Source organism: Aestuariivita sp. (genome assembly GCF_049276915.1).
Lineage (GTDB): Bacteria > Pseudomonadota > Alphaproteobacteria > Rhodobacterales > Rhodobacteraceae > Aestuariivita.
This window is the reverse complement of the sequence record NZ_JBASXK010000072.1, coordinates 1-113,129: the sequence shown is the minus strand read 5'-3', so window position 1 is coordinate 113,129 and position 113,129 is coordinate 1. Positions and strand designations below refer to the sequence as shown.

Annotated in this window: 103 protein-coding genes, 1 tRNA gene and 2 riboswitches (1 of these 106 running past the window's edge); of the genes, 46 read left to right on the top strand and 58 right to left on the bottom strand. The window is 60.6% G+C overall.

Going from position 1 to position 113,129, the window contains the following annotated elements:
* Positions 1-108: the 5' end (the start) of a GcrA family cell cycle regulator gene (locus tag WAO69_RS07580; protein WP_422177651.1), read on the bottom strand. Its footprint begins 462 nt before the window's first position; the window shows 108 of its 570 coding nt (coding positions 1-108); it begins with the start codon at positions 106-108; the stop codon falls past the left edge of the window.
* A 135-nt stretch (positions 109-243) separates the two neighbouring features.
* Between WAO69_RS07580 and WAO69_RS07575 the strand changes: the two genes are divergently transcribed.
* Positions 244-1,047: an ABC transporter permease gene (locus WAO69_RS07575; protein WP_422177649.1), complete on the top strand. Its 804-nt coding sequence runs from the start codon at positions 244-246 to the stop codon at positions 1,045-1,047.
* Here the strand turns inward: WAO69_RS07575 and WAO69_RS07570 are convergent.
* The 4 genes from WAO69_RS07570 to WAO69_RS07555 all read right to left on the bottom strand — a co-directional run bounded on the left by WAO69_RS07570 (position 995) and on the right by WAO69_RS07555 (position 7,920).
* Entirely contained in the window at positions 995-1,918 is a 924-nt protein-coding gene (locus tag WAO69_RS07570; RefSeq protein WP_422177647.1) for a DMT family transporter, read from the bottom strand. The two genes, WAO69_RS07575 and WAO69_RS07570, sit on opposite strands and share 53 nt — an antisense overlap.
* Positions 1,919-2,108: 190 nt before the next feature.
* Positions 2,109-3,539, bottom strand: coding sequence for an amidase family protein (locus WAO69_RS07565; RefSeq protein WP_422177645.1), 1,431 nt, complete (start codon positions 3,537-3,539; stop codon positions 2,109-2,111).
* Positions 3,540-3,650: 111 nt separating this feature from the next.
* Positions 3,651-5,543 (bottom strand): propionate-CoA ligase PrpE, encoded by a 1,893-nt coding sequence (gene prpE, locus WAO69_RS07560; RefSeq protein WP_422177643.1) that lies wholly within the window; start codon positions 5,541-5,543, stop codon positions 3,651-3,653.
* Positions 5,544-5,646: 103 nt separating this feature from the next.
* On the bottom strand, positions 5,647-7,920 hold the full coding sequence (locus tag WAO69_RS07555; protein WP_422177641.1) for an NADP-dependent malic enzyme: 2,274 nt from the start codon (positions 7,918-7,920) through the stop codon (positions 5,647-5,649).
* Between the two features lie 144 nt (positions 7,921-8,064).
* Between WAO69_RS07555 and WAO69_RS07550 the strand changes: the two genes are divergently transcribed.
* The 6 genes from WAO69_RS07550 (at position 8,065) to WAO69_RS07525 (ending at position 14,137) form a co-directional block, all read left to right on the top strand.
* Positions 8,065-9,153 carry a cupin domain-containing protein gene (locus tag WAO69_RS07550; RefSeq protein ID WP_422177639.1) on the top strand — a complete coding sequence of 363 codons (1,089 nt, stop codon included), beginning with the start codon at positions 8,065-8,067 and terminating at the stop codon, positions 9,151-9,153.
* Entirely contained in the window at positions 9,150-9,545 is a 396-nt protein-coding gene (locus WAO69_RS07545) for a cytidine deaminase (protein ID WP_422177637.1), read from the top strand. Before WAO69_RS07550 ends, WAO69_RS07545 begins: the two co-directional genes overlap by 4 nt.
* Positions 9,542-10,849: a thymidine phosphorylase gene (locus tag WAO69_RS07540; protein ID WP_422177635.1), complete on the top strand. Its 1,308-nt coding sequence runs from the start codon at positions 9,542-9,544 to the stop codon at positions 10,847-10,849. The genes WAO69_RS07545 and WAO69_RS07540 overlap by 4 nt, the downstream gene beginning before the upstream one ends.
* A complete protein-coding gene (locus WAO69_RS07535) occupies positions 10,849-12,060 on the top strand; it encodes a phosphopentomutase (RefSeq protein WP_422177633.1) in 1,212 nt (403 codons plus the stop codon). Before WAO69_RS07540 ends, WAO69_RS07535 begins: the two co-directional genes overlap by 1 nt.
* A gap of 55 nt (positions 12,061-12,115) precedes the next feature.
* Positions 12,116-12,748, top strand: a complete 633-nt coding sequence (gene upp, locus WAO69_RS07530) for a uracil phosphoribosyltransferase (RefSeq protein ID WP_422177631.1) — start codon at positions 12,116-12,118, stop codon at positions 12,746-12,748.
* A gap of 69 nt (positions 12,749-12,817) precedes the next feature.
* Positions 12,818-14,137 (top strand): SPOR domain-containing protein, encoded by a 1,320-nt coding sequence (locus WAO69_RS07525; protein WP_422177629.1) that lies wholly within the window; start codon positions 12,818-12,820, stop codon positions 14,135-14,137.
* On the opposite strand, the gene WAO69_RS07520 is transcribed toward WAO69_RS07525, so the two are convergent.
* Together WAO69_RS07520 and WAO69_RS07515 are read right to left on the bottom strand one after the other, a co-directional pair.
* On the bottom strand, positions 14,134-15,147 hold the full coding sequence (locus tag WAO69_RS07520; protein ID WP_422177627.1) for a hypothetical protein: 1,014 nt from the start codon (positions 15,145-15,147) through the stop codon (positions 14,134-14,136). The two genes, WAO69_RS07525 and WAO69_RS07520, sit on opposite strands and share 4 nt — an antisense overlap.
* Before the next feature lie 342 nt (positions 15,148-15,489).
* The gene (locus WAO69_RS07515) at positions 15,490-17,115 is read right to left on the bottom strand and encodes an AMP-binding protein (protein ID WP_422177625.1); all 1,626 of its coding nucleotides are present in this window, start codon (positions 17,113-17,115) and stop codon (positions 15,490-15,492) included.
* Between the two features lie 82 nt (positions 17,116-17,197).
* On the opposite strand from WAO69_RS07515, the gene WAO69_RS07510 reads away from it, so the two are divergent.
* Both WAO69_RS07510 and WAO69_RS07505 read left to right on the top strand, forming a co-directional pair.
* Positions 17,198-18,115 carry a DMT family transporter gene (locus WAO69_RS07510; RefSeq protein WP_422177622.1) on the top strand — a complete coding sequence of 306 codons (918 nt, stop codon included), beginning with the start codon at positions 17,198-17,200 and terminating at the stop codon, positions 18,113-18,115.
* The gene (locus tag WAO69_RS07505) at positions 18,112-18,849 is read left to right on the top strand and encodes a sulfotransferase family 2 domain-containing protein (protein WP_422177620.1); all 738 of its coding nucleotides are present in this window, start codon (positions 18,112-18,114) and stop codon (positions 18,847-18,849) included. Before WAO69_RS07510 ends, WAO69_RS07505 begins: the two co-directional genes overlap by 4 nt.
* 93 nt (positions 18,850-18,942) lie before the next feature.
* On the opposite strand, the gene WAO69_RS07500 is transcribed toward WAO69_RS07505, so the two are convergent.
* The 8 genes from WAO69_RS07500 to WAO69_RS07465 form a co-directional block, all read right to left on the bottom strand.
* Positions 18,943-21,144: a 3-hydroxyacyl-CoA dehydrogenase NAD-binding domain-containing protein gene (locus WAO69_RS07500; RefSeq protein WP_422177618.1), complete on the bottom strand. Its 2,202-nt coding sequence runs from the start codon at positions 21,142-21,144 to the stop codon at positions 18,943-18,945.
* Between the two features lie 22 nt (positions 21,145-21,166).
* On the bottom strand, positions 21,167-22,378 hold the full coding sequence (locus WAO69_RS07495) for an acetyl-CoA C-acetyltransferase (protein ID WP_422177616.1): 1,212 nt from the start codon (positions 22,376-22,378) through the stop codon (positions 21,167-21,169).
* Between the two features lie 15 nt (positions 22,379-22,393).
* Entirely contained in the window at positions 22,394-23,032 is a 639-nt protein-coding gene (locus WAO69_RS07490; protein ID WP_422177614.1) for a glutathione S-transferase family protein, read from the bottom strand.
* Positions 23,033-23,346: 314 nt separating this feature from the next.
* Complete coding sequence (locus WAO69_RS07485; RefSeq protein WP_422177612.1) at positions 23,347-24,504, bottom strand: acyl-CoA dehydrogenase family protein; 1,158 nt, start codon at positions 24,502-24,504, stop codon at positions 23,347-23,349.
* A gap of 24 nt (positions 24,505-24,528) precedes the next feature.
* A complete protein-coding gene (locus WAO69_RS07480) occupies positions 24,529-24,741 on the bottom strand; it encodes a hypothetical protein (RefSeq protein WP_422177610.1) in 213 nt (70 codons plus the stop codon).
* 46 nt (positions 24,742-24,787) lie between these two features.
* Positions 24,788-26,569: an acyl-CoA dehydrogenase C-terminal domain-containing protein gene (locus WAO69_RS07475; RefSeq protein WP_422177608.1), complete on the bottom strand. Its 1,782-nt coding sequence runs from the start codon at positions 26,567-26,569 to the stop codon at positions 24,788-24,790.
* A 50-nt stretch (positions 26,570-26,619) separates the two neighbouring features.
* Complete coding sequence (locus WAO69_RS07470) at positions 26,620-27,021, bottom strand: MerR family transcriptional regulator (protein ID WP_422177606.1); 402 nt, start codon at positions 27,019-27,021, stop codon at positions 26,620-26,622.
* Between the two features lie 275 nt (positions 27,022-27,296).
* Positions 27,297-27,665 carry a MerR family DNA-binding protein gene (locus tag WAO69_RS07465; protein ID WP_422177604.1) on the bottom strand — a complete coding sequence of 123 codons (369 nt, stop codon included), beginning with the start codon at positions 27,663-27,665 and terminating at the stop codon, positions 27,297-27,299.
* Between the two features lie 120 nt (positions 27,666-27,785).
* Between WAO69_RS07465 and WAO69_RS07460 the strand changes: the two genes are divergently transcribed.
* Genes WAO69_RS07460 through WAO69_RS07450 form a run of 3 tightly spaced genes read left to right on the top strand, consistent with a single transcriptional unit; the run spans position 27,786 to position 30,062 of the window.
* Positions 27,786-28,205 (top strand): PaaI family thioesterase, encoded by a 420-nt coding sequence (locus WAO69_RS07460; protein WP_422177602.1) that lies wholly within the window; start codon positions 27,786-27,788, stop codon positions 28,203-28,205.
* Positions 28,205-28,714, top strand: coding sequence for a PaaI family thioesterase (locus tag WAO69_RS07455; protein ID WP_422177600.1), 510 nt, complete (start codon positions 28,205-28,207; stop codon positions 28,712-28,714). The genes WAO69_RS07460 and WAO69_RS07455 overlap by 1 nt, the downstream gene beginning before the upstream one ends.
* A 1-nt stretch (position 28,715) precedes the next feature.
* Entirely contained in the window at positions 28,716-30,062 is a 1,347-nt protein-coding gene (locus tag WAO69_RS07450) for an MATE family efflux transporter (protein ID WP_422177598.1), read from the top strand.
* A 21-nt stretch (positions 30,063-30,083) separates the two neighbouring features.
* Here the strand turns inward: WAO69_RS07450 and arsC are convergent, their stop codons facing one another.
* The 3 genes from arsC to WAO69_RS07435 form a co-directional block, all read right to left on the bottom strand.
* Positions 30,084-30,428, bottom strand: a complete 345-nt coding sequence (gene arsC / locus WAO69_RS07445) for an arsenate reductase (glutaredoxin) (protein WP_422177596.1) — start codon at positions 30,426-30,428, stop codon at positions 30,084-30,086.
* Positions 30,425-31,477, bottom strand: coding sequence for a quinone-dependent dihydroorotate dehydrogenase (locus WAO69_RS07440; protein WP_422177676.1), 1,053 nt, complete (start codon positions 31,475-31,477; stop codon positions 30,425-30,427). The genes arsC and WAO69_RS07440 overlap by 4 nt, the downstream gene beginning before the upstream one ends.
* Before the next feature lie 127 nt (positions 31,478-31,604).
* Positions 31,605-31,943, bottom strand: a complete 339-nt coding sequence (locus WAO69_RS07435) for a DUF952 domain-containing protein (protein ID WP_422177594.1) — start codon at positions 31,941-31,943, stop codon at positions 31,605-31,607.
* A gap of 251 nt (positions 31,944-32,194) precedes the next feature.
* Between WAO69_RS07435 and WAO69_RS07430 the strand changes: the two genes are divergently transcribed.
* Positions 32,195-33,754, top strand: a complete 1,560-nt coding sequence (locus WAO69_RS07430) for a bifunctional metallophosphatase/5'-nucleotidase (protein WP_422177592.1) — start codon at positions 32,195-32,197, stop codon at positions 33,752-33,754.
* 3 nt (positions 33,755-33,757) lie between these two features.
* Here WAO69_RS07430 and WAO69_RS07425 read toward each other — a convergent pair whose 3' ends face one another.
* Entirely contained in the window at positions 33,758-35,551 is a 1,794-nt protein-coding gene (locus tag WAO69_RS07425) for a sulfotransferase (protein WP_422177590.1), read from the bottom strand.
* An 89-nt stretch (positions 35,552-35,640) separates the two neighbouring features.
* Here WAO69_RS07425 and WAO69_RS07420 point away from each other — a divergent pair, with 89 nt between their 5' ends.
* Positions 35,641-36,306, top strand: a complete 666-nt coding sequence (locus WAO69_RS07420; RefSeq protein WP_422177588.1) for an SOS response-associated peptidase — start codon at positions 35,641-35,643, stop codon at positions 36,304-36,306.
* Here WAO69_RS07420 and WAO69_RS07415 read toward each other — a convergent pair.
* The gene (locus tag WAO69_RS07415; protein WP_422177586.1) at positions 36,303-36,767 is read right to left on the bottom strand and encodes a MarR family winged helix-turn-helix transcriptional regulator; all 465 of its coding nucleotides are present in this window, start codon (positions 36,765-36,767) and stop codon (positions 36,303-36,305) included. The genes WAO69_RS07420 and WAO69_RS07415 overlap by 4 nt on opposite strands.
* A 114-nt stretch (positions 36,768-36,881) precedes the next feature.
* Positions 36,882-37,541: a DsbA family oxidoreductase gene (locus WAO69_RS07410; RefSeq protein WP_422177584.1), complete on the bottom strand. Its 660-nt coding sequence runs from the start codon at positions 37,539-37,541 to the stop codon at positions 36,882-36,884.
* 157 nt (positions 37,542-37,698) lie between these two features.
* On the opposite strand from WAO69_RS07410, the gene WAO69_RS07405 reads away from it, so the two are divergent.
* The 5 genes from WAO69_RS07405 (at position 37,699) to WAO69_RS07385 (ending at position 44,426) form a co-directional block, all read left to right on the top strand.
* Positions 37,699-38,352 (top strand): cupin domain-containing protein, encoded by a 654-nt coding sequence (locus WAO69_RS07405; protein WP_422177582.1) that lies wholly within the window; start codon positions 37,699-37,701, stop codon positions 38,350-38,352.
* 10 nt (positions 38,353-38,362) lie between these two features.
* Entirely contained in the window at positions 38,363-39,415 is a 1,053-nt protein-coding gene (locus WAO69_RS07400; protein ID WP_422177580.1) for a flavin monoamine oxidase family protein, read from the top strand.
* A gap of 202 nt (positions 39,416-39,617) precedes the next feature.
* Positions 39,618-41,696, top strand: a complete 2,079-nt coding sequence (locus tag WAO69_RS07395) for a DEAD/DEAH box helicase (protein WP_422177578.1) — start codon at positions 39,618-39,620, stop codon at positions 41,694-41,696.
* Positions 41,697-41,816: 120 nt separating this feature from the next.
* Positions 41,817-43,538, top strand: a complete 1,722-nt coding sequence (locus tag WAO69_RS07390) for an AMP-binding protein (protein ID WP_422177577.1) — start codon at positions 41,817-41,819, stop codon at positions 43,536-43,538.
* A 6-nt stretch (positions 43,539-43,544) separates the two neighbouring features.
* The gene (locus WAO69_RS07385; RefSeq protein ID WP_422177575.1) at positions 43,545-44,426 is read left to right on the top strand and encodes a bile acid:sodium symporter; all 882 of its coding nucleotides are present in this window, start codon (positions 43,545-43,547) and stop codon (positions 44,424-44,426) included.
* A gap of 85 nt (positions 44,427-44,511) precedes the next feature.
* On the opposite strand, the gene WAO69_RS07380 is transcribed toward WAO69_RS07385, so the two are convergent.
* Positions 44,512-44,742 carry a hypothetical protein gene (locus tag WAO69_RS07380; protein WP_422177573.1) on the bottom strand — a complete coding sequence of 77 codons (231 nt, stop codon included), beginning with the start codon at positions 44,740-44,742 and terminating at the stop codon, positions 44,512-44,514.
* An 80-nt stretch (positions 44,743-44,822) separates the two neighbouring features.
* Between WAO69_RS07380 and WAO69_RS07375 the strand changes: the two genes are divergently transcribed.
* Positions 44,823-45,530 (top strand): isochorismatase family protein, encoded by a 708-nt coding sequence (locus WAO69_RS07375; RefSeq protein ID WP_422177571.1) that lies wholly within the window; start codon positions 44,823-44,825, stop codon positions 45,528-45,530.
* Here WAO69_RS07375 and WAO69_RS07370 read toward each other — a convergent pair.
* A complete protein-coding gene (locus WAO69_RS07370; protein WP_422177569.1) occupies positions 45,523-46,326 on the bottom strand; it encodes an SDR family NAD(P)-dependent oxidoreductase in 804 nt (267 codons plus the stop codon). The genes WAO69_RS07375 and WAO69_RS07370 overlap by 8 nt on opposite strands.
* A 143-nt stretch (positions 46,327-46,469) precedes the next feature.
* On the opposite strand from WAO69_RS07370, the gene WAO69_RS07365 reads away from it, so the two are divergent.
* Both WAO69_RS07365 and WAO69_RS07360 read left to right on the top strand, forming a co-directional pair.
* On the top strand, positions 46,470-47,669 hold the full coding sequence (locus WAO69_RS07365) for an FAD-dependent oxidoreductase (protein WP_422177567.1): 1,200 nt from the start codon (positions 46,470-46,472) through the stop codon (positions 47,667-47,669).
* A 13-nt stretch (positions 47,670-47,682) separates the two neighbouring features.
* Entirely contained in the window at positions 47,683-48,417 is a 735-nt protein-coding gene (locus WAO69_RS07360; protein WP_422177565.1) for a GntR family transcriptional regulator, read from the top strand.
* On the opposite strand, the gene WAO69_RS07355 is transcribed toward WAO69_RS07360, so the two are convergent.
* Positions 48,414-49,271: an isocitrate lyase/PEP mutase family protein gene (locus WAO69_RS07355; protein WP_422177563.1), complete on the bottom strand. Its 858-nt coding sequence runs from the start codon at positions 49,269-49,271 to the stop codon at positions 48,414-48,416. The two genes, WAO69_RS07360 and WAO69_RS07355, sit on opposite strands and share 4 nt — an antisense overlap.
* 177 nt (positions 49,272-49,448) lie before the next feature.
* On the opposite strand from WAO69_RS07355, the gene WAO69_RS07350 reads away from it, so the two are divergent.
* The 3 genes from WAO69_RS07350 to WAO69_RS07340 are packed head-to-tail and all read left to right on the top strand — an operon-like array spanning position 49,449 to position 53,055.
* Positions 49,449-50,195, top strand: a complete 747-nt coding sequence (locus WAO69_RS07350) for a maleate cis-trans isomerase family protein (protein ID WP_422177561.1) — start codon at positions 49,449-49,451, stop codon at positions 50,193-50,195.
* 24 nt (positions 50,196-50,219) lie between these two features.
* A complete protein-coding gene (locus WAO69_RS07345) occupies positions 50,220-51,164 on the top strand; it encodes a TAXI family TRAP transporter solute-binding subunit (protein ID WP_422177559.1) in 945 nt (314 codons plus the stop codon).
* Positions 51,165-51,186: 22 nt separating this feature from the next.
* Entirely contained in the window at positions 51,187-53,055 is a 1,869-nt protein-coding gene (locus tag WAO69_RS07340) for a TRAP transporter permease (protein ID WP_422177557.1), read from the top strand.
* 67 nt (positions 53,056-53,122) lie between these two features.
* Here WAO69_RS07340 and gcvP read toward each other — a convergent pair whose 3' ends face one another.
* Genes gcvP through gcvT form a run of 3 tightly spaced genes read right to left on the bottom strand, consistent with a single transcriptional unit; the run spans position 53,123 to position 57,490 of the window.
* Positions 53,123-55,966, bottom strand: coding sequence for an aminomethyl-transferring glycine dehydrogenase (gene gcvP / locus WAO69_RS07335; RefSeq protein ID WP_422177555.1), 2,844 nt, complete (start codon positions 55,964-55,966; stop codon positions 53,123-53,125).
* A gap of 15 nt (positions 55,967-55,981) precedes the next feature.
* Positions 55,982-56,341 carry a glycine cleavage system protein GcvH gene (gcvH, locus tag WAO69_RS07330; protein ID WP_422177674.1) on the bottom strand — a complete coding sequence of 120 codons (360 nt, stop codon included), beginning with the start codon at positions 56,339-56,341 and terminating at the stop codon, positions 55,982-55,984.
* Positions 56,342-56,368: 27 nt separating this feature from the next.
* Positions 56,369-57,490: a glycine cleavage system aminomethyltransferase GcvT gene (gcvT, locus tag WAO69_RS07325; protein ID WP_422177553.1), complete on the bottom strand. Its 1,122-nt coding sequence runs from the start codon at positions 57,488-57,490 to the stop codon at positions 56,369-56,371.
* Positions 57,491-57,652: 162 nt separating this feature from the next.
* Positions 57,653-57,737: riboswitch (glycine riboswitch) on the bottom strand.
* Positions 57,738-58,001: 264 nt separating this feature from the next.
* Here gcvT and WAO69_RS07320 point away from each other — a divergent pair.
* The 4 genes from WAO69_RS07320 (at position 58,002) to WAO69_RS07305 (ending at position 63,121) form a co-directional block, all read left to right on the top strand.
* Positions 58,002-58,075 (top strand) — tRNA-Gly (locus tag WAO69_RS07320).
* Between the two features lie 297 nt (positions 58,076-58,372).
* Positions 58,373-60,184, top strand: a complete 1,812-nt coding sequence (locus WAO69_RS07315) for an ABC transporter transmembrane domain-containing protein (protein WP_422177551.1) — start codon at positions 58,373-58,375, stop codon at positions 60,182-60,184.
* Between the two features lie 130 nt (positions 60,185-60,314).
* Entirely contained in the window at positions 60,315-62,192 is a 1,878-nt protein-coding gene (locus WAO69_RS07310; RefSeq protein WP_422177672.1) for an acyl-CoA synthetase, read from the top strand.
* Complete coding sequence (locus tag WAO69_RS07305; RefSeq protein WP_422177549.1) at positions 62,189-63,121, top strand: alpha/beta hydrolase; 933 nt, start codon at positions 62,189-62,191, stop codon at positions 63,119-63,121. Before WAO69_RS07310 ends, WAO69_RS07305 begins: the two co-directional genes overlap by 4 nt.
* A 73-nt stretch (positions 63,122-63,194) precedes the next feature.
* Here the strand turns inward: WAO69_RS07305 and WAO69_RS07300 are convergent, their stop codons facing one another.
* Positions 63,195-64,031, bottom strand: a complete 837-nt coding sequence (locus WAO69_RS07300; protein ID WP_422177547.1) for an alkaline phosphatase family protein — start codon at positions 64,029-64,031, stop codon at positions 63,195-63,197.
* A gap of 271 nt (positions 64,032-64,302) precedes the next feature.
* Here WAO69_RS07300 and WAO69_RS07295 point away from each other — a divergent pair, with 271 nt between their 5' ends.
* Positions 64,303-66,348: an FAD-dependent oxidoreductase gene (locus WAO69_RS07295; protein ID WP_422177545.1), complete on the top strand. Its 2,046-nt coding sequence runs from the start codon at positions 64,303-64,305 to the stop codon at positions 66,346-66,348.
* Positions 66,349-66,505: 157 nt separating this feature from the next.
* Here WAO69_RS07295 and WAO69_RS07290 read toward each other — a convergent pair whose 3' ends face one another.
* The 10 genes from WAO69_RS07290 to WAO69_RS07245 form a co-directional block, all read right to left on the bottom strand.
* Positions 66,506-68,143 (bottom strand): ABC transporter ATP-binding protein, encoded by a 1,638-nt coding sequence (locus tag WAO69_RS07290; protein ID WP_422177543.1) that lies wholly within the window; start codon positions 68,141-68,143, stop codon positions 66,506-66,508.
* Positions 68,140-68,961, bottom strand: a complete 822-nt coding sequence (locus WAO69_RS07285; RefSeq protein ID WP_422177541.1) for an ABC transporter permease — start codon at positions 68,959-68,961, stop codon at positions 68,140-68,142. Before WAO69_RS07285 ends, WAO69_RS07290 begins: the two co-directional genes overlap by 4 nt.
* Positions 68,962-68,976: 15 nt before the next feature.
* Positions 68,977-69,936 carry an ABC transporter permease gene (locus tag WAO69_RS07280; RefSeq protein WP_422177539.1) on the bottom strand — a complete coding sequence of 320 codons (960 nt, stop codon included), beginning with the start codon at positions 69,934-69,936 and terminating at the stop codon, positions 68,977-68,979.
* 3 nt (positions 69,937-69,939) lie between these two features.
* Positions 69,940-71,523 (bottom strand): ABC transporter substrate-binding protein, encoded by a 1,584-nt coding sequence (locus tag WAO69_RS07275; protein ID WP_422177537.1) that lies wholly within the window; start codon positions 71,521-71,523, stop codon positions 69,940-69,942.
* A gap of 120 nt (positions 71,524-71,643) precedes the next feature.
* The gene (locus WAO69_RS07270; protein ID WP_422177535.1) at positions 71,644-73,617 is read right to left on the bottom strand and encodes a CocE/NonD family hydrolase; all 1,974 of its coding nucleotides are present in this window, start codon (positions 73,615-73,617) and stop codon (positions 71,644-71,646) included.
* A 70-nt stretch (positions 73,618-73,687) separates the two neighbouring features.
* Entirely contained in the window at positions 73,688-74,443 is a 756-nt protein-coding gene (locus tag WAO69_RS07265) for an ABC transporter ATP-binding protein (RefSeq protein ID WP_422177533.1), read from the bottom strand.
* A gap of 49 nt (positions 74,444-74,492) precedes the next feature.
* Positions 74,493-75,248, bottom strand: a complete 756-nt coding sequence (locus WAO69_RS07260) for an ABC transporter ATP-binding protein (RefSeq protein ID WP_422177531.1) — start codon at positions 75,246-75,248, stop codon at positions 74,493-74,495.
* 10 nt (positions 75,249-75,258) lie between these two features.
* Positions 75,259-76,458 carry a branched-chain amino acid ABC transporter permease gene (locus tag WAO69_RS07255; RefSeq protein WP_422177529.1) on the bottom strand — a complete coding sequence of 400 codons (1,200 nt, stop codon included), beginning with the start codon at positions 76,456-76,458 and terminating at the stop codon, positions 75,259-75,261.
* 4 nt (positions 76,459-76,462) lie between these two features.
* Positions 76,463-77,494: a branched-chain amino acid ABC transporter permease gene (locus WAO69_RS07250; protein ID WP_422177527.1), complete on the bottom strand. Its 1,032-nt coding sequence runs from the start codon at positions 77,492-77,494 to the stop codon at positions 76,463-76,465.
* Positions 77,495-77,593: 99 nt separating this feature from the next.
* Entirely contained in the window at positions 77,594-78,958 is a 1,365-nt protein-coding gene (locus tag WAO69_RS07245; protein ID WP_422177670.1) for a substrate-binding protein, read from the bottom strand.
* Between the two features lie 232 nt (positions 78,959-79,190).
* On the opposite strand from WAO69_RS07245, the gene WAO69_RS07240 reads away from it, so the two are divergent.
* The 5 genes from WAO69_RS07240 to WAO69_RS07220 all read left to right on the top strand — a co-directional run bounded on the left by WAO69_RS07240 (position 79,191) and on the right by WAO69_RS07220 (position 85,211).
* Positions 79,191-80,492 (top strand): short-chain fatty acyl-CoA regulator family protein, encoded by a 1,302-nt coding sequence (locus tag WAO69_RS07240; protein WP_422177524.1) that lies wholly within the window; start codon positions 79,191-79,193, stop codon positions 80,490-80,492.
* Between the two features lie 110 nt (positions 80,493-80,602).
* Positions 80,603-80,983, top strand: coding sequence for a response regulator transcription factor (locus tag WAO69_RS07235; RefSeq protein ID WP_422177522.1), 381 nt, complete (start codon positions 80,603-80,605; stop codon positions 80,981-80,983).
* Positions 80,980-81,279: a hypothetical protein gene (locus tag WAO69_RS07230; protein WP_422177520.1), complete on the top strand. Its 300-nt coding sequence runs from the start codon at positions 80,980-80,982 to the stop codon at positions 81,277-81,279. The genes WAO69_RS07235 and WAO69_RS07230 overlap by 4 nt, the downstream gene beginning before the upstream one ends.
* 1 nt (position 81,280) lies before the next feature.
* Positions 81,281-83,959 (top strand): ATP-binding protein, encoded by a 2,679-nt coding sequence (locus WAO69_RS07225; protein ID WP_422177518.1) that lies wholly within the window; start codon positions 81,281-81,283, stop codon positions 83,957-83,959.
* A gap of 103 nt (positions 83,960-84,062) precedes the next feature.
* The gene (locus WAO69_RS07220) at positions 84,063-85,211 is read left to right on the top strand and encodes a FliM/FliN family flagellar motor C-terminal domain-containing protein (protein ID WP_422177516.1); all 1,149 of its coding nucleotides are present in this window, start codon (positions 84,063-84,065) and stop codon (positions 85,209-85,211) included.
* 45 nt (positions 85,212-85,256) lie between these two features.
* On the opposite strand, the gene WAO69_RS07215 is transcribed toward WAO69_RS07220, so the two are convergent.
* From WAO69_RS07215 to WAO69_RS07200, 4 genes are read right to left on the bottom strand one after another with little or no spacing between them, the layout of a single operon-like run.
* A complete protein-coding gene (locus tag WAO69_RS07215) occupies positions 85,257-85,688 on the bottom strand; it encodes a TIGR01244 family sulfur transferase (RefSeq protein ID WP_422177514.1) in 432 nt (143 codons plus the stop codon).
* Between the two features lie 9 nt (positions 85,689-85,697).
* Positions 85,698-86,129, bottom strand: a complete 432-nt coding sequence (locus tag WAO69_RS07210) for a DUF6691 family protein (protein WP_422177512.1) — start codon at positions 86,127-86,129, stop codon at positions 85,698-85,700.
* Entirely contained in the window at positions 86,129-86,557 is a 429-nt protein-coding gene (locus WAO69_RS07205) for a YeeE/YedE family protein (RefSeq protein ID WP_422177510.1), read from the bottom strand. The genes WAO69_RS07210 and WAO69_RS07205 overlap by 1 nt, the downstream gene beginning before the upstream one ends.
* Before the next feature lie 19 nt (positions 86,558-86,576).
* Entirely contained in the window at positions 86,577-87,440 is an 864-nt protein-coding gene (locus tag WAO69_RS07200; RefSeq protein ID WP_422177508.1) for an MBL fold metallo-hydrolase, read from the bottom strand.
* 261 nt (positions 87,441-87,701) lie between these two features.
* Between WAO69_RS07200 and WAO69_RS07195 the strand changes: the two genes are divergently transcribed.
* A complete protein-coding gene (locus tag WAO69_RS07195) occupies positions 87,702-87,917 on the top strand; it encodes a hypothetical protein (RefSeq protein WP_422177506.1) in 216 nt (71 codons plus the stop codon).
* Between the two features lie 12 nt (positions 87,918-87,929).
* Here the strand turns inward: WAO69_RS07195 and WAO69_RS07190 are convergent, their stop codons facing one another.
* The 11 genes from WAO69_RS07190 to WAO69_RS07140 form a co-directional block, all read right to left on the bottom strand.
* Positions 87,930-88,154, bottom strand: a complete 225-nt coding sequence (locus tag WAO69_RS07190) for a hypothetical protein (protein ID WP_422177504.1) — start codon at positions 88,152-88,154, stop codon at positions 87,930-87,932.
* A gap of 64 nt (positions 88,155-88,218) precedes the next feature.
* Positions 88,219-89,133 carry a TonB family protein gene (locus WAO69_RS07185; protein WP_422177502.1) on the bottom strand — a complete coding sequence of 305 codons (915 nt, stop codon included), beginning with the start codon at positions 89,131-89,133 and terminating at the stop codon, positions 88,219-88,221.
* Positions 89,133-89,519, bottom strand: coding sequence for an ExbD/TolR family protein (locus WAO69_RS07180; RefSeq protein ID WP_422177500.1), 387 nt, complete (start codon positions 89,517-89,519; stop codon positions 89,133-89,135). Before WAO69_RS07180 ends, WAO69_RS07185 begins: the two co-directional genes overlap by 1 nt.
* 5 nt (positions 89,520-89,524) lie before the next feature.
* Positions 89,525-89,905, bottom strand: a complete 381-nt coding sequence (locus tag WAO69_RS07175) for an ExbD/TolR family protein (protein WP_422177498.1) — start codon at positions 89,903-89,905, stop codon at positions 89,525-89,527.
* Positions 89,902-90,531 carry a MotA/TolQ/ExbB proton channel family protein gene (locus WAO69_RS07170; protein WP_422177496.1) on the bottom strand — a complete coding sequence of 210 codons (630 nt, stop codon included), beginning with the start codon at positions 90,529-90,531 and terminating at the stop codon, positions 89,902-89,904. Before WAO69_RS07170 ends, WAO69_RS07175 begins: the two co-directional genes overlap by 4 nt.
* Positions 90,528-91,316: a cobalamin-binding protein gene (locus tag WAO69_RS07165; protein WP_422177494.1), complete on the bottom strand. Its 789-nt coding sequence runs from the start codon at positions 91,314-91,316 to the stop codon at positions 90,528-90,530. The genes WAO69_RS07170 and WAO69_RS07165 overlap by 4 nt, the downstream gene beginning before the upstream one ends.
* Positions 91,316-91,969: an adenosylcobinamide amidohydrolase gene (locus WAO69_RS07160; RefSeq protein ID WP_422177492.1), complete on the bottom strand. Its 654-nt coding sequence runs from the start codon at positions 91,967-91,969 to the stop codon at positions 91,316-91,318. The genes WAO69_RS07165 and WAO69_RS07160 overlap by 1 nt, the downstream gene beginning before the upstream one ends.
* The gene (locus tag WAO69_RS07155; RefSeq protein ID WP_422177490.1) at positions 91,966-92,724 is read right to left on the bottom strand and encodes an ABC transporter ATP-binding protein; all 759 of its coding nucleotides are present in this window, start codon (positions 92,722-92,724) and stop codon (positions 91,966-91,968) included. Before WAO69_RS07155 ends, WAO69_RS07160 begins: the two co-directional genes overlap by 4 nt.
* On the bottom strand, positions 92,721-93,701 hold the full coding sequence (locus tag WAO69_RS07150) for a FecCD family ABC transporter permease (RefSeq protein ID WP_422177488.1): 981 nt from the start codon (positions 93,699-93,701) through the stop codon (positions 92,721-92,723). The genes WAO69_RS07155 and WAO69_RS07150 overlap by 4 nt, the downstream gene beginning before the upstream one ends.
* A complete protein-coding gene (locus tag WAO69_RS07145; protein WP_422177486.1) occupies positions 93,698-94,450 on the bottom strand; it encodes an ABC transporter substrate-binding protein in 753 nt (250 codons plus the stop codon). The genes WAO69_RS07150 and WAO69_RS07145 overlap by 4 nt, the downstream gene beginning before the upstream one ends.
* A 79-nt stretch (positions 94,451-94,529) precedes the next feature.
* Positions 94,530-96,479 (bottom strand): TonB-dependent receptor plug domain-containing protein, encoded by a 1,950-nt coding sequence (locus WAO69_RS07140; RefSeq protein WP_422177484.1) that lies wholly within the window; start codon positions 96,477-96,479, stop codon positions 94,530-94,532.
* A 127-nt stretch (positions 96,480-96,606) separates the two neighbouring features.
* A riboswitch (cobalamin riboswitch) is annotated at positions 96,607-96,818 on the bottom strand.
* Positions 96,819-96,943: 125 nt separating this feature from the next.
* Between WAO69_RS07140 and WAO69_RS07135 the strand changes: the two genes are divergently transcribed.
* The 4 genes from WAO69_RS07135 (at position 96,944) to WAO69_RS07120 (ending at position 100,867) form a co-directional block, all read left to right on the top strand.
* Positions 96,944-97,204, top strand: a complete 261-nt coding sequence (locus WAO69_RS07135; protein ID WP_422177482.1) for a DUF2312 domain-containing protein — start codon at positions 96,944-96,946, stop codon at positions 97,202-97,204.
* A gap of 123 nt (positions 97,205-97,327) precedes the next feature.
* Positions 97,328-98,140: a TIGR00282 family metallophosphoesterase gene (locus WAO69_RS07130; RefSeq protein WP_422177480.1), complete on the top strand. Its 813-nt coding sequence runs from the start codon at positions 97,328-97,330 to the stop codon at positions 98,138-98,140.
* Positions 98,137-99,066: a DMT family transporter gene (locus WAO69_RS07125; protein ID WP_422177478.1), complete on the top strand. Its 930-nt coding sequence runs from the start codon at positions 98,137-98,139 to the stop codon at positions 99,064-99,066. The genes WAO69_RS07130 and WAO69_RS07125 overlap by 4 nt, the downstream gene beginning before the upstream one ends.
* A gap of 22 nt (positions 99,067-99,088) precedes the next feature.
* Entirely contained in the window at positions 99,089-100,867 is a 1,779-nt protein-coding gene (locus WAO69_RS07120; protein WP_422177476.1) for an SLC13 family permease, read from the top strand.
* A gap of 77 nt (positions 100,868-100,944) precedes the next feature.
* Here WAO69_RS07120 and WAO69_RS07115 read toward each other — a convergent pair whose 3' ends face one another.
* Positions 100,945-102,279 (bottom strand): NAD(P)H-dependent oxidoreductase, encoded by a 1,335-nt coding sequence (locus WAO69_RS07115; RefSeq protein WP_422177474.1) that lies wholly within the window; start codon positions 102,277-102,279, stop codon positions 100,945-100,947.
* A 283-nt stretch (positions 102,280-102,562) separates the two neighbouring features.
* On the opposite strand from WAO69_RS07115, the gene WAO69_RS07110 reads away from it, so the two are divergent.
* Entirely contained in the window at positions 102,563-104,221 is a 1,659-nt protein-coding gene (locus WAO69_RS07110; RefSeq protein ID WP_422177472.1) for an FAD-binding dehydrogenase, read from the top strand.
* 112 nt (positions 104,222-104,333) lie between these two features.
* On the opposite strand, the gene WAO69_RS07105 is transcribed toward WAO69_RS07110, so the two are convergent.
* Positions 104,334-106,106 (bottom strand): SLC13 family permease, encoded by a 1,773-nt coding sequence (locus WAO69_RS07105; RefSeq protein ID WP_422177470.1) that lies wholly within the window; start codon positions 106,104-106,106, stop codon positions 104,334-104,336.
* 320 nt (positions 106,107-106,426) lie between these two features.
* Here WAO69_RS07105 and WAO69_RS07100 point away from each other — a divergent pair, with 320 nt between their 5' ends.
* The 4 genes from WAO69_RS07100 to WAO69_RS07085 all read left to right on the top strand — a co-directional run bounded on the left by WAO69_RS07100 (position 106,427) and on the right by WAO69_RS07085 (position 109,142).
* A complete protein-coding gene (locus WAO69_RS07100) occupies positions 106,427-107,539 on the top strand; it encodes a C1 family peptidase (protein ID WP_422177468.1) in 1,113 nt (370 codons plus the stop codon).
* 53 nt (positions 107,540-107,592) lie between these two features.
* Positions 107,593-108,012 carry a hypothetical protein gene (locus WAO69_RS07095; RefSeq protein WP_422177466.1) on the top strand — a complete coding sequence of 140 codons (420 nt, stop codon included), beginning with the start codon at positions 107,593-107,595 and terminating at the stop codon, positions 108,010-108,012.
* A complete protein-coding gene (locus WAO69_RS07090) occupies positions 108,002-108,322 on the top strand; it encodes a protease inhibitor I42 family protein (RefSeq protein WP_422177464.1) in 321 nt (106 codons plus the stop codon). Before WAO69_RS07095 ends, WAO69_RS07090 begins: the two co-directional genes overlap by 11 nt.
* Positions 108,323-108,401: 79 nt before the next feature.
* Positions 108,402-109,142, top strand: a complete 741-nt coding sequence (locus WAO69_RS07085) for a YebC/PmpR family DNA-binding transcriptional regulator (RefSeq protein WP_422177668.1) — start codon at positions 108,402-108,404, stop codon at positions 109,140-109,142.
* Between the two features lie 15 nt (positions 109,143-109,157).
* Here the strand turns inward: WAO69_RS07085 and WAO69_RS07080 are convergent, their stop codons facing one another.
* Entirely contained in the window at positions 109,158-109,418 is a 261-nt protein-coding gene (locus tag WAO69_RS07080; protein ID WP_422177463.1) for a hypothetical protein, read from the bottom strand.
* Positions 109,419-109,602: 184 nt separating this feature from the next.
* The gene (locus WAO69_RS07075; protein ID WP_422177459.1) at positions 109,603-110,346 is read right to left on the bottom strand and encodes a YgfZ/GcvT domain-containing protein; all 744 of its coding nucleotides are present in this window, start codon (positions 110,344-110,346) and stop codon (positions 109,603-109,605) included.
* A 70-nt stretch (positions 110,347-110,416) separates the two neighbouring features.
* On the opposite strand from WAO69_RS07075, the gene WAO69_RS07070 reads away from it, so the two are divergent.
* The gene (locus tag WAO69_RS07070; RefSeq protein ID WP_422177457.1) at positions 110,417-111,106 is read left to right on the top strand and encodes a TIGR04283 family arsenosugar biosynthesis glycosyltransferase; all 690 of its coding nucleotides are present in this window, start codon (positions 110,417-110,419) and stop codon (positions 111,104-111,106) included.
* A gap of 3 nt (positions 111,107-111,109) precedes the next feature.
* Here WAO69_RS07070 and WAO69_RS07065 read toward each other — a convergent pair whose 3' ends face one another.
* Positions 111,110-112,999 carry an ABC transporter ATP-binding protein gene (locus WAO69_RS07065; RefSeq protein ID WP_422177455.1) on the bottom strand — a complete coding sequence of 630 codons (1,890 nt, stop codon included), beginning with the start codon at positions 112,997-112,999 and terminating at the stop codon, positions 111,110-111,112.
* Between the last annotated feature and the right edge of the window lie 130 nt (positions 113,000-113,129).

The window sequence follows — 113,129 nt, the reverse complement described above, 5'->3', positions numbered from 1 at the left end:
AACAGCGTTGCGGGTCACACCGCCAAGTTCCTTGGCGATCTGGCTGGCCGACTGACCCTCCCCCCACATTTTCTTCAACAGTTCGACCCGTTCGTCGGTCCAGGACATGGTCAGCCTTTCCAGCTAAAAGGGCGGCCAGATCAGGCCGCCACAGTATAATTCTTTTGCAGTGGCCTATTCTAATCACTGAAGCCTGAGTTACAAGGCATCACGCGGCGAAGTTGCAACGCAAAGAGCAGACAGATGCAAACTGAAAACACCATAGGCGTGCGCCGGTTCGGGCGAGTGAACTGGCTGGGGCTGTATACCCTGGCCTTGCGGGAAGTCATGCGCTTTACATCGGTCTGGACACAAACCTTGCTGGCGCCTCTGGTCACGGCCGCTTTGTTCCTGATGATCTTCAATATCGCCATCGGCCCGCGCCGCGGCGATGTGATGGGCGTGCCGTTCCTGACCTTTCTCGCACCGGGAATTCTGATGATGACGGTGATCCAGAATGCGTTTGCCAATACCTCGTCGTCCTTGGTGATCTCTAAGGTACAGGGCAACATCGTAGATACGTTGATGCCACCGCTTTCGGGGCTCGAAATACTGCTGGGTTATCTGGCAGGAGGTGTGGCGCGCGGCGTGCTGGTGGCGGTGACACTTGCCTTCGGGCTTTGGCTGACACTGGGTCTGGTGCCGTATGCGCCAGGTCTTGCGTTGAGTTTCGTGGTGCTTGGTTCGGCCTTGCTGGGCGCTTTGGGCCTTTTGGCGGGCATATTTGCCAACAAGTTCGATCAGATGGCAGCGATCACGAATTTCCTTGTGACGCCTTTGGCCTTCTTGTCAGGCACATTTTATTCGGTCGAGGCCCTGCCGCCGGTCCTCGACCGGGTGATTCACTGGAACCCGATATTCTACCTGATTGATGGCGCGCGCTTTGGAATGATCGGCGTCTCCGACAGCAATCCGCTTCTTGGACTGGGTATCTGCAGCGCGGCCACACTGGCGGTCAGCCTTGTTGCGCTTTGGATGTTTCGGACCGGATACCGGATGAAGCCCTGAGCTGTGCTTCGCGCCAGGCCAAGAGTGCCGCCCCTGCGAGGATGATCGCGGCTCCTAGCAGCGTGATTGCATCCGGGCGCCCCCCGAACCACGAAAAGTCATAAAGCGCGGCGAAGACCAGCGTGGCATAGCTGAACGGTGCCACAAAGCTGGCATCGGCGCGTGCCATGCCGTTGACAAAGCAAGCCTGCGCGCAGGCCATTGCCCCCCCGATCCCTGCCAGTGCCAGCCATTGATCTGTCGTCGGAGATTGCCAGAAGGGGATGACGGCGATGGATGCAATGGTGATGCCGATGGCGTTGTTGATGAACAGGATCTGCAACGGAGCTTCGCGCCCGGCGAGCTTCTTGATGAAGATCAACTCCATCCCCATCACCAAGGCCGCGCCAAAGGCGAGAAGCGCGGCGAGTTGAAAACTGTCCGGAGTGGGGCGCAGCAGGATCACCGCGCCGATCAAGGCGATGACTGCAGCGCTCCATCGCACCCGTCCAACGGTTTCGCCTAGAAGCGGGATCGCCAGAACCATGGCAAAGACCGGGTTGAGAAAGCTGATCGCAGTGGCATCGGCCAGCGGGATATGAGCAACCGAGGCAAACATCAGCGTTACCCCCATCCAGCCAAAGAGCGTTCGCCCCAGATGCAGGCGCGTGTGAATACGGGTCAGTCGGGGCCTCATCACCGCCAGAACGGTTGAGATCGCAATGAAGGCAAACAGAAAACGTCCAAAGCTGATCTGAACCGGATGAAGCGGTGGGCCAAATGAGCCTGTGCCCAGTGATTTGGCCAAAAGCGTTGTCGCCGCGATAAAGGCTGTCGCTGCCAGGATCAGCGCGGCGGCAAGGGCCGGGTTCTGTTGGCGTGGGGTAAACATGGCGGTTTCCATGCGCCTGAAAACAGATTGGGACAAGAGGCAATTGTCCGTGCCAGTCCGGGGGCGCTGCCCCCGTCGCGCAAGGCGCGACTCCCCCGCCGGATTTTCGGCAAGAAGAAGCCCGCGACTGTACCTTCATCTCTTTCTGGTCTGAAATACCCAATAAGTCCGCTGGTCCAGTGCACTGGCCTCAGGAGATTGAGCCCATGCGCGCCCAGAGAGTGTCGCAGACTGGCGGGATACGCGCCTCGATCGCTTCCATGGCGTCAACGATCAGATCCTCGCGCCATCGCTGTCCTGCAATCTGAACGCCTATGGGCTGCTCTCCGCTGGCGAGGCGCGCGATATGGGTGGGGATGTTTCCGGCGGGCAGGCCGATGAAGTTCATGATGAAGGACCAATGGGCATGGCCCAAAACTTCACGTACCCCCTGTGCGCCTTCGGTGTCGCGGTCCGCCCTGAAGTAGGGCGTCAGCAGAAACGGCGTAAGTACGAGCGGGTAATCTGCGAGAAAGAGTGACCACTGACGTGCATAAAAACTGCGCTTGGCCATCATGGCGAGAAGGTCCGTGCCCTCAAAGGGCGGGAACTGGCGATAGTATTCGTCGAAGATCATGTTGACCGTATCAGAGCCGAGGGCGCGGATGTCGGGGCCCATGAGGGCTTTGACCTCGCCCATGAGCGCGCGGTATCCCACCTCTCCGGTTTCGCGGGCGAGTGGGGGATCGATCTCGTGAACCAGGTAACCTGCATCCTCCAGAGCCGCTGCGGCTTTGTCCAAGGCGATGGCGACATCCGGGTGCATGCCAAAACCGAGATCGTCTTTGCTGAAGGCGACCTTGATAGGGCCGTCGAACGGTGCGCCGCGCCATGGCAGCGGCGCGTGGAAGGGATCGCGCGCATCAGCGGCGATGACGCTTGGCATGGCCAGGTGGAGATCGCTCGCGGTGCGGGTGATGAGGCCTTGAACCGACATGGATTGCGCCAGCAATCCGCGCTCGGCTTGCTGGCTGGGGTTCCATGCCGGTACGCGCCCGAGGCCGGGTTTGACCGTAACGGCTCCGTTTGCCGAGGCGGGAAAGCGCAGCGACCCCCCAATGTCATTGCCATGTGCCAATGCGCCCATGCCGGCCATCACGGCCGAACCCGCTCCACCAGAGGAGCCCCCGGGCGAGATATGTCGGCCCCAGGGGTTGTAGGTGCGCCCGTGCAGCGGGTTGTCCGTATCGGCGCGGAACGAGAATTCGGGCGTGTTCGTGCGCCCTATGATCACAGCGCCTGCAGCTTTGAGATTGCGCACGACGGGCGCATCATCCGGTGCAACATTGTCCTTGAAGGCGCTCACCCCGTTGGTCGTGGCGTGGCCCTTTTGATCCACATTGATCTTGATGGTGATCGGTACGCCGTGCAGCGGGCCTTTCGGGGCAGTTGATGCATCAAGTGCCGCGGCTTGCGCGCGGGCTTGGTCGGCAAGGTTTTCGACGATGGCATTCAGCTCGGGGTTGGTGGCGTCCATGCGCGCCAATGCGGCTTCGGTTGCATCAGTTGCGCTGATCCTGCCGGCTTTGGTAGCGGCCGCAATCTGACCTGCGCTCCATTGCCAAATGGGGGTATCGGTCATCATCGGTCCTCCGTGTTTCGACGCCAGCGTAGACTTGCCGATACCGGTTGCAAGGAAAACCCGCGCGGGTGAACTGCTCTGCGCGGGCATTTATGCAAGGTGATGCCGGGGTCAGCCTTTGGCGTAGCCAATTGTTTGCAAAGCTGCCTTGATCTCATCCAGAATGGCAGGGTCATCGATGGTTGCTGGCATTTTGAACGCCTCGCCATCGGCGATCTTGACCATGGTTGCACGCAGGATCTTGCCCGAACGGGTTTTGGGCAAGCGATCGACGACGACCGCAAGTTTGAACGCGGCAACCGGTCCGATCTTGTCTCGCACAAGTTTGACGACTTCTGCCGTGATCTCGGCATGCGGGCGGTTCACGCCTTTGGACAGGCAAAGGAACCCTACGGGCATCTGCCCCTTGAGCGCATCGCTCACCCCGATCACCGCACATTCGGCGACATCCGGATGGCCTGCAAGGACTTCTTCCATCCCACCTGTGGACAGGCGGTGCCCAGCCACGTTGATCACGTCATCCGTGCGCGCCATGATATAGAGATACCCATCCTCATCCTTCATGCCCGCGTCTCCGGTTTCGTAATACCCCGGGAAGGCGGTGAGGTAGGATGTGCGGAAGCGGTCTTCGGCATTCCACAATGTAGGCAATGTGCCTGGGGGCAGGGGGAGCTTGATTGCGATCGCGCCCAATTCTCCGGCGGGCATGGGATGGCCTGCATCATCAAGCATCTGGACGTCATAGCCGGGCATTGGCACGGAAGGAGAGCCGATCTTGACGGGCAGGGTTTCGATCCCGGCGGGCATGCCGGCGATGGTCCAGCCGGTTTCCGTTTGCCACCAGTGGTCATAGACTGGCACGCCAAGCGCCTTGCCGGCCCATTCGATGGTGTCCGGGTCGGCGCGTTCGCCAGCAAGATAGAGTGCCTTGAGGCTGGAGAGGTCGTATTTCTTGATGAATTCGCCCTTCGGGTCTTCGCGTTTGACCGCGCGGATCGCTGTGGGGGCGGTGAAAAAACTTACGACATTGTGCTCTTGGATGACACGCCAGAAGGTGCCTGCGTCAGGGGTGCCGACGGGTTTGCCCTCGAACACGATGGTGGTGTTTCCGTGGACAAGAGGCGCGTAGCAGATATAGCTGTGCCCCACGACCCAGCCGACATCGGATGCAGCCCAGAAGACGTCGCCCGGATCGACGTTGTAAATGTTCTTCATCGTCCAGTTCAGCGCGACGAGATGTCCGCCTGTGTGGCGCACGACGCCTTTGGGTGCGCCGGTGGTACCCGATGTATACAGGATGTATGCAGGATGATTGCCGGGAACATTCACGCAGTCTGCCGGTGCGACGCCCGCCTGAAAGCCGTGCCAATCCACGTCGCGGTCTTCCTTGAGTTTGGCAACTTCCTGTTCACGCTGGAAAACAACGCAGAATTCCGGTTTGTGGGTCGCCAGTTCTATCGCGCCGTCCAGAAGCGGTTTGTAATGCACGACACGCCCCGGCTCGAGCCCGCAGGAGGCGGCGATGATCGCCTTTGGGGTGCAGTCGTCGATGCGTACGGCAAGTTCATTGGCCGCGAAGCCTCCAAAGACGACCGAATGGATCGCGCCGATACGCGCACAGGCCAGCATGGCCTCGATCGCCTCGGGGACCATGGGCATATAGATAATGACGCGGTCTCCGGCTTCGATCCCTTTGGCCTTGAGTGCGCCGGCCAGAAGCGAGACGCGGGTCTGGAGTTCCTCGTAGGTGATTTCGTGCTTGGACTGGGTGATGGGGCTGTCGTGAATGATCGCGACACGCTGGCCATGACCGGCCAAAACATGGCGATCAACGGCATTCCAGCAGGTGTTTACCGTGCCGTCCGCGAACCATTCATATAGGCCATTACCCTTGTCGGTGAGGGCCTTGGTTGGAGGGGTTCCCCAGTCGATGGCTTGTGCCGCCTCCATCCAGAATCCCTCGGGATCAGCTTTCCAGCTGTTGTAGACGTCACTGAAACTCATAAGTTTGGTCCTCCTGCGCCAAAAACCCTCCGCGCGCAGGGCTTTATGACCGCGCCTGCGCGGGAAGGGCAAGAGGGTAGTTCTGCGCGTTGGTGTCGCTGGCCTAGCCGTATTGGGCGACGGGTGTCCCTGCGATGGCTCCCATGTTCAGCAATCCGCGTGCCGTGATCGAAGGCGTTACAATATGGGCGCGGTTGCCCATGCCCATCAGGATCGGTCCGACCTCAAGCCCGCTTGCGCGCATCTTGAGAATGTTGCGCACGCCGCTGGCAGCATCCGAATTGGCGAAGATCAGTACGTTTGCCGCACCTTCCATCCGGTTGGCGGGGAACACGCGCTCGCGCAACTCGGGATCAAGCGCGGCATCGATATGCATTTCTCCCTCATAGCAGAAATCGCGAGGCTGACTGTCCAGGATCGCAAGAGCCGCACGCATCCGCTGGCCTGTATCGCAGTCCAGATTGCCGAATTGCGAATGCGAACACAGCGCCACATTGGGTTTGAGGCCAAAGCGGCGCACGTGGCGCGCAGCGCCGATCGCGGATTCAGCGATCTGTTGCGGCGTGGGTTCCGGGTGGACCTGAGTATCAGCGACGAACAAGGGGCCATCTTCGAGGATCATCAGGGACAAGGCACCGACCGGGTGCAGGTTTGGTCCGCCCAAAAGCTGGGTGACATAGTTCAGGTGCCACAGGTATTGCCCGAAGGTTCCGCAAATCAGGCTGTCGGCCTCTTCGCGGTAAACCATCACCGCGCCAATGGCGGTGGTGTTGGTCCGCATGACTGCGCGGGCCAGGTCCGGGGTGACGCCGCGCCGCGCCATGACTTCGTGATAGGTGCCCCAGTAATCACGATACCGGGGGTCATTTTCGGGGTTCACCACTTCGAAATCCCGTCCCGGCCGGATGGTCAGGCCATAGCGTTCGCAGCGTTGCTCGATCACGTCCGGGCGCCCGATCAGAATGGGTTTTTCGGTGGTGTCTTCAAGCATCGCCTGGCTTGAACGGAGCACCCGTTCATCCTCGCCTTCGGCAAAGACAATGCGTCGGGAGGCGGTGGCGGCGGCCTCGAACACGGGGCGCATGATCAGGGCGGATCTGAAGACTGAACCGTCAAGGCGCTGTCTGTATGCTGCCATGTCTTCGATCGGGCGCGTCGCGACGCCGGTTTGCATTGCCGCTTTGGCAACGGCACTGGACACAACACCGATCAGCCTTGGATCAAAGGGTTTGGGGATCAGGTAATCGGCGCCAAATGTAAGCTTTTCGCCGCTATAGGCGGCGGCGGCTTCAGCGCTGGTGGTGGCTCGGGCAAGTTCGGCAATGCCGTCGATGCAGGCCAGTTGCATGGCGTCGTTGATCTCGGTCGCCCCGACATCGAGAGCTCCCCGAAAGATGAAGGGAAAACACAGGACGTTGTTGACCTGATTGGGAAAATCGCTGCGTCCGGTGGCGATAATGGCGTCGGGTGCGACCTCACGGACTTCTTCGGGCAGGATTTCGGGTGTAGGGTTCGCCAGGGCAAAGATGATCGGCCGCTTCGCCATGCGCCCGACCATGGATTGGGTCAGGACTTTTGGGCCGGAGAGGCCGAGGAAAAGATCCGCCCCTTCGATCACCTGATCCAGAGTGCGCATGTCGGTCTTTTGCGCGAAAGCGGCCTTTTGCGGATTCATATCCGTCGTTCGTCCCTCATGGATGAGGCCATGCAGATCGCACAGCCAGACGTTCTCGCGCTTCAGGCCCAGCTTGAGCAACATGTTGAGGCAGGCAATGCCCGCAGCGCCACCGCCGGTCGAGACAACCTTGATATCTTCGAAGTTCTTGCCGGTGACATGCAGCGCGTTCTTGACGGCGGCACCGACCACGATTGCCGTGCCGTGCTGATCGTCGTGAAAGACCGGGATGTTCATCCGCTCGCGGCAGATTTTTTCGACGATGAAACAGTCCGGGGCCTTGATGTCTTCAAGGTTGATCGCGCCGAAAGTCGGTTCAAGCGCGCAGACGATTTCAGCCAGCTTTTCGGGGTCACTTTGGTTGAGTTCGATGTCGAAGCAATCGATGTTGGCAAATTTCTTGAACAGAACCGCTTTGCCTTCCATCACCGGTTTTGACGCCAGTGCTCCGATGTCGCCCAGGCCAAGGACTGCTGTGCCGTTCGTGACAACCGCAACCAGATTGCCGCGCGCCGTATAACGGGCGGCGTCTGCCGGATTGTTCTTGATTTCGATGCAGGCCTCGGCCACGCCGGGGGAATAGGCGCGCGCCAGATCGCGGCCATTCGCCATCGGCTTGGTGGCGCGAATCTCCAGTTTTCCCGGTTTTGGATGCTCGTGATAAAACAGTGCGGCCTGTCTGAGCGACTGATTGTCCGACATCTCTCTTCTCTCCCTCAAAAAATTTAGTTTAGCATTAAACTATTTTTATTTGCAGCGAAACCCGGGAAGGGTGCGTTGCTGTCGCAGCCCTCTCTTGCAGAATCTGAGGCTCCCCGCCACTCTGACCTGCGAGAGGGAGTTACCATGTCAGAGCCCAAAGCAGAAATCCGCTTACCTACGTCAGAGTTGCGGGACGATATTCCGTTTTTCACCAAGACGCTCGGGATGAGGCTGGATATGATCTATCCGGCCGACGATCCTCAGGTTGCCGTGTTTTCCGGTTACGGCCTGCGCCTGCGGGTTCAGAAAGGAGCTCCCGAGCCACCCGGCACGATCCGCATCCTGACAGATGACCCTGACAGTTTTGCGGGGGGCGCGCGCGAACTCATCGCGCCCAATGGAACGCGTGTCGAAATTGATGAAGCCAACCCACCTCTGGTCATGCCTGAGACTGTGCATTCCTTTGTCGTGCGGCGTTTGGCGGATCAGGCACCCTGGATCATCGGCCGTGCGGGCATGCATTATCGCGATTTGCTCCCAGACCGACTGGGGGGGTCGATCATTGCCAGCCATATTCGCATTCCCGACGGTGGGCCTGTGCCGGATATGGTGCATTATCACACGGTCGGGTTTCAGCTGATTTTCTGTTATCGCGGCTGGGTCGATCTGGTCTATGAGGATCAGGGCGAGCCCTTTCGACTGCATGCCGGCAATTGCGTGATCCAACCTCCGCAGATCCGGCACAGGGTTCTTTTTGCCTCCGACAATATCGAGGTGATCGAGATCGGAGTGCCGGCCGAACATGTCACCACGATTGATCATGAGATGGAATTGCCCAACGGCCCCGCCAATCCCGACCGGGTGTTCTCGGGGCAGAAATTCGTGCATCACAAGGCGGACGAGGCGACATGGGCTCCGTTTCGTCTGCCCGGCTATCAATCGCGCGATACGACAATTGCGCTGAACACTCAGAACGTCGCGGGTGTGCATGTGGTGCGCAAAGGCGAGGGTGCGCCGCAATGGACGGTTCACACGTCGGATATCCTGTTCACCTTCGTCATGGACGGCACCGTCGTGCTGGAAGGCGAAGGCCGTGAGCCCTATGCGCTCTCTCCGGGTGATGCCTTTGCGATTCCGCCGGGTATGAAGACGCGGCTGAGCGATCCATCCGATGACCTGGAACTGCTTGAGGTTTCACTTCCCGGTGCGTTTGACACACGGGTGCTGACATGAGCCTGCGCGATGCCGCCGCTGCGGTGCGCCTGAACGCGCATGCGCCCTATTCGAATTTCCAGGTTGGGGCGGCAATCCGGGCGGCGTCGGGCACGGTGTATCTGGGCTGCAATGTCGAAAATGTCGCCTACCCTGAGGGAACCTGCGCCGAGGCCGGAGCAATTGCCGCCATGGTGGCGGCAGGCGAGACGCGGCTGAGCGAAGTCTATGTGATTGCTGGCAGTCCGATGCCAGTGACACCCTGTGGCGGCTGTCGTCAGAAACTGGCCGAATTCGGTTCTGGCGATGTACCTGTGACCATGGGCACGACAGTCAGCGACACCGAAATTCACATGACACTGGCCGAGTTGTTGCCGGGAGCTTTCACAAACGACCACATGACTGGCTCATGAGTGACGCGCGCGCCATCATCGCGCGGCTGCGGCGCGGCGAAGAACCGTCGAAAGACGAGCTTGCATGGTTCGCGCGCGGGCTGGCAGATCAGACGGTCAGCGATGCTCAGGCAGGGTCTTTTGCCATGGCCGTATGTCTTCGCGGTCTCAGCGAGGCGGGCCGCACCGCCCTGACGCTGGCCATGCGCGACAGCGGTGATGTCATGGACTGGGCGCAGGACGCGCCGGTGATCGACAAGCACTCGACGGGCGGAGTCGGGGATTGTGTCTCTCTGCTTCTGGCTCCTGCTTTGGCGGTCTGCGGAGGCATTGTGCCGATGATATCAGGTCGCGGGCTGGGTCACACGGGTGGTACGCTGGACAAGCTCGAGTCGATTCCCGGTGTTGTGACGCAGATCACCAGGGATCAGCTGAATGACATACTGAACAGGACGGGTTGTGCGATCGTTGGCGCAACATCCAACATCGCGCCTGCGGACAAGCGGCTTTATGCAATCCGCGATGTGACGGCAACGGTTGAAAGCCTTGATCTCATCACGGCCTCAATCCTGTCCAAGAAGCTGGCTGCGGGTCTTGATGCGTTGGTGCTGGACGTCAAGATCGGCTCGGGCGCGTTCATGAAAACGACCGATGAGGCGCGCGCACTGGCCAAGGCGTTGACCGATACCGCCAATGCCGCAGGTTGCAAAACCACCGCAGTGATCACCGATATGAATCAGCCCCTGGCCCCAAGTCTGGGCAACGCTCTGGAAGTGGCCGAGGTGATGCGGGTGTTGAAGGGCGAGGTGCAAGGCCCATTGGTCGAAGTCACGGCCGCGCTTGGAGGCGTGCTCTTGGCCAATGCCGGGTTGTCACAAGGCGTGCAACAAGGTGCCGACATGATCGTCGAGGCGTTGCGCGACGGGCGCGTTGCCGAGCGCTTCGGCCAGATGATCGCAGCCATGGGCGGCCCGGTGGAATTTGTCAGCAACTGGCAAAGGTTCCTCCCAGAGGCGAATGTGATCCGCGAAGTGGCCGTTGCCCAAGATGGCTATGTGGCTGCGATGGACGGTGAAGCGCTGGGGCTGGTCGTTGTCGGCCTTGGTGGCGGACGCCAGGTCGAGGCGGATACGATCGATCCCTCGGTCGGTCTGTCCGGAGTCGTGCGCCTTGGCTCATTTGTCGCCAAAGGCCAGCCGCTGGCCGTCGTGCATGCCGTGCGCGAGGACGCCGCACGCCGGGCCGAGCGCGCAGTGCGCGCGGCTATCACACTGTCCTCTGATCCCCCCGAGATTCCGGCGCTGATCCATGAAAGGGTTGGCTGATGCCACGCGCCTTTCTGGTGGTCATGGATTCGGTCGGCATCGGCGGTGCTCCTGATGCTGATCGCTTTTTCAACGGAGTAACCCCTGATCAGGGTGCCAATACGTTGGGCCATATCGCGCGGGCCTGCGCTGCCGGTCAGGCAGAGGAGGGGCGCAGCGGCCCGCTTGTCCTTCCTCATCTGGCGCGGCTTGGTTTGTGGCGGGCTTTGGAACTGGCCTCGGGCATGCAGGTGCCTGGTTTGGAAACCGAGGTCCAAGGCCTGTTCGGAGCTGCTACCGAGACGTCGCAGGGCAAGGATACGCCCTCTGGCCACTGGGAACTGGCGGGTTTGCCCGTGCCGTGGGATTGGCACTATTTCCCGGATATCACGCCGGCCTTTCCCCCCGATTTGAGCGCCTATGTTGCCGCAATTGCCGGCACGGATGGGATCCTGGGAAATTGCCATGCGTCGGGAACCGAAATCCTCAAGCGCCTTGGTGCTGAACATATCAGGACGGGTTGGCCGATCTGTTACACGTCTGCCGACAGCGTGTTTCAGATAGCCGCTCATGAAGAGGTATTCGGCCTCGATCGGTTGCTGAGCCTTTGTGCAGCTATCGCCCCGCGTCTGCATGAGATGAAAGTGGGTCGCGTGATCGCCCGGCCGTTTCTGGGGAACGCGAAGACTGGCTTTACGCGCACCCCAAACCGGCATGACTATGCCATGACCCCACCGCAACCGGTGCTCACAAACTGGGTGCAAGACGCAGGAAAGCCAGTCTATGCCATTGGCAAGATTGGCGATATCTTTTCAATGCAGGGCATAGACGAAGTTCGCAAGGGCGATGACGCCACGCTAATGCGCCATCTGTCGGATCTGGTGGGAGAGGCCCCCCAAGGCGCGCTGGTCTTTGCCAATTTCGTCGAGTTTGACAGCCTCTATGGTCATCGCCGTGATGTGTCGGGCTATGCCCGTGCGTTGGAATGGTTTGACGCAGAGATTGGAGCAATCGTCGCACGGTTGCGGCGCGATGATATCCTCGTCCTCACGGCGGATCATGGGAATGATCCCACATGGATCGGCACCGACCACACGCGCGAGCGTGCACCTGTCCTTGTCGCAGGGCAAGGGGCCGGGCCATTGGGGCAACTGGCCTTTGCAGATGTCGCAGCCAGCATCGCCGATCACCTCGCAGTTCCCGCACAAGGCCCGGGGCGGAGTTTTTTCTGACCTTGCCCTTCGCGGCATCGCGGCGCAAAACATAACCCTCAACAGGAGGACAGACATGGCCGATCACCTTACAGTCGTCGATCACCCGCTGGTACAGCATAAACTGACCTTGATGCGGGATCGCAAGACGCCCACGGCTGTCTTCCGTCAGCTTCTGCGCGAGATCAGCCAGTTGCTGGCATATGAAATAACGCGCGACTTGCCGATGACGACGAAATCCATCGAAACCCCGCTGGAAGAGATGGAATCACCGACACTCGCGGGCAAGAAACTGGCACTTGTGTCGATCCTTCGGGCTGGAAACGGGCTGTTGGACGGTGTTCTGGAACTGATCCCCTCCGCACGTGTCGGATTCGTTGGTCTTTACCGGGACGAAGAGACACTGCAACCGGTTCAATATTACTTCAAAGTTCCCGACTCTCTGGAAGATCGGCTGGTGATTGCTGTCGATCCGATGCTGGCCACGGGCAACTCATCTGCCGCAGCGATTGACCTATTGAAGCAAGCAGGAGCGACGAATATCCGGTTCATGTGCTTGTTGGCCGCGCCAGAAGGGGTGAAGCGCATGAAAGAAGCGCATCCGGATGTGCCAATCGTCACGGCTTCGCTGGATCGCCAACTCAATGATATCGGCTATATAATGCCCGGTCTTGGGGATGCCGGAGACCGGATGTTCGGCACCAAATAACTGTTTGCGAACACTTTACTCAACGGTGCTTTTGCTGCATCCTTCTCCTACATCCTGTGGGGGCATGCGATGAAATATACTAAAGTTATTGCGGCCAGCGTTATGCTGGCGACGGTCTCTGTGACCAGTGTTTATGCTCAGGCAATCGGGGACAACCCGATACCGGCCGAGTTTCCGCCAAGTTCCTTTACCGGCTCACAATATGTGGACAGCAAGGGTTGCGTGTTCATTCGCGCAGGCATCGATGGCAACGTCACATGGGTCCCCCGCGTGTCGCGCGACCGCCGTCAGATCTGCGGTGCTCAGCCCAGCCTTTCAGGGGTGCAGACTGTGGCAGCAGCTCCCGTCGGACCTCAGGTCGAGCAAATCGTGCCACGCAACGTGGAGCCGGTGCCTGCCGTGCCGCAACCTCAAGTCACAACGCGCCCGACCTCGCAGCAGCCCATGCCGACAGTGGCAACAGCCATCGTCCAACCCGCACCGGCGGCAACAGTTCGGACTGTGACACCTGCAGCGCCCGTTGCGGCGGCTACTGTCGCTACAGCAGTGCCCCGCACGACGCGCGCGCCCTCACCTGGACCCGAACCGACCCTGTATGTGAACCCTGCACCCCGGACCGCAGCCCCCGTGGCGACAGTGTCCACGACTGCGCCCCAGGCCCAGGCAGTCGGTGGATGCCCGGGTGCATCACCGCTGTCGCGCCAATACATCAACAACGGCGGTGCCTTTGCCGTGCGCTGTGGCCCTCAGGCCGAGTCTCCGGTAACCCGTCCCGCCGGTCAAGCGTCCCTTGGCTCAGGTGGCGGTGTGCGAATTCTGCCCGAGCATCTGGTAACAGATAGGGCCGCGGCGAGCCGTGTTGTTGTACCCGAGGGCTTTGAGCCGGTCTGGGATGATGATCGCCTGAACCCGCGCCGTGGAGAGCAATCCGTCGAAGGCTACATTCAGTCTCAATACACTGTGACCACCACCGTGCCACGCCGCCAGGTCGGCGCGGAAGGCCCACGTCGGATCAAACAGCCTCGGATCCTGTCTGGCCCGGCTGTGCGCACCGGCAGGGTGCAGATTGAATACGCAGGCTCGGCGCAGGGGTCAGGTTTTTCAGCAGCACCGGCTTCACGGGCTGGTGCCGCAAAGGCAGAACTGCCGAGCGCCGCGAGTTATCCTCTGTTCGTGCAAGTGGGCAAGTATCAGTCCGAAGCGGAAGCGCGCGCAGATGCACAGCGCATGGCCCGCACCGGTATTCCGACCCGGATGGGGACGATGAAACGCGGCAACTCCACGTTCCGACTGGTTCTGGCAGGGCCCTTTGCATCCCGCGCCGAAGCGCAGCAGGCGGCCAACAGCGCCCGCGCCGCAGGTTTCGGCGGTGCCGTCGTTCTGAACTAACCTTCGCAGATCGACTGCAGAACCAGCCAGTTTCGATCGGACAGGACCGGCGGGGCCGCGCGCCCCGCCATCGGATCCGCCTCGATCAGATCTAAAGTGGTTTCACCTGTTATATCAAGGGCATAGGCGTAAGGTGTGGCACGTATCTGGGCCGCATCAAACATGTCAAGCAGGACGTCGGTTCCGATTTCGGGACGAGCTGAAACAAGAACATGTTCCGCATAGGCATCCAGCGTCTCAGGTGCCAATGTGCCCGTGGTGATCAGCCGGAAAGAGGCTCTCACACCGCTGTTTTCCAGAAGATCGGCCAGAGGATTGATTTGGCTGATGCGCGCGCGTTCCGCCATGATGTATCCGGCGGCCACGTCGGGATCCTCGAAATCCTCGATGATCGCGCGATTGAGCACTACCAACCCACCGGGCAAGGCCAGACTGTCACGGACCCCGGCTGGCAGAACGGCCAGGCGGCGCACGCCGGTGCGTGTGGCCAAACGCGCAAGGACAGGTCTGGCACTGGGGGCCGCACAGGCAGGGCCTGACACGCGGATGATGCGTTCCAGCAGGTCTTCGCCAATATCCTGACGCGTGATTTCGGGAACCACGCTCAACGTATGACGCAGCATCGCGCCCGGAAGCCAGAACACGGCCACCGCGCTGACTGCCAGACAGGACAGCAGGACAGACACAAGCCTCAGACGTCCAGGATGAGGACGTGCCCGTGAGATCGCCCCGCGCAGCTTTTCAATCGCGCGGATCATCTCGTCCTCGTCTTCGCCAAGCTCGAGCGTCTCATCGGGATCTCCGTCCGGAGAATAGATCGCCGGGCGCGTGCCGGGATTCTGGCGCTCGACTGCGGCCAGCGACCAGTGGGCCAGCGCTCGATCCTTGGTGTCGGTGATCACCAGAGTGGCATCGCCAATGGATACCACAACCTCGCGCCGCTGCTCATCGGGTGCAGGGCGCCAGAGGCCAGTGGCCTCAAGTCGTTGGTATTTCTTAAGCGCGGTCATGTCTGGGCTGCTCGGCCTCTGGTTTTGCGCAACCGTACCCCAAGGTCAGACCTCGCCGCAACGCTCAAGCGCGGCTATTCTGGGGCGAAGCACGCACCGCAGCCGGTTTTTCATGAAAATCTATACCGGATTCGCGCTGTGCGCTTCAGGACGTCCCTGACAAACCAGACGGGCGCGTATCTGAAACTTGCACAGTCCCGTCCGACAGGCAAAAAACCGGCGCGTCGCGCCTGTTCGCTTCGATCGCCAAACCCACAGAGGATCACATGCACGCAGTTGATGCTTCTTTCTGGTTTCAAATACCCAAAGATACTGCCTCTGGCACCCGCGCTGCGCCTGACCTCAATCAAGCGCCTGCGCCACTTTGCGCAACTCGAACTTCTGGATCTTGCCCGTCGACGTCTTTGGAAGCTCCTGGAACACCACTCTCTTGGGTGCTTTGAATCCTGCCAGCGTTTCGCGGGCAAAGGCGATGAGGCCCGCCTCATCCTCGGCGGCGCCAGCCTTCAGTTCGACAAAGGCGCAGGGTACCTCGCCCCATTTCTCATCGGGTTTGGCCACCACAGCGGCAAGCAAGACGTCCGGATGGCCCATCAGCACGCCTTCGACTTCGACCGATGAAATGTTCTCGCCGCCCGATATGATGATATCCTTGGCGCGATCGGCGATCTGGATATAGCTGTCGGGGTGCTGGATCGCGATATCACCGGAATGAAAAAACCCGCCCTTGAAGGCTTCGGCAGTGGCCTCGGGGTTCTTCAGATATCCTTTCATGACCGAGTTGCCGCGCATGACGATTTCGCCCTGGGTCTTGCCATCCATTGGAATTTGTCGATGGTTTTCGTCCAGCACGGTTATGTGCTCCATCATCGGGAAGGCCACACCCTGTCGGGCTTTGATCGCCGCGCGCGCATGACCTTCGGTGTGATCCCAGTCCGATTTCCACAGACATTCCGTGACGTGTCCATAGGTTTCAGTCAGCCCATAGACCTGGGTGACATGAAACCCCAAGGGTTCGATCTTGGCCAATGTCGCCGGTGCGGGTGGCGCGCCCGCGGTGAACACCTCCACGGTGTGGTCAAACGGCGTGCGCTCCTCTTCCGGGGCATTTACCAGCGTGTTCAGGACGATGGGCGCACCGCCGAAATGCGTAACCTTTTCATAGGCGATGGCATTGAAGATATTCTTTGCCGTTACATCGCGACAGCAGATCAGCGTGCCGCCGAGCATGGGCATCATCCAGGTGTGATTCCAGCCATTGCAGTGAAACAGGGGAACAATCGTCAGATAAACCGGGTGCATCACCATGCGCCAGGACACAACGGTGCCCATCGTCATCAGATAGGCTCCACGGTGGTGATAGACCACGCCTTTGGGCCGTCCTGTCGTGCCGGACGTATAGTTCAGCGCAAGGCTTTCCCATTCATCCTCGGGCATGATCCAGTCGAACTCGGGATCACCCGTCGCAAGGAAGTCTTCATAGGTCACGTGTCGACCTGACGCCGGATAGCCAGCGTGCGGGTCCGGCACTTCGATCAGCAGAGGTGGAGTGTCCTGCGCTGCCGCAGCGGCCTCGGCAAGCTCCAGAAACTGCGTGTCCACCAGCACCGCCTTGGCTTCACCATGGCCCAGGATATAGCTGACCGTATCCAGATCCAGACGAATGTTGATCGTATTGAGCACCGCGCCACAGGCCGGGACGCCGAAATGTGCTTCAGCCTGAGCGGGCAGGTTGGGGATCAAGGTCGCCACGACATCGCCCGGCGCAACGCCGTTTGCGGCAAGCGCTGACGCCAGTTGCGAGCAGCGTGCGTAATACTCTGCGTAATTCGCGCGGTGATCGCCATAGACCACGGCGGGATGTTCGGGAAAGATCAGCGCCGCGCGTCTCAGGTGGGAAAGGGGCGTCAGCGGCACATAATTCGCCGCCGTTTTTCCCAGGCCCGTCTCGTCTGCCATCCACCCCATTGAATTCTCTCCCTTGAATCGATCTTGTGTCGCGTGTGGGGTAAGATAATGGGTCGCAACCTCAGGCTTGGAAAGGGAAAAGGTGCAGGATATTGCGACGAGGCCGCTATCGGCGGCTCTTTTTATGATCGGAGCAATGCTGATCATCGGCGGGATCGACAATGTGATTGTCCTTCTGGCCGAAGAGATCGGGTTGTGGCAGTTCCATTTCACCCGCGCATTGGTTGCAATTCCATTGGTTGTGGCACTTTCCGTCATCGGTCTGGGTACGCTGAGACCCCGCCGGTGGTGGGCGGTCGGGGTGCGATCCGGGTTGGTGGCCATATCGATGCTGTTTTATTTCAGCGCGCTGGCTTTGATGCCTATTGCCCAGGCGCTGGCCGGATTGTTCACCTCGCCAATCTTCATTCTGATCATTACGGCCCTGTTCCTGCGACAGAAGATCGGACCCTGGCGGATCCTTGCTGTAACACTTGGGTTCATGGGAATCCTCCTGGTGCTGCAGCCCGATCCAAGCAATTTCAGCTGGGTCACGCTTTTGCCAATGGCGGGCGGGTTCTTTTACGCGCTCAGTGCCATTTCGACGCGGACACTATGTGCAGGCGAAAGCACCGTGTCGCTTCTGGCAGGAATGTGGGTCACGCTTGGAACGCTTGGAGCCATTGGCCTGATTGTCCTGCAGATCTGGCCGCTGGACAGCGCGCCGGGCTCGGAGGGTTTTGTCACCCGCGCCTGGGTATGGCCGATATGGACCGCAGCCCCCTTTGTGCTGATACAGGCCTTTGGATCGGTGGTGGGCGTGTTCATGATCGTCAAAGCCTATCAGCTGGGCGAACCATCCCAGGTCGCGGTGTTTGAGTATTCGGTCATGATCTTTGGACCGCTTTACGCGCTTGTGCTGTTTGGTCAGACCCTTGACACGCTGCAACTGGCCGGCATCGGCTTGATCGTTGTTGCAGGTGTGGTGATCGCGCTGCGCGCGCGAGGTTCTGGCACATGATCATTTCTCCGGGCCGTGGATACATCTTTGTGCACATCCCCAAAACGGGCGGAACGGCGATGGCGCTGGCGCTGGAAGCTCGGGCGAAGAAAGATGATGTGATGATCGGCGACACGCCGAAAGCGCTCAAGAGGCGGCACAGGGTGAACGGCTCCAAGGCTGCGGGGCGCGTGTGGAAACATGCCACGCTCAGCGATATCGACGGGCTTTACAGTGTTGAGGACCTGGCACCTTTGTTTGCCTTTACCCTCGTGCGCAACCCGTGGGACCGCATGGTGAGTTATTATCACTGGCTGCAGGAGCAGGACTTTGATCATCCCGCGGTCACTCTTGCAAAGACCCTCGAGTTTTCCGGCTTTCTGAGGCATCCCCAGATCGCCGCCAGCCTGCGTGCCAATCCGGCCGCGCGTTACATGACGCGCGCGGATGGTGTAGAGCAATGCAACGCCTATGTCCGGATCGAACATCTGCAGGACGATCTTGCGCCGGTTCACGACCATCTGGGGTTCGAATTGCAGCTGGAGCGCGTGAATAGCTCACAAAGGCGCAGCGATTATCGCGGCTACTATAGCGATGAAACGGCCCAGATCGTTGCGGATGTTCGATCCGGATATCACGCGCTTTGGCTATCGGTTCGACTGACTGGGTGTTGCGCTCTAGGGGGGCTCTGCCCCCGGCGCTTTGCGCCTCTCCCGGGGTATTTTGACCAGAAAGGAGCAGGAGCTCTGTCCTGATCTTCTTCTTGCCAGAAATACGGAACACTGCGCTCAGATGAAACACGGGCGGTGCCGTCTCGCACCGCCCGTTGATTTCTCAGATGTGCGTGTTCACGCGGCCTCGGCGTCCGGAGCGAAGCGTTCGTAAAAGCTTTCCCCTTTATCGGCCATTTCGCGCAGCAGCGGCGGGCAGGCAAAGCGGTCGCCATATTTTGCCTGCAACTGATCACAGCGCTCGGCGGCCCAAGGGGTTCCGACCATGTCCAGCCAGCTCAATGGACCGCCTGACCAGGGGGCGAAGCCCCAGCCGAGGATTGCGCCGACATCGCCCTCGCGGATATCCATGAGCACGTTTTCTTCGATGGCACGCACCGCTTCGAGCACCTGAACAAACAGCAGACGGTGCTGCACTTCGATCAGTTCCGGCTGGTTCTCGAGCAGAGGGTACTTGTCGTTGAAGCCCGGCCAGTAGCCCAGACGTTTGCCGTTGTCATCATAGTCAAAGAAACCGGCCTTGGATTTGCGTCCCAGGCGCCCCTCATCGACCATCCAGAACGTCACATCATCCGCGATGGAGCGCGGGTAGGCATTGCCCATGGCGGCCATCGTGGCTTTGGCGATCTTGGCTCCGAGATCAAGGGAGGTTTCATCTACCAATTGGATCGGCCCAACCGGGAAGCCGAGCATCTGAGCCGCGCGGTCGATCATCGCGCGCGATACGCCTTCTCCGGCCATCATCACGCCTTCGTTGATATATGGAATGATGCAGCGGTTGGCATAGAAGAACCGTGCATCGTTCACCACGATGGGCGTCTTCTTGATTTGCCGGACATAATCCAGTGCCTTGGCGACCGCTCGGTCGCCGGTTTCTGCGCCCTTGATGATCTCGACCAGCAGCATTTTTTCCACTGGAGAGAAGAAGTGGATGCCGATGAACTGCTCGGGCCGCACGCTTGCCTTGGCCAGATCGGAAATCGGCAAGGTCGACGTGTTGGAGGCAAAGATGCAATCCTCGGGGATGATCGCCTCGACCTTTTTGGTCATCTCGGCTTTCACCGCGGGGTCCTCGAACACCGCTTCGATGATCAGGTCACACCCCTTGAGGTGATCCAGATCCGGTGTGGCGGTGATCATGGACAGCATCTTGTCCTTTTTCTCGGCGGTGACCTTTTTGCGGGCTATGCCCTTGTCGAGATAGGCCTCGGTATAGGCTTTCCCCTTGTCGGCAGCCGCCTGATCGCGGTCGATCAACACAACTTCGATGCCGGCCTGTGCCGACACCAGCGCGATCCCGGCCCCCATCATGCCCGCCCCCAGAACACCAACCTTCCGGACCCGCTGATCGGGCACATCCACAGGGCGCACAGCCCCTTTTTCCAGAGCTTCCTTGTTCACGAACAGCGACCGGATCATCGCGGACGAGGAGGGGTTCATGAGGATGTTGACGAACCAGCGTGCTTCGATCCGCAGGGCCGTGTCGAAATCGACCATCGCGCCTTCATAGATCGCCGATAGCATTGCCTTGGCGGCAGGAAACGCACCTTGCGTCTTGCCATGGACCATGGCCGCGGCCCCGACGAAATTCATGAAGCCTGCGGGATGATAGGGCGCACCACCGGGCATCTTGTAGCCCTTGGCGTCCCAGGGCTTGACCAGATCGGCGTCGGTTGCGCTCAGGACCCAGGCTTTCGCCGCAGCCAGCGGATCGGCCACGACCTCATCGATGATGCCTGCAGCTTTGGCTTTGGCCGGATCGACCAGCTTGCCTTCAAGCAGGAAAGAGGATGCGCCCATCAGGCCGAGCTTGCGGATCAGCCGGGTGGTGCCGCCGGCACCGGGGAAGATGCCCAGCATGATCTCGGGCAGACCGATGCGGGCCTTGGGGTTGTCGGCCACAAAGATGCGATGCGTGCACAGCGGCAGTTCCAGGCCAATCCCGGCGCCAGTGCCGGGCATCGCGCAGGCAATCGGCTTGCCGCCCTTCTTGGTCTTGAAATCCATGCCGGCCAGTTCGATCTTCCGCATCAATCCGTGCATTTGCATGATGAAACCGAACAGCCCCTCGGCCGGGTTGTCTCCGACGTTCTCGCGGATATCTGCCAGCACGTTGAGATCCATGCCACCAGCGAAGGAGCCTTCCTTGCCCGAGGTCAGAACGATGCCTTTGACGGCCGCGTCTGCCAAAGCGTCATCGATCAGCGCATTCAGCTGTTGAGGTCCTTCGGCCGAGAGCACGTTCATCGATTTGCCCGGAACATCCCAGGTAATGATGGCAACGCCGTCGTCGCCTTTGATCATTGTAAAGTCAGTCATGTCCTAAATCCTTCTCGCCCGGTCAAACGCGTTCGATGATGGTGGCGGCACCCATGCCGGATGCAATGCATAGCGTGGCAAGGCCGATTTCCTTGTCCGAGCGCTCGAGTTCATCCAGCAATGTGCCGATGATGATCGCGCCGGTGGCACCCAGGGGGTGGCCCATTGCAATCGAACCGCCATTGACGTTGACCAGTTCCGGGTCGACTTCAAAGGCCTGCTGGAAACGCAGCACCACCGATGCAAAGGCTTCGTTGACCTCGAAAAGATCAATGTCGCTGATACTCATGCCGCTATCGGACAGGATCTTTTCGGTCACTGGTACAGGGCCGGTAAGCATGATGGTCGGATCGGTGCCGATCTTGGCCGTGGCGCGGATACGAGCGCGGGGCTTGAGCCCGTATTGCGCGCCGAACTCCTTGTTGCCGATCAGAACCGCGGCAGCCCCATCGACGATGCCTGACGAGTTTCCTGCGTGGTGAATGTGGTGGATACGCTCCAGATCGGGATACTTCATCAGCGCGACCTTATCAAAGCCCGGCATTTGCTCGCCCATCATCTGGAATGCCGGGTTCAGTGCACCCAATGCTTGCATATCGGTGCCGGGACGCATGTATTCATCATGATCCAGAATAGGGATGCCGTTCTGGTCACATACGGTGATCACCGATTTGGAAAACCGCTTGTCATCCCAGGCCGCCTTGGCACGCCGTTGGGATTCCATCGCCAAAGCATCGGCCTGATCGCGGGTAAAGCCGTATCTGGTGGCGATGATGTCAGCGGAAATGCCTTGTGGAACGAAGTAGGTATCCATGGCGACTGTCGGGTCGACCGCAATGGCGGCCCCGTCCGAGCCCATTGCCACGCGGCCCATCATTTCCACACCACCGGCAATATAGGCTTTGCCCGCACCGCCCTGGATCTGATTGGCCGCAAGGTTCACGGCTTCCATGCCGCTGGCGCAAAAGCGGTTGATGGCAAGGCCGGGGATGGATTCATCAAGGTCGGATGCCAGCACGGCAGAGCGCGCCAGACACCCGCCTTGCTCCATCACCTGGGTCACATTTCCCCAGATCACGTCTTCGACCGCGTGACCGGTCAGATTGTTGCGCTCTTTGATGGCGTTGAGCGTCAGTGCCGACAGGCGCAGTGAGGTGACCTCATGCAGCGCGCCATCCTTGCGGCCCTTGCCACGCGGAGTGCGTACGGCGTCATAGATGTAAGCTTCGGTCATCAGTCATTCTCCAGTTCAGGCGCGGTCAGCAGGGCTGCCGGGCATCAGGTCGTAGGGGGCTTTCCAGCCCGGTTGTTGGGACAGACGCGTGAGCCATCCGTCGATATGGGGCCAGTCCGCGCGATCAAAGCTGAAGGGTTCTGGGTAATAGAGATACCCGCAACAGCTCAGATCCGCATTCGTGACGTCATCGCCGACGATCCAGTCTCGCCCGTCAAGATGGGCGTCGAGCGTGGCAAAGGCGGCCTTCAGACGTCCCTGGTTGAAGGTGATCACCTCCTGCGGGCGTTTGTCTTCGGGCAGGAAGTTCATCAAGAAGCGGGTGAGGCCACAGACAGATGAAAACTTGTGGTTGTCCCAAAGCACCCACCGCAAGACCTCATATGTCTCTTCGCGCGTCTTGCCTCCGAACTTGCCCGATTTTTCGGTGACATAGGCCTGAATCGCGCCAGACTGGCTGGTGCGAAAGTCGCCATCCACCAGAACCGGAGCCTCACCCATCTCATTGATCGTGCTGCGGTATTGCGGCGTGCGGGTCTCGCCGCCGAAGAAATCGACAAACACCGGTTCCCAGTCAAGACCGGACAATTCGAGAGCGAGGGCAGCTTTATAGGCATTGCCGGATTCACCAAAACAGTAAAGTTGGATGGTCATGGTCTCAGGTCTCCTCCCGAGGTTTTCTTGATTGGGCTGGGCTCGGGGGTTTCACACCCCCGCACCCCCGTGGGAATATTTCTTGCAAGATGAAATGGCGGGTAATGCAACGTTAACGAAGAATTCGGCACTATGCTCAGGCGTTACAGGCTGGGAAGCCGATGGGCGTGCAAGGTGAAGCTCCGTGGTGCGGTGATATGGCGCCTCTGGCAGCAAGGCATCAGCCACGGAGTGGACCACTTTGGCTTCATCTTGCCAGAAATATCCCCCGCCGGAGGCGTCCGCCATTCCCATCTTCTGTCTGACCGAAAACTTCAAAGCGACCTCGCGATCAGCTCTTTCATGATCTCGTTGGTGCCGCCGTAAATCCGCTGAACGCGGGCATCCGCCCACATTTCGGCGACGGCATATTCCTGCATGAAGCCATAACCCCCATGAAGCTGGACACATTCGTCCAGAACTTCGCCCTGTGTGTCGGTCAGCCAGTACTTGGCCATGGAGGCTTTGTCCGATGTCAGTTCACCGCGCACATGTTCCAGAATGCATTGATCAAGAAAGGCGCGAGCGACGGCGGTTTTGGTTTTGCATTCTGCCAGTTTGAAGCGGGTGTTCTGGAACTGTGTCAGCGGCCCACCAAAGGCTTCGCGTTCCTTGCAGTAGGTGATCGTCCGCTCAACGGCACCTTCCATGGCACCCACGGCACCGCAAGCAATGGCAAGGCGTTCTTGGGGAAGTTGTTCCATCATCTGATAGAACCCGCGCCCCTCTTCACCGCCAAGGATGTTTTCGGGTGGGATGGCGATGTTGTCAAAGAACAATTCGGACGTGTCCGCGGCATGCAGGCCGACTTTTTCCAGGTTGCGGCCCCTGTGAAAGCCTTCGGCAGTGTCGGTCTCCAGCACCACCAGCGAAACGCCCTTGGAGCCTTCGGAGGGGTCGGTCTTGCACGCGACGATGATCAGATTTGCGTGCTGGCCATTCGAGATGAAAGTCTTCTGACCGGAAAGGCGATAGACATTGCCGTCCCGGATCGCTTTGGTCTTGATACGCTGGACATCCGAGCCGGTGGAGGGCTCGGTCATGGCAAGAGCACCGACCATCTCGCCGGAAATCAGCGCAGGCAACCAGCGTTTCTTTTGTTCTTCTGTGCCGTATTTCAGGATGTAGTGGGACACGATCGGGCCATGGATCGGATAGCCCCAGCTGGCGATGTTGGCGCGACAGGATTCGATCATGATTGCGGCTTCATGGCCAAAGTCGCCGCCTACGCCGCCATATTCCTCGGGGATGGAGGGGCACAGCAGGCCCAACTCGCCGGCCTGTTGCCAGATCTCGCGATCCATCTCGCCCTGCTTGCGCCACTTTTCGAACTTGGGAGACCATTCATTGGTGATGAACTGTGCTGTCATGTCTGACAGCATGCGGTGTTCTTCGCTCATCCAGGCCGAATTGGCTGAAAAGAAATCTCTCATCGTCGCTCTCCTCTCGGAATTGACTTAACGTTTGCGCGCGTCGAGCTCGGCGTTGAACAGCCGGAGCCGGTGGCCCAGGTTTTCTTCGTTGGTCACGCTGTCGAAATTCTCAAAGAGAAACGACAGCGCTTCGCCCTCGTCCAGCCCGGCTTCCGAGGCAAACCGTTTGAGCCTGCGATACCCGTCTTCCGTCATGGCTGCGTTGAAGCGGCGGGTGAGGCGGAAACGTTTCGGCATCTCTTCTCCGGGCTGGGGCGGGGCGGGGTCTGACCCCGCGCCACCATCAGAAGTTTGCAGCTTCCAGGGCCATCACCGTGTCGGCACCCGATTGGATGCGCGCCAGGTGCATGCTGGTCGCGGGCAATTGACGTGCCATGTAATAGCGTCCTGTTGCCAGTTTTGTCTCGTAGAACGCAGCGTCGGTTGCGCCCGCAGCCAGAGCTTCGCGGGCGGCCTTGCCCATCTGCGCCCACATCAGGCCAAGGCAGACATGGCCGAACATATGCATGAAGTCATAGGATCCAGCCAGGGCGTTATTGGGGTTCTTCATGCCGTTCTGCATGAAGTACATGCCCGCAGCCTGCAGGTCCTTGGATGCGGCCTTAAGCGGTTCGAGGAAGGTCGCGTCATATTCGGCGTCCTGACCGGTGTTGTCCTTGATGAAGGTTTTCACCAGGTCGAAGAAGGCCATCACATGCTTGCCGCCATCCTGTGCCAGTTTGCGGCCCACAAGATCCAGCGCCTGCACGCCATTCGCGCCTTCATAGATCATCGCAATCCGGGCATCACGGGTGAATTGGGACATGCCCCATTCTTCGATATAGCCATGCCCGCCATAGACCTGCTGGGCCTTGATCGTCATGTCATAGCCCTGATCGGTCAGGAAGCCCTTGATCACCGGAGTCAGCAGCGACACCAGGCCTTCGGCGGCATCATCGCCCTTGCGGTGCGAGGCGTCGATCATGTTCGCGCCCCACAGGATAAAGGCGCGGGCCCCTTCGGTAAAAGACTTCTGATCCATCAGCGAGCGGCGAATGTCGGGATGCACGATCAGCGGATCAGCCGGGCCGTTGGGGTTCTTGACGCCTGTGACGTCCCGGCCTTGCAGACGATCCTTGGCGTATTCCAGCGCGTTCTGATAGGCCACATCGGCCTGGGCGAGGCCCTGCATGCCGACACCCAGGCGGGCTTCGTTCATCATGGTGAACATCGCGCGCATGCCTTTGTGCTCTTCTCCCAGCAGATAGCCTGTCGCGGCGTCGTAATTCATGACGCAGGTCGAGTTGCCGTGAATGCCCATTTTTTCTTCGATCTTGCCGACGCTGACGCCGTTGCGTGCGCCCAAGCTGCCGTCCTCGTTGACGAGGAATTTCGGCACGATGAACAGCGACACACCCTTGATGCCCTCAGGTCCGCCAACGATCTTGCCCAGCACAAGATGGATGATGTTGTCGGCCATGTCGTGGTCACCCGAAGAGATAAAGATCTTCTGTCCGGTGATCTTGTAACTGCCATTCTCTTGCGGTTCGGCTTTGGTGCGCATCATGCCCAGATCGGTGCCGCAATGCGGCTCGGTCAGGTTCATGGTGCCGGTCCATTCGCAGCTTACCATCTTGGGCAGATAGACGTCCTTCTGGGCATCCGTGCCATGGGCCAGAATGGCCGATGCGGCACCATGGGTCAGACCCTGGTACATGGTGAATGCCTGGTTGGCCGCCGAGAACATCTCGCCCACGGCAGACCCGATAACCGCGGGCATGTTCTGGCCACCATATTGCTCGGGCATGTCCAATCCGGGCCAGCCGCCTTCCTTGACCTGCTCGAAGGCCGCCTTGAAGCCAGTGGGCGTGTAAACCACACCATTCTCCAGCCGACATCCTTCTACGTCGCCGACAGAGTTGAGAGGAGCCAGGACTTCTGAGCTGATCTTGCCCGCTTCTTCCAGAATGGCAGCGGTGAAATCCGCGTCCAGCTCATCATAACCGGGGATATCGGACTGGGTTACTTTCAACACTTCATGCAAGACAAACTGCAGGTCTTTCGTGGGGGCGGTATAGCTGGGCATGCATTCTCTCCCTAAACGTCGGTGGGGTTTTTGACTTTTGGCACCGCCGGTTACTCGGCGGCGCGCTTGGGTTGGCTCAGTGACGCGATCATCCGTTCGCCCCATTTGAGCTGTTCTTTCAGATCGTTGATGGCTTCGGTCAGTTCGTCGCGCTGACCTTCCATATCGGCAAGCCGATCACGCGCGATCTCGTAGGTTCGGCTGATCTGGGTCAATTGCTGGTCGCCCATATGGTAGAGGTCCAGCAACTGGCGGATTTCCTCCAGTGAGAAACCAAAGCGCTTGCCGCGCAGGATCAGCTTGAGCCGCGCACGGTCACGCTTGGTGAACAGGCGCTTTTGTCCTTCACGGATCGGGAACAACAGTTCCTTGGCTTCATAGAACCGAAGCGTGCGCGGCGTTACTTCGTAGGCGTCGCACATTTCGCGGATCGTCATCATATCTTTACTCATCATTTCAAAGCTCCGTCGTTGCGGGAATGATGGGTAGGTGCGGAGCGTTCCTGAGATTTACAACATGAGATTGACGTTGACGTAACATGGACGTCACGTCACATCCTGCTTGACGTAACTTCCGCCAACGTCATCCTTGTCTGTGCGCAATTTTCTTGTTCGCCCGTGTCAGACCGGTCGGGGCGTCGGGTATGGTTTTCCATACCCCAAAGACCATGAAAACTGGACGATATCGGCGGCGACTCGACTCAGACACGCAGCAACAGGCTCTGAATTCAGGTGATATCGGCGGCGGTCTGGTCGCGGAGTGATTTGAGGGAATCCATGGCTTCCTGCAACTGGCGCTGTTGTTCCTGAAGCTCAAGCATCTGCCGGTCTGCCATGTCGACAAAGGTGCGCATCTGCGCCTCGTTGCCTTCTTTTTCATAGATGAGAAGCCACTGCCGAATGTCTTCCAGTTGAAAACCGAACTTGCGCCCGCGCAGGATCAGCACCATGCGCGCCTGTTCGCGCGCGCCATAGAACCGGGAACGTCCTTCCCGGTCCGGCTGCAACAGCTCGATATACTCATAGTATCGCAACGTGCGCGGCGTCACATCGTACTTGGCGCACATTTCCTTAAAGGTCAGACGCTTGTCGGACATACCACCTCTCCTCGCGATAACCGTATGCGCGTGTTGTTCCGAGTTCAACAGGTGGGCTTGCTCTTTCGCATCCGTCGGGAACATATAGACGGGCAAGACCCGTCAAAGGACATGCCTGTCATGCTGGATAAAGCCAAATTCGCCCGCCAGTTCATTGAAGCGATCCCGCATTCCCGCGCGCTGGGCATGGAGTTGACCGAGATCGGCGAGGGATCTGCAGAGATCAGGATGGCCTATGACACCCGTTTCGTTGGCGATCCAAAGACAGGGGTGATCCATGGCGGAGCCGTTTCTGCGCTGATGGACACCTGTTGCGGTGCTGCGGTGATGTCGCATCCGGACGCTCCCGCAGGGACTGCCACGATTGATTTGCGGATTGATTACATGCGCGCCGCCACACCGGGGCAGGCGATCACCACGCGGGCGACCTGCTATCACATCACCCGCTCGGTTGCTTTCGTGCGCGCGACCGCAACGGACGAGGATACCGAACACCCGGTGGCCACGGCCTCGGGTGCCTTCACTGTGGAGGGCGGATGATGGCGCGTCCTCGTCCTGAACCGGTTCAGGTGGTCAAACAACGTCGCGATGCAGCGCTCAGCGCGCTTGTCGCGGGTGTTCCCTATATCACCTATCTGGGTGTTCAGTTCGACCGGCGCGGGGATGAGCTGACGGCGGTGCTGCCGTTTGATGAAAAACTGATTGGCAATCCGCTTTTGCCCGCAATCCATGGCGGTGTCACCGCAGCATTTCTCGAGATCACCTCGGTCATCACGCTCAGCTGGGCCTATCTGTGGGAAGATATTGAAAGCGGCGCGATTGATCCTGATGAGATGGCAGCGGGCAACCTGCCACGCCTGCCCAAGACAATTGACTTCACCGTGGATTATCTGCGCTCGGGCCTGCCGCGTGATGCCTATGCGCGCGCAGTCATTTCGCGGTCGGGTCGGCGCTATGCCTCGGTGCAGGTAGAGGCCTGGCAGGATCATCGTGACAGAAGGTTTGCTCAGGCCTCGGGCCATTTCCTGATGCCCCGCGACAAGGGCTGAGATGCAGGGGGCGGCCGGGTCAGAGCACGCACCACTCACCCATCGCCGGGTGCTGAAGATTGCCATTCCCATCGTGATTTCGAATGCAACCGTGCCGATCCTGGGCGCGGTGGATACCGGTGTCGTCGGTCAATTGGGCGAGGCTGTTCCGATTGGGGCCGTGGGTCTGGGCGCAATCATCCTGACGTCCATCTACTGGATGTTCGGGTTCTTGCGCATGGGCACTGTGGGTCTGACCTCTCAGGCGCTGGGCGCAAAGGACGAAGGAGAAGTCTCGGCGCTGCTCACCCGCGTGTTGATGGCGGGTTTGGGTTTTGGTGCGCTGCTGATCGCGTTTCAATGGGCGATCTTTTCGCTCGCATTGTCCATCGCACCGGCAAGCGATGAGGTCGAAAGCCTTGCGCATGACTATATGGCGATCCGCATCTGGTCGGCACCGGCTGCGATTGCGCTTTATGGCATAACCGGATGGCTGGTGGCGCAAGAGCGCACCAGTGCCATTCTGGTCATCCAGCTTTGGACCAACGGGCTGAACATCGTATTGGATCTCTGGTTCGTTCTGGGTCTGGGTTGGGGCGTTGAAGGGGTGGCTTTGGCGACGTTCCTTGCCGAATGGAGCGGTGCGGCGCTGGGCCTTTGGTTTTGCCGGGGGGCGTTTCAGAACCCGCGCTGGCGCGATTGGGTGCGGGTGTTCGACGTTGTACGGCTGAAAAACATGGTGTCTGTGAACACCGATATTCTGATCCGCTCGCTCTTGCTGCAGATCATCTTCACCTCGTTCATCTTCATGGGGGCGGATTTCGGAGATGTCACGCTGGCGGCCAATCAGGTTCTGTTGCAGTTCCTCTATATCACCTCCTATGCGTTGGACGGGTTCGCTTTCGCGGCCGAGGCCTTGGTGGGGCAGGCGCTGGGGGCCAGACATGTGCGCGATCTGCGACGCGGTGCGATCCTGACGACCGGCTGGGGCGTGGTGATCGTGATCTTTCTCATGATTGCTTTCGCGCTTGGTGGTGGGTGGCTGATCGACACGATGGCCAAATCTCCCGAGGTTCAGGCCGAAGCCCGCATCTATCTGCTCTGGATGGTCATCGCTCCGATTTTGGGAGTGTGGGCGTGGATGTTCGACGGTATTTTCATCGGGGCCACCCAGACCCGTGACATGCGCAACATGATGGCGATCAGTTTCGTGATTTACTGGATTGCGGTCTTCACGTTGATACCCTTCATGGGCAATCACGGCCTTTGGATGGCCTTGTTGATTTCATTCGTCGCGCGCGGGATCACCATGGCATTGCGTTATCCCAAGATCGAGGCACGCGCGCGTGCAGACATGACGGCCGCCTGAGGGTCGGTGGCATCAGGGGTCTCAGAGCAGGAGGAGAACCTGTTCGGGCGGGCGGCCAAGCTTGGCTTGCGCGCCCCTGATTGCGATGGGACGTTCGATCAGTTTGGGGTGGTCTGCCATAGCCTGAAGAAGGATTGCGTCGCTGTCTGTCGTGCTGAGACCTGCCGCCGTGAACTCGGGTTCTTTGGGGCGCATCATCTCGCCTGCTGGTGGGCTGCCCAGAGCCCGGTGAACGGCCTGCAGTTCAGCCAGTGAGGGCGCGTCTTCCAGATAGCGGCGGATCGCGACCTTGGCACCTGCCTCTTCCAGCAAGGCAAGCGCCTGACGGGATTTCGAACAGCGCGGATTGTGCCAAAGAGTGATCATAGCCAGTCCTGTCTGGCAGTGCCGACGGCTTCGGCCACGTTGGCAAACCCGTCGCGTTCAAGAAGTCGGTCTAGGCCTTTTGCTATTTCGCTCACCAGTGACAGGCCGCCATATACAAGGGCGGTGTAAAGCTGAACGGCAGACGCTCCTGCGCGGATCTTGGCATAGGCCTGTTCGGCTGAACCGACGCCGCCCACTCCGACAAGCGGAATGGTGGTCAGCGCCGACAATTGCGCCAGAATGCGGGTCGAGCGTTCAAAGAGCGGCTGGCCCGACAGGCCCCCGGCTTCATCCCGGAACGCACTTTTCAGCCCATCGCGGTTGAGCGTGGTGTTGGTGGCGATAATCGCATCAACCTCCGTATCCTGAGCGACAGCAGCAATGTCAGCCAGATCTTCAGGCGTCAGGTCCGGGGCGATTTTCAAGAAAATCGGGATCGGGCTGGCCAGCGCATCGCGTGTGTCCATGACACCCCTGAGAAGGGCGGACAGTGCGTCACGCCCCTGAAGGTCGCGCAGCTTTTCCGTGTTGGGCGAAGACACGTTAACGGTGGCAAAATCAACCAGTGAGCCACAGCGCTGCAGAACACGCGCGAAATCACCCGCCCGGTCCTCGCTGTCCTTGTTCGCGCCCAGGTTCAGCCCGATCACAGCGCCGCGCGGGCGTTTGGCAAGGCGCGTCGCGATCACCTCCATACCGTCATTGTTGAAGCCGAACCTGTTGATCGCCGCGCGATCCTCGCTGAGCCGGAACAGGCGCGGGCGCGGGTTGCCCGGTTGCGGGCGAGGGGTGGCGGCCCCGACCTCGATGAAGCCGAACCCGCCACGGGACAGAGCGCTCAGTGCCTGGGCGTTCTTGTCATATCCGGCGGCAAGGCCAATGGGATTGGGCAAGGGAATACCGGCGATCTGTGTTTTCAGCCGGTCGGTGCTGAACGCTCCCGGGGCTGGGGCAAGGCCAGCCTGCAGCGCGCGGATGGACGCGCCATGTGCGGCTTCCGGATCCAACCTGTGCAGCATGCTCAGGCCGGCTTTTTCAAGCAGCGACATCATCCGGAATTCGGTCCGGTTGCGGTCGTCGGGCGGCGGATCAGCTGAGCGCCAATAAAGGTAACCTGGTCGCGAGCGCGCAGCTTGCAAGCATGAGACAGTCCGTATGTCAGCGTGATGAAATGGCTCATGCCATATCCGCCGGGAACTGATGGGCACCGTCTTGCAGAGGCAAGGGTTTGGCCCAGAGCACCTCTGTCAGCGACATCGGTCGATAGAGATGAGGAAAGAGCGCGCCACCGCGAGAAGGCTCCCAGATCAAGGCCTCGCCAAGCGCATCCGCATCCAGCGCCAGCAACATGAGGCCTGTCTGGCCGCCAAAGTGTCTGGCGGCTGTCTCGGCTGCCTGCTCGGCGGTGGAGAAATGGATATAGCCATCGCTCAGGTCGATAGGGGCCCCACGGGTTTCCCCGTTCGATTCGAAATCCGCCCATTCGTCGGCTTTGAAGATCTTGTAAATCAGCATGGCCGGGGTGATGCCTTGGTGCTGCGCCCTGGTCAAGGTCGCTGATTGCCTCCATTTGTCCGGAGCTCTGCAAAGGGCTGTCGTTTCTTGGGTATTTTCAACCAGAAAGAAGCAGCGCTGGACGCTTTTGCGGCAGCGGGAGAGCGCGTGGCCCTGGCGGTTGCGAAGGGCTTTGACTCATGACTGGCAAAGGCGCAGCATGCTGGTACATCCTGACACACGGAGAGACCTGCCCAATGTTGAAACATTTGATGATGTCTGCAGCGGCCCTGACATTGAGCGCTGCGGCAGCTCAGGCGGAATACACGCTCACCATTTTGCACACCAATGATTTTCACGCGCGTTTCGAGCCGATCAACCGCTTCGACAGCGGCTGCGGCGCTGAAGACAACGCCGAAGGAAAGTGTTTTGGTGGTTCGGCGCGGCTGATAACGGCGATCCGCGAGGCGCGCGAACGGGCCCAGACGTCGATCCTCGTGGATGGCGGCGATCAGTTTCAGGGTTCGTTGTTTTACACTTACTACAAAGGTCAGGTCGCGGCGGAGATGATGAACCTGATGGGCTATGATGCCATGACGGTGGGCAATCATGAGTTCGACGACGGCCCCGAGGTTTTGCGCGGTTTCATGGATGCGGTGCAGTTTCCGGTGCTGATGTCGAACGCCGATGTGTCACGCGAAGAACTGCTGGCTGATACATTGATGAAATCGACCGTGATCGAACGCGGTGGCGAGAAACTGGGGCTGATCGGCCTTACGCCGGAAGATACTCATGAACTGGCCTCGCCCGGGCCCAACATCACCTTCAGCGATCCCGTTGCTGCGGTACAGGGCGAGGTCGACAAGCTGACGGCAATGGGTGTGAACAAGATCATTGTCCTGAGCCATTCGGGCTATGGCGTCGATCAACGGGTTGCTGCGCAAACATCAGGTGTGGATGTCATCGTGGGCGGTCATTCCAACACGCTATTGTCAAATACCATCGAGAATGCGCGCGGCCCTTATCCAACCATGGTCAATGGTGTCGCAATCGTTCAGGCCTACGCCTATGGCAAGTTTCTGGGTGAGTTGAACGTCACGTTCGATGACGCGGGCAACATCATCGAGGCTGTCGGTGAGCCGCTGATCATGGACGCTGCGGTTTCCGAAGACGAGGCTGTTGTTGCGCGGCTGGGTGTGCTGGCCGAACCGCTGGACGAGATCCGCAATCGGGTCGTGGCTGCAACCCAGACGCCCATTGGCGGGGATCGTGAGGTCTGCCGGTCGGAAGAATGCTCAATGGGAACCCTGATCGCGGATGCGATGCTTGAACGGGTGCGCGCGCAGGGGATCGAGATCGCCATCCAGAATGGCGGTGGCATCCGGGCCTCCATTGATGCAGGCGATGTCACGATGGGCGAAGTCCTGACCGTTCTGCCCTTTCAGAACACCTTGTCGACCTTTCAGGCGACGGGCGCTGTGATCTTGGCCGCCCTTGAGAATGGTGTCAGCCAGGCGGAAGAAGGGGCCGGGCGTTTTCCTCAGGTGGCGGGGATGCGCTTTACCTGGGATCCCGAGGCCGCACCGGGGAGCCGTGTTGTATCGGTCGAGATTGGCTTAGACGGGCAGTTTGCACCGATCGAGATGGACAAGGTCTATGGTGTGGTCACCAACAATTATGTGCGAAATGGCGGGGATGGTTATGACATGTTCGCTGGTGAGGACATGAATGCCTATGACTATGGCCCGGATCTGGCGGATGTGACGGCGGAGTATCTGGCAACATATGCGCCGTATCAGCCCTATACCGACGGGCGCATCAAACGCAAATGAGCCTTAGCGGATCCCGGGCCAGAGCTCGGGATCTAGCCCCTCGATAAACGGAGCCAGGGTGTCGGCATGTTCAGCCCAGCCGCCGATCGAGCGGGTGTGTACCCCTTCGCGCACCTGATTGACGCTGGCGGTGCGCACCGCTGACGTGTTGCGTTCGGGTGCCGCCATGTCTGGCATCCAGTCAACACCACACAGAGCGGCCAGACGGCGGCTCTGGCCCTCCAGATCGCTCACCAGATCCTCATAGACTATATCGTGCACCCGGCCGGGAAACAGCGCCTTCCAATGGGCGATGTAGCGGGCATAGGCATTTGCCTCGGCTGCCATGGCTGCCATGTCGAAAGTGTAGTTCATCGGCTGGTTCGGGAACCAGTTGCGCCACATCGACCAGGCCACGTCGCGCGGGTCGCGCGCGGCGTTCAGGATCACCGCATCGGGCAGGGCGGCCAGCAGAAAGCCCACATATTTGTAATTGGCAGGCATCTTGTCGACGATGCCGGCCGGGTCGCCCTCCTGCCCGGGAAGAGCTGTCCAATAGTCGCGGGCAAAGGCCTGCGCCTCCTGTGCGCCGAAGGTCGCACCCTCGGTCAGGAAAGGATGTGCCAGTCTTCCCGCGATGGCCTGTTCGCCCACGCCGGTGATCCGGGGATGGGCCGAGAGCACCAGTTCGGTCAGCGTGGTGCCTGAACGTGGCTGCCCCACAACGAAGATTGGCACCGGGCCTTTGCCTGCAGGGGCTTGCGGCACCCGATGTCCGGATGGAAACAGCGCCATGATCGCGGCCTCTTCGCGCCCGGCGCGGGCGCGATCATCGGGGCGCAGCTCAGCGGTCAGGGCATTGGCGATGCCATAAAGGCGCGCGGCCTCGTCACTTTGCCCGGTCTTTTCGGCGCAATGGGCCAGCGCGAAGGCGACCCGCGCCCGGTCGATTGAACCCTTGCGCGCCTTGGCAAAAGCGGCGTCCAGTTTTGGTTTCAGCTGTGGCATCGCATCCGCTGTGGCGATCCGGGCCAGTTCGCGCAGGATGTCGGAATTTGCCGGGTCCACCTGCAGCGCCATGTTCAGCACCTCGACCGCCTCGTCGCGGCGGCCCGCTTCGTTCAACTGGATGCCATAGCGCTGCAGCGCATTCAGATGCCGGGGATTTATCGACAGCGCCTTTTCCAGCGCGGCCAGCGCTTTGGCTGTCTGCATCCGCCGTGCGAGTTGCAGTGAGATGTTGGACAGGGTTTCGAGATTGTTCGGATCGAATTCCAGCGCCGCCCGGTAATCGTCATAGGCCCGGTCGTCATCGCCCATTGCCACATGGGTCACCGCGCGCAGGTTATAGGCGCGGGCCACCGCCTGCCCGAATTCGGGCGTCATCCCACCTTGATCCGCGATCATGGCGCGGTCGGCCTCGATTGCGTCGGTGGCGGCCTGGAGCGCGCGGTCAAGCGCGCCGCGCTGCATCTCCATCACGCCCAGCTGGTAGTAGAGCGATCCCTGCTGGCTGCGTCTGGGCAGGATTTTCTGGATCAGTGCCTCGGCCTTGTCATATTGGCCCGATTGCACATAGGCCATCGCCAGATTGTCCTGGTAGACCGTGTCGGACGGGGCCAGGCGCAAAGCCTTGACGAAATACTGCGCGCCTTCGCGGGGATTGCCGCTTTGGCTCAGCGCCATCCCGGCCAGATTGGCGAAACCCGGTTCCCTGGGAAAGCGACGCATGCCCGCCTTGCAAAGCTTCAGCGCGGCCTTGAACTGGCCGGATTGCAGCAGGGTCAGCGCCTGGCGTATGTCGATTTGAGCGGTCATGACCCCGTCATAATGCCTGCGTGCGCGAGGGGGAAGCGGGTTCCGCGGGGCTCTGGCCTGACGGCACGTGGCGCGCTAGGGTGGCGGGCATGTGTGGGCGTTTCGCGATCACCTTGCCATCGGATGCGATGGCGCAGCTTTTTCAGGCGCGTCCGGCAAATGACCTTCCGGACGTGCCCAATTTCAATGTCTGTCCGACCAATCGCGTGCATGTTGTGAACGCGGATGATGGGGGACGGCGTCTTCAGGCGATGCGGTGGGGGTTTCTTCCCGCTTGGTACAAGAAGCCGTCCGATGGTCCTTTGTTGATCAATGCCCGATCCGAGACGATCGCCGAGAAACCGGCCTTTCGCGCCGCAGCACGCGAGCGACGCTGCCTGATCGTGGCCACCGGGTTTTACGAATGGACCAAAACAGAAGATGGAGCGCGGTTGCCCTGGTACATCCGGCGTGCTGACGCGGCACCCATCGCCTTTGCCGGTGTCTGGCAAGACTGGGGTGGTGGCGATGAAAGGGTCTCGACCTGCGCGATCGTGACGACGCCTGCGAACCGAAAGATGAGCCAGATCCATCACCGGATGCCGTTGATCTTGGACCCACAGGACTGGCCGATGTGGTTGGGCGAAGCCGGCAAGGGAGCCGCGCTCTTGATGAAGCCGGGCGCGGAAGAGACACTGGTGTTTCATCGCGTGGGCACTGCGGTGAACTCCAACCGTGCCAGTGGGCAGCACTTGATCGAGCCCGTTGCCGCTTAGGGATCCAGTGGTCTGAGCGGCGCACGGCTGAGCGTGTTTCCCGCCATTGTGATCTTTTCGATCAGGTTCAGAAACGTCTGGCGTTCTTCTTCCGAGAGCCCCGTCAGAATATCCGGTTGCAGCGCTAGAACCACTGGCCGCGCAGCCTTGAGCAGTTCATGGCCCGCTTCGGTCAATTCAAGTGCCTTGGCGCGTCGGTCTTTGGGTGAGGTTGCGCGCCGCATGAAGCCGCGCTCTTCCAGTTTGTCGATCACTTTTCCAAGCGTGGCGCGGTCATAGGCCACCAGTCCCGCAACCGAAGCCTGATCGATACCGGGATGACTGGCCACGGCAGAAAGAGCGGCAAACTGCACCGGCGTTAGTGACAGGCCGGATCGGTTCATGTGTTCGGCAAAAAGCGCGACCGAAATCTGATTGAGGCGACGGATAAGGTGCCCCGGCATGGCGTGAATATCCATCATGTCCCCGTTTGCTCCCAATGACTGAGGGATCAGTGTCCGTCCGGGAACGCAGAATTGCAAGTATGCTTATTATCAAAATGTCTACTATAAGCGGCGCGGCTTCTTCAGCCGATTTCAGGCCACCTGATCTGTCATGAGGTTTTCAAGGATCCGCCTGTATCCGGCGACCCCTTGTGCACCTGTCGCAGCATATCGCTGAGCAAAGATCATGGCAGGAACACCCTGAACCCCCTGGGATGTCCAGAAAGCCTGCTTCTTGCGCACGGATTCGGCATGGGTGCCGGCGTTCAGCATGTCGAGGGCACCTTGGCGGTCCAGTCCGATATCCCGGGCAATATCCGCAAGAGTATCCTGGTCAGACACATTGCGGCGATCAGTGAAATGTGCGGCCAATAGGGCCAGTTTCGCGTCATGCGCGCGATCCTGCTCTTCGGCCCACTCGATGAGTTGGTGCGCACGGAACGTGTTCCACATGAACATGTCGTCGCTGAAGGCGAATGTGAAACCCAACTCTGCGCCCAACTGCGTGATTTGTGTGCGGTTCTGCTGGGATTGTGCAGGGGTGATGCCGTATTTGCGGGCCAGATGATCAAAGAGCTTCTCGCCCTCCATCGCCATCTGGCTGTTCAATTCGAACGGATGCCAATGCACATCAATGGCCAAGCCCAAAGTTTCGGCCGCGCGGGCCAGTTGCAGGTAACCTATGGCGCACCACGGGCAGACAACATCAGAGACGATGTCGACGCGGATGGGGGCTCGGGGTGAGGATGCCATGAGTGAACTCCTGTTTTACCAGGGTCTGTTTGGCATGTGCACCGGTAAACATCCAGCCTGTCGACTTGGTGCTGGCCGGAAGGTGAGTGTCAGCGGGGCTGGTGTGTCGGTGACACCAGTCTTAGGAAGAAACCCGGAACCTGAAAGGATCGCTGTCATGGAACTGAATGCGGATTTCTGCGAACGCGTGGTTGTCCACGCAAATCGGCTTGATTGGGTCGCATCGCCGATGCCGGGCGTCGAAAGACGGATGCTCGACCGGATCGGCGATGAAGTGGCGCGCGCCACCTCCATTGTACGCTATGCGCCAGGATCTCAGTTTTCGGCCCATACTCATACCGGTGGAGAAGAGTTCATTGTGCTTGAGGGCGTCTTTCAGGACGAACATGGCGACTATCCGGCCGGCACCTATGTGCGCAACCCGCCGACCTCGTCACATACGCCGGGCTCTGCGCAGGGCTGTACCATTTTCGTAAAGCTCTGGCAGTTCGACATGGACGACCGCACCCAGATCCGGCTGGATATGGAGCAGGCGGCGCTGGGTGGATTTGCCGTTTTGCATGAAGACGCGCGCGAAAGGGTGACGTTTCACAAAATGGCTCCGGGCGAGGCGCTGGAGAGTGCTTTGCCGGGCGGTGGAGAATTGTTGGTACTGTCGGGCTCCGTGTCGGAAGACGGCGATGTGCTCGAACCGGGCGGGTGGCTGCGCCTGCCTGTTGAGGCAAAGCTCAAGGCCGTGGCCGGCCCAGATGGTGCTGCCGTCTGGATGAAAACGGGTCACTTGCCCTTTGCCGCGCCGCCAGCGGCCTGATTGCTGCGGGATGCGAACCGATACATTGATCGTAGGAGGCGGGCTTTGCGGTCTTGCTCTGGCAGATGCGCTCGAAGCAAAGGGGCAGGATTATCTGCTTGTCGAAGCGCGTTCGCGCTTTGGTGGGCGTATTCTGAGCGAGTATCACAAGGGGGCCGGTTTCGATCTGGGGCCTGCGTGGTTCTGGCCGGGCCAGCCTCTCATGGCAAACCTGGTGCAACGGCTGGGGCTGAAGCAGTTTGATCAATACGCCGATGGCATTCTGAGCTTTGAAGACGAACGCGGCCAGGTGCAGCGCGGGCGGGGGTTTTCCTCGATGCAAGGGTCATGGCGCGTTCAGGGTGGTCTCGGGACACTCAGTGACGGTCTGGCCAGGCATCTGCCGTCTGGGCGGACCCGGCTCAACACCGCTGTAGAGGGGCTGAGGCAGATACCGCATGGCGTGTCAGTACGATTGAGCTCCGGTGACACGGTGCAGGCCAATCAGGTGGTGCTTGCCCTTCCGCCGCGCATCTCTGCCGGGATCGAATTCGATCCGCCACTGCCACCCGGTGCGCTGGCTGCCTTGCATGCAGTGCCGACATGGATGGCTGGGCAGGCCAAAGCTGTGGCGGTCTATTCGACGGCGTTCTGGCGCGAGGAGGGTCTGTCTGGCGATGCCATGAGCCGCTTTGGACCCATGGTCGAGATCCATGACGCGTCACCTTCGACAGATGGCTTGTTCGCATTGTTCGGATTTATCGGTGTGCTTCCTCAGGCCCGGCGCGACGAGCAGGTTTTGCGTCAACAGGTTCTGGCACAGTTGGTGCGTTTGTTCGGAGCACAGGCTGCCGAACCCGAGGCGTTGTTCATCAAGGACTGGGCCTGTGATCCGTTCACGGCCGTCATGGCTGATCAGGCACCTGTGATGGCGCATCCGCAATACGGGATGCCTCGGGGCCTGGAAAATCTTTGGGATGGCCGCGTGATCCTGGCCGGAACCGAGGTCGCAACCGAGTTCGGCGGGTATCTGGAAGGGGCACTGGAAGCGGCGGAACTGGCGCTGGGCAAATTGTCGGAGTGATCTGTCAAAGCCCAAGCCTGCCCAAACCGCGCAAGAACGGGTCGGGCTGTGATCTCTGAGGCTGAATGACCGCACGGCGCAGGATGGGGCGAGACGGATTTGACCATATACTTCTGTCTCGTTCGTCGTTAAGGACAGGGTGCTTGCACAGCAGGCACGCATCCCGGCGGATTCCGCCGCAACTCTACGGACATATCCCGCCATGATCTCTACCCTTTCCCAAGCGCTCAGCGAGCGGGGCTATGATACGTTAACGCCGGTTCAGGAGGCTGTTTGCGACCCTGATCTCGTTACCAAGGATTTGCTGGTCTCGGCTCAGACCGGGTCTGGCAAAACTGTCGGCTTTGGTCTGGCGATTGCACCAACGCTTCTTGGGGATGCAACCGAGTTCGGTCCGGCGGGCACTCCGATTGCACTGGTGATCGCACCCACGCGCGAATTGGCGTTCCAGGTCATGCGGGAGCTGCGCTGGCTTTATGAAAAAGCCGGTGCGCGGATCGCGTCCTGCGTTGGTGGTATGGACATGCGCGATGAACGCCGCGCGCTCGAACGCGGCGCGCATATCGTTGTGGGCACGCCGGGGCGTTTGCGCGATCACATCATGCGCGGTTCACTGGACATGTCGGCGCTGCGCGCTGTGGTGCTGGACGAAGCGGATGAAATGCTGGATCTGGGATTTCGCGAAGATCTGGAATTCATGTTGGGCGAAGCTCCCGCGGATCGCCGTACGCTGATGTTCTCGGCCACCGTGCCGCCTATGATTGCCAAGCTGGCCGAGCAGTATCAGCGCGATGCTCAGCGGATAAACACCGTGGGCGGGGCCAAGCAGCACACGGATATCAGCTATCAGGCCGTGCGCGTCGCCGAACAGGATCGCGAGAATGCGATCTTCAACCTGCTGCGCTTTCATGATGCGGACAGTGCGATCGTATTCGCCAACACGCGCGCCACCGTGAACCATCTGATGGCACGCCTGTCCAATCGCGGCTTTTCAGTCGTCTGCCTGTCCGGAGAACTGAGCCAGAGTGAACGCACGAATGCGCTTCAGGCGATGCGAGACGGGCGTGCCAAGGTTTGCGTGGCCACCGATGTTGCCGCCCGCGGGATCGACTTGCCGAACCTCAATCTTGTCATCCATGCCGATCTGCCGACCAACACCGAAGGCCTCTTGCACCGCTCGGGGCGGACGGGACGCGCCGGGCGCAAGGGGATTTCGGCGCTGATCGTGCCGCCGCGTGCTGCATCGAAAATGGAGCGCCTGCTGAAATGGGCCAAGATCACTGCCGAATGGACGGTTGCACCGTCGGCTGATGATATTCGCAAACTCGACGAAGAACGCCTGTTGTCGGACCCGGTATGGTCGGATGAGCCGACCGAGGATGAAACAGCTTTCGCCGAGCGCCTCTTGGCCGCGCAATCCCCCGAAGCGATTGCCGCAGCCTATCTGCGGCTGTATCGCGCGCGCCGCTCGGCTCCCGAGGAACTTCTGCCACCTGATACCAAACCTGAAAAGCGCGAGCAAAAGGCCTTTGGTCCCAGCAGCTGGATTGCCTTGTCTGTCGGGCGCAATGACCGGGCCGAAGCGCGCTGGCTGTTGCCGATGCTGTGCCGTATCGGCGGTCTGGACAAGACCGCCATTGGTGCCATCCGGGTGCAATACAGCGAGACCTTTGTCGAGATTTCCACACCGAGCCTGGCTGCATTCCTCACGGGCCTTGGCCCTGAGAGCAAACTGGAAGACGGCGTCACCGTGCGCACCCTGGATGGCCCGCCACAGGTTTCAAGCCAACCGGCCAAGCCCTACAGCCCGCGTCGCGATGACCGCTCGCGTCATGATGACGGAGATCGCCGTCCAGCCCGCGCCTCCAAACCCAAACCTGCGCCACGCAGTGATGCGACCCCGCCGCGGGCACCGGGCGCTGAGGCCAAATGGAGCAAGCCAAAGCCGGATGCTGCACGGCCCAAGCCCAAGTTTGATCACGCGAAAGGGGCTTCAAAACCTGATTACGTGACGGCCAAAGGCAAATCCAAACCCAAACCGCCGCCCAACCGGGACAAACCGAAGCCCGCAGCAAGCGGACCGGGTGCCAGACCAGTGACCAAAGGTGATGCCAAGCCGGCCAGGAAACCCGCCAAGGCAGGCGGCGCTTTCGCGGATGCGCGTGACAGCTCGAAACGGTTCACGCCACCGGGCAAGGCCAAAACAGCGCCACGCAGAGGCGGAAAGCCGGCACCGCGGCGTGCGGGCGGGGATCAAACGCCAAAGCGCAACAAGACCTGAAGCTTAGGTTTTGTCCGTCACAGTTTACGCACCGTAATTGCGGTCGGGCGCTGCTTGACATTCGACAAATCGGCCCGGACGCACTAATCCAGCCTCAGCGCATTGACTGGGGAGGAAGCAATGACTGCTGCAAAGCGGCCGTGGACGGCCTTTTATCAACCGCAAGCCCGGTCCGACATCGGCACAGCATCCTATCGCACCATCGGTGACCTGATCAGATCGGTTGCGGATACTTACGCGAATGCGCCGGCCTTTACCGCAGTTATGCCCAACGGCATGAACGGCACGCTGACCTTCGCCCAGGTCGATGAAATGTCGGACGCCTTCGCGGTTTATCTGCGCGAAATTGCCGGTCTGAAACAGGGCGACCGGGTCGCTTTGCAAATGCCCAATTGCCTCAGTTTCCCGGTGGCGGCTTTCGGTATTCTCAAGGCAGGCTGCGTGCTGGTCAATGTAAACCCGCTTTATACTGCCGATGAAATGGCCAAGCAGTTCTCGGATGCAGAACCGCATGCGCTTGTGATCATCGATATGTTTGCCAACAAGATTCCGGACGCGACACGGGGCCATCCGATCCCCAATATCATCGTGACACGGGTCGCTGAATTCCTGCCCGCGATGCCCCGTGGCATTGTTGGTCTGGTGCAGAAATACTGGGACCGTTCGGTGGAACCTGTTGAAGTGGCCCATATCCGACTTCCCGAGGCGCTCGAAGCGGGCCGGGTGCGTGCCCGGGCCGAGAAGATCGAAGTGGATGCCTATCACCAGAGCGTGCAGCCGGATGATGTGGCCTGTCTTCAATACACCGGAGGCACGACGGGTGTGGCCAAGGGCGCGATGTTGACCCATGCCAATCTGATCCTGAACATGGAACAGACGATGGAGTTGATCTCGGGAGTCAAGAAAGGCGAAGAGATCGCACTGACCGCTCTGCCGATGTATCACATCTTTGCGTTCACCGTGAATCTGCTTGGATTTTACTGGTTGGGCGCGCGTAACATCCTGATCCCCAATCCGCGGCCGCTGTCGAACCTCAAACGCGCCTTCGAGAATTATCGCATCACCTGGATGAGCGGCGTGAACACATTGTTCAACGGTCTGACAAATGAGATCTGGTTCACCGACAGCCCACCCAAACATCTGAAATTCGCCTCTGCGGGGGGCATGGCGCTGCAGGCTTCCGTCGCTCGGAAATGGGAGGCCATCACCGGAAAACCCGTCCTGCAGGGATATGGCCTGACCGAAACCTCGCCGGTGCTTACTTTCGAACCTCTGGGCAAAACGCGGGAAGGGACAATCGGTGTTCCGGTTCCATCCACCCTGGTGGCCTGTCTGGACGATGACGGTAAAGAAGTCCCACAGGGGCAAAGCGGTGAAATTGCGGCCAAGGGGCCTCAGATCATGGCCGGCTACTGGAACAAACCGGAAGAGACCGCGGCCGTGATGAAGGACGGCTGGTTCCTGACCGGCGATATTGGCGTCATGGATGCCGATGGCTATTTCACCATTGTGGATCGCAAGAAGGACATGGTCGTCGTATCTGGCTTCAACGTCTATCCCAACGAGGTCGAGGACTGCCTTGCCAGCCATCCCGGTATCCTTGAGGCGGCTGTCATCGGCGTGCCCGATGAAAGCTCGGGCGAAGCCGTCAAAGCCTTTGTCGTCAGGCGCGACGCGGGTTTGAGCGAGGCGGATATACGCAATCACTGCAAGGCGCATCTGACGGCGTATAAAGTGCCCAAGCGCGTCGAATTCCGCGACGATCTGCCGAAGTCGAATGTTGGAAAAATCCTCAGAAAAGACCTGCGCGCCGAAGAACTGGCGCAGCACGCAGCGGAGTAACGAGTCATGGTCGGAGCATTTGAACAGGCGCTGCTGGCACTGATGATCTTTGTCATCATGCTGGGAATGGGCGCGTCCCTGACGCCGCGCGACTTTTACCTCGCTCTGCGCAGGCCTTATGGGTTGGCGATTGGGGTGATCTCGCAATACGGCTTCATGCCGCTTATCGGCTTCTTGCTGGTGACGTTTCTTACAGTGCCGCAGGCGATCGCGATGGGCATTCTGATCATGTCCTGCATGCCCGGCGGGACGACATCGAATATCTTCACCTATTTTTCCAAGGGAAATCTGGCGCTTTCGGTCCTGATGACTGTGACCTCGACGATCACGGGCGTTGTCCTGATCCCGATTGTACTGGTGGTCTATGCGACCGCTCTGGATCTCGATATTCCGCGTGAGAACATCATTGCCACGCTGGTGCTGTTGCTGGTGCCGGTGGCCATCGGGATGGCGTTGCGCAAGATCAACGCCAATGTTGGTGCGGTGACCGAGTTCCTCGGCTCGGCCCTTGCGCTGTTTTTCATCGTGTTTCTGATGGTCAGTTGGGTGCCGCGCAACTGGCGGTTCCTGTTGGAAACGACGCCAGCCACATATGTGGCTGCGATCGGTCTTGGGGTGATGGGGATTGCGATCGGGTACATGTTTGCCCGCGCTCTGCGCCTTCATCCGCGCAATGCACGCACTGTCGCGCTTGAGACCGGCATCCAGAATGGACCGCTTGCCATTGCGATCATCGTATTCACCTTTTCCGGAACTCAGGCCCAGGAGGTCATGGCGGTGCCGGTGCTGTATTCGCTGTTTATCGTGATCGTCTCGACGCTGGTGACACTGATCTTCCGCCGCGCCAATACGGCCGCGGAACAAAAGCTGCCCGACGGATTGCTCTGAGCGGTGCCCCCCTCATGCCTGTGCGTGAGGGGGCAGCAGAATAAAGCCGTCACTCATGATCCTGGACAAAGGCGCTGGCCATTTCTCAGTCAGGACTGAACCAGGACACGTTTTGCGTTGCGGCCATCCGGGCCGCTTCAGGGCTGTCAAACACCTGATCCGAGAAATGGCCCACCGGGAACCACCCGCTGGGATCCTCCGCATCGCGCCGAAAGGTATCAAAGCCAAAGCTGCCATCGGGACGTTTGAAGATGTCGACACAAAACGCGCCATCCTCGGAATTGATCGACTGCAGGACAGTGTTGATATGTGCCAAACAAAGGCCTTTCCATCGCTTGTTTAAACTGAGGTTCGCGCCGCAATCGGCCCACTCGGTTGATCCTGTACTGTTTGCACATGGGAAAGGTTCTGGACAAGATCAGCGAAACAGCCAAGGTCTATGTGATATCAGGAGGATGTGGGATGAACGAGACACTCGAGCAAAATTACGACAAGGCAGGATATCACGCCAAACAGACCTATGGCGCGCGGCCAGCCTTGGTTCTGGTGGATTTCGCACAGGCCTATTTCGACCCCGAGGCCCCGCTCTATGGTGGAGAGGGATGTGTCGCGGCGCGTGATCATGCGATCCGACTGGCCGAGGCTGCGCGGGCAGCGCATGTCCCGGTGATCTTTACCGAGGTGAAGTATCAGCCCGGGGGCGGCGACGGAGGGGCGTTTTATGCCAAGGTGCCCGCGCTGTCGTGCTTTGATGCCGGGCGGGACACACAACGCCTCGTTGACGGTTTGAGCGTGCAGGAGGGTGATCTGATGATCACCAAGCAATACCCCAGCGCATTCTTCGGCACGTCTCTTGCGGCAACGCTGCAGTTTCACAAGATCGACACGCTGATCATCGGCGGCCTGACTACATCCGGCTGTGTGCGGGCAACCTGCATCGATAGCATCTCATCGGGCTTTGTCACTCTGATCGCCCATGAGGCCTGCGGCGATCGCGCCGAAGGGCCGCATGAGGCGAACCTGTTTGACATGAGTGCGAAATACGCCGATCTGATCGGGACCGAGGACGCAGTTGCCTATATGGAAAGCTGCACCATCACATGATGCGCGGCTTCTCCCCCTGATCATCCCGCGCGGCATCGGGCTGTGCGTCCTGCCACAACCGCGCGATATAGCGCGCGCCGGTGATCCCATTCGAGACGTCCGAGCTGAGCCACAGGGCAGGGGCGCGCATGATGTCGGGCGACAAAAGGTTGCCGTCCGCGCCTTTCTTGTCCGGCGCGGGCGGCAACAGGTCGGTGTCTGTTGCGCCTCCGGGCAACAGCACATTCACGTCAACGCCGGTGCCTTTGAGATCTTCGGCCCAGACCCGGCTGGCGGCTTCCAGAAATGCCTTGGTCGGGCCATAGGGCGCATATCCCCTGCGGATCATGGTCTGATCCGAGGTCGAGATGTTTATGATCTTGCCGAAACCCTGCGCCAGCATTTGCGGCACCGCCGCCTGTGCCATCAGGAAGGGTCCGTTCACATTTGTCTCAACGATGCGTCGCCATGCATCCGGTTCCGCCTCCCAGAACCGGGTCGCAACAGTGTTGAAGGTTTCCGATATCACCCGCATCCCCAGACCCGCGTTGTTGATCAGCACATCGAGGCGGCCAAAAGCGGCGACGGTTTGCGCGACCGCCTGTGCGGCCGCGTCGGCATTCGTCACATCCGCCACCAGAGCAATGGCATTTTCGCCAATCGCGTCGCGCGTCTGATCAAGCGCCGCAGAGGGCTGGCTGCCGGTGATCGCCAGTTTCGCTCCCGCCTCTGCCAATGCCAGGGCCATCTCACGCCCAAGCCCGCGTGAGCCGCCCGTGACAAGGATGACTCGGCCTTTCAGAGATGGGTGTGTCATGACCTGTGTCCTGTGTTGTGCGCCGCGTCTGCCAGCGAAGTTGGATTGACCATATCCTCTCTGCGTCACATGATTTGTCCAGACAAATTTGTCTTGACGGCAGAAGGCGTGCACTTACCGTTAAGGCGACCAAGGAGAGGCCAATGCAGATAATCGAAAACAGAGTTCTGATCGCTGGTGCCGGGCCTGTGGGTCTTGTGGCGGCGGTATCGCTTTTGGAAGAGGGTATTCCGGTCACGGTGCTTGAGGCATCCGCCGACCTTGCCGTGGATCTGCGCGCCTCGACCTTTCATCCGCCCACGCTGGATTTCCTCGATAGACTGGGTCTGGCGGATGGGCTGATCGAACGCGGCATCAAATGTCCGCTGTGGCAGTTCCGTGACCGCAAGGAGGGCGAAGTGGCCACCTTCGATCTGGGTCTGCTGGCGGGTGAGACGAACCACCCCTATCGCCTGCAGGCCGAACAGTGGAAGCTGACGGAAGCCGCACGCACCCGCCTTGAGGCGGAACCGGATGCAGAGCTGATCACCGATATCGTGGTGGAAGGTGTTGCGCAGGATGCCGACAGTGTCACGGTGACGGCCCGTCGTACCGATGGCAGCGTCGAGACGTTTCGTGCCGCCTATCTGATTGGTGCGGATGGCGCGCGCTCGACGGTGCGCAAATCCACCGGGGTCGCATTCCCCGGTCTGACGATCCCCGAGATCTTTCTTTCGCTGTCCACCCCCTTCCGCTATGATCAGGCCATCGAGGGGCTGGCGGATATATGTTACATCTCTGACCCCGAAGAGTGGCTGGTTCTGCTGCGCACACCAACCTTGTGGCGGGTGCTGTTTCCAACCGATCCCAGCCTCAGCGATGAGCAGATTCTGGATCCTGAACGTATCGAGCAGCGGATGCAGGCTCTACTTCCTGGGCAACCCTATGAAATCGCTCATAAAACAGCCTATCGTGTGCATGAGCGGGTTGCGGAGGCCTATGTGCATGGGCGCATTTTTCTGGCCGGAGACGCGGCGCATCTGAACAACCCGCTGGGCGGCATGGGCATGAATGGCGGCGTGCATGATGCGGTCAACCTGGCCGAAAAACTGGCGCAGGTCTGGCGCGGGGCGTCCCCTGATCTGATGGGGCGCTATGAGCGCCAGCGGCGCAAGGTGGCCATTGAAACCGTGCAGGCACAGGCCCTGCGCAATCGGGCGGTTCTGAACGAAACCGATCCCGTGAAGCGCCAAGCCTATCACGACGAGTTGCGCGCCACCGTCGATGATCCGAAAAAACACCTCGCCTATGTGATGCGGTCGTCGATGATCCAGTCGCTGCGCGATCTGGAAGACGTGGCGTGACGCGGGAGGTGCAGTGACAGAACCGGCCAAAACCCCACGTTACGTCGAGATAGACGAGGCGCTGCGCACCGAGATCGCCTCGGGCGTGCATGCGGTCGGCGCGCGATTGCCCAGCGAGGCGGTGTTGTGCGATCGGTTCGGCGTCAGCCGCTTTACGGTGCGTGAGGCGCTGCGCCGATTGCAGGCAGATGGCATGGTCTCGCGCGTCCAAGGGGCCGGGAGCCAGGTCTTGCGCGATACGCCCTCGGGCGTGTTTGTGCAGAATTACCGGTCGATGTCGGACCTGACGCAGTTTGCCGAAGCGACCAATCTGGAGGTTCTGGGCACAAAGGATACGATCCTTGACGAAGATGTTGCCCGCCGTGTCGGAGGCATTGCCGGTGCGCCATGGCTGACCATTCTTGGCCTGCGCCGCATGGCGAATGGAGAGCCTCTGGCCTTTGTCGAAAGCTTTGTGCCCCAGCGTTTTGCGGTGATCGCACCGGAACTTGCGCGCAGACCCGGCCCGATCTACGCGGGGCTGGCAGAGGCCGCCGGTGAAGCCGTGCGCGACGTCGAGCAGGAAACACAGGCTTTGGCGGCACCGTCCCATGTGGCCCGCGCGCTGGGTATCCCCATTGGCGGGCCCACGCTGCGTATTCTGCGGCGATACTCCAGTGCCTCAGGAACGCTGATTGCTTCGTTCAACTGGCATCTGGGTGGCGAAAAATACATCCACAGGACGCGAATCGATCTTGAGGGCAGTTAGACCTGCGCCCATTTGCGGTCGAATTCCCAGACATCCTCGAAGCCCATCAATTTGCTGAACTCCTTGAAATCATCCAGCTGCGCACCCGCGACATCGCCGGTTTCGGCCAGTTCACCGTAGGCCGCCTTCAGCGCGTGACCCATCGCCAGAAACCCAAGGGCCGGGTGGATAGCAATGGCGAATCCGAGCTCGGCCAGCTTGGCCGAGGACAGGATCGGCGTGTTGCCTCCCGATACCATATTGGCCAGCGTCGGCTTGCCGATGCGGTCGTTGATCATCTGCATTTCTTCAACCGTTTCAGGGGCTTCGATGAAAACGACATCCGCGCCTGCTTCGGCAAAGGCTTCGCCCCGACGCAGCGCTTCGTCCAGACCCAGGCTGGTGCGGCTGTCGGTGCGCGCGATGATCAGAAAGTCGGCGCTGGATCGGCTGTCGCTGGCCACTTTGATCTTGGCAACCATGTCTTCCAGCGCAACCACCCGGCGGCCCGGAGTATGGCCACATTTCTTGGGATATTCCTGATCCTCGATCTGGATTGCGCTCACTCCTGCGGCCTCATAGCCGCGCACGGTGTGGCGCACGTTCAAAAGCCCGCCATAGCCTGTATCGGCATCCGCGATCACAGGGGTATCGGCCCCTTCGGCGATGCGGCGCACGCGGGTTTCCATATCCGTATATGTCATGATCCCCGCATCCGGCAGACCAAGGTGAGAGGCTGAAACGCCATAGCCTGTCACGTACAAGGCGGGGAACCCCATCCGGTCGGCCACAAGGGTCGAAATCATGTCGAAGACGCCGGGGGCGGTGATGAACTCTCCCGCCTCAATCATCTGTTTGAGCTTTGGATTGGCCATTTTGTACCCCCCTTGGCACGGGGGGTGGTCGGTTTGTACCCCCGTAGCGCCTGCATTTGATGCAGCCTGAATAGAGGGCAATCGCAGGGTTGGTCAAGAATTTGTCCAGACAAATTCTTGACGGATCGAGATTCAAGATATCTAAATGCCTCAAGGAAAGTGCCGGGAGGTTGGCTTATGGCGAAAGACGCACGGGGCTGGCGCTGCAAGTTTGCGGTTGTCGCTCCTTCGACCAACACCATTGTGCAGCCGGACATGGATGACTTCCGTGTTCCGGGCGTGACCAATCACTTTGGCCGCATCTTTGTGCCGAACATGAAAGTGTCCAATGACGAGGATTTCGTCGCGCTTGTCGATGCGATCGGAGCGACGTTGTATGACGCGGTGGATCGCTGCAGTACCGCCGAGCCGGATTACCTGATCATGGGCATGTCGGCGCTGATGTTCTGGGACGGGCGCGCACCATCGGAAAAGCGCATGCAGGAACTGTCCGATCACTGCGGTTTGCAGGTCTCTGCGGGATCTTTCGCCTGCGAGGCGGCGCTGAACCTGACGGGGGCGAAACGGATCGCGGTGATCTCTCCCTATTTTCCGGTGTCGGACAAGAACGTCACCCTGTTTTTCCAGGATTGCGGGTTTGATGTGGTGCGCTTTCGCGGCCTGAAATGCTCAAGCCCCGTGGCCATCGCCCAGGTGCAGGAGGAGGACCTGCGCCGACACGTGGCCGAGATGGACGGCGATGATGTGGATGCCTTCGTGCAGGTGGGGACGAACCTGTCGATGTGCGCGCTCTGTGTCGATCTTGAGAAGGAATATGGAAAACCCTTCGTGGCGATCAACGCCGCCACATACTGGCACGCGCTGCGCGCGATGGGCATCAACGATCAGTTTGCGGGTCATGGCCCGCTTTTTGAACATCACTAAATCAACAAAACAGGGAGAGTAAAAATGAACATGAAAAGAATTTTCGGCCTTGCCACGGCGATCAGCCTTGCCGCCACGGTGGTGTCGGCAGAGATTGCCGCTCTGGGGTCAACGGCAACCGGTGGCACAAGCCAGATCGGCAGGACGCTGGCCGCAGCGATCTCGGAAGCCGGCGACATGCAAATGCGCCCTCAGGAGCTGGCCAATACAGCCGATTACATCCCGCTGGTGAATGTCGGTGAGATCGAATTCGGTATCGCGAACGTCGTTCAGATGACCTATGCCGTCGCGGGCACCGGCATGTCCGAAGGGCGTCCCAACCCCAACCTGCAGATGGTTGCGACGCTGATGCCGTTCCGCAATGCCTATATCGTGCGCAAGGATAGCGACATCATGTCGGTGGCCGATCTGGCCGGCAAGCGCGTGCCTGTATTCGCCGAGGGCGCGTTGGGTGATTATGTCTCGAAAGGCTATTTCGCCAATGCGGGCATGACGCTGGATCAGGTCGAAGGCGTGGCGGTGCCGAACTTCCCGCGCATGTGGTCCAGCTTTGCCGAAGGATCGGCAGATGTGGCCATCGTTGTTGTGGGCGCGGGCAACAGCCGCGAGTTCGATGCAAGCTTCGGCATCCGCTATCTGTCATTTGACAATAGCCCCGAAGCCTTGGAGCGGATGCGCGAGTGGCTGCCCCAGACCTATCTGCAGGAACTGCCGGCAGGCAGCGTGCCGGGCATTAATGAGCCCACCTATGTGAACGTGTTCGATTATGTTCTGTTTGCAAACAACGATGTCTCTGAGGACATGGTCTATAACGCCGTCAAGGCGCTTTGGGAAAAAGAGGCGGATCTGCTGGCGGGTGGCCCGTTCTGGAACGGCTTTGCCAAGGAAAACATGGGCAAGGACATCGGCGTGACCTATCACCCGGGTGCCATCAAGTTCTACAAGGAGATGGGTGTGTGGCCTGAGTAAGCCACATAGCGGGATCTGACAGATGAGAGACATGACGCGCGGCGAGGGGCTGGTCATCGGCATCCTTGCTGCGCTGATCACAATCGTGGCGGTGTTCTGGTCTTCCGGAGCACCGCTGTGGATCGGCTGGCGGGTCTATTCCGAACAGGTGTTGATCGTCGCGCTGACGCTGGCCATGGCGGTGGCCTATCTCACCTCCGGGTCAGGTCCTCGTGCCGTGTCCATAGCAGCCGCGGTTGCCTCACTCGGGTTCGGAGCCTGGCTTGCGGTGCGGTTTCCAACCCTGTCAGAGAACGTCTTTTATCATCCCACCGAAGCTCTGATCGTATCCGTCATCGGGTTTGTCCTGATCATCGAGGCCGTCCGGCGCACCATGGGGTGGAGCCTGATCGTCATTCTTGGCGCGGTTTGCCTTTACGCGCTGTTTTCCAGCAATTTTTCAGGCCCGCTGCAAAGCCGATCGATAGCGCCGGACCGCCTGCTGACCTTCCTGATGCTGGACAGCGCCTCTCTGGCGGGGGCGGCCTTGTCGATTGCCGTGGCCGTGGTTGTGCCCTTCCTGATCCTGTCGCAACTGTTGTTGGCGACGGGCGGGTCGGCGTTTTTCTCTGACCTTTCCCTGGCTCTGGCCGGTCGCAAACGCGGAGGCGCGGGCAAGATTGCCATTCTGGGGTCGGCTTTCTTTGGCTCGGTCTCGGGGAGTGCGGTGTCCAACGTGGCCTCGACCGGCGCGATCACCATCCCCATGATGAAGAACGGAGGCTACAAGGCCAAGACCGCGGGCGCGATCGAAGCGGCGGCCTCTACCGGTGGCCAACTGATGCCACCCATCATGGGCGCGGCGGCCTTCCTTTTGGCCGAGAACCTGCAAGCCAGCTATGTCGATGTGATGCTTGCGGCCCTGATCCCGTCGATCCTCTATTACTTCAGCCTGTTCGTTTTCGCCGATCTCGAAGCGGGGCGCTTGAACATCGCGCGGGTGGATGAAGCGCAGATTCCACCGCTGGGCGCGGTCATGCGCAAAGGCTGGTTCATTTTCATGCCCTTCATCGTGCTGCTGGTGGGGCTGTTCAGTTTCAACCTCAGGCCCGAGACGGCGGCGCTTTTGTCAATCGTCGTCCTGTTGGTCTTGTCGCTGTTCCAGACATATGACGGGCGCAAGGTATCGCCATCGGTTATGATCGAGGTGATGATTTCAGCGGGCCGCGCGGCGGTCGAGATCATCCTGATCTGTGCGATTGCGGGCATGATCATCGGCCTCGTGGCGCGCTCGGGCCTGTCTTTCGGACTGGGGTTCTTCCTTGTGCAACTGGGACAGTCCAGCCTGTTGCTGTTGCTGATCGTGACGGCACTGGTGTGTATCGTGATGGGCATGGGCCTGCCAACGGTTGGCGTCTATCTGCTGTTGGCCTCATTGGCGGCACCGCCCTTGGTCGAACTGGGCCTGACGCCGATGTCGGCGCATCTTTTCGTGCTGTATTTCGGAATGTTGTCCATGCTGACGCCCCCTGTGGCCATCGCCGCCTTTGTGGCGGCCAACATGGCCAAGGCACCGCCCATGGCCACGGGGCTTGAGGCCGTGCGTATTGCCTGGCCGGCCTATCTCATTCCGTTCTTCTTCGCGGTCTCGCCGGCATTGCTGTTTGACGCAGAGGGATGGGTAATTGCCCTCACGGCGGTGAAGGCGCTTGTTGGTGTCTATGTGGTCACGGCCGGGATCGTCGGCTTTTTCGTACGTTCCCTTGAAATCCATGAGCGCGTCCTGCTTGGCGCATGCGGTTTCGCGATCCTGTGCCCCTGGGACGCCTTCAGCGCAGGTATCTGGCTGAACGCGGCAGGGGTCGCGGGTGTTCTGGGCTTCTGGATGATGGGCGTGCGCAAACCCGCCTGATGGCATCACCCTGCGCAGGGTGATGCATCAGTCCGCTCGGGCAATGGCAAGCGCGGCTTTGTCGAAGCTATTCGGCGGCCTCGGAATAGCTGTCCATGGGCGGGCATGTGCAGCTGAGATTTCGGTCGCCCCAGACGTTGTCCACGCGGTTGACCGGAGGCCAGTATTTGTCCACGCGAAACGCGCCCGGAGGAAAACAACCGGTTTCGCGCGAGTAAGGGCGATCCCAGTCCTTCACCAGATCTTCCATCGTATGTGGTGCGTTTTTCAGCGGGTTGTTGAGAGGATCAATCTCGCCCGCTTCGATCTGGGCAATCTCGGCACGAATGGCCAGCATGGCCTCGCAGAAACGGTCAAGCTCGGCCTTGGTCTCGGATTCGGTGGGTTCGATCATCAGGGTGCCTGCAACCGGCCAGCTCATCGTTGGCGCATGAAAGCCGCAGTCCATCAGCCTCTTGGCGATGTCATCCACCGTGACATGGGCGCTTTCTGCAAAGGGGCGCGTGTCGATGATACACTCATGTGCGACGCGCCCAGTCGGGCCCTTGTACAAGACCTCGAATGCCCCTTCGAGCCGTTTGGCAATGTAGTTGGCATTCAAGATCGCGACCCGGGTGGCCTGGGTGAGGCCATCGCCCCCCATCATCAGGCAATAGGCCCAGGAGATCGGCAGCAGGGAGGGAGAGCCGAAGGGGGCCGCCGACACCGCGCCTTCGCCCGAGTTCGGATCACCCGGCAGGTGCGGGATCAGGTGGTCCTTGACGCCAATCGGTCCCATGCCGGGACCACCACCGCCGTGGGGGATGCAGAAGGTTTTGTGCAGGTTGAGGTGGGTGACGTCACCGCCAAGGTCTCCGGGGCGCGACAGTCCGACCATCGCGTTCATGTTGGCCCCGTCAATATAGACCTGACCGCCAAGGTCGTGGACGATCTTGCAGACCTCGATCACGGTTTCCTCGAACACACCGTGGGTAGAGGGGTAGGTGATCATGCAACCGGCAAGATTTTCGGCGTTCTCTTGTGCCTTGGCCTTGAAATCCTCGACATCAATATCCCCGTTGGCGGCGGATTTCACCGCAACCACCTTCCAGCCGACCATATGTGCCGAGGCGGGATTGGTTCCATGGGCAGACATCGGGATCAGGCAGACATTGCGATGAGCCTGACCATTCGCACGGTGATACCCGGCAATGGTCAGAAGGCCGGCATACTCGCCCTGCGCACCCGAGTTGGGCTGCATCGAGATCGCGTCATATCCGGTGATGTCGCACAGCTTGGACGAGAGATCGTCGATCATCTCCATGTATCCCGCCGCTTGATCGCGCGGGATGTAGGGGTGGAGCAGCGAGAATTCGTCCCAGCTTACCGGCATCATTTCCGCGGCCGAATTCAGCTTCATCGTGCATGACCCAAGGGGGATCATCGCGCGGTCCAGCGCCAGGTCACGGTCCGCCAGACGGCGCATATAGCGCATCATTTCGGTCTCGGCGCGGTTCATGTGGAACACGGGGTGCGTGAGGTAGTCCGTGGTCCGGATCAGTTTATCCGGCATCTGATAATGCGGGGTATAGTCCTTGTCCTTGCGGGTGATGCCAAAGGCGCGCCAGACCGCTTCGATGGTGGCCGGGCGGGTGCGTTCATCAAGCGTTATGCCAACCTGGCTGGTGCCGACCTTGCGCAGGTTGATGCCTTCTTCAACGGCTGATTTCATGACGGCTGCCTGTAGCGGGCCGACCTCGACGGTGATCGTGTCAAAGAAGGTTGCCGGGCGCACGTCGAAACCTGCGGCCTTTATCCCCTCTGCAAGGCGCGCGGTCTTGCGGTGTATCCGCTGAGCGATTGCGCGCAGGCCGTGCGGCCCATGAAACACCGCGTAAAACCCCGCCATGACCGCCAGCAGGGCCTGTGCGGTACAGACGTTCGAGGTGGCCTTTTCCCGGCGAATATGTTGTTCGCGGGTTTGAAGCGACAAGCGGTAGGCGCGGTTGCCGTGGCTGTCGATGGAGACGCCGACGATCCGACCCGGCATGGATCGGGCATATGCCTGCCGGGTGGCCATATATGCGGCATGCGGGCCTCCGAACCCGACGGGCACGCCGAAGCGCTGCGTGCTGCCCACGGCGATATCGGCACCCATTGCACCGGGTTCTTTCAGCAGCGTAAGCGACAGTGGATCGGCGGCGATGATGCCGATTGCCTGCGCCTCGTGCAGTTTGGCAATCTGCGGCGTGAAGTCCCGCAAGTGCCCATAGGTGCCGGGATACTGAAAGATCGCCCCGAACACGCGGCTGGCGTCCAGATCATCGGGGTTGCCCAGGATGATCTCGATGCCCAGGGGGGCTGCCCGGGTTTTCATGACGGCGATGTTCTGCGGGTGGCAGTTTTCGTCGACGAAGAACCCCTGAACCTTGGTCTTGGCCACACGCTGCGCCATCGTCATGGCTTCGGCACAGGCGGTCGCCTCGTCCAGAAGCGAGGCATTGGCGATGTCCAGCCCGGTCAGGTCCGACACCATCGTCTGGAAATTCAGCAAGGCTTCAAGCCGGCCTTGGGAGATTTCGGGCTGATAGGGCGTGTAGGCGGTATACCAGGCCGGGTTTTCAAAGATGTTGCGCTGAATTGCGGGTGGCGTGACCGTCCCGTGATACCCTTGCCCGATCAGGGAGGTCAGCACCTTGTTCTTGGATGCCGTGACCTTCATGTGATGGAGCAACTCGCGCTCGGACAAGGGTTTTCCGAAGTCGAGCGGTTCTGCCTGCCTGATTTTCGCAGGCAGGGTATCGGTGATCAGCGCATCAAGATCCGGTGCCCCCACAACGTTCAGCATCTGCTCCATTTCGGCGGGGGATGGCCCGATGTGACGGCGGTTGGCAAAGTCATAAGGCAGGTAGTCTGTGGGGGTGAAGGGCATCGGTGGCTCCGGTTTTCAGGCGATCAAAGCGTTATAGGCGTCTTCGTCCATATAGGCGTCCATCTGAGACGGATCGGACGGCTTGATCTTGAAGAACCAGCCCGCGCCCGTCGCATCTTCGTTGGCCAATGCGGGTGTTTCGCCAAGTGCATCGTTGACTGCGACGATTTCGCCATCCAGCGGAGCCAGAATATCTGACGCGGCCTTGACGCTCTCGATCACGACGACTTCGTCATCTTTTGCCACGATAGCACCAACCTCGGGCAATTCGACGAACACGATATCGCCCAGTTTAGTGGTGGCGTGCTCGGTGATGCCGACGACGACGATATCATCCTCCATGCGAAGCCATTCATGCAGTTCAGTGTATTTGATCAGGGCTCTCCGTTGTTGAGCGGTTGTTCAGCGTTTGAATCTTGCTGGGGTGAAGGGAAGGGGGGTTACCCTCAGCGGCAGGCGTTTGCCTCTGAGTTCACCATAAACCGTGGCGCCGTTTGCGGCGATCGCGCCTGGCAGATATCCCATGGCGATCGGGCCGCCCACGGTGGGGCCAAAGCCGCCCGAGGTGATTGCTCCGATGGGGGTGGTATCGTCCTCGTTGGCAAACAGAACCACGCCCTCGCGCATGGGCGCGCGCCCCTCAGGCAACAGACCGACGCGCTTGCGATCCGCGCCGTTGGTCAACTCGGGCAAGATCACTGCCGCACCGGGAAAGCCACCTGCGCGCGCACCATCAGCGCGCCGAACTTTCTGAATTGCCCAGTTCAGGGCGGCTTGGGTCGGTGTGGTCTGGCTGTCGATATCGTGCCCGTAAAGGCACAGCCCGCTTTCCAAACGCAAGCTGTCGCGCGCACCAAGGCCAATCGGCATCACATCGGGATGGGCAAGCAATGCCATCGCCAGAGCGCTGGCCTGTGCTGCGGGAACCGAGATTTCATAGCCATCCTCACCGGTGTATCCAGAGCGTGACACCCAGCATGTGGCTCCGTTCAGAACCAGCGTGGCCACATCCATGAAGCGCATGTTCGCTGCAGCCGGGTCGAGAGCTGCAAGAACGGCCTCGGACGCCGGCCCTTGCAGCGCAAGCAGGGCGCGATCGGTGATTTCGCTGATCTCGACGCCCTTCAGATGCGCCTTCATATGGGCGATGTCGGCGGCCTTGCATGCTGCGTTCACAACAAGAAAAACATGATCCCCCCGATTTGCCAGCATCAGATCGTCGATGATGCCGCCCGCATCATTGGTGAAAAAGCCATAGCGCTGCCGGTTGGGCTCAAGCCCCAGAATATCGACGGGAATCAGGGTCTCGAGGGCGGTTGCGGCCGTGGCGTAATCCTGCGCCTTGACGATCACTTGGCCCATGTGGCTGACATCAAAAAGCCCTGCCTTGTCGCGCGTGTGCACGTGTTCCTTCATCACCCCCATCGGATATTGAACCGGCATGGCATAGCCGGCAAACGGCACCATTTTGGCACCAAGCTCGATATGCAGGTCATGAAGCGGAGTGTGCAGTAGCTCGGACATCAGCAGCCTTCTTTGACTTTGGGCCACTCAGATATTTTACTATCGTCCGGCACCACGTGAACACAAAGGCCTGAGCCCTCGCGTGTGATGCCCCCTCTGTCCGTGTGCCTGAGATTGCTATCCCTTCGGCGGGCACCTGTGCGTGCCTCTCTCCAGAGTTTTGTACCGACAGCGGTCCGTTTGCCTGAGAGTTTCCGGGGCGGTTGCTCCTTCGGCACCAGTTTTCTGGCTCTCCCGACGTCGATTATGCGGCGACATTGCCCTACCGGAAAATGGCACGCAAGATGTTTTCAGGCCTGCCCGGTCAATTCGGCCGGAACCGAACCCATGAACCGGAGCAGACCTGTCACCACCATGTATCGACTATGCGCTCAAGATCGGGCATGCGCGCGGTTTTTCGCAAATACGCTGGATCACAAGGAAGTCACCTTTGGGTCGGAAAATGCGGCAAGGTTCAAACGAGCCAGTCTTGACGCCTACATACCTATGAAATAATAGGTGTCTCTGTTGCGCGGGCGTTGTGTAATGGTAAGACCTCAGCCTTCCAAGCTGATGATGCGGGTTCGATTCCCGCCGCCCGCTCCACAAGTTTTCCGTCCACATGGCAAATGCAAATGACAGAGCGCTTGTCGTCTGACTGCGGGGCGGGAAATACCCAATCCGAACATGCGGTATCGCGTTCTGGCTGCAAGGCGCGGGCGGGTCTTTTGCTGCGCTGTGCAGCCCAGATGATGCAGGTCGGATTGCCAAACCATGACAGGCGCGATCAGGGCGCGGCAACTGGCCGCTTGACCATCTGTGGCCTGACCGTCAGAAAACGTTAACTTACATGCAGGTTTTCTGGCCCATGCGCCAAAGCCGCCCAGACGTTAAAGAACCCGAATGGCCCGAATGGATACCGCCGCGCCGCCCGTGCAAAATGGCGACGAAGAGCGAGAAAAATCAAAGAACATGCGCGCATTGTCCGCGCTCTGGCCTTTCGTGGCACCCTATCGGCTTTTGATGGGGGCGGCGATTGCTGCGCTTGTGCTGACGGCCTTCGTGTCGCTGACATTGCCCCTGGCCGTGCGCCGTGTGGTCGATAACTTCGAGGTCGAGAATACTGCAACGCTTGATCTCTATTTCGCAGCGGCCCTTGGCATTGCGGCACTGCTGGCGATCGGGACCGGCCTGAGATACGCGCTGGTGACGCGTCTGGGCGAACGGGTTGTGGCCGATATCCGCACTGCCGTCTTTGGCCGCGTCATCGGCATGAGCCCCGCGTTTTATGAGCGGATCATGACGGGCGAGGTGCTCAGCCGGATCACCACGGATACCGCGCTGATCCTGTCGGTTCTGGGCTCATCTGTCTCGATTGCCCTGCGCAATCTGCTGATCTTTGTGGGCGGGCTTGCGCTCATGCTGCTGACATCGGCCAAGCTGACTGGTCTTGCGCTGCTGCTGGTGCCTGCGGTGATCGTGCCCATTCTGGTGTTGGGGCGACGCCTGCGTGTTCTCAGCCGGGAAAATCAGGACTGGATCGCGGCCTCATCCGGCAATGCCTCGGAGGCGCTGAGCGCGGTGCAGACCGTTCAGGCCTTTACCCATGAAGTCGAAAATCGCGCGGCCTTCAGCGATGTTACCGAGCGCAGCTTTGATGCCGCCCGCCGTCGCATCTGGACGCGCGCCGTGATGACCGTGATCGTGATCTTCCTGGTGTTCACGGGGATCGTCGGAATCCTCTGGATCGGTGCGAACACGGTACGCTCGGGCGAGATGACCGTGGGCACGCTGGTGCAGTTCGTCATCTATTCGGTGATGGTCGCGGGCTCTGTCGCGGCCCTGTCGGAAATCTGGGGAGAGTTGCAGCGCGCGGCCGGTGCGACCGAACGATTGGTCGAGTTGCTGGAAAGCATTGATACGGTCAAGGATCCTGCGGCACCCGTGCCGGTCCAGAACACGGTGCGCGGGGCGATCGCATTTGAGGATGTGACCTTCCGCTATCCATCGCGCCCCAAGGTTGCGGCACTTGATCATGTTTCTCTGACCATCGAACCGGGTGAGACGGTGGCTTTCGTTGGCCCTTCCGGAGCGGGAAAGACGACCATCATTCAAATGATCCTGCGGTTTTATGATCCCGTCGAGGGGCGCATCCTTCTGGATGGAATCGATCTGGCGGATATGGAGCGCAATGCGTTTCGCCGTCATATCGCGCTTGTCCCCCAGGACCCGGTGATCTTTGCCACCTCAGCGCGCGAGAACATCCGCTTTGGGCGCCCGGATGCCAGCGACGCCGATGTGGAAGCCGCCGCGCGCGCGGCCGCCGCGCATGAATTCATCGCGGCCTTGCCCGAGGGCTATGACAGCTATCTGGGCGAACGTGGCGTCATGCTGTCGGGCGGGCAGAAACAACGCATCGCAATCGCACGCGCCATCTTGCGCGACGCGCCAGTATTGTTGCTTGATGAAGCGACAAGCGCGCTGGACGCGGAAAGCGAACGCGCCGTCCAACACGCGGTGGATGATCTCAGCGAGGGGCGCACCACGTTGATCGTGGCGCATCGTCTGGCCACCGTGAAAAAAGCCGACCGGATCGTGGTGCTGGATCAGGGCCGGGTCGTTGCTACGGGCAGTCATGATGCGCTGGTGGCCGAAGGCGGGCTTTACGCACGTCTTGCGCGGCTTCAGTTCACGGATGGCATCGCGGCCGAATAAAGCCGGCGCGCCCCGTTCCGCCGGCTTGTGAGCCTTATCTGAACGCTTGCGTTGCGCGGTCTTTTGCGCCCATTTTGACATATACAAAGAAACAACCCGACCAAATCGGGTGCTCAGGGAGGACGTCGTCATGGCCTATTCAGGTCTTCCGGACAAAAGACGCATAGAAAGCGAAATGCCCTGGGAGGATCGCCCGGTTGCCAGAACGCTCTATGCTCAGATCACCCAGACGGCAGGAAAGTTCCAGCATCACAACGCGGTCAGCTATCAGATTTTTTCCGGCATTACGGACAAGGCCGAAACGCTCAGTTGGGGGCAGGTGAAGGATCAGGTCACCCAGGCCGCCAACCTGTTTCGCGCGCTTGGCGTGGGGGAAAAGGACGTGGTTGCCTATGTCCTGCCCAATTGCAACGAGGCGGTCGTGACCCTTCTGGGGGCCGCTGTGGCGGGCATTGCCAATCCGATCAACCCATTGCTGGAACCTGAACAGATCGCCTCGATCCTGCGTGAGACCAACGCCAAGGTGGTCGTCACCTTGCGCCCGTTCCCCAAAACCGATGTCGCCCAGAAAGTCGCCGAAGCGGTGCGTCATGCGCCCAATGTGCAAACCGTGCTCGAAGTCGATCTGGTGCGCTATCTGACCGGAGCCAAACGACTGATCGTTCCGATGATCCGTCCCAAACTCAGCGGCCCGCGTCACGCCGATTACAGGAGTTTCGGCCATGAGATGGCCAAACAGCCCAGGACACTGACCTTTGCGGATGCAACGCAAGACCGCGTGGCCTGCTACTTTCATACCGGTGGAACCACCGGCATGCCCAAAGTGGCCCAACACACCTATTCGGGCCTGATCTACAATGGCTGGCTGGGCCAGGAACTGCTTTTGAACGAAGACGACAACATCATGTGCCCGCTGCCCTTGTTCCATGTGTTTGCGTGCCATGTGATCCTGATGGCGGCGATCTGCTCGGGTGCACATGTCGTGTTTCCAACGCCCCAGGGGTATCGGGGTGAGGGTGTGTTCGACAATTTCTGGAAGCTCTGCGAGCGCTGGAAAATCACCTTCATCATCACGGTGCCCACCGCCATTGCAGCCAAGATGCAGCGCCCGGTGGATGCCGATGTCTCGACGGTGCGACGCGCCTTCTCCGGGTCGGCCCCGCTGCCACTCGAACTGTATCGCCGCTTTGAACAGGCCGCCGGGATCGATATCAACGAAGGCTATGGGCTGACAGAGGCGACCTGCCTTGTGTCCGCCAACCCGGTGGATGGTGAAAAGAAGGTCGGCTCGGTCGGAATTCCGTTTCCCTATACGGATGTGAAAATCATCAACCCGTCCGCCCAGGGCCCGATCGAGGCCGCAACGGACGAAGTGGGCGAAATCTGCGTATCCAACCCGGGCGTCTATGTCGGCAACACCTACACAGAGGCCGACAAGAACAAGGATCTCTATCACGGCACCTATCTGCGTACGGGCGATTTGGGTCGCATGGATGCGGATGGCTATCTCTGGATCACCGGGCGCGCCAAAGACCTGATCATTCGCGGTGGCCACAACATCGATCCGGCCGAGATCGAAGAGGCGCTACTGGGCCACCCGGCGGTGGCGTTTGCCGGCGCGATCGGCCAGCCGGATGCGCATTCCGGCGAAGTCCCATGCGTCTTCGTCGAACTGGTGGACCGGGCGCAGGCCGACCCCGACGAGCTGCTGGCCTATTGCAAGACCCATGTCCACGAACGCGCCGCCCATCCCAAGCACCTTGAGATCCTGAGCGAATTGCCAAAGACGGCTGTGGGCAAGGTGTTCAAACCTGATCTTCGCAAAAGCGCGATCACGCGCATTTACAACGAGGCTCTGGAGAAAAAGAACTTGCAGGCGCGCGTCGTCGGGGTTCTGGATGACAAAAAGCGCGGGCTCGTGGCCCGGCTTGAACGCAATGGAGCAGATGAGGCCGAGGTGGCCGATGTGCTTGCAGCCTACATCCGGCCCTGGGAATGGGAGACATGAGCAAGATGGATTACGCCTCGGTGCTTGATGACGAGGTCCGCGCCTTCATTGCGCGCACCGAGGACTTCTATCCGCCAGATGCCATAGGGCTTTCGATCCAAGGGCAGCGCGAGGTCTACAACGCGCTGTGTCGCGCATTTGATCAGGGCCGTCCCGACGGCGTCAGCGTCCATGACACATCTGCCAACGGCGTGCCTGTGCGCATCTATCAGGCCGGCACGCCCACAGTCACCGTTGTCTATGCCCATGGCGGGGGCTTTGTCGTCGGTGGGCTCGAAAGCCATGACAGTATCTGCGCCGAAATCTGCGCCGGAACGGGCTACCGGGTTGTGGCCATCGATTATCGCCTTGCACCGGAACATCCCCACCCGGCGGCCTTTGAGGATTGCAAGGCAGCCACCCTCTGGGTGCTCGATCAATTCGAGGGCTGCATCGTTTTGGTTGGCGACAGCGCCGGGGGAACGCTGATGGCCTCTGTCACCCATGCACTGCGCAGATCGACGGACCGGATCTGTGGTCAGTTGCTGATTTATCCGGCGGCGGGCGGCGACAGAAGCAAGGGCTCGTTTCAGAACTATGCGGACGCGCCGGGGCTGACCCTGGCCGACATCGAGTTTTACGAACAGATCCGCGCCCAGGCAGAGCCGCCGAAAAACGATCCCAGCTTCTCGCCGCTTCAGGACGATGATTTCTCAGACCTGCCGCACACGGTGATCGTCACCGCCCAGTTTGATCCGCTGGCCGATGACGGGGGGGCCTACAGGGACGCGGTGACGGGTGCGGGCGGCAAGGCGCATTGGATCAACGAAGAAGGGTTGATCCACGGCTATCTGCGCGCACGCGTCATGTCGCGGAAGGCGCGCGACAGCTTTGCGCGGATCGTGGCCGACATCCAGTGCCTGGGACAGGGCGTCTGGCCCTATGACTAGGCATATCCGCTTCTTTCTGGTCTGAAATACCCGGGGGAGTCCCGACAGGGACGGGGGCAAAGCCCCCCGGACATCACGTCAGAAAAGGCGGTGCCTTCATCGTATCAGGGATCGGCACACCCAGCCGCGACAGGATCGTGGGTGCCAGTTGCAGCTGATCGATCACCGTGTCCTGCGAGGGCCCTTCGGCGTCACCAAAGTAATAGAGGGCTGCGTCTTGTTGCAGCTCTCCGCGACCGCCGTGATGGCCACGCGCATCCTGACCGTGATCGGCTGTCACGATCACCTCATATCCCATCTGCCGCCAACGCGGAATGAAGGGTGCCAGCATCTCGTCCATAACGAAACAGGCATGATCCATCTCATGGCTTTCATGCTGAAACCGGTGGCCCATGCTGTCGAGCGTGCAGGTATGCAGCATGCCGTAATTCAATCCGAACCGCAGACAGAGATTGGTGAGAGAGCCAAACAGATCCACATCCGAAGGTGTCATCTGATTGGCCGCCCCATATCCGGTCATGGTATGAAAGCGCCCGTGATTGATCGTGTCGGAGTCCGGTTCATCATATTCGACATCACGCACGAAATCAAAAGGATGGCGGTTGAAGAACTCGGACCAGAATGAATGTGCGACCGCCCCGGTCACCCCTCCTGCGAGGCGGGTTTGCGAAAACACATCCGGTTCCTTGAGGCGAAACACATTCCCGTTTCCGGTACATCCATGCACCTGCGGAGGCACGCCTGTATGGATCGAGGCATAGCACGAGGCCGAGATCGACGGCAGCACCGCGCGATGGGTCCAGACCCGCGCATCGCCCTGTTGCACCCAGCCTTCAAGGTTGCCAAACAAACGCCGCCAGTTGCGATAGGGCACCCCATCCAGAATGATAAGCAGTAGTTTTCCTGGCATGTGACCTCTCCCCTGATATCGGCGTCATAAGATGCCGACATGATGGCTTTGGCAAGGTCTGGACTGCCCGATTGACAGGCGGATGTGACCACGGGGCACCGATACCCGGAACGCGCGCCAACACTTCGGCGTGCCTTTCATGCACGGGGTGCGCGAATGGCTGAACGCGCCTTGCATGTCACAGCGCGGCTTGCCTTGACATGCGGGCGAATTCCTTGAGGCTGACCTCCAAACGGCCATCCCGCACAGATGGCGCAAAAGGAAAACCCATATGTCCAGAGACCCCTTGCTCCAGCCGTTCCAGCTCAAACACCTGACGCTGAAAAACCGGATCATGACAACAAGCCATGAGCCGGCCTATCCCGAAGACGGCATGCCAAAGGAGCGCTACCGCGCCTATCACGAAGAGCGCGCCAGGGCCGGTGTCGCTCTGGCCATGACGGCGGGCTCGGCGGCTGTATCGCGGGACAGCCCTCCTGTGTTCAACAATGTGCTGGCCTATAAGGACGAAGTCGTTCCGTGGATCGGCGAGCTTACCGAAGCCTGCCACAGCCACGGCTGCGCGGTGATGATCCAGTTGACCCATCTTGGGCGGCGCACGGTCTGGAACAAGGGTGACTGGCTGCCGTCCGTGTCCTCCTCGCGCCACCGCGAGCCGGCCCACCGCGCCTTTCCCAAACTGATCGAGGACTGGGATATCGACCGTATCATCTCTGATTTTGCAGATGCGGCTGAACGCATGCAGGCAGGGGGCATGGATGGGATCGAACTCCAGGTCTATGGGCATCTGCTGGATCAGTTCTGGTCGCCGCTGACAAATGATCTGGTTGGCCCCTATGGAGCGGATACGCTCGAGAACCGGCTGCGATTTCCTCTGGATGTGCTGGGCGCAGTCCGCAAACGCGTCGGCTCTGAGTTCATCATCGGATTTCGCTACACGGCGGATGAGGCGCAAAAAGGCGGAATAACGGCCGAGGAGGGGATCGAGATATCCAGGACGCTTGCCGCCACCGGACAGCTCGATTTCCTCAATGTCATTCGTGGCCGTATCCATACTGACCCCGCCATGACCGATGTGATCCCCGTTCAGGGCATGCCAAGCGCTCCGCATCTGGATTTTGCCGGGGCCGTGCGCAAAGCCACGGGCATGCCGACATTTCATGCCGCGCGCATTCCCGATATCGCAACCGCGCGCCATGCGGTGGAAGCTGGACTGCTTGACATGGTTGGCATGACCCGTGCGCATATGGCCGATCCCCATATCGTGCGCAAACTCAGCGAGGGGCGCGAGGAGGATATCCGGCCCTGCGTCGGGGCCACCTATTGTCTGGACCGCATCTATCAGGGAGGAGAGGCGCTGTGCATCCATAACGCCGCCACCGGGCGCGAGTTGACGATGCCCCATGACATCCCCAGGGCTGAAGCCATGCGCAAGCTTGTGATTGTCGGCGCAGGCCCCGCCGGTCTGGAGGCGGCCCGCGTGGCCTCGGCACGCGGCCACGAAGTGGTCGTCTTCGAGGCGCAACCAGATCCGGGTGGACAGATACGCCTGACGGCACAAAACCCCAGACGGCGCGAGATGATCTCGATTGTCGATTGGCGCATGGCGCAATGTGCGGCACGTGACGTGGTGTTTCACTTCAACCTCTGGGCAGAAGCCGAGGATGTCCTTGCCGAAAACCCCGATGTGGTGATCGTCGCCACAGGCGGATTGCCGAACACCGCATTGTTCGAAACCCGCACCCAGAGCGCCCATGTGATCAGCGCCTGGGATCTGATTTCAGGCGACGTGAAACCTGCAGGCCGGGTTCTGATCTATGATGAAAGCGGTGATCACCCGGGTTTGCAGGCCGCGGAAGTGGCGGCCAACGCCGGATCGCATGTCGAAGTCATGACACCCGATCGCGTGTTTGCTCCGGACATCATGGCGATGAACCTCACCCCGTATATGCGCGCGCTACAGGACAAGGATGTGCGCTTTACGGTGACGCGGCGTCTGTTGGGGGTGGAACGCTCAGGCAACACGCTGACAGCCACGATCGGCACCGACTACAGTGATCACAGCTATGAGGCCGAGTATGATCAGGTGGTGGTGAATTACGGCACACTGCCTTTGGATGATCTCTATCATGCGCTCAAGCCGATGAGTTCCAATGGCGGTGCCGTGGACTATGACGCCTTGATCGAAGGCCAACCACAGAGCGTGTCGAGCAACGGGGCGGGCAAGTTCCAGCTGTTTCGTATCGGTGACGCCGTTTCCGCGCGCAACACCCATGCAGCGATCTATGATGCGCTGCGACTGGTCAAGGATCTGTAAGACAAGTCTGCAGACCGATGTTGCACAGCCAATCACGACCGGGTGCCCGTCTCGGGCGGAGGTGTCTTTTTGGGTATTTGAGACCAGAAAGAAACAGGATCGCATCCACTGCTTCTTCTTGCAGAAAAATACCGGCGGGGGAGGCCGCAGGCCGGGATCAGTTCCCGGCGCTTTCCATTTTGCGGTTGGCCAGAACGTTTTCCAGCCAGCCCAGCTTCATCTCGGGGACCGAACTGAGCAGGAGGTCGGTATAGTCGTCAAAAGGTGGCGTCAGCACCTCGGTCTTGGTGCCATACCGCTGGACGCGGCCCTGATACATCACCGCGATGCTATCGGCGATGGCGCGCACTGTTGCGAGGTCATGGGTGATGAACAGATAGGCCACATTCTCTATCTCTTGCAGGTTCAAAAGCAGTTTCAGGATGCCGTCTGCCACAAGCGGATCCAGCGCCGAGGTGACCTCGTCACAGATGATCATCTTTGGTTTGGCCGCCAGCGCACGTGCAATGCAGACGCGCTGCTTTTGTCCGCCTGAAAGTTCGGCGGGGTAGCGGTCCTGAAAGCCCTTCCCGAGTTCAATCTCATCCAGCAATTCCTGAATGCGCTTTTGTTTCGCCTCTCCTTTGAGATCGAAATAGAATTCGAGCGGACGTCCGATGATCGTGCCCACGGTCTGGCGCGGGTTCATGGCCGTGTCCGCCATCTGGTAGATCATCTGTAATTCGCGCAGATCTTCGCGCGGGCGGGAGGCCAGATCGGGGGTCAGTTCGCGCCCGTCAAAGGTGATCTTGCCATCGCGTGGCGGCAGCAGCCCCGTGATCACCCGTGCGAGGGTGGATTTGCCCGAGCCAGATTCTCCGACCACGGCGAGGGTCTGGCCGGGATAGAGCTCGACATTGACGTCATGGAGCACGTCAAACCCTGTCCCCCTGTAGCGCGCCGTGATGTTTTCGCATTTCAGTACAGGCTCGCCCGCGGGCTTTTTCTCGGGGTGATCGATCGAGCGCACCGAGACCAGGGCTTGTGGGTATTCTTCCTGCGGATGATTGATGATCTGATCGACGGTGCCGTATTCGACCATGTTGCCCATCCGCAGCACCATGATTTCATCGCTGACCTGGGCCACAACCGCCAGATCGTGGGTGATGTAGAGCGCAGCCACGCCCGTGTCGCGGATCGCGTCCTTGATCGCGGCCAGGACGTCGATCTGGGTGGTCACATCCAGCGCCGTGGTCGGTTCGTCAAAAACCACCAGATCGGGTTCAGGACACAGGGCCAGCGCCGTCATGCAGCGTTGCAACTGCCCCCCTGACACCTGGTGAGGGTAACGTTTGCCGATGTTTTCAGGATCAGGCAGGCCAAGTTTTCCGAACAATTCGATGGCGCGGTTTTCTGCGTCCTTCCTTGAGAACTTGCCCTGGCCGATTGCGGCCTCGGTCACCTGTTCCATGATCTGCTTGGCCGGGTTGAAGCTGGCTGCGGCCGATTGCGAGACATAGGTAACCTCGGCACCGCGCAAGCGACGCACATCACGCAGGCTGGATTTGAGCACATCGCGGCCATTCACCCAGATTTCACCACCGGTAATTTCCACACCGCCCCGGCCATAGGCCATGGACGCCAGTCCGATCGTGGACTTGCCCGCTCCGGATTCGCCGATCAGACCCAGGACCTTGCCTGGCAGAAGATCGAAATCCACACCATGTACGATCTCGATGTCGTGGGGTTTTGCTCCGGGTGGATAGACGGTCGCCCCGATCTTGAGACCGCGGACTTTCAGAAGTGGTTCGCTCATCCCCGGCCTCCTTTCAGCGATGTGGTCCGGCTGAGCACCCAGTCGGCCACGAGGTTCACCGAGATGGCGAGGATAGCGATGGTGATCGCCGGATAAAGGGCCGCGCCGATGCCATAGGTCAGACCTTCGGCATTCTCGCGCACGATGCCACCCAGATCCGCCTGCGGCGGCTGGATGCCCAGACCCAGGAAAGACAGGGTCGACACGAAAAGCACCATGAAGATAAAGCGCAGGCCCATTTCCGCGACCAGCGGCGACAGCGCGTTGGGCAGGATTTCCCGGAAGATGATCCAGCCCCGACCCTCGCCGCGCAGCTTGGCGGCTTCGACGTAATCCATCACGTTGATATCCACCGCGACCGCGCGCGCCAGACGATAGACACGTGTGGCATCCAGAAAGCCCATTACCAGGATCAGAACGGCAATTGTGATCGGGGTGATCGACAGGATCACCAGCGCAAAGATCAGCGACGGGATCGACATGATCAGATCGACAAAGCGCGACAGCGCCTGATCGACCCAGCCGCCCATCACAGCCGCCAGAAAGCCTAAGATCGCCCCGGTGGTAAAGCTGAGGATCGTCGCCAGCGTGGCAATCCAGATCGTCGTGCGCAGGCCATAGATCATACGGCTGAGCAGATCGCGCCCGATGCCGTCCGTGCCGAACAGAAACTCGGGTGTCGACGGCTCCCAGAACCCGTTCGAAACAACTTCGTCATAGCCATACGGCGCAATCAGCGGCGCGAAGATCGCGACCAGAAAGAACAATGCGGTGAAAAACAGACCCAGCATTGCAGCGAAGGGGATGCGAATGAACATGCTATCTCTCCCTTCCTATTTCGGATGCCGCAGGCGCGGGTTGGTCAGGATCGACACCACATCGGCCACAAGGTTCAGGCCGATATAAATCGCGGCGAAGATCATGCCGCAGGCCTGCACCACGGGGATATCGCGTTTGGTGACATGGTCGACCAGGTACTGCCCCATGCCGGGATAGACGAACACCACCTCGACGACGACAACCCCGACCACCAGATAGGCCAGGTTCAGCATCACGACGTTTACCACCGGCGCGATGGCGTTGGGAAAGGCGTGTTTGCGGATGACCGAAAACGTGCTGAGCCCCTTCAGTTCGGCGGTTTCGATATAGGCTGATTGCATCACGTTCAGGATCGCCGCACGGGTCATGCGCATCATATGCGCCAGAACCACCAGCGTCAGCACGATCACCGGCAGGGCGATGGATTCAAGCCGTGTGAAAAAGTCAGCGTCGGGCCGGAACCCCACGGCGGTGGGCGAGAACCAGCGCAGCTGGACGCCCAGAATAAACATCAGGATATAGCCCAGCACGAATTCCGGCATCGAAATCGTTGTCAGCGTAGAGGCCGAGATCATCTTGTCGGGCCAGCGCTCCTGATAGCGCACGGCCAGCAGGCCCAGGAAGATCGCCAGAGGCACAGCGATGATGGCGGCGCAGCTTGCCAGAAACAGCGTGTTGGCGAACCGGCGGCCCACGGCTTCGTTGATCGACTGGCCAGAGGTCAGGGCAGTGCCCAGATCACCCGTCAAAAGCCCACCCAGCCAGTTGAAATAGCGGGTCACCGGCGGATCGTTCACGCCCAATTCCGCCCGCAGGTTGGCAAGGGCTTCGGGGGTGGCGGATTGTCCGAGGATCTGTTGTGCAACGTCGCCCGGCAAGAGCATGGTGCCAACGAAGATCACGATCGAGACGAAAAAAAGCAGAAGAAGGCCCAGCGATATTCGCTGGGCCAGAAGTTTTGCAATCGGGCCCACGGATCAGGCTTTCACCCACATACGCAATGGGGCGTAGGAGTTCATCAGCGCAAAGCCGTTGACCCCTTCGACCCATCCGTCGACCTTGTCGCCGTAGGCGTCGATGAAGTCGTTGAACATCGGGCAGATCAGGCCGCCTTCGTCGCGCAGCATCGTGCCCATGTCGGCGTACATCTGCTTGCGTGTGGCTTGGTCCAGTTCAGCGCGCGCCTGTACGAGCAATTGGTCGAACTGCGCATTGTTGAACTTGGTATCGTTCCAGTCCGCGGTCGACAGGTATGCGGTCGAGAACATCTGGTCCTGTGTCGGACGGCCGCCCCAGTAGGACGTGCAGAAGGGCTGCACGTTCCAGACCTCGGACCAGTAGCCGTCATTGGGCTCGCGCTTGATCTCGAGCTCGATACCGGCGCTGGCCAGCGACTGCTGGAACAGGGCGGATGCATCCGGTGCGCCCGGGAAGGAGTTGTCCGAGGTGCGCAGCAGGATGGAGCCGGAGTGACCGGATTTTTCGTAGTGGAACTTCGCCTTGTCTGGATCGAAATCGCGCTGCTCGAACTCCGTATACAACGGGTAGGAGGAGTTGATCGGCGTGTCATTCCCGATGGAGCCATAGCCGAAGAGAATCTTGTCGACCAGTTCCTGGCGGTTGATGCCGTACTTGAGCGCAAGCCGCAGGTCGTTGTTGTCGAAGGGGGCCGTGTTCGTGTGCATGATGAACACGTAGTGGCCCGGACCGGCCGTGGATTGCACGGAGACACCGGGGGCCCGGCTGACCAATCCGGCGGTACGGGGCGGCACGCGGTCGATGATATCGACCTGACCGGATTGCAGCGCGGCCACGCGTGCGGTGTTGTCGTTGATCACGATGATCTCGATGGTTTCCGCGTTGCCCAGATCGCCCCAGTAGTTCGGGTTCTTCTCGGCCACGAAGCGGACGCCCATGTCGACGGCTTTCAGGATATACGGGCCGGTTCCGATGGCCGCATTGGGGTCATCCTTGCCCCCGTTCGGCTGGATCAACAGGTGGTAATCCGCCATGAAGTAGGGGAGGTCGGCGTTCCCGGTCTTGAGCGTCACGACCAGCGTGTCGCCTTCGGTGGACAGCGTGTCGATGTCACGCAGCAGGCCGAGGGCGCCGGATTTCGTGTCTTCGCCAGAATGACGTTCGATCGTCGCCTTGGCGTCCTCGGCGGTGACGGTCTGACCGTTCGAAAAGGTGATACCGCTGCGGATCTTGAAGCGCCAGGTCTTGGCGTCGGCAGAGCCTTCGACGCTTTCGGCCACCTTGCCTTCGATTCCGCCATCATCGGTCAATTCGACCAGCGGTTCGCCCCACATGCGTCCCACCATCAGCGGAACCTGGTTGGCGGCAGTGGCCGGGTCGAGGCTGTCTGTCGTTGCACCGCCCTGCAGGCCGATCCGAATTGTGCCGCCTTTTTGCGGTCCTGCGGCGCGGGATGCCGTGGCCAGCATTGCATTGGCCGCAACAGTCGTCACACCCAGTGCCATGGCGCGGCCGACAAATTCGCGGCGGCTCATCAGGCCAAGTGCTGCGCGGCGCGCAAGATAATTCAGTTGATCGCTCATTCTATTCTCCCGTTGAAGTTGCCCCGCGTCTCAAGCGCGGTGTTTATTGATTGTCCAGTCAAAGTTTGCGCATTTGGCCCCATCCCGCAAGAGCAAATAGCAGTTGGGCGGATCGCGACTTCATAATTGATCGCGGCTGATCTGGTCTGTGAGCTGCCTGTGATAGATGAGTTTGTCGTTTTCATAGGCGTGAAGTGTTGCACTGAGATGAAACTCGGTTGCGTCCGACCACATCTCGCATCGGGTCTCGGTGCGCAGGCGTATGTCCCCCCGTTCGATTTCGTCGCTCCAATGGCAACTGCCCCTGGCTGACAGGGGGTCATCGGGGTGAATGCTCCAGCGTTCGCGAGCGATGTTGCCTGTGACTATGCCATGATCGGCATCGCGGACCTTGCCGAAATCATCCTCAATAATCAGATGGATTTCACCGGTGACATGGTCCGTTTCGGTTCGTCTGATGTGAGTCTGGGCGCGCAGTTCCTCGGTCTGCCAAGGGGTTTCGGCATCTGGCGGGGGAAAGCTGCGCGCGCCTTGTGCGTCCGCTGCGTGCAAGGGCAGTTCAAGATGACCTTGCGTCAGGCGCAGCTGGGCCCTGGCCGGTGCGGGCCAGATCATTGGCCAATAGGCGTTCGAGATCGCGATCCGCAGGCGATGGCCCTTGGGCACGCGATAGGCGATGTGATCGAGGGGCAGCGTCACCGTCACCGTTTGTCCCACCGGCAATGGTTGGGGATCCGACGCGCTGTCCCGATGCGTCAGGTTGAGAACACCATAGGTGATGCGGCTCGATGCGCCGTCGGGATGGATGTGACTGAGCCTGACGGCGATCTGGCCCTGAGGTTTGTCTGATGTCAGCTGGAGCGTGATACGTGGCGCGCCCGCGATAGCCATGTCTGCACTCAGCGGCGCGCTGTCAAAGCAGACGGATTTGCCGTCATCGGCGCGTTGATCGCCGGGCATTTCGGGTCCAAGCCATATCGCACAGTATTCGCCCGCGTCCGCGCCGACGTCCTGAGGAGAGGCGATGAGCCTGTCCAGCGGCGTCGCAGCACCGAGCCCCTCAGCCCCCAGATGAAGGGTGTGTGTCATCGCGGGAGCCGGGCTCTGGCTGATCCAGCGGCCGGGGCGATCCGCATACCAGGTGGCAGGGCGCAGGCCGTCCATCAGATAGGTCGTGTAATCTGGATCGTTCTCGACGCCGGTATCGGCGTCTTTCAACCACCGATCCCACCATCTGAGCGCTTCCTGCAAAAAGCCGATACGAGGTTCGGGCACGGCGAAATGGGGATATTTGTGCACCCAGGGGCCTGTGATGCCCTTTGCTCCGGGGATGTTGTCAACGATCTGCGGCACGGCGTTCTTATAGGCGTCGCCCCAGCCGCCGATGGCCAGAACCTTTGCCTTGATGGCCGAGAAATCCTCGCAGACAGATCCGTGCTGCCAGTAGGCATCCCGGTGTTGATGACGCAGCCAGATGGCGGGAAGAAACGGTTCTGCCTCCAGCCGTTCGATCCACATCTCGCGCCAGTCAGGGCGCAGGGCAGGGTCGGGCGCGCGGGAAGAATAGGACCACATCGTCGCGCCCCAGCCCAGGTTTTCATTCAGCAGGCAGCCGCCCTTGTAATGGATGTCATCTGCGAACCGATCCACGGTGGAACACAGCGTGATCACTGCCCTCAGCGGATCCGGCTGCATCGCGGCAATCTGCAAACCGTTGAAGCCGCCCCAGCTAATGCCCATCATGCCCACCCGGCCCGAGCACCAGGGCTGCGCGGCCAGCCAGTTGATCACCTCGACACCGTCATCCAGCTCTTGCTGGGAATATTCATCTTCCATGACGCCATGGCTATCGCCGTTGCCGCGAATGTCGACGCGGATGCAGGCATAGCCGCGCTTGGCAAACCACGGATGGGTCAGCGCATCGCGCGCGCAGGTGCCATCGCGCTTGCGATAGGGCAGGTATTCAAGGATCGCCGGAACCGGGTCGTCCAGGGCATCAAAGGGCCTCCAGACACGGGCAGACAGGCGGGTTCCGTCCGACAGGGTGATCCCCATGTCGGGCAATTCTTCGATATCGCGGAGTGTGTTTTTCATGACGCGCACGATCAGCGTGCGCGTCCGCCTGTGTCAACTGTTCTTTGCTCGCTGGTGTGCGAGCCGCAGATCAGATCGCCAGATATTCAGCGCGCAGTTGCGCGTTTTCCAGAACCTCGGCAGCCGTGCCGTCAAAAACGATTCCGCCGGTATCAAGGATTACCGCACGGTCCGCCAGTTCCAGCGCGCGCACGGCGTTCTGTTCAACGATGATCGTTGTGATGCCCTGTTCCTTGATGTGGATCAGCGTCTTTTCGATCTCGTCCACGATCACCGGAGCCAGACCCTCATAGGGTTCATCCAGCAACAGCATCTTGATATCGCGCGCCAGTGCCCGCGCGATCGACAGCATCTGCTGCTCTCCACCGGACAGGGTCGTGCCTTCCTGGCTCTTGCGCTCGCCCAGGCGGGGGAACAGGTCATAGATCCGTTCCAGAGACCAGCCGATGGGCGGGGCAATCTGAGCCAGTTTGAGGTTCTCCTCAACCGTGAGGCCCTGGATTATGCGGCGATCTTCGGGCACGAGGCCCACGCCGACCGATGCCGCCTCATAGCTTTTCATGTTGTGCAACGGCTGGTGGTCCAGCCAGATCTCACCATGGGTGACCTGCGGGTTGTCCAGCCGGGCAATCGAGCGCAGTGTCGATGTCTTTCCCGCGCCGTTTCGTCCCAGAAGGGCAAGGATCTCACCTTCGTGCACGTTGAATGAGATGCCCTGCACGATATAGCTTTCGCCGTAATAGCTGTGCATGTCCCAGACCGAAAGAAAGGCCGGGGCGGTGCTGGCTGCATTGGCGTTCTTGGAAAATTCGGGTTTGACGTTCATGTCGTTTGTCCTTTTTCAGGCGGCGTGGCGAGGCGTGCCCCGCCGACCTTTATGCGCTTTCGCCAAGATACGCTTCGCGCACCTTCGGATGTCCCTTGATGTTTTCCGGCGTGTCTTCGACCAATGGTGTGCCTTGCGCCAGCACCGTGATCCGCTCGGCAAGGCTGAACACCACATGCATGTCGTGTTCGATGATCGCGATGGTGATATCGCGCTTTTCCTTGATTTCCTTGAGCAGGTCGATGGTGTTGTTGGTATCTGCACGCGCCATTCCGGCCGTAGGTTCATCCAGCAGCAACAGCCGAGGTTCCTGCGAGAGGCACATGCCGATCTCAAGGCGGCGTTTGTCGCCGCGCGAGAGGGAAGCGGCATGCATATGGCGCTTGTCGGCCATGTTCATGTCTTCCAGCACATGCTCGGCGCTTGCGATGATGTCCTTTTGCGAGGTCACCGAGGTGATCGCATTCAGCTCGAACGCTCCGTCACGCTTGGCAAAGCACGGGATCAACATGTTTTCCATCACCGTGAGATCGCCAAAGATCTCAGGGGTCTGGAACACGCGCGATATGCCCATCTGGTTGATCTCATGCGGTGAGCGCCCCAGGACAGACTGGCCATCAAACATCACCGATCCCGTGTCGGGTATCAGTTTGCCGACAAAGCAGTTCAGCAATGTCGATTTGCCTGCACCGTTCGGTCCGATGATCGCATGAACCGTGTTCTCGGCAATCGAGAGGTTCACGTTATCCAGCGCCTTGAGACCGCCAAAGCGCTTGGCCACGTTCTTGACTTCAAGAATTCCCATGTCGTTCTCCTTACTCTGCAGGCTCGGTTTTGCCCTTGGGCGTGTCCTTGCTCTGCTGGCGTTTCTTGAAGAGGCCGGCGATCTTCTGGCCGCCCTGCACCAGACCACCGGGCAGGAAGATCACGACCATCATGAAGAGCAGTCCCAGCGTGAGATGCCAGCCCTTGCCCACGAAGGGGTAGACCATGGCGACAAAGAAATCGGTCATCCCGTCAGGCATGAAGGCAAACCATTGCTCCAGTACGGATTCGTTGATCTTGGAGACGATGTTTTCCATGTATTTGATGAAACCCGCGCCCAGAACCGGGCCGATCAGCGTGCCGGCACCGCCCAGAATGGTCATCAGAACCACCTCTCCCGAGGCTGTCCAGAACATCCGCTCCGCGCCCACCTGCGTGTCCATCGCCACCAGAAGTCCGCCTGCAAGACCGGCATACATGCCTGAAATCACGAAAGCCGCGAGCGTGTAAGGTTTAGAGTTCAACCCGGTGTAATTCAGCCGCTGCTGGTTCGACTTGATCGCCCGCAGCATCATGCCAAAGGGCGAGCGGAAAATGCGGATCGACAGGTAGAAGGCCAGAAGCATCACGATAGCCGCGATGTAATATCCCGCATTGAAGGTGAATACCCAGTCTCCCATGCTCAACTGGTAGTTCGTATTCATTTCCAGCCCGAAGAGGTTGGCGCGCGGCATCTGACCAACGGGCAGTTCAGCATCCAGAACACGCGGATCGGTGTATTTTGGCTGCAGGCCGGTTTCGCCACCGGTGATCGGCGTGAGTACCGAATAGGCCAGCGAATAGGACATCTGCGCAAAGGCCAGCGTCAGGATGGAGAAATAGATGCCTGACCGCCGCAGCGAAATCCAGCCCACCAGCAGCGAGAACACGCCCGCGATCAGCACCGAGATGATGATCGCCGGGATCACATTCATCGTCAGCAGCTTCATCATCCAGATCGCCGCATAGGACCCCACGCCGAGGAAAGCTGCGTGACCAAAGCTGAGGTAGCCCGTGAGACCAAAGAGAATGTTGAAGCCAATGGCGAAGATGCCGAAGATCACGAAGCGTTGCATCAGGTCCGGGTAGCCCGCGTTGAACTGCGCCATGGCCGAGCCTTCGGGGAAGGGGTTGAGGATGAAGGGGGCGAGCATCGTCAGCGCCGCAACAACCAGCAGCAACATCCCGTCCTTTTTGGTGAGTCCGAACATGTGATTATTCCTCCATCACGCCCTTGCGACCCATGAGGCCACGCGGACGGGTGAGCAAGATGATGATTGCGACCAGATAGATGATGATCTGGTTGATGCCGGGCAGGGTTTCCAGCACGACCGACATCGAGGCGAAGCTTTCGAGAATACCCAAAAGGAACCCCGCCAGAACAGCGCCGGCCAGCGAGCCCATGCCGCCCACGACGACCACCACGAAGCTGAGCACCAGAAAATCCATGCCCATGTGATAATTCGGCGAGTTGATGGGGGCATACATGACACCCGCCAGCCCCGCGACGGCGGCGGCGATGCCGAACATGATGGTGAAGCGCTTGTCGATATTGATGCCCAGCAGGCCAACCGTTTCACGGTCCGCCATGCCTGCGCGCACCACCATGCCGAAGGTCGTGAACTGAAGAAAGGCAAAGACCGCACCGATGATCACCGCCGAGAAGGCGAAATAGACAAGGCGCCAATAGGGATAGATGATGGTATTGGGGTCAAAGCCCAGCAGGGTGCCAAAATCGAACGACCCGCGGAAGGCATCGGGTGCCGGTGTCGGGATCGGATTTGCGCCGTAGAAGTATTTGATGATTTCCTGGAGGACGATAGCAAGGCCAAAGGTCACGAGGATCTGGTCGGCGTGGGGGCGTTTGTAAAAGTGCCTGATCAGCCCGCGTTCCATGGCAAAACCGATGCCCACCATGACGGGGATCGCAAAGATGATCGACAGCGGGACCGCCCAGTCGATGATGACATCGCCCGTTGCTTTGCCGAAAAGGTCATAGATATAGGGGACTTCGACCTTGAGCGGATTGCCCAGAAAGTCTTTTTGCGTCTCGTCGATGACGATATGGCTCAGAGTCAGGATCTTGCTGAGCGATACCGCACAGAAGGCACCGATCATGAAAAGGGCCCCGTGGGCAAAGTTCACGACACCCAGCGTGCCAAAAATCAATGTCAGGCCAAGGGCGATCAGCGCATAGGCTGATCCTTTATCGAGGCCGTTGAGGATTTGCAGGAGTATTGCGTCCATGGTCCCACCTTCATGAAGCGATTTTTGCCCGGTAAACGGGCCCGATAAACGGGAAGGCCGGACGGCGGTGTCGCCGTCCGGTGATGCGTGACAGGGGGCTTATGCGCCCGGGTTGCACGTTCCCAGCGAACCACCTGCGAACTGCGGGTGATCGGGGTCATAGGTCACTTGCTCTGTTGGCGTGACTTCGACGATTTCGACGAGGTCGAATTCGTTTTCGGGGTTTTCCTTGCCCTTCACCACGACAACATCCTTGAAGCACTGGTGGTCAGCGCCGCGGTAGAGTGTCGGGCCGTTGCCCATGCCGTCGAACTCGAAGTCCTTGAGCGCTTCGGCAACCGCACAGGGGTTGAACGATCCAGCACGCTCGACCGCATCCGCATAAAGCAGCGCCTGAACATAGCCTGTGTGCGCGGCCTGGCTGGGCGGGAAGCCGTATTTCGTACCGAAGGACTGCACGAAGGCATTGGTGCCCGTGTAGCGTGCGCCAAGCTGGTTTTCGAGTTTCCAGTCCCAGTTCTGAGATCCGAAGATACCCTTCACGTTGGCACCCGCACCGCGCGCCATAAGCTCGGAGTAGAGCGGCACAACGATCTCGAACTGCTTGCCGTTGACCATCTTGTCACGCAGGCCGAACTGCACCGCGTTGGTCAGCGAGTTGACCATGTTCCCGCCGTAGTGGTTCAGAACCAGCACATCCGCGCCTGATTGCAGAACAGGTGCGATATAGGAGGAGAAGTCGGTCTGTGTCAGCGGCGTCAGAACCGTGTTGACGGTTTCCCAGCCGAGGGCTTCGGTCGAGGTGCGTACCGCTTCCTCGGTGGTGTAGCCCCAGTTGTAGTCTGCTGTCAGGTGATAGGCCTTGCGATCCGCACCGTAGTTGTTGACCAGAACGGGCGCGAGTGCTGCACCGGACATATAGGAGTTGAAGAAGTGGCGGAAGCCATTGGCCCGCTTGTCTTTTCCTGTCGTGTCATTGGCGTGGGTCAGACCTGCCATGAAGATCACACCGGCCTCCTGGCAGAGCGCCTGAACCGCCACGGCCACACCGGAGGACGATCCGCCGGTGATCATCACCGCGCCGTCTTTTTCGATCATGGATTTGGCGGAGGCGCGTGCGGCGTCGGATTTCGTCTGCGTGTCGCCCGTGACGTACTGGACTTTCTTGCCCATGATGCCATTGCCCTGCAGGGCTTTGGACGTGAAGGTGTTCAGCATGCCGCCGTCGCCTTCGCCGTTCAGGTGCTCGACCGCCAGCTCATAGGCGCGCAGCTGGTCAGCGCCCTCGTCCGCATAGGGGCCTGACTGCGGGACGTTGAAGCCAAGCGTGACCGTGCTGCCAGTCGGCTCGTTGGTGAAGGCATTGGCGCGCCCTGCCGTGAAGATTGTTGGCGTCGCAAGTGCGATCCCGCCGATCGCGCCGGTTTTCAGCAACCCGCGACGCGTGAAGTTCGATTTTGTCATGAAATCCTCCCAATTCGTGAAACGAATACGCCGCAGCTCCTCGGTCCGCGGCATTCAGGCACTATTTGTGCAAATCCATTATCGCAAAGAGACAGAAAACTGCGCAATAACCCCCTTGTGTGGTTGGATTATTTTGTAAATAACTGAAAAGCCTTTTGCAGCGGATTGTAAATTTAGTTTCACCGCAGTGCAGAAAGGCGTTGATAAGACAGACAAAAGGCCTCTTGGCATAATGGCACGCGATATTTTGACAGGAAGCCGCATCCGCGAGCGGCGCTCCATCACTGGTCTGAGGCAGGCGGATCTGGCCCGGCAGGTCGGTATCTCGGCTTCCTACCTCAATCTGATCGAACACAACCGGCGCAGAATCGGCGGTAAGCTTCTGGTTGATATCGCCGCGGCCCTTTCTGTGGAGCCGTCATTGCTGACCGATGGCGCAGAGGCCGCATTGATCGCCGCCCTGCGAGAGGCCGCCGCGGATATCAACGCCGCGGGGGCCGAAGTGGACCGCGTCGATGAATTCGCCGGACGGTTTCCCGGTTGGGCCGCTTTGCTGACTGCCGCGCATCGGCGCACTGCATCGCTTGAGCGGACGGTAGAGGCGCTATCGGACCGGCTCGCCCATGATCCGAATCTGGCCGCCTCGCTGCATGAGGTGCTCTCGACCGCCACCGCGATCCGCTCAACCGCCGCAATTCTGGCCGATAACGACGAGATCGAGCCCGAGTGGCGCCTGCGGTTTCACCGCAATCTCAACGAAGACAGCCTGCGCCTGGCCGAAAGCTCCAAGCTGCTGGTCGAGTATCTGGACGAGAGCGAAGACGCGCCGGATCGTCGCGCCGCACCGCAGGAAGAGGCCGAGGCATTCTTTGCAGAGCGCGCCCATCATTTCGAAGAGCTTGAGGAAAGCCGCCTCAGCCCGGCCGAGATAGTGCGAGGCGAAACCAGCCTCACCACGGAGGCTGCGCGCAGTATCGCGACCGGCTTCCTTGAGCAATATGCGAGTGACGCGCTTGCGCTGCCGCTGCCCGAGATGCGGGCGGCCCTTGGCGACCTTGGGCTGGATCCCGCGGCGCTTGCCTTGCGGTTTGATGTGCCCTTGCAGATGATCTTTCGCCGCATCGCGGCCGTACCCGAAGACCTGCTGGACAGCGAAGTGGGGCTGGTGATCTGCGATGCCTCGGGCAGTATCGTGTTTCGCAAGCAGGTGACCGGCTTTGCGCTGCCGCGATTTGGCGCGTCCTGTCCGCTTTGGCCGGTCTTCTCGGCACTCAATCGCCCACAGGTTCCGCTGCGCCGCACGGTCGCCCAGATCGGGCGCAACACGGCGCATTTCGAGTGTTTCGCCGTGGCCCATTCCCGTGCAAGACCCGGCTTCGAGACGGACCCGCTTTATCTGTCGACAATGCTCATTGTGCCGGTTGCACAACCTGTCGGTGTCACCGTGCCCGAGGTGGGCAGCACCTGTCGGGTCTGCCCGCGCGCCGACTGCATGGCCCGGCGTGAACCCTCGGTTCTGAGCGAAGAGTTTTGACAGAGTCGGAAAACTGGGGATAAATCATCGGACGTCTGCGCCCCGCGTGCAGGCGTGGCCTGTCGGAGGGAGAACCGGCACAGGGGCCAAAACAGGGGGGATACCGGCTGATGAGCCGTAAGGTTTTGCTGATCGAAGATGAGCCGAACATCATTGAAGCGATCCGCTTTTTGCTGTCGCGCGATGGCTGGTCCGTCCACACCCATGCCAATGGGGCGGACGCAGTTGAAAAGGTAAATCGGGTGGCACCGGATCTTCTGGTGCTGGACATGATGTTGCCGGGACGGTCGGGCATGGATATCCTGCGCGATCTGCGCAGCAATCCTGCAACCGAAGGCCTGCCGGTCCTGATGCTGACCGCACGCGGTCAGACCCGTGATCGCGATATGGCCGAAAAAGCGGGTGCAAACCGCTTCATGACCAAACCCTTTTCCAACACGGAAGTCCTTGAGGCGGTTCGCGAACTTCTTGCCGAGGCGGACGAGCGGTGAGCGCGCCGCGCCCATCGGTTTTTCTTGAGCGCGAAACCTACAGGCGCCGCCGTATCATGGATGCCGCGCGGCTTTTGCCGGTTCTGGGCGTGGCGCTGTTCGCCATCCCGCTGCTCTGGACCACGCCGGATGATCCGGTCGCCGCCGGAGAGCCGGTGTCGATGTCCACGGCCGTGCTCTATATCTTCGGGGTCTGGGCGTTGCTGATCCTGCTGGCCTTCGTCTTTGGCCTCAAGTCGCGCGGCTGGGGGCCGGGCGGCGCACGCTCACCGGACTCGGCTGGGGACACGGACTGAGATGGCCTCTCTCAATCAGCTTGTCGCGATTTGTTTGGGTTATGTTGCGCTTCTGTTCATCGTCGCGTTTCTGGCCGAACGCGCAGCCGCCGTCGGTAGGGCGCAATGGCTGCGCTCATCCTTGATCTACACGCTGTCGCTGTCTGTCTATTGCACCGGTTGGACCTTTTACGGCGCGGTCGGCTATGCTGCGCGCTCAGGGCTCGAGTATCTGACGATCTATATCGGGCCCACGCTGGTAATGATCGGCTGGTGGTGGGGACTGCGCAAACTGGTGCGGATCGGGCGCAGCCAGCGCGTGACATCCATCGCTGACCTGCTCTCATCGCGCTATGGCAAATCAAACCTGCTGGCCATTGGCGTGACGCTTCTTTGCGTGATCAGCGTCACGCCCTATATCGCCTTGCAATTGCAATCCATTGCGCTCTCGCTCACTGTCTTTGCCGAGGCAGACGCCAGCAAAACGGCCGAGACCGGGGCCTTCTGGGCCGCCATCGGTCTGGGCGCATTCGCGATCCTGTTCGGAACCCGCAATCTGGATGCCAACGAGCGCCACCACGGCGTGGTGATTGCGGTCGCCTTGGAGGCTGTGGTCAAGCTGATCGCGCTGCTTGCTGTCGGCGCATTCGTTGTCTGGGGGCTGGCCGGAGGGGTCACGGAAACGCTCTCGCGCATTGATGCCTCGGAAATGGGGCAATGGCAGATCGATGGCGGGCGCTGGACGGCAATCACGCTGCTTGCGGCTGCGTCGATTGTCTGCCTGCCGCGCATGTTTCAGGTCATGGTGGTCGAGAACGAAGACGAACGTCATCTGCGCGTCGCGGCCTGGGCCTTTCCGCTCTATCTTCTGCTGATCAGCCTCTTTGTCATCCCGATCGCGGTGGTCGGGCTGGACATTATGCCCGCGGGCTCCAACCCTGATCTGTTCGTCCTCAGCCTGCCGCTCAGCCAAGGTGAGACGGGGCTGGCTATGCTGGCTTTTCTGGGTGGGTTTTCTGCTGCCACTTCCATGGTGATCGTGGCGGCAATGGCTTTGTCGATCATGATTTCGAACCATCTGGTGATGCCCATTTACCTTTCGACCAAAGCGAGCCGGGGCGCGTCGATCTCGGGGGATGTGCGCCATGTCGTGTTGTTTTCCCGCAGGATCGCCATCGTCGTGATCCTGCTGCTTGGCTATCTGTATTACCGTCTGTCCGGCGGTGGTGCTGCGCTGGCGGCGATTGGTCTGATCGCTTTTGCCGGTATTGCGCAGATCCTGCCCGCCCTTGTTGGCGGCCTTTACTGGCGTGGTGCCACGCGGGCAGGGGCGGTGGCGGGGCTGTCGCTGGGCTTTGCAATCTGGGTCTATTCGCTGCTGCTGCCCGGGTTCGGTGCGGATGGGATACTGCCGGCCAGTGTGATGCAGAACGGCCCCTTCGGGATTGCATGGCTCAAGCCTCAGGCGCTGTTCGGGATCAACGGGCTTGATCCGATCGAACATTCGGTGATGTGGAGCCTGAGCCTGAACACTGCCGCCTTCGTGGCCGTGTCCATGATGACCTTTCCCAGCCCGGTTGAACGCCTGCAGGGCGCGCAATTCGTGAATGTCTTCGATCACTCTTTCGGTCCGCGCGGCTGGACCGGTTCGGTGGCGCAAAGCGAAGATCTGATGATCATGTCCCAACGGATCCTTGGCCCGGAACAGGCTCAAACCCTGTTTCTGCGCGAAGCTCAACGCCAGGGTGCCGGCGGGCAATTGCCCGAACCGACCCCTGCCTTCGTCGAGACGCTTGAGCGTGAGTTGAGCGGTTCTGTGGGCACCGCCACGGCGCATGCGATGGTGGCGCAGATCGTGGGGCGGTCGGCTGTATCTGTTCAGGATCTGATGGCGGTGGCCGATGAATCCGCGCAAATGCTTGAGTATTCGAACCGGCTTGAAGAGAAATCCGTCCAGTTGACCCGCACCGCAGCCAAGCTGCGCTATGCCAATGAAAAGCTGACCCAGTTGTCGGTACAAAAGGACGCGTTCCTCAGTCAGGTGAGCCATGAGTTGCGCACGCCCATGACCTCGATCCGCGCCTTCTCCGAGATCTTGCGCGACGAACTGGGGCTGAGCGCCGAGGAAAAGGCGCGCTATGCCAGTGTGATCCATGATGAGGCGCTGCGCCTCACGCGGCTTCTGGATGACCTGCTGGATCTGAGCGTTCTGGAAAGCGGTCAGGTCAATCTGAACCTGCGCTCGGGGCCGCTGAGCGAGGTTCTGGATCGCTCGGTCTCGGCGGCTCTGGCGGGCGCGCCGCCCGGCATCACCGTACATCGGCGCGGCGAAGATGAGACGATGTTGATCCATTCCGATCTGGATCGGTTGGCGCAGGTCTTTATCAACCTGATCGCGAATGCCGGAAAATATTGCGATGCCAACCATCCTGAACTGTCGATCCGCGTGCGCCAACTGGGTGACCGGATCGCCGTGGATTTCATCGACAACGGCAGTGGTGTTCCCCGCGAAGCCCGCGCCATGGTGTTTGAAAAGTTCTCTCGCGTGAGCGGCGACAAGGCAGGCGGTGCGGGGCTGGGCCTGGCGATCTGCCGCGAGATCCTTGAGCGGCTGGGTGGAGACATCCAATATCTTGAAGGTCATTCCGGCGGCGCGTTTCGCGTGATCCTGCCTACCGAACGCGCGCTGGCGGCGCAGTGACCTGCACCCGTAGAGGCATTCTTAACCACTGATCGCTTAACTGAGCCCGGATGCAATGCGCAAACGGCGCAGATCTAAAGGTGTGAGGCAGGGCAACAACAAGGTGACTGCGATACTCAAGCGCAAACTGGCTGCCGCACAACGCAATGCACAGGGCGGTGCCATGACCGCCCTGCGTGCTTTGCGCTTGTCGGTGGCGCGTGCGGGCGACGATCTTCATGATCTGCCGCTGGGCGTTGTGGGCGGGCGTCAGTCACGCCTGCTGCCCGATGATCTTGAGGGCATTCTGTCGGATGATGATCTGCTGATCGTGCTGGATTGCCCCGGTGGCATGACAGGTGCGGTTTCGCTGCAGCTATCCATGGTTGCTTCGGTGATCCAGCAGCAGACCATGGGGCAGGTCGCCGAGCGCGCACCAGACCCGCGTGCCTTTACCGAAACCGACGCGGCCATGTGTGCGCCCCTGATCGAAGGCATGCTCAGCCGGGCCCGCGATCTTGTCGAAGGCGAGGGTGGGGGGAACTGTTTTCAGGGGCTGCGCTTTGGCGCGCGGGGCGAGGACGTGCGCAGCCTGCTTCTGGCGCTGCGGGCGCGGCGATATCGGGTATTCTGGCTGACGCTGGATATCGCCCTGGGCCGCCATCAGGCCGAGCTCGTGCTTGTTTTGCCGGACACAGATGAGGATCACGCGGACCCAAGTGACACTGAGCGCGATGCGGCGCAACGCGCCGGGCAAAGCCCCATGCTGGATGTCCCGACCGAGGTGCGCGCGGTGCTGGCTCGGTTTCGCTTGCCGGTGAGCACACTCAATGGATTGCGTCTGGGCGACACGTTGCCGGTGCCCCGGGACCGGCTGGATGAGACGACGCTGATCTCTGTGACGGGCCGTGTGGTCGCGCGCGGGCGGTTGGGGCAGATGAATGGGCACCGCGCACTGCGGTTAATGGCACCGCGGCCCATACCCCGTGTGCCCGATGACACGCGTGAGGCGGCATTTGATCCAAGGATCACCGCATCCCTGACCCCGGATCCGATGATGGCCGCGGGGATGAACGCGGGCCATTCGGATCTGGCGGGGCTGGCGGATGACATGAGTATCGACAGCCTTGCCGCGCTTTCGGCCGCGGAAGCGGCTCATCAGATCACGGAACTTGCGGGCCTCACGGCCGAGGATCTTGCCGCTCCATCAGACCCCAAACCGACAGGCGGGCACGTCTCGACACCGGCTCACAGCCCCAGTCCGGAGTCGTGATGTTCCACTTGAACAGATGATGCCGGGTTGTCCTGAAAACGCGCGTCAAAGACCCTGACGCGCGGCCTGTTCCAGAGTCGGGCGCAGGTTTTCCAACGCATAGCCGGCATGGCGTGTCGCCTCCAGCACGTCATCCACCGACATCTCTGCGGCAGCACCCAGAGCCCAGATCACCGAACTGCGCGTCCCGGATGCGCAATAGGCCAGCACGGGCCCATCAGAGGCCGCAAGCATATCGCGTTGTTGTGCTATGGTCTGGGGCGTCATCGACTGATGCGTGATCGGCAACACCTGAAAGGTCAGACCCGCGGCCTTGGCGGCTTCGCCAATGGCTTGGGCCTGATGGCTGGGCGGAACCTCTTCATCGGGACGATTGCAGATCACCGTGGTGAAACCGGCCGCCGCGATCGCCTCCATATCCTCAGGGGAAATCTGGGGCGACACGGAATAGCGGGGGGTGAGTTGACGAATATCCATGGCCGAGATTTACGCCGGGTTGGGGGCGCTGTCCAGATAGCTCCCGACCCGCGGCGCGGCACCCATGCCGGCAAGCATCGCCGCCAGGAAAATCAGACCACCGGCCCCGCCATAGCTGAGCGAGGCGATCGCCGGTCCCGGGCACAGCCCGGCCAGACCCCATCCGGCACCGAAGATGATCGACCCCAGCACCAGTCTCCGGTCGATCATGACCGGGGCAGGGGGCGGAAACATGCCACCGGCCAGAGGGGTGCGTCCCGTTGTCAGCCGCCAGGCCAGCGCCATCGGGATGATTGCACCACCCAGCACGAAGGCCAGGGTCGGATCCCAGGCCCCGAACACATCCAGCCAGCCCAGTACCTTCGTGGTATCGGTCATGCCGGACACAAACAGACCCGCCCCAAAGAGGCTGCCCGCGATAAGTGCAATAAGAATACGCATCAGATTATCCCCGCAACATGGCGCATCACGACCAGCATTGCGCCGCCCGCCAACAGATAGACCAGCGTGGCGACGATGCCGCGCAGTGAAAACCGCGAGATGCCACAAACGCCGTGGCCAGAGGTGCAGCCATTGGCGATCCGTGTGCCCACACCCACCAGAAGGCCGGCGATCGCAACCACGACCCAGTTGCTGGTCAGATTGGTTGTGATTTCGGCACCCGACATCAGCATCAGAATGGCCGGCATCCCGACCAGACCGGCCAGAAAGACCAACCGCTCCACCGCCGTCGAGCGGCCCGATCCGTCAATCAGCCCACCGATGATTCCGCTTGCGCCCATGATGCGCCCGTTGCCCAGCAAATAGGTTGCTGCGCCCAGTCCGATCAGCACTCCGCCGATCAGACCCATGATCCAATCCTGTTCCATTTTCGTTTTCCGTTTTTGATTACAGCTTGTTTACCGGAATTTTCAGCATCACCGCGCCACTCTCATCTGGCGGCGGCATGTGCCCGGCGCGCATATTCACCTGCAGCGAGGGCAGGATCAGTCGCGGCATCCCCAGCGTGGCATCGCGCTTGTCACGCATGGCCACGAAGTCTTCGATCTTGCGGCCCTGACCGATGTGCACGTTCAGGGCTTTCTGTTCGCCCACCGTGGTCTCCCACGCGTAATCATCCCGCCCCGGTGCCTTGTAGTCATGTCCGACGAAAATCCGTGTGTCCTCGGGCAGGGACAGGATTTTCTGGATGGAATTGTAAAGGTCGCTCGACGAGCCGCCGGGAAAATCGCAGCGCGCCGTGCCGAAATCGGGCATGAACAGCGTATCGCCCACGAAGGCGGCATCACCGATAACAAAGGTCATGCAGGCCGGCGTATGACCGGGCGTCGAATAGACATCCGCGCGCATCTGGCCGATGTGAAAGCTGTCGCCGTCCTGAAACAGCCTGTCAAACTGCGAGCCGTCGCGCTGAAATTCGGTGCCTTCGTTAAAGACCTTGCCGAACGTGTCCTGCACCACGGTAATCTGATCGCCGATCCCGATCTTGCCGCCAAGTTGTTCTTGCAGATAGGGCGCGGCTGACAGGTGATCGGCATGGACATGGGTTTCCAGAATCCATTCGACGTTCAGACCCTCTGCACGGACATAATCAACGATCTTGTCTGCGGATGTCGTACTGGTGCGCCCCGAGGCGTGATCGAAATCCAGAACGGAATCGATAATGGCCGCCGCCCGTCCTTCGGGGTCCCGCGCCACATATGAGACAGTGTTCGTGGCGTCATCGAAAAAGGCTGTTACGTTCGGAGTCATCCCAAGTCTCCTTTGGTTTGTCTATAAATATATAGAAATTTTTGCATGTGTTGCAAGACATCTTGTGGTTATCCTGATGCATATCAAGTCATGGCCAGAAGTTTTCCGATAGACTTAAACTTGTGGGGAATCTGCATGACTGCCTGAATTTTGAGCAAGAGACTGCCCAGAGTGGGCTTTAGCGGTTCACAGCCGCGTGAGATACCTTATCGGGCACCCACCCCCATGCTTAATTCTACCCAGCCAAAGGGAGGGAACGACATGACGATCAACAATTGGAAAACACGGGCAGAGTCTTTGGAGTGGGAGATCGAGCGTGCCAGCGCCTCGACGCGTCTTGCACTGCAACCGCGGCTGGAAAAATTTCTGGCTCATCTGGAAGCGGACGGCATCCGTGTGCCGCGACGCCTCAAGAAACTGAACTCGGAACTCATTGACGAAGCCATCGAGGCGCGCTTTGACAATATGCCGGTCTGATCGGGCACCCCGTCAGCCCAGGAAGATCCCGACCACGACCATCATCAGACCGATGACCGACAAGAAAAGCGCACCCAGGTTCAAAGGGAGCGCTTTTTGCACCTCTGCCCGCAAGGCTTCATCATCATTTGCGAACGCGCGGCGCGCGCGTGCGACGCGGATGATCGACCAGAACAGACCGGCAAGCCCGATGATGGATACCGCGGCTCCTGCCCATATGATCACTTCGAAAATCATGTCACGCGCTCCTGAGACTGCGCGGTCCGCCTAGCCCATCGGACTGGGGCACGCAAGACCGCCCTCAGGGCTTGAAGTTCAGCCCCAACGTAAAGTCATAGCTGATCTGATCCAAGGCGTCGGGAGCCTTGGGAAAGCGTCCCGCCCGTCGCACCGCCTCCAGAGCCGCCGCATCCAGAGCCGCAACCCCGGAGGAGCGCACCAGCCGCAGCTCGCGTAACCGTCCGCTCTGATCGATCGTCAGCGCCACGCGCGCGGTCCCGCTCTCTGAAACGCCCCTTGGATACACCAGGTTGCGATGCACCTTGCGCTGGATGCGAGCACCCCATTGGGCCTGCAAGGCCGAGGTATCCGCCACGCCGCGCGCCACGGTCTGTGACTGGCCCTGCGCACTGTTGCCCTTCGGGGCCTTGGGCACCGGCTGGCCCGAGGCCTGTGCCTTGGGTTGTGCCTGCGATGGCGGACGCGGCGCAGGGGGCACGGTATCCGCGCGCGGTGTATCGAAACGTTCGGGCTGGGTCGGCTGCACGGGCTGTGGAGCCTGAGGCGGCGTGTCACCCCGCGCCATTGGCCGCGGATCGGCTGGCGGTTGCGGCGTGGCGGGTTTCGCAAGTGCCGTGCTTGGTGGGCTTGGTGGCTGCGGGGGCGGAGCGACCTGCGGCAGGCTGCCCTGTTCGGGCAGGGCCGGGCGCTGCGGCAAGACCGGTTTGGGGACCGGGGTGAGGGCGGCATGCTGCGCCGGTGCCTCGATCTGCGGGACGGGCAGGGCGACAGGTGTGATCTGCTGCACAAGCGCGGGCGCGCGCTGCCAGGTGCTGACCATCTCGACGACATTGGCGCTGGCCGGCTCCAGTGAGATCGTCGCCTCTCCGCCGTCGCCTCCCAGGGGGGCGCTTCCCGGTTGTGGCGATGCCGCCCAGATGCCCACATGGACTCCTGCGGCCACCGACACGAATATGATCACCTCGATCAGACGCATCACCCGCTTGCCTCGGTCACGAGCGAGATGTTCTGCGCACCCAATTCGGCCAGTCGATTGATCAGAGCAGTCAGCCCACTGGCAGAAAACGCCGCATCGGCGCGGATCAGGATCGCGGTTTGCGGCTCAAGCGCCGACAGCAGCGGCCAGACCGCCTCATCGGACTGCCCGGCAAAATACAACCCGCCTTCGGCCGAAACATTCAGCGTGGCCACCCCATCAGCGCGGGTATCGCTTTGCGACGCAGGTGGCACGACGTCAAACGGCACGGATGCCGTGATCTGCGCGGTCATCAGAAAGAAGATCAGCAGCAGGAAAACCACGTTGATCATTGGCACGATGTTTTCGGCTGGGCGGCGTGCGGGGCGTGCGGGTGCGAAATTCATCTGCGTCACTCCACCAGCACGACATTGCGGATACCGGCCGCACGCAAGCGATCCAGCAGGGCGGTCAGCGCCGTCAGATCCGCGGCCCCCGTTGCCCGCAGGATCACCGGCGCATCCGGCGCGGGCATCAAGGCACCCAGCTGCCCCGTCAGCCCCTCGGGGGTCACGGGCTGACCGTTCAGCCTGAGGCCGTCATCGCTCAACTCCAGCAGGCGCGGCGCGCCTTCCCAGCGTTCGACGCCAGTCCCGCCGGTCAAGGGAATCGCCATGTCCTGCCCGAACCGCGCGGCCAGCATGAAAAACACCAACAGCAGGAACACCACGTCGATCATCGGTGTCAGGCTGGGTCTGCGCCGGGCCGCAGGCGGGGCGAAAGCAAACATCATCGCGCACTCCGGGCCAGGAATATGCGCGTTGCGGCGTCTTCCATATCGCTTTGGAGACGCTCGACCACACTGTCAAACCAGCTGAGCGCCATGGCGGCGGGGATCGCCACGGCCATGCCTGCGGCCGTGGTCAGCAAAGCCTCCCAGATGCCCCCGGCAAGGATCGTGGGATCTGCGCGGTTGCCCGAAGCCTGCAAGGCCTGAAACGCGTCGATCATGCCCAGAACCGTGCCCAGCAGGCCGATCAGCGGCGCGATGGTGGCGATCAGCTCCAATGCGCGCAGGCCAATCCGCGCATCCGCCAGATCGGCGCGGGCCACACGGGTGGTCTCTTCGCGCGCCGCCGCATCGTCCAAACCCGAATCCAGCCGGGCCTTCATCGCGGTATGCGCAAGTCGCGCACGCAAGGACTGACGCCCGGCAACGGTCTGCATTGCTGCCTGCGCGTCCCCCTTGACCCAAAGCTGGATCGCCTGTTCGGTGGCGCGCCCCGACCAGGCCCCCATCAGCGAAAACCGCCAGATCTTCCACAGGATCAGGGCCAGCGTCAGCACGCTGAGCGCTGCAATCAGCCAAAGCGCCGGACCGCCGCGATCCAGAAACTCGTTCATTTCCTGAGGGATCATATGCCCGCTCCTTCGCCCCAAAGGGCGCTCACAATCGCCTCCAGCCCATCCGTCAGGGCACCGGGCCCCGGCTGAAGGATCAAGGGAGACTTTATTTCAACGATACGCCCGCTCGCAACGGCAGGAATGTCGCTCCAGCCGGCGCGGGCGGCGATCTTTTCCGGACGCACCTTCTTGCCGCACCAGGAGGCAAGGATCACGTCCGGTCTGGCGTCAATCACCTGCCGAGGATCAAGGATGCGCGCCTTGGCCCCCTGTTCGCGGCGCAATTGCGCGAAAACATCCCGCCCCCCGGCCAGTTCAATCAGCTCGGATACCCATGCGATGCCGGAAATCGGCGGATCATCCCATTCCTCGAAATAGACCGCAGGTCGTGTCTCCCGCTGGGTCGCGCGCAATTGCGCGGCACGGGTGTTGAAGCGCGCCACGATCTCATCGGCACGCGCGCTGGTGCCGGTCAGGGAACCCAGCATGCGGATCATGTCGAGGATTTCAGCCACCGAACGCTGGTTGAAGGCATGAACCGCGATGCCCTTGCGAATAAGATCGGCCGCGATATCGGCCTGCAGATCTGAAAATGTCAGAACAAGATCCGGTTGCAGCGCAAGGATCTTGGGCACATCGGCCGAGGTGAACGCCCCCACGCGGGGTTTTTCGCGCCGCACGCGAGCAGGGCGCACCGCATAGCCGGTCACGCCGACAATGCGGTCTTCCTGCCCCAGCAGATACAGGGTTTCGACCGTTTCTTCAGTCAGGCACACGATGCGCTCGGGTGGAAAGGGCATCAGACCACCCCTTCCCGGCGCACGCGGTCCATCCAGATGCGCGCCCCGGCCCATACCGCGTCATGGGCCGCGCGCCCCACTGCTTCACCCACGGCGGTATGCATGCCCGCAAAAGGCGCATCCCCCGCAGGCGCGGCGATGGCGATACAGTCGGTGCCGGTTCCTGTCGTTATGCCCGTGGGCAATGTGTGGGCCATGTCGATCACGGCGGTCGTGCGCGCCTGCGCGATGATCGAGATCAGCTCGATCAGGGCAGCATCCGCCAGCGGCTGGCTCACCCGGACGGCGATGTTGATCGTGCCCCAATCCTTGCCCGAGCGATCCAGCCTTGTGCCGATCCGCTCGGCGTTGGACAGACCCACCGTGGCGATGCACTCTGCCGTGACACCCTCGACAAAAGCGCGGGCCACCTCATAGGCATCCAGATCCCGAGAGGTCAGCAAGGTGACCGCATCGCTGTCTCCGCGCTGCGCAAGCTCGCGGCGCAGCCAGCCCTCCACATCGAAATCCTGCGGCAGATCGGCATTGCGCACCTCGCGCCACAGGATCTTGCGCGCAGTGACAAAGCCGGGTCGGGTCAGGGACCAGCTCAGGATGCGGTGCTGGCCGTCAAGATCGAAACTCAGCCAGGGGCGCTCAAGCGTGATGCTCATCCCGTCACCTCCAGCGGCTGAAAGACCGGACCGTGATCGGTATCGGCCCAAAAGCCGGTGATGCCGAAACCATGCTCGATATTCTCGGGTGTCAGAACCTCGCGCGGTGGACCATCGGCAATCAACTTTCCCGCATGCATCATCAGCAACCGCGAGCAGTGACGCGCCGCCAGCCCCAGATCATGCAGCGACACCAGAACCGCATGCCCCTCGCGCGCGAGGCCTGCAAACACCTGCATCGTCGCGATCTGGCTGGCCGGATCCAGACCGGCAATCGGCTCATCTGCCAGCAAAAGCGCGGTATCCTGCGCCAGAGCCCGCGCGATCAGCACGCGGGCCTGCTCGCCGCCCGACAGCTGCGTGGCGGTGCGATGACGAAAGCCCTCCAGCCCCATGCGATGGATCGCGGCGTCAATGGCGCGCTGATCCTGCGCACCGGGCCTGGCACCGCGCGGCAAATGCGGAATGCGCCCCAGGGCGATCAGCGTCTCGACCGTCACCGGCCAGGCGATCTCGCGCGATTGCGGCATCCAGGCGGCATGGCGGGCGCGCTCGGGGGCGCTCATTTGGGTCAATGAAGAGCGTCCTTCATGTGCCATCAACCCAAGTGCCGCGCGCAGCAACGTGGTTTTGCCCGCGCCATTGGGGCCGATCAGGCCAACGCATTCGCCCTGTGCGATGTTCAGGGAAACCGCGTCAACCACCGGGCAATCGCCCCGGCGCACCGTCAATCTTTCCAGCGCAAGCAGGGTCATGCCATCTCCTTGCGCGTCTTGAAAATCAGATGAAGAAACAGCGGCGCTCCCACCAGCGCCATCAGCACGCCCAGCTTCAGATCGCGCTGCGGCAGGATTTCCCGCACCGCGATATCCGCCGCCAGCACCAGCGCCGCCCCGCCAAGCGCCGAGGCCCAGAGCAGGGCCGAAGGCCGCGCGCCCACGAAACGGCGCAGCAGATGCGGCACCACCAGCCCGACAAAGCCAATCGCTCCCGCCACCGCCGTGGCCGCCCCCACAACCGACGCGGTGCCGATCACCAGCATCAGGCGCAACCGGGTCAGGTTGATCCCCATCGCCTCGGCCGCGTCTTCGCCCAGGGTCAGGGCATCCAGACCCCGACCACACAGAGCCAGCAGCACCCAGCCCAGCCCCATGAAGGGCAACGCCAGCCAGACATGCGTGAACGAACGGTCCGCCAATGAGCCCATCATCCAGAACACGATATCGGCTGCGGCGAACGGATTGGGTGACAGGTTCAGCACCAGCGAGGTAAGCGCGCCCGCCAGCGCCGAAATCGCGATACCGGCAAGGATCAGCGTGATCGAGGCCCCGCGCGGACCCGCCAGCGTCAGAATAAGCAGCACCGCGATGACCGCCCCGGCCAAAGCCGCCAGCGGCAGGGCCAGCGGGAACAGCAGGCTGAGCCCGGTCTGGATCGCCAGAACCGCACCCAAAGCAGCAGAGCCGGACACCCCGATCAGCCCCGGCTCGGCCAGCGGATTGCGCAGCAAACCCTGCATCGCCGCTCCGGCCATGCCCAGCGACGCGCCAACCATCACCGCCAGAAGCGCGCGCGGCAGGCGGATTTCCTGCATCACCACGCTCAGCGGCAGACCATCGCGCGCAAACAGCGCAGACAGGCTTTCCCCGATGCCCGCCGTCACCTGTCCCGAGACCAGAGACATCACGAACAACACCCCGCACAGGGCGACCAGGCCCAGCGCCACCCTCATTGCAGGTCCTCCATCGACAGGCGCAGATCGCGCATGTCACGGATCGCGCTCAGAACCTGTGGCGTGCCGCAGATCCAGTCGCGATCCGTCAGCTCTCCGGCCTGCAATGTGCCACGCAGCGACGCCAGCGCAGGGTGATGCAGAGTATCTTCGGCGCGCGCCTGCCCGGGATAATCGCGCCCCTGAATGATGACATCCGGGGCCAGCATCACCAGGGTCTCAAGCGGCAGAACACCACCCCAATCCAGACCCAGTTCAGAGGCGACATTGTCAAAGCCCGCGATCTTCAGAATGTCCGAGGCCAGCGACCGGTCCCCGGCGGTGTAGCTGTTGACATAGTAAAGTGCCGCGCGCGGCCTTGGACGCATCGCCACCGTCAGCGCGGCCAACTCGGCCTCAAAGGCGGCCACTTGCGCCTCTGCCCTTGTTTCGCGCCCCAAGGCGGCCCCCATCTGGCGCATCCGCTCGGCGATTTCCGCAAGAGACCGGGCCGGCGCAAAAATCTCGACCCTTATGCCCAGGCTGCGCAGCATCTGAACGGTGGATGCATCCGTGAACGTCCCCGCCAGAACCAGATCAGGCTCCAGCAGATAGACCTCCTCGGCGCGCGATCCGTTGCCGGGCAGCGCGCGTGCCGCCTCGAACAAGGCGGAACTCTGCGGATCATGCGCCAGTTTGCTGACCGAGATCAGCTGTCCCTCATCAGCCAGCAACAAGGCCAGCTGATCGGTGCAAAGGTTGATGGACACCACCCGCCGGGGCTGTTCTGCGGCCATAGCTGTGCCCGCGGCGCTGCCCAGAAGCAGCGCCGTCAGGGTGCATATGAGCCTAGAAATTCGCACGGACCCCGACATAAATCGAGCGATCCGCCGCGCCATAACCTGCGACCTGCTGATATTGTTCATCAAACAGGTTCTTCACCGCCACATAGGCCTCGGTCGTGTCGCTCACGTCATAGGTGAAACTCAGATCCACCACGGTGAAATCGGGCAGTTGCTGCACCGGCGCTGTGTCCGGTGCCCGGTCGGCCATGTAGGTGATGGCCAACTGGCTTGCCAGCCGGTCAGTCAGGCTCAGGTCCAGACCCACGAACAGCTCATGTTCCGCGACCCGAGGCAGCAAGGCACCGGTGGCCGTGGCCGCATCCAGATAGGTATAGGCCAGCGTCATAGCCACGCGATCGGAAAACGCATGGGCATACTGGAACTCGAGACCTTCGAAGGTGGTGGTTCCAGCTGTGTTGGCCAGTGTCGAGAATGTGCCGGGATCACAAGAGAACAGCACGAAATCAATCGTCACAGGGCAGGGGGCGAATTGCACGAGATTGTCGATCTCGTTGCGAAACAGCGTCGCGCTGACCACAGCATTGGGGCTGAATGCCCAGTCAAAGCCCAGTTCGATACTCTGGCTGTCCTCAGGCGCAAGGTTCGGATTGCCGAAGAACGGATAGAGCGGGTCCGGGAAGGACGCGAAGAGCTCGCCGGGTACCGGCGGGCGGAATCCCGTGGCCAGAACACCGCGCAGGGTCAGCGCATCGTTTGGGCGATAACTGACCGCCAGCCGACCGGTGGTGGCGTCTCCGAATTGCGAGTTGTCATCATAGCGCACCGAGCCGATGATATCGAGGTCATTGGTGGGGCTATAGAGCACCTCGGCAAACAGCCCGCGGTTATAGGTGGCTGCGCTGCCCCCCGGAATGGAGCTGGATTTCGAGATCAGCTTTTCGAAATCCGCGCCCATGGACAGACGAACCTGTTGGTTGATCTGGGCATTCGATTGCCAGTCAAAGCGCTGGCGCTCGCCCTCGAACTGACTGGTAAACGGCTGGAAACTGCCCGGAGCCACGGTTACGGATGACAGCCGGCGGTCGACATTGAAGTACGAGGCCGATCCCTCGTGACTCCACATGCCACCCGCGTCGATCTTTGCAAACAGGCGCAGGCCCATTTCATCGCGGCTTGCGGTTTCATCGCCGGGTGTGCCATCGACCGGACCCGTACCTGTGCCTTCGTCGAAATCGGACTCGCCCGTCGAGTAAAACCCGTTCATGCCGATGCTGATGCTGTCGCTGGCCTGATAGGCAGCCCCGAAACTCAGCCGGGTTTCGCGAAACCCGTCATTTTCAGTATTCCCAAGGTTTTCGTCGCCCGCCGAAAACCCGTCGCTTTGCGCCGTCGCAAGGCCAAAAGCCACGCTCCAGTCCCCGCTTTTGCGGCTATAGGAATAGGCTCCGGCCACGGTGTTGAAGCTGCCGAACATCAGTTCGGCGCGCTGTTGGACACCATCAGGGCCATCCAGATCCGGCAGGGTGAACACATTGATCACACCGACCACCGCCGAACCGCCATAAAGCGCCGATTGAGACCCTTTCAGGATCTCGACGCCGGCCAGGGCCCCGATGCCGAAGGCTCCGAAATTGCCATACTCGCCCGAGGTCGAAGAGGGGTCATTCACCTTGATGCCATCGACATAAACCGCCGAATAGCGTTCCTGCGCGCCTCGAATGCGCACAGTTGCCGCCGTGCCGGCGGGGCCGTTCTGCAAGACACTGACGCCGGGAATGCGGCGCAGGGCATCTGTAAGTTGCACATCGCCCGGCACGACAAGCGCATCATCGGCCCCCAGCACCTCGACCGAGGTACCGGTGCGCAGGATCTCAAGAGGTTCGGCGGCGGCGGTGACAGAGATCACGCCAAGATCAAGAGCGTCTTGGGCAAAGACCGGCTGAGCCGACAGGCTCAAAGCCAGACAAGACGCGGATGTCAGCAATCGTTTCATGTGGTGGTGTCCTTTCCAGACAATGTGTTCAGGTCGGTTTGGAAAGGATGGTCCTTGCCCAAACGGTGCGATGTTGCGTCACCATTCCGGGCCTAGGCTCCGTTCATCTCAGCACGCCCCGCGCTGAATGAAGGTGAGCGCCCTGGCAGGTCTCCTGACTTGCGGGTCATCGCTTGACCGGGCCTTCCCGTGCTTCCCGATCGGGCACACAGTGGCATGTTCCGGCCTCGCTATCCGCCTACAGTTGCGGGGGCAGTCATGGAGTTGGCCGTCACCAGCCGCACCACGTTCCCTTTAACGACGAGTCGCCCCGTCGAACCAAAGCCACTCATGCGTAGCGCTGCTGCAAGGTTCTATCAAGGCGCGATAACGACGCGCCGGAGTGATTCTGCGTCTTGCGACGCATGGCGCGCGCGGGTACGAACGGGCTTCACTCTGTCACCTGATTTTCTGGGAGCCGCTTCATGTCCGATACCTCCACCGATGCCACCTACCGCGTTACCGCAGATGAGCTGCGTCAGTTCATCGAACGTTTCGAACGGCTGGAGGCCGAGAAAAAGGACATCGCTGATCAGCAGAAAGAGGTCATGGCCGAAGCCAAGGGCCGCGGCTATGACACCCGCGTCATGCGAAAGGTGATCGCCCTGCGCAAGCGCGATTCCGACGATATCGCAGAAGAAGAGGCGGTGTTGGAGATGTACAAGGAAGCCTTGGGCATGCGCTGAGGGCGGGATCACGGGGGCTCTGCCCCCGGCTGCGCCTCCCCCGGGGTATTTCAGACCAGAAAGAGAGGGGGCCGGTGATTTCCCGGCTTGCCCGGATGGCATGGCCGCTTTACGTGGGATGACATGAGAATTCTGTTTCTGGGCGATGTGATGGGCCGATCGGGCCGCACCGGGGTGGCCACGCATCTGCCGCGGTTGCGCCGGGACTGGCGGCTGGATTTCGTGATCGTCAATGGCGAGAACGCAACCAATGGCATGGGTCTGTCCGGCGAACACGCCAAGGGGCTGTTCGATGCCGGTGCCGATTGCGTCACGCTGGGCGATCATGCGTTTGACCAGAAGGACATGATGCAGGCCATCGGGCAGGACCTGCGCATTCTGCGGCCTCTGAACTATGCCAAGGGGGCACCGGGGCGCGGCTACCGGGTGTTTGACGCGCCTGGCGGGCGCAAGGTGCTGGTGGCGCAGGTGCTGGGCCAGGTGTTCATGAAGCGGCCCTTTGATGATCCCTTTTCGGCGCTGGAGCCGGTGCTCAAAGCCCATCCGCCCGGCGGCATGGTGCAGGCCGCGATTGTCGATATGCATTGCGAGGCCACCTCGGAGAAAATGGCGATGGGGCACTATTGTGATGGCCGCGTCAGCCTGGTTGTGGGAACCCATACCCATGTGCCCACCGCCGATGCGCAGATCCTGCCTGGCGGTACCGCCTATCTCAGTGATGCCGGGATGTGTGGCGATTACAATTCGGTCATCGGCATGGACAAGGAAGAACCCCTCCGCCGCTTCATCACCGGGATGCCGAAGGCGCGCTTCAACCCGGCCCTGGGTGAGGCGACCCTGTCGGGCGTCTTTGTCGAGACCGAGGACCGCTCGGGTCTGGCGAAATCCATTGCCATGGTGCGCGTCGGAGGGCGTTTGCAGGAGGCCGCTCCGTGAGCCGCAGGGAGCTGGTGTTCTTCACCGGCGTCCTGCTGATCATGGGGGCCGGCTGGGGGTTGACGCAACCCTTGTCCAAGATTGCCGTCAGCACCGGGTATCGCCATTTCGGCCTGATCTTCTGGCAACTGTTGATTTCGGCTTTCGTGCTTGGCGCGTATTGCGCGATCAGGGGGCGCAGGCTGTCGCTCACGCCGGCGGCCTTGCGTGTATATGCGGTGATCGCGCTGATCGGCACCGTCGTGCCCAATGCCGCGTCCTATCAGGCGCTGATCCATCTGCCCGCGGGCGTGCAATCGGTGCTGATGTCGCTGGTGCCGATGGCGGCCTTTCCCATCGCCCTGTTGCTGAGCCTGGAGCGGTTCGAGCCGCGCCGCTTTGCCGGCCTTTGCCTCGGGCTGATCGGAGTGTTGGTGCTGGTTCTGCCCAGGGCAAGCCTGCCCGATCCTGCCATGCTGCCCTGGGTGGCGGTGTCGATGATCGCGGTGGTGTTTTACGCCTTCGAGGGGAACTATGTCGCGCGCTGGGGTCTGGGCGGTCTGGACGCCATCCAGGTTATTCTGGGGGCCTCGCTTGTCGGCATGGTCATCGTGTGCCCGCTGGCGCTGGGCACCGGTGCCTTCATCAACCCGATCCGCCCCTATGGCGCGCCCGAAGTCGCGCTGATCGCCTCTTCACTTATCCATGCGGTGATCTATGCCACATATGTATGGCTGGTGGGGCGCGCCGGTTCGGTTTTCACCGCACAGGTGGGATATGCGGTTACCGCAACCGGCATATTCTGGGCCATGGTGATCTTGTCCGAAAGCTATTCTCCCTATTTCTGGCTCGCCGCCGGCCTGATCCTGGCCGGTGTCTTTCTGGTTCAGCCGCGACGGACCCCGGCGCTTGCCGTACCTGTCAAGCTGGACGAAACTGGCCGCTGAAAAATCATGCATCGGAACGCAGATGGGTTTTCTTGAACTGAGCGAGACCACGGCGGCGATTGTCACCCTGTCCATCGTGGCGGGCATGTTCGTGCTGTTCCTGCGCGAAACCTTCCCCACCGAAGTGGTCGCCCTCAGCGGCGTTGCGATGATGCTGGTGCTGGGTGTCCTGCCCTATGAGGCGGGCTTGCAGGTGTTGTCCAACCCCGCACCCTGGACGATTGCGGCGATGTTCATCATCATGGGCGCACTGGTGCGCACCGGGGCGCTTAACGCGTTCACAAGACAGGCGGAAAGACAGGCCGGCACAAATCCGAAACTGGCCATTGCGCTGTTGATGGGTTTCGTGGTGCTGGCGTCGGCGGTCGTGTCCAACACGCCGGTGGTGGTGGTGATGATCCCGGTCTTTGTTCAGCTTGCGCGCACATTGGGCGTGTCGGCCAGCAAGTTGCTGATTCCGCTCAGCTATGGGGCCATTCTGGGGGGCACACTGACCCTGATCGGGACATCGACCAACCTGCTGGTGGATGGTGTGGCGCGCGCCCAGGGCCTGGCTCCGTTCACGATTTTCGAAGTCACGCCGCTGGGCATCGTTCTGGTCGCCTGGGGCATGATCTATATGCGCTTTGTAGGTCCGCGCCTTCTGCCGGATCGCGACAGCATGGCGACCCTGCTGAGTGATCGCTCGCAGATGAAGTTCTTTACCGAGGCCGTCATCCCGCCGGAGTCCAACCTGATCGGGCGCGAGGTGCTGGGCGTGCAGCTTTTCAAACGCGAAGGCGTGCGTCTGATCGACGTGGTGCGGGGCGATGTGTCGCTCAGGCGCAATCTGCAGGGCGTCGAGCTTCAGGTCGGCGATCGGGTGGTGCTGCGCACGCGCATGGCCGAATTGCTGAGCCTGCAGCGCAACAAATCGCTCAAGCGCGTGGATCAGGTATCGGCTGTCGAGACAACAACCGTCGAAGTGCTGATCACGCCGGGCTGCAAGATGGTGGGGCGCAGCCTTGGGTCCCTGCGCATCCGGCGGCGGTTCGGCGTCTATGTGCTGGCCATGCACCGGCGCAACCAGAACATCGGGCGCCAGCTTGATGACCTGGTTGTGCGCGTCGGCGATACGCTGCTGCTGGAAGGTGCACCGGGCGATATCCAGCGCCTTGCCGCGGAAATGGACATGGCGGATGTCTCGCACCCCTCCGAGCGTGAATACCGCCGCGGGCAGGCCCCGATTGCGCTGGCTGCCCTCGCGGGGATCGTGGTCCTGGCGGCCCTGGGGGTCGCGCCGATCTTTTTCCTGTCGATCCTGGCTGTGGCGATTGTCCTGCTGACCCGCTGCATCGACGCGGATGAGGCCTTTTCCTTTGTTGACGGGCGGCTTCTGGCGTTGATCTTTTCGATGCTTGCCGTGGGGGCTGCTCTCGAAGCCTCGGGGGCGGTGCGTTTGATCGTCGAGGCGCTGGCCCCTTATGTCGCAAACCTGCCGCCGTTCCTGATCATCTGGGCGATCTATCTGCTGACCTCGGTTCTGACCGAACTGGTCTCCAACAATGCCGTGGCCGTGGTCGTCACCCCCATCGCCATCGGCCTCGCGACGGCGCTGGGCATTGATCCGCGCCCGCTGGTGGTGGCGGTGATGGTGGCCGCTTCGGCATCATTTGCAACGCCCATCGGGTATCAGACCAATATGCTGGTCTATGGGCCCGGCGGATATCGCTTTACCGATTTCATGCGCGTCGGCATCCCGCTGAACCTCAGCATCGGGGTGCTGGCCTCGGCCATCATCCCCTTCATCTGGCCGCTCTGAAGACATGCCCCGGGGCTTTGGACAAGATCAGGGCCCCCGGCGCTGGCGAAAGGTCAACCGCCGGGGACTGCCCCGGGCTAGACCATCGCCTCGCAGTCCCGGCGCAGCTTGACGGCATTGAGGCTTTCATCGATCTCGACGTCATCATAGGTGAGGATGGTATCGACAGGCACATCCCGGATCAGCTTGATCTCGCCGGTCAGTCCCAGGGGCAGGGCGCGCATCGGCACTGAAATCCGGCTGGGGCGCAATTGACCCGCAACGCAATAGCCGCCTTCACCGTCCAGTATCTCGCCCGCCTTCAGGTCTTTCTTCGAGACCGCCACGACATCCGAGCGGAACTCCTTGCTGGTACCGGTGGCTTCCTTGCGGATCCCGACCGATCCAACGGACAAACCCAGCTCCAGTCCGATCAGATGAAAGCGTTTGAAGTTGCAGTAGTAAAGGCCGCTGTCGTCGGTCGAGACCATGTATTCCTCAAAGCAGTTCCTGACATAGTCCGATGTTGCCTTGACCACGACCCACACGCCCTGACGAATATCATTCGCAATCATCGACCCATCTGGCGCAAAACTCGAGATGACCTCGACCATGCCGCTGTCCTCGAGCACGCCGCCCGCGCTGCGCGGACGCATCAGGCTTGCGATATCGTCGATTGCGCCCGAAGGGTATGTCAGCCCGTGGGTGGGCGCATTCAGCCCCGTGGCATTGGAAATCGCTGCACTTTCAATGGCCGGTTTGGTGCCGTCCAGAAAGCTGTTGAACATCTTGGGGTTCAACCGGCCGCGTTCGGCCTTTTCTGCGGTGACGCCCCAATATTGCCAGACCGTATCCGGCGTGGAAAAGCGGTATTCCGGCTTCCACTTGTGGCCACGTCCGGCGGCGGCAACCTCAAAGCCGCAGGTGCGCGCCCAATCTACCAGCTCGACCGTCATGGCGGGCTGATCGCCGTAAGCCTGGCTATAGATGACACCCGCCGCCTTTGCCCGGGCCACAAGCGCGGCACCGCAGACCGCGTCCGCCTCGACCGTGGCCGAGATGACATGCTTGCCGGCAGCAAAGCACGCCAGCGCGTGATCCACCGCGATCACCGGGTTGCCGGTGCATTCGATGATGATCTCGATCCCGTGGTGATTGATCATCGCCATCGCGTCCTGCCCGACATGGGTCGCACCGGACAAGAGCGCCATGTCCAGCGATGAGGCTTCGATCTGTTCGGCGGACCAGCCGGCGTAAACCATGTTGGATTTTGCAACATCGATCCGCAGGTCGGCGACACCCACGACATGAACGCCGGGAATGCGCAGGGCCTGAGCCAGGAACATCGTTCCGAATTTCCCCGCACCGATGACGCCGACGCGCAGGGGGTTTTCCTGTTCCTGGTGTTCTTGAAGTTGCTCGTAAAGGCCCATGGTCTTCTCCCTGTGAAGGCGCGATCCTTCTGCGTTCAATCCGTATCAGAACCCGCGTCGCATGCGACGCGGAAGGTCACCGGTATCCAGGGTGAGGTCAAGCCGTAGCCGATACCGAACATGCGCGCGAATCCGGCCCCGGTCGCGGCGTCATGATTGCCAGGGGCCCTCAATGCCCCCTATCGTTTTGTACAAACCACCTGTCAGAACAGGTACAAAACGGTCAATTTCACCATCAATGCGTTTGAGGTGCCGAACGGGCATCCCGACGGGAGGGCAGAAGATGGACAGCGCAGATGTCATCATCGTCGGCGGCGGGCTTGCCGGCCTGGTCGCCGCAGCCGAACTTGGAGATCGCGGCAAATCGGTGATCCTGCTGGATCAGGAAGGCCCGCAAAACCTTGGTGGGCAGGCGTTCTGGTCCCTTGGCGGTCTCTTTATGATCGACACCCCCGAGCAACGCCGCATGGGCATCCGCGACAGCCACGCGCTTGCGCGGTCGGACTGGATGGGCAGCGCAGGCTTTGATCGCGACGAAGATCACTGGCCGCGCAAATGGGCCGAGGCCTATCTCGACTTCGCCGCAGGCGAGATGCGCAGCTGGCTGCACGGCATGGGCATGCGCTGGTTTCCGATTGTCGGCTGGGCCGAACGGGGCGGATCCTTTGCCGATGGGCATGGCAATTCCGTGCCGCGCTTCCACATCACCTGGGGCACGGGACCGGGCACGATGGAGCCCTTCGAGGCGCGGGTGCGCGCCCATGTCAAAGCTGGACGCATCAGCCTGAAGTTTCGTCACCAAGTTGACCGTATCATTATGAAAAATGGCGCTGCCACCGGAGTGTCCGGCACGCTTCTGCACGAAGATCAGGCCGCCCGTGGCCAGCAAACCAATCGCGACGCCATCGGCGAGTTCGAGATCTTGGCACCTTCGGTCATCGTGAGTTCGGGAGGCATCGGCGGTAACTTCGAGATGGTGCGCAAATCCTGGCCCGAGGAACGCCTGGGACCTGCGCCCAAGGACATGATCGCAGGTGTTCCGGCCCATGTGGACGGGCGCATGATCGACATCGCGCGCCATGCGGGCGGGCATCTGATCAACGGGGATCGGATGTGGCATTACACCGAAGGCGTCAAGAACTGGGATCCAATCTGGCCCGGTCACGGCATCCGCATTCTGCCCGGGCCCTCTTCGATGTGGTTTGACGCGATGGGCAACCGTTTCGCGCCCCCGGCCTTGCCGGGTTTTGACAGCCTCTCGACGCTGAAGGCGATCCTTGAGACAGGTCATGACTACAGCTGGTTCGTCTTGACCCAGAAGGTCATCAAAAAAGAATTCGCCCTGTCCGGATCCGAGCAAAACCCTGATTTTACGGGGAAATCATGGAAGGACGTGATCCGCCAACGCATTCTGTCAGGTAGCAAGGCCACGCCCCCAGTCGAAGCGTTCAAGGACAAGGGCGAGGATTTCGTCGTCGCCAATGACCTGGCAGGTCTGGTGCGTGGCATGAACCAGATCGCCGGCGGCAATCTGATTGACGAGGCCAGACTGCGCGCCCAGATCGAAGCGCGCGATGCACAGATCGACAACCCGTTCGCCAAGGATGTTCAGGTCAATGCGATCAATGCCGCGCGCCAGTATCGCGGGGATCGCATCGTGCGCACCGCCAAACCTCACAAGTTCCTAGATCCGGCCAATGGACCGCTAATCGCGGTCAGGCTGCATATCCTGACCCGCAAGACATTGGGAGGATTGCAGACCAATCTCGACAGCCAGATGATCGGCGCAGACGGGCAGGTGGTGCCGGGCCTCTTCGCGGCTGGAGAAGTCGCGGGGTTCGGCGGCGGCGGGTATCATGGCTATAACGCGCTTGAAGGGACGTTTCTGGGCGGCTGCCTGTTCTCGGGCCGCAACGCGGGACGGTCCGAAGCCATTGCCTGATCGGTTCTTGAGCTTTCCGCCCTAAGGCCTTGAAAACAGGACAGGGTCTAGTCTTGTCCACAAGTCCGCACCTGCCGGCATCAAAGGTCTCAGCCTGGTCCGTCTGTTCTTGTCAAAGCGGCCAGACGATCAGGATCATGGGAATCGCCGTGGCGATCACGATGATCTCGACGCAGATCCCCAGACGCCAGTAATCGCCAAACTCATAGCCGCCAGGCCCCAGAATGAGCGTGTTGTTCTTGTGCCCGATGGGTGTCAGGAATGCCGCCGAAGCAGCGACGGCCACCGCCATCAGGAACGGGTCAGGGGACACGCCCAGGCTTTGCGCCATGGTGATGCCGACTGGGGCGGCGACAATGGCCGTGGCGGTGTTGTTCAACACATCCGACAGAGTCATGGTCACCACCATCAGAACCGTCAGGATTGCCCATGCAGGCAGGCCCTCGGTCAGTGATATCAGGCTGTTGGCGATCAATGCGGTGCCGCCCGATGTTTCCAGAGCCGCCCCCAGCGGGATCATCGACCCCAGCAGCACGACCACAGGCCATTCGATATGGGTATAAAGCTCGGACAAGGGCACGATCCGCGCCAGCACATAGGCAACCACAACAAGCCCCAGAGCCACCGGCAAATAGATCAGCCCCAGGCTGGCGGCGATGACCGCAGCGGCAAAGAACCCGATGGCCAGCCACACTTTTTCATCCGCGGTGACCGACAAGCCCCGTTCGGCCAGTGGCAGGCAGCCCAGCCAATCCGTGACATCTGCGCCCGTCTCCCTGGGAACCAGCACCAGAAGGATGTCGCCGGGTTCCACGGGGGTGTTGCGCACCTGTTTGGTGATGCTCCGGCCGCGCCGCGCGATGCCCATCAGAACAGCGCGCTGACGCCACGCCAATCCGATGCTTTGCGCCGTCTTGCCCGAGATCCGCGAGGTTTCGGTGGCGACCATCTCGACGATATCGACACCGTCTCCTTCCGCGGTCAGCGTGTCATGGCGCTGCTGATCGGAAAACGCCAGAGACAGGGCGCTGCGGAACTCATCCAGCGCATCAGGCGCGGCCTCCAGCACCAGACTGTCGCCGGCCTTCAGGCGCATGTTGGTGGCGCGCCCATAGATCCGTTTGCCGTCGCGGATGAGTCCAAGGATCGCAACATCGTTTTTCTCGGCCGTCTCTTCCAGTTCGGCGATCCGCTTTCCGATGTGCTTGCTGTCCTGCGGTACGGTCAGTTCGGCAATGTACTCCTGCAGCGCAGTTGCGCTCACGACTTCGGTTTGGCGGGTCGGAATGAACCGCCAGCCCACCAGAGCGACAAAGGCCATCCCGGCAATCGCCGCGACACCGCCCACGGGCGCGAAATCGAACATCTTGAACGGCGCGCCCAGGGTCTCTTCGCGGATGGCGGCAATGATGATGTTGGGCGGGGTGCCGATCAGCGTGACCATCCCGCCAAGGATTGTCGCAAAGGACAGGGGCATGAGGCTGAGACCCGGGCTGCGTCCCGCCTTGCGTGCCGTCTGAATATCCACCGGCATCAGCAGCGCAAGGGCCGCGACATTGTTCATGAAAGCCGACAACACACCGCCGATTCCACCCATCAGCGCGATATGCCCCGCCAATGAGCGCGAGGAATCCACCAAGGTGCGCGTGATCAGAAAAACCGCCCCCGAGCGCACCAGCCCGGCAGAGACTATCAGAACAAGCGCCACCACCAGAGTCGCGGGATGGCCGAACCCGGCAAAGGCCGCATCTACAGGCACGACGCCCAGCACCACACCCACCATCAGCGCCGAAAACGCCACAAGGTCGTATCGGAACCTGCCCCAGACCAGCAGGACGAACACCGTACCAAACAGGCTGAAAAGGATGATCTGATCCATTGTCACCCGGCCACTGTAACGCCCGCACAGACAAGAGCAAGCACAGCGCCTCTGGATGGTTGCCCTGTGAACGATTCTCTCGCTGGTTGTGGCCTCTGGGAAAAAGCAATGGAGGATTTCGTGCCTTTGGAAACCGCATCACCTGTGATTAACCTGATGATACGCCGCATAGATTTCAAGCGGCCTGGCGCCCTCCAATTTTCTCCGGGCGCTTCTCAAGACCAAGACCCGGTCGGGCGTTTCCCGGCCGAATGCAAGTCCGGATACCTCGCAATTTCTGCGGGCCCGGAACAGTCAAACCATGACTTGTGTTTAGGAGGCACGACATGACTGATGCACTTGATCTCAAACAACTGAAAACCGATCTGGAACATGCCGGCGCGCCTTGGGAAATGGACCCGGGCACCGATATGGCGATGATGACCGAGGATGAGCGTCGGGTCCGCCTGGGCTTTAATCCACCGCCGGGCGCCATGACGCTTGATGAGGCCGTAAAAGCGGACAAGGCCGCCCCGACGGTGACGTCTGACATGATAGCGGCTGAAAGCATCGGAGCACCTGCGGCTTTCGACCATCGCAATGTGAACGGCAAGAATTACACGACGCCGGTCAAGAACCAGGGTTCTTGTGGCTCTTGCGTGGCGCATGGTGTGGCTGCGGTGATGGAGACGACCTATCAGCGATCGGTGGCCAATCCCAACCTCAACCTCGATCTCTCCGAGGCGCATCTGTTCTATTGCCACGGTGGAGAAGAGGGGCGGACCTGTGCCAATGGCTGGTTCCCGGATCAGGCCCTGGACAAGGCCAAGGAAAAGGGTGTGACGCTGGAATCTGTCTATCCCTATACCGGAAACCAGCAGGCCTGCGCGGTGCCCGGCGGTTGGCAGAACAACATTGCCAAGGTGACCGGCAAGACCAAGCTGAACGGTCGTGCCGCGATCAAGAACTGGATCGCGACGAAAGGTTCCGTCACGGGCTGTTTCATCGTCTACCAGGATTTCTTCAGCTATCGCTCGGGCGTGTATCGCCATGTGTCGGGCAATCAGGCGGGCGGTCACTGCGTTGAAATCATCGGCTATGATGATGCGCAGGGATGCTGGATCTGCAAGAACAGCTGGGGATCGAACTGGGGCGAGGGCGGTTTCTTCCGGATCGCCTATGGCCAGTGCCAGATCGATACGTGGTACGGGCCATATGGCGCAAACTCGGTCACGCTCAAGGCCTGGGCCAACAACCTCAAGGTCAACGGACTCTGGGCAAATGAAGCGGGCCGCAATGCCTGGGCGCATTTCCAGGGCACGGGCTGGCGCAAGCTGGTCACGACCAGCGACGTTCAGCAACATGCGATGCTGGCGGACCTGATCGGGGCCAAGGCGGGCAACCGCAATGTACGTGCGTTGATCGACGGCAATCAGGTGCAGGAAGTTTACGTGACCTGAGCGCTATCTGCGACCCGATTTCAATCAACTCAATTTTTGAAAGGACCATTCCGATGGCCAAACGTAAATCTGACGATGCTCCCGGCGACCTGCAGGAGATGGAACGCACCGAAACTCTCAATAAGGCACCCGATGCTCCCAGCTTGGACGTCAATTCCCTCTTGGGCGAAACCATGGTCGAGCGGATGGACCGCCCGGCGATGACCCCGCCCAATGATGCGACGATCGAGGCCGAAGATGTGGGCGCGACCGCCTGGCACAATGGCAAGAAGATCACAGCCACATGGTGCAATGCATCCAACCGCAATGCCTATGCGGCGGTGCAGGGGATCGGCTGGCGCCGTCTCAGCAATGCCAATGACAGCTCCTTTCTGGCGCTGACCATGTTGGCCGCACATGCCGAACAGACGAACGCGACCGTGAATGTCGAGATTGGCAGCGATAATGAAATCCACCAGATCTATGCCTGGTGATCTTGTCATCGTGACGCAACAGGACAGGGGCCGCGAGGTCCCTGTCTCCGCCGGTCAGGTGATCGAACTTCACCTGCCCGAAAATCCAACTACCGGCATGCGCTGGTCCTTTGATGATCATGCGGGTGTCGAAATTCTGGAGGATCGCAATGACCTGACGCCTAACAGCGCCCCGGGTGCCGCCTCTCACCGCGTGTTTGTCCTGAAGATCTTGGGCGGTGACACGCAGTTGCGGCTGCATCGCGGCCAGGCCTGGGAGCCGGGCACAGAGCCTGACGCCACGTTTGATCTGCGTCTGAGGATCGAGTGACGCGCGCCGTGTCTTGAACCCCTGCACGGCCCGCGTCTATATGTGCGCAGAAATCAGCTTTGATGACAGGGATTCCACCATGGCCGGCCATTCCAAATGGGCAAACATCCAGCACCGCAAAGGGCGTCAGGACGCCATGCGGGCCAAACTGTTCTCCAAACTGTCCAAAGAGATCACGGTGGCCGCCAAGATGGGTGACCCGGACCCTGAAAAGAACCCGCGCCTGCGCATGGCCGTGAAAGAAGCCAAGTCCAGCTCGGTCCCCAAGGATGTGATCGAACGCGCGATCAAGAAATCCCAGGTCGGTGAAGGCGATGATTACGAAGAAATCCGCTATGAGGGCTATGGGCCCAATGGCGTGGCCGTGATCGTCGAGGCGATGACCGACAACCGCAACCGCACGGCATCAAACGTGCGCTCGACCTTTACCAAGAACGGCGGCAACCTGGGCGAGACCGGATCGGTCGCCTTCATGTTCGATCGCAAGGGCGAGGTGGTTTATCCGGTCGAGGCAGGCGATGCCGACACGATCATGATGGCGGCCATCGAAGCCGGTGCCGAGGATGTCGAAAGCACGGAAGATGGCCATTCGATCTGGTGTGCGGACACGGATCTGAACGAAGTGGCCACGGCGCTTGAGGCCGAACTTGGCGAAAGCGAAGCGACCCGGCTGGTGTGGAGGCCCACAACCACTACCGAGCTTGATCTGGAAAACATGCAAAAGCTGATGAAGCTGGTGGATGCTCTGGAAGATGATGATGACGTTCAGCGCGTCACCACCAACTTCGAAGCCACGGACGAGGTCATGGCCCAGCTCTGAGGCCGGGCCTGACGATCAGCCGCCGATGTAGGGCGTGTTCTGAACCGTCTTTGGACGGTAAAAGACCTTTTGGTTGTGCAGACGGCCCAGCAGCACATGCGTGGCGCTGAGGGTGGCATCGATTTCCGCCAGATCGACCTGCTCGGGCGCTTTGCCGTCATCGCTCAGAACCGCCAACCGCTCAAGCGACAGCTCTTTCTTGCGCGCCCGCAGCGCGTCTTCGATCAGTTGAAGATCTTCGACATTCAGATCGAACGAAGTGTTGTAACCCGGCATGTGTATGGCCCCCTTGGTGAACATAGTTTCGCATCGGAAACGCTCATGAACCGACATATAGCGAGTTATTTGCGACACGCTAGAGGGTTTGCGAAGAATACTTTTGTATACCGTTTGGCCGGTATTTTTGCCTGTTCGAACAAGCGCTTGCGCTTGGTTTTGGAATCCCGGCTAAGCGTTTGTTTCAGCGGCCTTCTGCCAGCCAGACCTTGGCGTCTGCGGCCACCATTTCGCCGCGTGCGCGGTCAAAGCGCAGATAGGCGATTGCCTGCCCATGCGCCTGGGTGAACAGCGTGCCGGCGGGCTTGCCCTCTGCAAACAGCTCCGAGCCGACCGGTGCCGCGCCCTCGCAGCGCACCCGTGCCAGACCTTTGCGCAGTTCGGTCTTGTGCTTCATGCGCGCGGTGACTTCCTGACCGACATAACAGCCCTTGCGGAAATCCACGCCATTCAGGGCCTCGAAGCCGGCTTCCAGAATGAAGGTATCCGGTGTCAGCTCGATTCCTGTCTCGGGGATCAAATGTGCCACACGGATCGCGTCCCAGTCGCTGCCATCGTCGCCTTCGGGCGCATCGCCATAAGCGCGCCAGCCCAATGCGTCATGGCGCGGATCGTTCAGCGCCCCCGCCGGAGCCGCCCCGGTGCCGCGTTGCAGATGCAATCCGCTGTCCTCGATCACCACATCGGCGCGCAGTTTGTACATGCTCAGGCGCTTGACCAGCATATCGGCAAGGCTTTCATGGACGTCCAGCAGAATGGCATCATCTTTGCGCGCCAGAAAGAAATCGGCGATGTACTTGCCCTGAGGGGTCAGGATCGCCGCATAGACCAACCCTTGATCCAGCCGTCCGATATCATTCGTGATCAGTCCCTGCAGAAAATGCTCGGCCTCGGTTCCGGAAATACGAAGGATACGGCGGGTGGTCATCGGCTAGCTCCATTGCTATCTCCTGTTTAGATATACGGACCACAGGCAGACGCAACAGGGGCCATCGCAGGTGCAGGCGCAGATCAGTATCGTTATTCCCACTCTGGACGCCGCCGCGACCCTGCCGCGCGTGATCGAAGCCCTGATGGAAGGTCTGCATGCCGGGCTTATCCGCGAGCTGATCATCACCGATGGCGGCTCATCGGATGCCACGCTTGAGATTGCCGATGCCGCCGGAGCGGTGATCGTGCAGGGCCCGGCCTCTCGTGGAGGGCAACTCAGACGGGGCTGTGATCTGGCGCGCGGCACATGGCTCATGGTACTGCATGCCGATACCCGGCTTGAAACCGGCTGGAGCACCGCGGTCGCCGCCCATCTGAGCGAAGAGCAGGGTGTGGGATATTTCCGTCTGGCGTTTCGCGCGCGCGGTCTGATGCCGGTGATCGTGGCAGGCTGGGCCAATCTGCGCGCCGCTGTTTTCAAACTGCCTTATGGCGATCAGGGTATGCTGATCTCGCATCATGACTACCAACGTGTGGGTGGGTTCCCGGATCAGCCGCTGATGGAAGACGTGGCCCTGATGCGGGCCCTGCGGCGCGCCCGGGTGCCGGTGATGTCTGTCCCATGCCGGGCTGTCACAAGCGCCGAGCGCTATCGCAAGGCAGGCTGGGTACGCCGGGGCGCACGCAATCTATGGACGCTGGCGCGCTATTTTGCCGGAACCAGCCCGGAACGGCTGGTGCAGTCCTACCGTCGCTGAGGTTCAGCCGAACAGGCGCTGGCCGATGCGTTGCAACAGACCCGGGCGGGGCGCGTCAAGATCGCGTTGTTTGTGTTCCAGGGCCAGGCTGCCCACGGGATCGACGACCTTTTTGCCATCCCGGAACTGCAACCGATAGAGGTCGGAATACGCGCCACCACGATCCAGCAGATCCTGATGCGTGCCTTCCTCGACGACCTCGCCGCGATCCATCACAATGATCTTGTCGGCATTGCGCACGGTCGACAGCCGGTGTGCGATCACCAGCGTCGTACGCCCGCCCGACAGTTTATCCAGCGCGTCCTGAACCACCTGTTCGGATTGCGCATCCAGCGCGCTGGTTGCTTCGTCCAGCAACAAGATGGGAGTGTTGCGCAGCAAGGCGCGCGCGATGACAACCCGCTGACGCTGACCACCCGAAAGGGCCGAGCCGCGCGGGCCGACGCGCGTCTCAAGGCCGTCATGCAGTTTCGGCAGAAAATCGGTCACATGCGCGGAATCCAGAACCTGTTTCAGGTGCTCTTCGCTGACATCTGTGCGCCCCAGGAGAATGTTCTCGCGCAGGGTCTCGTCAAACAAAAGCGCTTCTTGTGTGACGACGGAAAAGAGGTTGCGCAGATCCTCAAGCGACATCTCATGGACCGCCACGCCGCCGATCTTCACGCTGCCTTGCTGTGGATCAACAAGCCGCGTCAACAGATTGAAAATCGTGGATTTACCCGCACCGGATGCCCCGACCAAGGCCGTGGTCTTTCCAGCCTCTGCAATCAGGTTCAAGTTGCGCAACACCGGTGCATCGCCATAGCTGAACGTGACATTGTCAATATGCACATCCGGCGTGCCGGTGGGGGGCGCTACGGGGTTTTCGGGCGATTTCAGCACGATCGGCGTATCAATCAGCTCCTTGATCCGCTCGATCGCCGCTGCCGCGGATTGCCAATAGCCCGACAAGGCCCCCAACCGCCGCATCGGATCAAAGGCCAGACCCATCGCCGTGAAAAACGACATGAACTGCCCCACGGTCTTTTCGCCGGCGATGATCTCGGCTCCGCCAAAGAGCAGAACGCACATGAAGCCTATTCCGCCCATCAGATCCACCATGCCCGGGATCGTTGCCGTACCAAGCGCCGCGCGGGTTTCGGAATAGATGTACTTGTCCGTCTGCGCGCGATAGTGGCGCGTCTGATAGTCTTCCAGCCGGTTCAGCTTGACCGGTACGATGCCATGAAAGATCTCGTCCAGCCGCGTCGCCAGCGAAGCACCGACATCACGTGCCTGGCGTCCTTTCTTGCGCACATAGCGTTGCGCGCCAAAAGCCGGAGCCAGCATCAAGGGCGTGCCGATGCAGGCAATCGCGGCCCAGCGCCAGTCGATGCTGATCGCCACCCCCATCAGAACCACAAGCGAGATCAGATCGCGCCCGGCACCTGTAATCAGCACGCGCCAGACGAAATTGACCGATTCAACATCGCCCTGCACACGCTGGATCAAGAAGCCCGGCGGATGCGTCTGGTGAAACCCGCCATCCTGGCGGATCAGATGACCAAGCAGACTGAGGCGCAAATCCGCAGCCGTCAGCAGCGAGATGCGCGTCAGGATCACTTTCTGGATCACCCCCGATATCGCACGCACCACGAAGATGCCCAGTATCACCAGAGCCACCGTCCACAACGCGCTGCCATCCTGCTGGACAAACACATTGTCGAACATTGGCTGCATCATGTAGCTGATCGCCCCCAGCGTCGAGCCTTCGATGACCATGAAGACCAGAGCGACCCCCAGAAGCGCGATGTGTTTCTTGAGGTAATCGCGCCACAGCCAGGCCAGCAGCACGCTGGATTTGGCATAGACCGTGTCGGTTCGTGGCAGAGGGGGAACTGTGTCCGTTGGCATTAAGGCTCCGGCGGATTGCGCAATTGGCGTTCAAGCGGTTTAGAGTGCCTGCCGCTTTGGCGCAAGTAGCGGATGGGTTACGTCGTGGCGCAGCTTTTCCGCACATTGACGCCACCGGCCGCTAGGCTAG

What these genes read in the sequence shown, in the direction of transcription:
- WAO69_RS07450 (WP_422177598.1), top strand. Translation starts at nt 28,716, where the DNA reads ATGCAGGGGGCGGCCGGGTCAGAGCACGCACCACTCACCCATCGCCGG.
- WAO69_RS07520 (WP_422177627.1), bottom strand. Translation starts at nt 15,147, where the DNA reads ATGACCGCGCTTAAGAAATACCAACGACTTGAGGCCACTGGCCTCTGG.
- gcvT (WP_422177553.1), bottom strand. Translation starts at nt 57,490, where the DNA reads ATGTCCGAGCTACTGCACACTCCGCTTCATGACCTGCATATCGAGCTT.
- WAO69_RS07115 (WP_422177474.1), bottom strand. Translation starts at nt 102,279, where the DNA reads ATGGGCCTTTACGAGCAACTTCAAGAACACCAGGAACAGGAAAACCCC.
- WAO69_RS07295 (WP_422177545.1), top strand. Translation starts at nt 64,303, where the DNA reads ATGTCCAGAGACCCCTTGCTCCAGCCGTTCCAGCTCAAACACCTGACG.
- WAO69_RS07435 (WP_422177594.1), bottom strand. Translation starts at nt 31,943, where the DNA reads ATGCTGATTTACAAGATCTTCAAAGCCGACGAATGGGCGGATTTCGAA.
- WAO69_RS07170 (WP_422177496.1), bottom strand. Translation starts at nt 90,531, where the DNA reads ATGATCCCTCAGGAAATGAACGAGTTTCTGGATCGCGGCGGTCCGGCG.
- WAO69_RS07310 (WP_422177672.1), top strand. Translation starts at nt 60,315, where the DNA reads ATGGCCTATTCAGGTCTTCCGGACAAAAGACGCATAGAAAGCGAAATG.
- WAO69_RS07290 (WP_422177543.1), bottom strand. Translation starts at nt 68,143, where the DNA reads ATGAGCGAACCACTTCTGAAAGTCCGCGGTCTCAAGATCGGGGCGACC.
- WAO69_RS07110 (WP_422177472.1), top strand. Translation starts at nt 102,563, where the DNA reads ATGGACAGCGCAGATGTCATCATCGTCGGCGGCGGGCTTGCCGGCCTG.
- WAO69_RS07415 (WP_422177586.1), bottom strand. Translation starts at nt 36,767, where the DNA reads ATGATGGATATTCACGCCATGCCGGGGCACCTTATCCGTCGCCTCAAT.
- WAO69_RS07180 (WP_422177500.1), bottom strand. Translation starts at nt 89,519, where the DNA reads ATGAATTTCGCACCCGCACGCCCCGCACGCCGCCCAGCCGAAAACATC.
- WAO69_RS07545 (WP_422177637.1), top strand. Translation starts at nt 9,150, where the DNA reads ATGAGCCTGCGCGATGCCGCCGCTGCGGTGCGCCTGAACGCGCATGCG.
- WAO69_RS07555 (WP_422177641.1), bottom strand. Translation starts at nt 7,920, where the DNA reads ATGTCGGACAATCAGTCGCTCAGACAGGCCGCACTGTTTTATCACGAG.
- WAO69_RS07200 (WP_422177508.1), bottom strand. Translation starts at nt 87,440, where the DNA reads ATGACTCCGAACGTAACAGCCTTTTTCGATGACGCCACGAACACTGTC.
- WAO69_RS07345 (WP_422177559.1), top strand. Translation starts at nt 50,220, where the DNA reads ATGAACATGAAAAGAATTTTCGGCCTTGCCACGGCGATCAGCCTTGCC.
- WAO69_RS07430 (WP_422177592.1), top strand. Translation starts at nt 32,195, where the DNA reads ATGATGTCTGCAGCGGCCCTGACATTGAGCGCTGCGGCAGCTCAGGCG.
- WAO69_RS07370 (WP_422177569.1), bottom strand. Translation starts at nt 46,326, where the DNA reads ATGACACACCCATCTCTGAAAGGCCGAGTCATCCTTGTCACGGGCGGC.
- WAO69_RS07225 (WP_422177518.1), top strand. Translation starts at nt 81,281, where the DNA reads ATGGCCTCTCTCAATCAGCTTGTCGCGATTTGTTTGGGTTATGTTGCG.
- WAO69_RS07095 (WP_422177466.1), top strand. Translation starts at nt 107,593, where the DNA reads ATGGCCAAACGTAAATCTGACGATGCTCCCGGCGACCTGCAGGAGATG.
- WAO69_RS07465 (WP_422177604.1), bottom strand. Translation starts at nt 27,665, where the DNA reads ATGTCCGACAAGCGTCTGACCTTTAAGGAAATGTGCGCCAAGTACGAT.
- WAO69_RS07425 (WP_422177590.1), bottom strand. Translation starts at nt 35,551, where the DNA reads ATGACCGCTCAAATCGACATACGCCAGGCGCTGACCCTGCTGCAATCC.
- WAO69_RS07340 (WP_422177557.1), top strand. Translation starts at nt 51,187, where the DNA reads ATGAGAGACATGACGCGCGGCGAGGGGCTGGTCATCGGCATCCTTGCT.
- WAO69_RS07350 (WP_422177561.1), top strand. Translation starts at nt 49,449, where the DNA reads ATGGCGAAAGACGCACGGGGCTGGCGCTGCAAGTTTGCGGTTGTCGCT.
- upp (WP_422177631.1), top strand. Translation starts at nt 12,116, where the DNA reads ATGGCCGATCACCTTACAGTCGTCGATCACCCGCTGGTACAGCATAAA.
- WAO69_RS07175 (WP_422177498.1), bottom strand. Translation starts at nt 89,905, where the DNA reads ATGATGTTTGCTTTCGCCCCGCCTGCGGCCCGGCGCAGACCCAGCCTG.
- WAO69_RS07185 (WP_422177502.1), bottom strand. Translation starts at nt 89,133, where the DNA reads ATGCGTCTGATCGAGGTGATCATATTCGTGTCGGTGGCCGCAGGAGTC.
- WAO69_RS07535 (WP_422177633.1), top strand. Translation starts at nt 10,849, where the DNA reads ATGCCACGCGCCTTTCTGGTGGTCATGGATTCGGTCGGCATCGGCGGT.
- WAO69_RS07525 (WP_422177629.1), top strand. Translation starts at nt 12,818, where the DNA reads ATGAAATATACTAAAGTTATTGCGGCCAGCGTTATGCTGGCGACGGTC.
- WAO69_RS07195 (WP_422177506.1), top strand. Translation starts at nt 87,702, where the DNA reads ATGACGATCAACAATTGGAAAACACGGGCAGAGTCTTTGGAGTGGGAG.
- WAO69_RS07575 (WP_422177649.1), top strand. Translation starts at nt 244, where the DNA reads ATGCAAACTGAAAACACCATAGGCGTGCGCCGGTTCGGGCGAGTGAAC.
- WAO69_RS07255 (WP_422177529.1), bottom strand. Translation starts at nt 76,458, where the DNA reads ATGTTCGGACTCACCAAAAAGGACGGGATGTTGCTGCTGGTTGTTGCG.
- WAO69_RS07285 (WP_422177541.1), bottom strand. Translation starts at nt 68,961, where the DNA reads ATGTTCATTCGCATCCCCTTCGCTGCAATGCTGGGTCTGTTTTTCACC.
- WAO69_RS07085 (WP_422177668.1), top strand. Translation starts at nt 108,402, where the DNA reads ATGGCCGGCCATTCCAAATGGGCAAACATCCAGCACCGCAAAGGGCGT.
- WAO69_RS07305 (WP_422177549.1), top strand. Translation starts at nt 62,189, where the DNA reads ATGAGCAAGATGGATTACGCCTCGGTGCTTGATGACGAGGTCCGCGCC.
- prpE (WP_422177643.1), bottom strand. Translation starts at nt 5,543, where the DNA reads ATGAGTTTCAGTGACGTCTACAACAGCTGGAAAGCTGATCCCGAGGGA.
- WAO69_RS07120 (WP_422177476.1), top strand. Translation starts at nt 99,089, where the DNA reads ATGGGTTTTCTTGAACTGAGCGAGACCACGGCGGCGATTGTCACCCTG.
- WAO69_RS07260 (WP_422177531.1), bottom strand. Translation starts at nt 75,248, where the DNA reads ATGGGAATTCTTGAAGTCAAGAACGTGGCCAAGCGCTTTGGCGGTCTC.
- WAO69_RS07420 (WP_422177588.1), top strand. Translation starts at nt 35,641, where the DNA reads ATGTGTGGGCGTTTCGCGATCACCTTGCCATCGGATGCGATGGCGCAG.
- WAO69_RS07165 (WP_422177494.1), bottom strand. Translation starts at nt 91,316, where the DNA reads ATGCCCTTTCCACCCGAGCGCATCGTGTGCCTGACTGAAGAAACGGTC.
- WAO69_RS07410 (WP_422177584.1), bottom strand. Translation starts at nt 37,541, where the DNA reads ATGGCATCCTCACCCCGAGCCCCCATCCGCGTCGACATCGTCTCTGAT.
- WAO69_RS07485 (WP_422177612.1), bottom strand. Translation starts at nt 24,504, where the DNA reads ATGAGAGATTTCTTTTCAGCCAATTCGGCCTGGATGAGCGAAGAACAC.
- WAO69_RS07495 (WP_422177616.1), bottom strand. Translation starts at nt 22,378, where the DNA reads ATGACCGAAGCTTACATCTATGACGCCGTACGCACTCCGCGTGGCAAG.
- WAO69_RS07235 (WP_422177522.1), top strand. Translation starts at nt 80,603, where the DNA reads ATGAGCCGTAAGGTTTTGCTGATCGAAGATGAGCCGAACATCATTGAA.
- WAO69_RS07155 (WP_422177490.1), bottom strand. Translation starts at nt 92,724, where the DNA reads ATGACCCTGCTTGCGCTGGAAAGATTGACGGTGCGCCGGGGCGATTGC.
- WAO69_RS07480 (WP_422177610.1), bottom strand. Translation starts at nt 24,741, where the DNA reads ATGCCGAAACGTTTCCGCCTCACCCGCCGCTTCAACGCAGCCATGACG.
- WAO69_RS07475 (WP_422177608.1), bottom strand. Translation starts at nt 26,569, where the DNA reads ATGCCCAGCTATACCGCCCCCACGAAAGACCTGCAGTTTGTCTTGCAT.
- WAO69_RS07400 (WP_422177580.1), top strand. Translation starts at nt 38,363, where the DNA reads ATGCGAACCGATACATTGATCGTAGGAGGCGGGCTTTGCGGTCTTGCT.
- gcvP (WP_422177555.1), bottom strand. Translation starts at nt 55,966, where the DNA reads ATGCCCTTCACCCCCACAGACTACCTGCCTTATGACTTTGCCAACCGC.
- WAO69_RS07500 (WP_422177618.1), bottom strand. Translation starts at nt 21,144, where the DNA reads ATGACTGACTTTACAATGATCAAAGGCGACGACGGCGTTGCCATCATT.
- WAO69_RS07565 (WP_422177645.1), bottom strand. Translation starts at nt 3,539, where the DNA reads ATGACCGATACCCCCATTTGGCAATGGAGCGCAGGTCAGATTGCGGCC.
- WAO69_RS07265 (WP_422177533.1), bottom strand. Translation starts at nt 74,443, where the DNA reads ATGAACGTCAAACCCGAATTTTCCAAGAACGCCAATGCAGCCAGCACC.
- WAO69_RS07515 (WP_422177625.1), bottom strand. Translation starts at nt 17,115, where the DNA reads ATGGGGTGGATGGCAGACGAGACGGGCCTGGGAAAAACGGCGGCGAAT.
- WAO69_RS07160 (WP_422177492.1), bottom strand. Translation starts at nt 91,969, where the DNA reads ATGAGCATCACGCTTGAGCGCCCCTGGCTGAGTTTCGATCTTGACGGC.
- WAO69_RS07205 (WP_422177510.1), bottom strand. Translation starts at nt 86,557, where the DNA reads ATGGAACAGGATTGGATCATGGGTCTGATCGGCGGAGTGCTGATCGGA.
- WAO69_RS07190 (WP_422177504.1), bottom strand. Translation starts at nt 88,154, where the DNA reads ATGATTTTCGAAGTGATCATATGGGCAGGAGCCGCGGTATCCATCATC.
- WAO69_RS07080 (WP_422177463.1), bottom strand. Translation starts at nt 109,418, where the DNA reads ATGCCGGGTTACAACACTTCGTTCGATCTGAATGTCGAAGATCTTCAA.
- WAO69_RS07135 (WP_422177482.1), top strand. Translation starts at nt 96,944, where the DNA reads ATGTCCGATACCTCCACCGATGCCACCTACCGCGTTACCGCAGATGAG.
- WAO69_RS07240 (WP_422177524.1), top strand. Translation starts at nt 79,191, where the DNA reads ATGGCACGCGATATTTTGACAGGAAGCCGCATCCGCGAGCGGCGCTCC.
- WAO69_RS07150 (WP_422177488.1), bottom strand. Translation starts at nt 93,701, where the DNA reads ATGAGGGTGGCGCTGGGCCTGGTCGCCCTGTGCGGGGTGTTGTTCGTG.
- WAO69_RS07210 (WP_422177512.1), bottom strand. Translation starts at nt 86,129, where the DNA reads ATGCGTATTCTTATTGCACTTATCGCGGGCAGCCTCTTTGGGGCGGGT.
- WAO69_RS07390 (WP_422177577.1), top strand. Translation starts at nt 41,817, where the DNA reads ATGACTGCTGCAAAGCGGCCGTGGACGGCCTTTTATCAACCGCAAGCC.
- WAO69_RS07570 (WP_422177647.1), bottom strand. Translation starts at nt 1,918, where the DNA reads ATGTTTACCCCACGCCAACAGAACCCGGCCCTTGCCGCCGCGCTGATC.
- WAO69_RS07540 (WP_422177635.1), top strand. Translation starts at nt 9,542, where the DNA reads ATGAGTGACGCGCGCGCCATCATCGCGCGGCTGCGGCGCGGCGAAGAA.
- WAO69_RS07470 (WP_422177606.1), bottom strand. Translation starts at nt 27,021, where the DNA reads ATGAGTAAAGATATGATGACGATCCGCGAAATGTGCGACGCCTACGAA.
- WAO69_RS07100 (WP_422177468.1), top strand. Translation starts at nt 106,427, where the DNA reads ATGACTGATGCACTTGATCTCAAACAACTGAAAACCGATCTGGAACAT.
- WAO69_RS07455 (WP_422177600.1), top strand. Translation starts at nt 28,205, where the DNA reads ATGGCGCGTCCTCGTCCTGAACCGGTTCAGGTGGTCAAACAACGTCGC.
- WAO69_RS07245 (WP_422177670.1), bottom strand. Translation starts at nt 78,958, where the DNA reads ATGACAAAATCGAACTTCACGCGTCGCGGGTTGCTGAAAACCGGCGCG.
- WAO69_RS07440 (WP_422177676.1), bottom strand. Translation starts at nt 31,477, where the DNA reads ATGTCGCTGCTTGAAAAAGCCGGCCTGAGCATGCTGCACAGGTTGGAT.
- WAO69_RS07395 (WP_422177578.1), top strand. Translation starts at nt 39,618, where the DNA reads ATGATCTCTACCCTTTCCCAAGCGCTCAGCGAGCGGGGCTATGATACG.
- WAO69_RS07385 (WP_422177575.1), top strand. Translation starts at nt 43,545, where the DNA reads ATGGTCGGAGCATTTGAACAGGCGCTGCTGGCACTGATGATCTTTGTC.
- WAO69_RS07270 (WP_422177535.1), bottom strand. Translation starts at nt 73,617, where the DNA reads ATGAAAAACACACTCCGCGATATCGAAGAATTGCCCGACATGGGGATC.
- WAO69_RS07550 (WP_422177639.1), top strand. Translation starts at nt 8,065, where the DNA reads ATGTCAGAGCCCAAAGCAGAAATCCGCTTACCTACGTCAGAGTTGCGG.
- WAO69_RS07375 (WP_422177571.1), top strand. Translation starts at nt 44,823, where the DNA reads ATGGGAAAGGTTCTGGACAAGATCAGCGAAACAGCCAAGGTCTATGTG.
- WAO69_RS07365 (WP_422177567.1), top strand. Translation starts at nt 46,470, where the DNA reads ATGCAGATAATCGAAAACAGAGTTCTGATCGCTGGTGCCGGGCCTGTG.
- WAO69_RS07130 (WP_422177480.1), top strand. Translation starts at nt 97,328, where the DNA reads ATGAGAATTCTGTTTCTGGGCGATGTGATGGGCCGATCGGGCCGCACC.
- WAO69_RS07075 (WP_422177459.1), bottom strand. Translation starts at nt 110,346, where the DNA reads ATGACCACCCGCCGTATCCTTCGTATTTCCGGAACCGAGGCCGAGCAT.
- WAO69_RS07460 (WP_422177602.1), top strand. Translation starts at nt 27,786, where the DNA reads ATGCTGGATAAAGCCAAATTCGCCCGCCAGTTCATTGAAGCGATCCCG.
- WAO69_RS07090 (WP_422177464.1), top strand. Translation starts at nt 108,002, where the DNA reads ATGCCTGGTGATCTTGTCATCGTGACGCAACAGGACAGGGGCCGCGAG.
- WAO69_RS07275 (WP_422177537.1), bottom strand. Translation starts at nt 71,523, where the DNA reads ATGAGCGATCAACTGAATTATCTTGCGCGCCGCGCAGCACTTGGCCTG.
- WAO69_RS07215 (WP_422177514.1), bottom strand. Translation starts at nt 85,688, where the DNA reads ATGGATATTCGTCAACTCACCCCCCGCTATTCCGTGTCGCCCCAGATT.
- WAO69_RS07505 (WP_422177620.1), top strand. Translation starts at nt 18,112, where the DNA reads ATGATCATTTCTCCGGGCCGTGGATACATCTTTGTGCACATCCCCAAA.
- WAO69_RS07250 (WP_422177527.1), bottom strand. Translation starts at nt 77,494, where the DNA reads ATGGACGCAATACTCCTGCAAATCCTCAACGGCCTCGATAAAGGATCA.
- WAO69_RS07405 (WP_422177582.1), top strand. Translation starts at nt 37,699, where the DNA reads ATGGAACTGAATGCGGATTTCTGCGAACGCGTGGTTGTCCACGCAAAT.
- arsC (WP_422177596.1), bottom strand. Translation starts at nt 30,428, where the DNA reads ATGATCACTCTTTGGCACAATCCGCGCTGTTCGAAATCCCGTCAGGCG.
- WAO69_RS07300 (WP_422177547.1), bottom strand. Translation starts at nt 64,031, where the DNA reads ATGCCAGGAAAACTACTGCTTATCATTCTGGATGGGGTGCCCTATCGC.
- WAO69_RS07140 (WP_422177484.1), bottom strand. Translation starts at nt 96,479, where the DNA reads ATGAAACGATTGCTGACATCCGCGTCTTGTCTGGCTTTGAGCCTGTCG.
- WAO69_RS07490 (WP_422177614.1), bottom strand. Translation starts at nt 23,032, where the DNA reads ATGACCATCCAACTTTACTGTTTTGGTGAATCCGGCAATGCCTATAAA.
- WAO69_RS07355 (WP_422177563.1), bottom strand. Translation starts at nt 49,271, where the DNA reads ATGGCCAATCCAAAGCTCAAACAGATGATTGAGGCGGGAGAGTTCATC.
- WAO69_RS07065 (WP_422177455.1), bottom strand. Translation starts at nt 112,999, where the DNA reads ATGCCAACGGACACAGTTCCCCCTCTGCCACGAACCGACACGGTCTAT.
- WAO69_RS07315 (WP_422177551.1), top strand. Translation starts at nt 58,373, where the DNA reads ATGGCCCGAATGGATACCGCCGCGCCGCCCGTGCAAAATGGCGACGAA.